Origin of the sequence: Saccharopolyspora antiqui (assembly GCF_052246905.1) — a bacterium.
Lineage (GTDB): Bacteria > Actinomycetota > Actinomycetes > Mycobacteriales > Pseudonocardiaceae > Saccharopolyspora.
Genome location: NZ_JBQQBO010000029.1, coordinates 1 through 102,466, shown reverse-complemented (window position 1 = coordinate 102,466; position 102,466 = coordinate 1). Strand labels below are relative to the sequence as shown.

Annotated in this window: 105 protein-coding genes and 1 pseudogene; 47 read left to right on the top strand and 59 right to left on the bottom strand. The window is 68.6% G+C overall.

Annotation, left to right across the window (positions count from 1 at the left end):
- Positions 1–31: 31 nt before the first annotated feature.
- The 5 genes from ACTWQN_RS32715 to ACTWQN_RS32695 form a co-directional block, all read right to left on the bottom strand.
- Positions 32–1,606, bottom strand: coding sequence for an ABC transporter substrate-binding protein (locus ACTWQN_RS32715; protein ID WP_443207496.1), 1,575 nt, complete (start codon positions 1,604–1,606; stop codon positions 32–34).
- Between the two features lie 109 nt (positions 1,607–1,715).
- A complete protein-coding gene (locus ACTWQN_RS32710) occupies positions 1,716–2,708 on the bottom strand; it encodes an ABC transporter permease (RefSeq protein WP_443207495.1) in 993 nt (330 codons plus the stop codon).
- 23 nt (positions 2,709–2,731) lie between these two features.
- On the bottom strand, positions 2,732–3,691 hold the full coding sequence (locus ACTWQN_RS32705; protein ID WP_443207494.1) for an ABC transporter permease: 960 nt from the start codon (positions 3,689–3,691) through the stop codon (positions 2,732–2,734).
- Positions 3,688–4,719 carry an ABC transporter ATP-binding protein gene (locus ACTWQN_RS32700; protein ID WP_443207493.1) on the bottom strand — a complete coding sequence of 344 codons (1,032 nt, stop codon included), beginning with the start codon at positions 4,717–4,719 and terminating at the stop codon, positions 3,688–3,690. Before ACTWQN_RS32700 ends, ACTWQN_RS32705 begins: the two co-directional genes overlap by 4 nt.
- Positions 4,709–5,698, bottom strand: coding sequence for an ABC transporter ATP-binding protein (locus ACTWQN_RS32695; protein WP_443207492.1), 990 nt, complete (start codon positions 5,696–5,698; stop codon positions 4,709–4,711). Before ACTWQN_RS32695 ends, ACTWQN_RS32700 begins: the two co-directional genes overlap by 11 nt.
- Positions 5,699–6,143: 445 nt before the next feature.
- Here ACTWQN_RS32695 and ACTWQN_RS32690 point away from each other — a divergent pair, with 445 nt between their 5' ends.
- Together ACTWQN_RS32690 and ACTWQN_RS32685 are read left to right on the top strand one after the other, a co-directional pair.
- Positions 6,144–6,800, top strand: coding sequence for a hypothetical protein (locus tag ACTWQN_RS32690; protein ID WP_443207491.1), 657 nt, complete (start codon positions 6,144–6,146; stop codon positions 6,798–6,800).
- A 194-nt stretch (positions 6,801–6,994) separates the two neighbouring features.
- On the top strand, positions 6,995–7,819 hold the full coding sequence (locus ACTWQN_RS32685) for an LLM class F420-dependent oxidoreductase (protein ID WP_443207490.1): 825 nt from the start codon (positions 6,995–6,997) through the stop codon (positions 7,817–7,819).
- Positions 7,820–7,934: 115 nt separating this feature from the next.
- Here ACTWQN_RS32685 and ACTWQN_RS32680 read toward each other — a convergent pair whose 3' ends face one another.
- A complete protein-coding gene (locus ACTWQN_RS32680) occupies positions 7,935–11,387 on the bottom strand; it encodes a phosphodiester glycosidase family protein (protein WP_443207489.1) in 3,453 nt (1,150 codons plus the stop codon).
- A 440-nt stretch (positions 11,388–11,827) separates the two neighbouring features.
- On the opposite strand from ACTWQN_RS32680, the gene ACTWQN_RS32675 reads away from it, so the two are divergent.
- Positions 11,828–13,255 carry a purple acid phosphatase family protein gene (locus ACTWQN_RS32675; protein WP_443207488.1) on the top strand — a complete coding sequence of 476 codons (1,428 nt, stop codon included), beginning with the start codon at positions 11,828–11,830 and terminating at the stop codon, positions 13,253–13,255.
- Between the two features lie 161 nt (positions 13,256–13,416).
- On the opposite strand, the gene ACTWQN_RS32670 is transcribed toward ACTWQN_RS32675, so the two are convergent.
- From ACTWQN_RS32670 to ACTWQN_RS32660, 3 genes are read right to left on the bottom strand one after another with little or no spacing between them, the layout of a single operon-like run.
- Positions 13,417–15,099: a glycoside hydrolase family 13 protein gene (locus tag ACTWQN_RS32670; protein WP_443207487.1), complete on the bottom strand. Its 1,683-nt coding sequence runs from the start codon at positions 15,097–15,099 to the stop codon at positions 13,417–13,419.
- A 37-nt stretch (positions 15,100–15,136) separates the two neighbouring features.
- Positions 15,137–16,327 (bottom strand): enolase C-terminal domain-like protein, encoded by a 1,191-nt coding sequence (locus ACTWQN_RS32665; protein WP_443207486.1) that lies wholly within the window; start codon positions 16,325–16,327, stop codon positions 15,137–15,139.
- Positions 16,328–16,329: 2 nt separating this feature from the next.
- Positions 16,330–17,607 (bottom strand): MFS transporter, encoded by a 1,278-nt coding sequence (locus ACTWQN_RS32660; RefSeq protein ID WP_443207485.1) that lies wholly within the window; start codon positions 17,605–17,607, stop codon positions 16,330–16,332.
- Between the two features lie 136 nt (positions 17,608–17,743).
- Here ACTWQN_RS32660 and ACTWQN_RS32655 point away from each other — a divergent pair, with 136 nt between their 5' ends.
- Positions 17,744–18,850, top strand: a complete 1,107-nt coding sequence (locus ACTWQN_RS32655; protein WP_443207484.1) for a LacI family DNA-binding transcriptional regulator — start codon at positions 17,744–17,746, stop codon at positions 18,848–18,850.
- Positions 18,851–18,956: 106 nt separating this feature from the next.
- On the opposite strand, the gene ACTWQN_RS32650 is transcribed toward ACTWQN_RS32655, so the two are convergent.
- Together ACTWQN_RS32650 and ACTWQN_RS32645 are read right to left on the bottom strand one after the other, a co-directional pair.
- A complete protein-coding gene (locus ACTWQN_RS32650) occupies positions 18,957–19,463 on the bottom strand; it encodes a type 2 periplasmic-binding domain-containing protein (RefSeq protein ID WP_443207483.1) in 507 nt (168 codons plus the stop codon).
- Positions 19,460–19,936 (bottom strand): LysR family transcriptional regulator, encoded by a 477-nt coding sequence (locus tag ACTWQN_RS32645; RefSeq protein WP_443207482.1) that lies wholly within the window; start codon positions 19,934–19,936, stop codon positions 19,460–19,462. The genes ACTWQN_RS32650 and ACTWQN_RS32645 overlap by 4 nt, the downstream gene beginning before the upstream one ends.
- Before the next feature lie 129 nt (positions 19,937–20,065).
- Here ACTWQN_RS32645 and ACTWQN_RS32640 point away from each other — a divergent pair.
- The 3 genes and pseudogenes from ACTWQN_RS32640 to ACTWQN_RS32630 form a co-directional block, all read left to right on the top strand.
- Positions 20,066–20,419: pseudogene (locus ACTWQN_RS32640) on the top strand (MFS transporter); the annotation flags it as partial.
- Positions 20,420–20,563: 144 nt separating this feature from the next.
- Positions 20,564–21,307, top strand: coding sequence for a hypothetical protein (locus ACTWQN_RS32635; RefSeq protein WP_443207481.1), 744 nt, complete (start codon positions 20,564–20,566; stop codon positions 21,305–21,307).
- Between the two features lie 121 nt (positions 21,308–21,428).
- Positions 21,429–21,596: a helix-turn-helix domain-containing protein gene (locus ACTWQN_RS32630; protein WP_443207480.1), complete on the top strand. Its 168-nt coding sequence runs from the start codon at positions 21,429–21,431 to the stop codon at positions 21,594–21,596.
- Here the strand turns inward: ACTWQN_RS32630 and ACTWQN_RS32625 are convergent.
- Entirely contained in the window at positions 21,575–21,838 is a 264-nt protein-coding gene (locus ACTWQN_RS32625) for a hypothetical protein (protein WP_443207479.1), read from the bottom strand. The two genes, ACTWQN_RS32630 and ACTWQN_RS32625, sit on opposite strands and share 22 nt — an antisense overlap.
- A gap of 139 nt (positions 21,839–21,977) precedes the next feature.
- Here ACTWQN_RS32625 and ACTWQN_RS32620 point away from each other — a divergent pair, with 139 nt between their 5' ends.
- Together ACTWQN_RS32620 and ACTWQN_RS32615 are read left to right on the top strand one after the other, a co-directional pair.
- Positions 21,978–23,021 (top strand): isoaspartyl peptidase/L-asparaginase family protein, encoded by a 1,044-nt coding sequence (locus ACTWQN_RS32620; RefSeq protein ID WP_443207478.1) that lies wholly within the window; start codon positions 21,978–21,980, stop codon positions 23,019–23,021.
- Positions 23,022–23,189: 168 nt separating this feature from the next.
- Positions 23,190–24,761: a substrate-binding domain-containing protein gene (locus ACTWQN_RS32615; protein ID WP_443207477.1), complete on the top strand. Its 1,572-nt coding sequence runs from the start codon at positions 23,190–23,192 to the stop codon at positions 24,759–24,761.
- 21 nt (positions 24,762–24,782) lie between these two features.
- Here ACTWQN_RS32615 and ACTWQN_RS32610 read toward each other — a convergent pair whose 3' ends face one another.
- From ACTWQN_RS32610 to ACTWQN_RS32565, 10 genes are all read right to left on the bottom strand, one after another.
- The gene (locus tag ACTWQN_RS32610) at positions 24,783–25,736 is read right to left on the bottom strand and encodes a manganese catalase family protein (RefSeq protein ID WP_443207476.1); all 954 of its coding nucleotides are present in this window, start codon (positions 25,734–25,736) and stop codon (positions 24,783–24,785) included.
- Positions 25,737–26,126: 390 nt separating this feature from the next.
- The gene (gene dgoD / locus ACTWQN_RS32605; RefSeq protein WP_443207475.1) at positions 26,127–27,272 is read right to left on the bottom strand and encodes a galactonate dehydratase; all 1,146 of its coding nucleotides are present in this window, start codon (positions 27,270–27,272) and stop codon (positions 26,127–26,129) included.
- On the bottom strand, positions 27,269–27,994 hold the full coding sequence (locus ACTWQN_RS32600) for a FadR/GntR family transcriptional regulator (protein WP_443207474.1): 726 nt from the start codon (positions 27,992–27,994) through the stop codon (positions 27,269–27,271). The genes dgoD and ACTWQN_RS32600 overlap by 4 nt, the downstream gene beginning before the upstream one ends.
- Positions 27,995–28,022: 28 nt before the next feature.
- Positions 28,023–28,778 (bottom strand): SDR family NAD(P)-dependent oxidoreductase, encoded by a 756-nt coding sequence (locus ACTWQN_RS32595; RefSeq protein ID WP_443207473.1) that lies wholly within the window; start codon positions 28,776–28,778, stop codon positions 28,023–28,025.
- The gene (locus tag ACTWQN_RS32590; RefSeq protein ID WP_443207472.1) at positions 28,775–29,995 is read right to left on the bottom strand and encodes a DUF4380 domain-containing protein; all 1,221 of its coding nucleotides are present in this window, start codon (positions 29,993–29,995) and stop codon (positions 28,775–28,777) included. Before ACTWQN_RS32590 ends, ACTWQN_RS32595 begins: the two co-directional genes overlap by 4 nt.
- Positions 29,992–31,077: a zinc-dependent alcohol dehydrogenase family protein gene (locus ACTWQN_RS32585; protein WP_443207471.1), complete on the bottom strand. Its 1,086-nt coding sequence runs from the start codon at positions 31,075–31,077 to the stop codon at positions 29,992–29,994. The genes ACTWQN_RS32590 and ACTWQN_RS32585 overlap by 4 nt, the downstream gene beginning before the upstream one ends.
- A 17-nt stretch (positions 31,078–31,094) precedes the next feature.
- Positions 31,095–32,099, bottom strand: coding sequence for an ABC transporter permease (locus ACTWQN_RS32580; protein ID WP_443207470.1), 1,005 nt, complete (start codon positions 32,097–32,099; stop codon positions 31,095–31,097).
- A gap of 228 nt (positions 32,100–32,327) precedes the next feature.
- On the bottom strand, positions 32,328–33,833 hold the full coding sequence (locus tag ACTWQN_RS32575; protein ID WP_443207469.1) for a sugar ABC transporter ATP-binding protein: 1,506 nt from the start codon (positions 33,831–33,833) through the stop codon (positions 32,328–32,330).
- Positions 33,834–33,877: 44 nt separating this feature from the next.
- Positions 33,878–34,873 (bottom strand): substrate-binding domain-containing protein, encoded by a 996-nt coding sequence (locus ACTWQN_RS32570; RefSeq protein WP_443207468.1) that lies wholly within the window; start codon positions 34,871–34,873, stop codon positions 33,878–33,880.
- Positions 34,874–35,053: 180 nt separating this feature from the next.
- Positions 35,054–35,857, bottom strand: coding sequence for an IclR family transcriptional regulator (locus tag ACTWQN_RS32565; protein WP_443207467.1), 804 nt, complete (start codon positions 35,855–35,857; stop codon positions 35,054–35,056).
- A gap of 119 nt (positions 35,858–35,976) precedes the next feature.
- Here ACTWQN_RS32565 and ACTWQN_RS32560 point away from each other — a divergent pair, with 119 nt between their 5' ends.
- The 7 genes from ACTWQN_RS32560 to ACTWQN_RS32530 all read left to right on the top strand — a co-directional run bounded on the left by ACTWQN_RS32560 (position 35,977) and on the right by ACTWQN_RS32530 (position 42,959).
- Positions 35,977–36,642: a UbiX family flavin prenyltransferase gene (locus ACTWQN_RS32560; protein WP_443207466.1), complete on the top strand. Its 666-nt coding sequence runs from the start codon at positions 35,977–35,979 to the stop codon at positions 36,640–36,642.
- Positions 36,639–37,097: a hypothetical protein gene (locus tag ACTWQN_RS32555; protein WP_443207465.1), complete on the top strand. Its 459-nt coding sequence runs from the start codon at positions 36,639–36,641 to the stop codon at positions 37,095–37,097. The genes ACTWQN_RS32560 and ACTWQN_RS32555 overlap by 4 nt, the downstream gene beginning before the upstream one ends.
- A 284-nt stretch (positions 37,098–37,381) precedes the next feature.
- Positions 37,382–38,614 (top strand): flavin-dependent oxidoreductase, encoded by a 1,233-nt coding sequence (locus ACTWQN_RS32550; RefSeq protein ID WP_443207464.1) that lies wholly within the window; start codon positions 37,382–37,384, stop codon positions 38,612–38,614.
- A gap of 72 nt (positions 38,615–38,686) precedes the next feature.
- Complete coding sequence (locus ACTWQN_RS32545; RefSeq protein ID WP_443207463.1) at positions 38,687–40,171, top strand: UbiD family decarboxylase; 1,485 nt, start codon at positions 38,687–38,689, stop codon at positions 40,169–40,171.
- Positions 40,168–41,193, top strand: coding sequence for an ABC transporter substrate-binding protein (locus tag ACTWQN_RS32540; protein WP_443207462.1), 1,026 nt, complete (start codon positions 40,168–40,170; stop codon positions 41,191–41,193). The genes ACTWQN_RS32545 and ACTWQN_RS32540 overlap by 4 nt, the downstream gene beginning before the upstream one ends.
- A 69-nt stretch (positions 41,194–41,262) precedes the next feature.
- Positions 41,263–42,117, top strand: coding sequence for an ABC transporter ATP-binding protein (locus tag ACTWQN_RS32535; protein ID WP_443207461.1), 855 nt, complete (start codon positions 41,263–41,265; stop codon positions 42,115–42,117).
- A complete protein-coding gene (locus ACTWQN_RS32530) occupies positions 42,114–42,959 on the top strand; it encodes an ABC transporter permease (protein ID WP_443207460.1) in 846 nt (281 codons plus the stop codon). The genes ACTWQN_RS32535 and ACTWQN_RS32530 overlap by 4 nt, the downstream gene beginning before the upstream one ends.
- A gap of 38 nt (positions 42,960–42,997) precedes the next feature.
- Here the strand turns inward: ACTWQN_RS32530 and ACTWQN_RS32525 are convergent, their stop codons facing one another.
- The 6 genes from ACTWQN_RS32525 to ACTWQN_RS32500 form a co-directional block, all read right to left on the bottom strand.
- Entirely contained in the window at positions 42,998–43,693 is a 696-nt protein-coding gene (locus ACTWQN_RS32525; RefSeq protein WP_443207459.1) for a putative endonuclease domain-containing protein, read from the bottom strand.
- Between the two features lie 399 nt (positions 43,694–44,092).
- Entirely contained in the window at positions 44,093–45,097 is a 1,005-nt protein-coding gene (locus ACTWQN_RS32520) for a dihydrodipicolinate synthase family protein (RefSeq protein ID WP_443207458.1), read from the bottom strand.
- Positions 45,097–46,176: an ABC transporter substrate-binding protein gene (locus tag ACTWQN_RS32515; RefSeq protein ID WP_443207457.1), complete on the bottom strand. Its 1,080-nt coding sequence runs from the start codon at positions 46,174–46,176 to the stop codon at positions 45,097–45,099. Before ACTWQN_RS32515 ends, ACTWQN_RS32520 begins: the two co-directional genes overlap by 1 nt.
- Before the next feature lie 50 nt (positions 46,177–46,226).
- A complete protein-coding gene (locus ACTWQN_RS32510; protein WP_443207456.1) occupies positions 46,227–47,090 on the bottom strand; it encodes an ABC transporter permease in 864 nt (287 codons plus the stop codon).
- Positions 47,083–47,856: an ABC transporter ATP-binding protein gene (locus ACTWQN_RS32505; RefSeq protein WP_443207455.1), complete on the bottom strand. Its 774-nt coding sequence runs from the start codon at positions 47,854–47,856 to the stop codon at positions 47,083–47,085. Before ACTWQN_RS32505 ends, ACTWQN_RS32510 begins: the two co-directional genes overlap by 8 nt.
- Before the next feature lie 289 nt (positions 47,857–48,145).
- Positions 48,146–49,222 (bottom strand): uroporphyrinogen decarboxylase family protein, encoded by a 1,077-nt coding sequence (locus ACTWQN_RS32500; protein WP_443207454.1) that lies wholly within the window; start codon positions 49,220–49,222, stop codon positions 48,146–48,148.
- Positions 49,223–49,718: 496 nt separating this feature from the next.
- Between ACTWQN_RS32500 and ACTWQN_RS32495 the strand changes: the two genes are divergently transcribed.
- Positions 49,719–50,114 (top strand): hypothetical protein, encoded by a 396-nt coding sequence (locus ACTWQN_RS32495; protein ID WP_443207453.1) that lies wholly within the window; start codon positions 49,719–49,721, stop codon positions 50,112–50,114.
- 65 nt (positions 50,115–50,179) lie between these two features.
- On the top strand, positions 50,180–50,644 hold the full coding sequence (locus ACTWQN_RS32490) for an NUDIX hydrolase (protein WP_443207452.1): 465 nt from the start codon (positions 50,180–50,182) through the stop codon (positions 50,642–50,644).
- Positions 50,645–50,665: 21 nt separating this feature from the next.
- Here the strand turns inward: ACTWQN_RS32490 and ACTWQN_RS32485 are convergent, their stop codons facing one another.
- A complete protein-coding gene (locus ACTWQN_RS32485; RefSeq protein WP_443207451.1) occupies positions 50,666–51,625 on the bottom strand; it encodes an NADP-dependent oxidoreductase in 960 nt (319 codons plus the stop codon).
- 54 nt (positions 51,626–51,679) lie between these two features.
- Between ACTWQN_RS32485 and ACTWQN_RS32480 the strand changes: the two genes are divergently transcribed.
- Positions 51,680–52,159: a winged helix-turn-helix transcriptional regulator gene (locus ACTWQN_RS32480; protein ID WP_443207450.1), complete on the top strand. Its 480-nt coding sequence runs from the start codon at positions 51,680–51,682 to the stop codon at positions 52,157–52,159.
- Positions 52,160–52,219: 60 nt separating this feature from the next.
- On the opposite strand, the gene ACTWQN_RS32475 is transcribed toward ACTWQN_RS32480, so the two are convergent.
- Together ACTWQN_RS32475 and ACTWQN_RS32470 are read right to left on the bottom strand one after the other, a co-directional pair.
- Positions 52,220–53,350 carry an aminotransferase class I/II-fold pyridoxal phosphate-dependent enzyme gene (locus ACTWQN_RS32475; RefSeq protein ID WP_443207449.1) on the bottom strand — a complete coding sequence of 377 codons (1,131 nt, stop codon included), beginning with the start codon at positions 53,348–53,350 and terminating at the stop codon, positions 52,220–52,222.
- A complete protein-coding gene (locus tag ACTWQN_RS32470; protein ID WP_443207448.1) occupies positions 53,334–53,963 on the bottom strand; it encodes a helix-turn-helix transcriptional regulator in 630 nt (209 codons plus the stop codon). Before ACTWQN_RS32470 ends, ACTWQN_RS32475 begins: the two co-directional genes overlap by 17 nt.
- A gap of 161 nt (positions 53,964–54,124) precedes the next feature.
- On the opposite strand from ACTWQN_RS32470, the gene ACTWQN_RS32465 reads away from it, so the two are divergent.
- Positions 54,125–55,093: a sporulation protein gene (locus ACTWQN_RS32465; protein ID WP_443207447.1), complete on the top strand. Its 969-nt coding sequence runs from the start codon at positions 54,125–54,127 to the stop codon at positions 55,091–55,093.
- A 462-nt stretch (positions 55,094–55,555) separates the two neighbouring features.
- On the opposite strand, the gene ACTWQN_RS32460 is transcribed toward ACTWQN_RS32465, so the two are convergent.
- A complete protein-coding gene (locus ACTWQN_RS32460) occupies positions 55,556–56,653 on the bottom strand; it encodes an NsdA family TPR-like regulatory protein (RefSeq protein ID WP_443207501.1) in 1,098 nt (365 codons plus the stop codon).
- 208 nt (positions 56,654–56,861) lie between these two features.
- Between ACTWQN_RS32460 and ACTWQN_RS32455 the strand changes: the two genes are divergently transcribed.
- The 4 genes from ACTWQN_RS32455 (at position 56,862) to ACTWQN_RS32440 (ending at position 58,605) form a co-directional block, all read left to right on the top strand.
- Positions 56,862–57,095: a hypothetical protein gene (locus ACTWQN_RS32455; protein WP_443207446.1), complete on the top strand. Its 234-nt coding sequence runs from the start codon at positions 56,862–56,864 to the stop codon at positions 57,093–57,095.
- Positions 57,092–57,718, top strand: a complete 627-nt coding sequence (locus ACTWQN_RS32450; RefSeq protein WP_443207445.1) for a helix-turn-helix domain-containing protein — start codon at positions 57,092–57,094, stop codon at positions 57,716–57,718. Before ACTWQN_RS32455 ends, ACTWQN_RS32450 begins: the two co-directional genes overlap by 4 nt.
- Before the next feature lie 87 nt (positions 57,719–57,805).
- Positions 57,806–58,285 (top strand): hypothetical protein, encoded by a 480-nt coding sequence (locus tag ACTWQN_RS32445; RefSeq protein ID WP_443207444.1) that lies wholly within the window; start codon positions 57,806–57,808, stop codon positions 58,283–58,285.
- A gap of 2 nt (positions 58,286–58,287) precedes the next feature.
- Positions 58,288–58,605: a transcriptional regulator gene (locus tag ACTWQN_RS32440; RefSeq protein WP_443207500.1), complete on the top strand. Its 318-nt coding sequence runs from the start codon at positions 58,288–58,290 to the stop codon at positions 58,603–58,605.
- Between the two features lie 16 nt (positions 58,606–58,621).
- Here the strand turns inward: ACTWQN_RS32440 and ACTWQN_RS32435 are convergent, their stop codons facing one another.
- A complete protein-coding gene (locus ACTWQN_RS32435; RefSeq protein ID WP_443207443.1) occupies positions 58,622–58,798 on the bottom strand; it encodes a mycothiol transferase in 177 nt (58 codons plus the stop codon).
- Here ACTWQN_RS32435 and ACTWQN_RS32430 point away from each other — a divergent pair.
- Entirely contained in the window at positions 58,771–58,893 is a 123-nt protein-coding gene (locus tag ACTWQN_RS32430) for a hypothetical protein (RefSeq protein WP_443207502.1), read from the top strand. The genes ACTWQN_RS32435 and ACTWQN_RS32430 overlap by 28 nt on opposite strands.
- A gap of 576 nt (positions 58,894–59,469) precedes the next feature.
- Here the strand turns inward: ACTWQN_RS32430 and ACTWQN_RS32425 are convergent.
- Positions 59,470–60,084 carry a TetR/AcrR family transcriptional regulator gene (locus tag ACTWQN_RS32425; RefSeq protein ID WP_443207442.1) on the bottom strand — a complete coding sequence of 205 codons (615 nt, stop codon included), beginning with the start codon at positions 60,082–60,084 and terminating at the stop codon, positions 59,470–59,472.
- A gap of 121 nt (positions 60,085–60,205) precedes the next feature.
- Here ACTWQN_RS32425 and ACTWQN_RS32420 point away from each other — a divergent pair, with 121 nt between their 5' ends.
- Complete coding sequence (locus tag ACTWQN_RS32420) at positions 60,206–60,949, top strand: 3-oxoacyl-ACP reductase family protein (RefSeq protein WP_443207441.1); 744 nt, start codon at positions 60,206–60,208, stop codon at positions 60,947–60,949.
- A 149-nt stretch (positions 60,950–61,098) separates the two neighbouring features.
- Here the strand turns inward: ACTWQN_RS32420 and ACTWQN_RS32415 are convergent, their stop codons facing one another.
- Entirely contained in the window at positions 61,099–61,419 is a 321-nt protein-coding gene (locus ACTWQN_RS32415; protein WP_443207440.1) for a hypothetical protein, read from the bottom strand.
- 180 nt (positions 61,420–61,599) lie between these two features.
- The gene (locus ACTWQN_RS32410; protein ID WP_443207439.1) at positions 61,600–62,025 is read right to left on the bottom strand and encodes a hypothetical protein; all 426 of its coding nucleotides are present in this window, start codon (positions 62,023–62,025) and stop codon (positions 61,600–61,602) included.
- A gap of 44 nt (positions 62,026–62,069) precedes the next feature.
- Between ACTWQN_RS32410 and ACTWQN_RS32405 the strand changes: the two genes are divergently transcribed.
- On the top strand, positions 62,070–62,357 hold the full coding sequence (locus ACTWQN_RS32405; RefSeq protein WP_443207438.1) for a nucleotide-binding domain containing protein: 288 nt from the start codon (positions 62,070–62,072) through the stop codon (positions 62,355–62,357).
- Positions 62,358–62,381: 24 nt separating this feature from the next.
- Here the strand turns inward: ACTWQN_RS32405 and ACTWQN_RS32400 are convergent, their stop codons facing one another.
- The 3 genes from ACTWQN_RS32400 to ACTWQN_RS32390 form a co-directional block, all read right to left on the bottom strand.
- Complete coding sequence (locus ACTWQN_RS32400; RefSeq protein WP_443207437.1) at positions 62,382–63,203, bottom strand: inositol monophosphatase family protein; 822 nt, start codon at positions 63,201–63,203, stop codon at positions 62,382–62,384.
- Between the two features lie 72 nt (positions 63,204–63,275).
- Positions 63,276–63,974, bottom strand: a complete 699-nt coding sequence (locus ACTWQN_RS32395; RefSeq protein WP_443207436.1) for an alpha/beta fold hydrolase — start codon at positions 63,972–63,974, stop codon at positions 63,276–63,278.
- 378 nt (positions 63,975–64,352) lie between these two features.
- Entirely contained in the window at positions 64,353–64,892 is a 540-nt protein-coding gene (locus tag ACTWQN_RS32390; RefSeq protein WP_443207435.1) for a DinB family protein, read from the bottom strand.
- Between the two features lie 120 nt (positions 64,893–65,012).
- Here ACTWQN_RS32390 and ACTWQN_RS32385 point away from each other — a divergent pair, with 120 nt between their 5' ends.
- The 10 genes from ACTWQN_RS32385 (at position 65,013) to ACTWQN_RS32340 (ending at position 75,986) form a co-directional block, all read left to right on the top strand.
- Positions 65,013–65,792 carry an SDR family NAD(P)-dependent oxidoreductase gene (locus tag ACTWQN_RS32385; RefSeq protein WP_443207434.1) on the top strand — a complete coding sequence of 260 codons (780 nt, stop codon included), beginning with the start codon at positions 65,013–65,015 and terminating at the stop codon, positions 65,790–65,792.
- Positions 65,793–66,223: 431 nt separating this feature from the next.
- A complete protein-coding gene (locus tag ACTWQN_RS32380) occupies positions 66,224–67,744 on the top strand; it encodes an ABC transporter substrate-binding protein (RefSeq protein ID WP_443207433.1) in 1,521 nt (506 codons plus the stop codon).
- A 1-nt stretch (position 67,745) separates the two neighbouring features.
- Positions 67,746–68,732 (top strand): ABC transporter permease, encoded by a 987-nt coding sequence (locus ACTWQN_RS32375; RefSeq protein WP_443207432.1) that lies wholly within the window; start codon positions 67,746–67,748, stop codon positions 68,730–68,732.
- Positions 68,729–69,604 (top strand): ABC transporter permease, encoded by an 876-nt coding sequence (locus ACTWQN_RS32370; RefSeq protein ID WP_443207431.1) that lies wholly within the window; start codon positions 68,729–68,731, stop codon positions 69,602–69,604. The genes ACTWQN_RS32375 and ACTWQN_RS32370 overlap by 4 nt, the downstream gene beginning before the upstream one ends.
- A complete protein-coding gene (locus ACTWQN_RS32365) occupies positions 69,601–70,377 on the top strand; it encodes an SDR family NAD(P)-dependent oxidoreductase (protein WP_443207430.1) in 777 nt (258 codons plus the stop codon). Before ACTWQN_RS32370 ends, ACTWQN_RS32365 begins: the two co-directional genes overlap by 4 nt.
- Positions 70,374–71,219, top strand: a complete 846-nt coding sequence (locus ACTWQN_RS32360; protein ID WP_443207429.1) for a polysaccharide deacetylase family protein — start codon at positions 70,374–70,376, stop codon at positions 71,217–71,219. Before ACTWQN_RS32365 ends, ACTWQN_RS32360 begins: the two co-directional genes overlap by 4 nt.
- Entirely contained in the window at positions 71,212–72,174 is a 963-nt protein-coding gene (locus ACTWQN_RS32355; protein WP_443207428.1) for an ABC transporter ATP-binding protein, read from the top strand. Before ACTWQN_RS32360 ends, ACTWQN_RS32355 begins: the two co-directional genes overlap by 8 nt.
- Positions 72,174–73,139, top strand: a complete 966-nt coding sequence (locus tag ACTWQN_RS32350; protein ID WP_443207427.1) for an ABC transporter ATP-binding protein — start codon at positions 72,174–72,176, stop codon at positions 73,137–73,139. Before ACTWQN_RS32355 ends, ACTWQN_RS32350 begins: the two co-directional genes overlap by 1 nt.
- Positions 73,136–75,337, top strand: a complete 2,202-nt coding sequence (locus ACTWQN_RS32345; RefSeq protein WP_443207426.1) for a penicillin acylase family protein — start codon at positions 73,136–73,138, stop codon at positions 75,335–75,337. The genes ACTWQN_RS32350 and ACTWQN_RS32345 overlap by 4 nt, the downstream gene beginning before the upstream one ends.
- Positions 75,330–75,986: a GntR family transcriptional regulator gene (locus tag ACTWQN_RS32340; protein ID WP_443207425.1), complete on the top strand. Its 657-nt coding sequence runs from the start codon at positions 75,330–75,332 to the stop codon at positions 75,984–75,986. Before ACTWQN_RS32345 ends, ACTWQN_RS32340 begins: the two co-directional genes overlap by 8 nt.
- Positions 75,987–76,122: 136 nt before the next feature.
- Here the strand turns inward: ACTWQN_RS32340 and ACTWQN_RS32335 are convergent, their stop codons facing one another.
- The gene (locus tag ACTWQN_RS32335; protein ID WP_443207424.1) at positions 76,123–77,187 is read right to left on the bottom strand and encodes an aldo/keto reductase; all 1,065 of its coding nucleotides are present in this window, start codon (positions 77,185–77,187) and stop codon (positions 76,123–76,125) included.
- 76 nt (positions 77,188–77,263) lie between these two features.
- Between ACTWQN_RS32335 and ACTWQN_RS32330 the strand changes: the two genes are divergently transcribed.
- A complete protein-coding gene (locus ACTWQN_RS32330; protein WP_443207423.1) occupies positions 77,264–77,446 on the top strand; it encodes a hypothetical protein in 183 nt (60 codons plus the stop codon).
- A 15-nt stretch (positions 77,447–77,461) separates the two neighbouring features.
- Here ACTWQN_RS32330 and ACTWQN_RS32325 read toward each other — a convergent pair whose 3' ends face one another.
- The gene (locus ACTWQN_RS32325) at positions 77,462–77,989 is read right to left on the bottom strand and encodes a nuclear transport factor 2 family protein (RefSeq protein WP_443207422.1); all 528 of its coding nucleotides are present in this window, start codon (positions 77,987–77,989) and stop codon (positions 77,462–77,464) included.
- Between the two features lie 222 nt (positions 77,990–78,211).
- On the opposite strand from ACTWQN_RS32325, the gene ACTWQN_RS32320 reads away from it, so the two are divergent.
- The 3 genes from ACTWQN_RS32320 (at position 78,212) to ACTWQN_RS32310 (ending at position 81,460) form a co-directional block, all read left to right on the top strand.
- The gene (locus ACTWQN_RS32320) at positions 78,212–79,150 is read left to right on the top strand and encodes a LysR family transcriptional regulator (RefSeq protein WP_443207499.1); all 939 of its coding nucleotides are present in this window, start codon (positions 78,212–78,214) and stop codon (positions 79,148–79,150) included.
- 86 nt (positions 79,151–79,236) lie between these two features.
- Positions 79,237–79,977: a molybdopterin cofactor-binding domain-containing protein gene (locus ACTWQN_RS32315; protein WP_443207421.1), complete on the top strand. Its 741-nt coding sequence runs from the start codon at positions 79,237–79,239 to the stop codon at positions 79,975–79,977.
- A 328-nt stretch (positions 79,978–80,305) separates the two neighbouring features.
- On the top strand, positions 80,306–81,460 hold the full coding sequence (locus tag ACTWQN_RS32310; protein WP_443207420.1) for a L,D-transpeptidase: 1,155 nt from the start codon (positions 80,306–80,308) through the stop codon (positions 81,458–81,460).
- Here the strand turns inward: ACTWQN_RS32310 and ACTWQN_RS32305 are convergent.
- From ACTWQN_RS32305 to ACTWQN_RS32275, 7 genes are read right to left on the bottom strand one after another with little or no spacing between them, the layout of a single operon-like run.
- Positions 81,457–82,596: an Lrp/AsnC family transcriptional regulator gene (locus tag ACTWQN_RS32305; RefSeq protein ID WP_443207419.1), complete on the bottom strand. Its 1,140-nt coding sequence runs from the start codon at positions 82,594–82,596 to the stop codon at positions 81,457–81,459. The genes ACTWQN_RS32310 and ACTWQN_RS32305 overlap by 4 nt on opposite strands.
- Complete coding sequence (locus tag ACTWQN_RS32300) at positions 82,524–83,459, bottom strand: alpha/beta fold hydrolase (protein ID WP_443207418.1); 936 nt, start codon at positions 83,457–83,459, stop codon at positions 82,524–82,526. Before ACTWQN_RS32300 ends, ACTWQN_RS32305 begins: the two co-directional genes overlap by 73 nt.
- On the bottom strand, positions 83,449–83,691 hold the full coding sequence (locus tag ACTWQN_RS32295; protein WP_443207417.1) for a hypothetical protein: 243 nt from the start codon (positions 83,689–83,691) through the stop codon (positions 83,449–83,451). The genes ACTWQN_RS32300 and ACTWQN_RS32295 overlap by 11 nt, the downstream gene beginning before the upstream one ends.
- Before the next feature lie 30 nt (positions 83,692–83,721).
- Positions 83,722–84,633, bottom strand: a complete 912-nt coding sequence (locus ACTWQN_RS32290; RefSeq protein WP_443207416.1) for an ABC transporter permease — start codon at positions 84,631–84,633, stop codon at positions 83,722–83,724.
- Positions 84,634–84,644: 11 nt separating this feature from the next.
- Positions 84,645–85,607, bottom strand: coding sequence for an ABC transporter permease (locus ACTWQN_RS32285; RefSeq protein WP_443207415.1), 963 nt, complete (start codon positions 85,605–85,607; stop codon positions 84,645–84,647).
- A 15-nt stretch (positions 85,608–85,622) separates the two neighbouring features.
- Positions 85,623–87,230 carry an ABC transporter substrate-binding protein gene (locus ACTWQN_RS32280; RefSeq protein WP_443207414.1) on the bottom strand — a complete coding sequence of 536 codons (1,608 nt, stop codon included), beginning with the start codon at positions 87,228–87,230 and terminating at the stop codon, positions 85,623–85,625.
- Positions 87,230–88,438, bottom strand: coding sequence for a dipeptidase (locus ACTWQN_RS32275; protein WP_443207413.1), 1,209 nt, complete (start codon positions 88,436–88,438; stop codon positions 87,230–87,232). Before ACTWQN_RS32275 ends, ACTWQN_RS32280 begins: the two co-directional genes overlap by 1 nt.
- A 206-nt stretch (positions 88,439–88,644) precedes the next feature.
- On the opposite strand from ACTWQN_RS32275, the gene ACTWQN_RS32270 reads away from it, so the two are divergent.
- On the top strand, positions 88,645–89,667 hold the full coding sequence (locus tag ACTWQN_RS32270) for an ABC transporter ATP-binding protein (protein ID WP_443207412.1): 1,023 nt from the start codon (positions 88,645–88,647) through the stop codon (positions 89,665–89,667).
- Entirely contained in the window at positions 89,651–90,685 is a 1,035-nt protein-coding gene (locus ACTWQN_RS32265) for an ABC transporter ATP-binding protein (protein WP_443207411.1), read from the top strand. The genes ACTWQN_RS32270 and ACTWQN_RS32265 overlap by 17 nt, the downstream gene beginning before the upstream one ends.
- Before the next feature lie 194 nt (positions 90,686–90,879).
- Here the strand turns inward: ACTWQN_RS32265 and ACTWQN_RS32260 are convergent, their stop codons facing one another.
- The 8 genes from ACTWQN_RS32260 to ACTWQN_RS32225 all read right to left on the bottom strand — a co-directional run bounded on the left by ACTWQN_RS32260 (position 90,880) and on the right by ACTWQN_RS32225 (position 97,477).
- Complete coding sequence (locus ACTWQN_RS32260) at positions 90,880–92,574, bottom strand: thiamine pyrophosphate-requiring protein (protein WP_443207410.1); 1,695 nt, start codon at positions 92,572–92,574, stop codon at positions 90,880–90,882.
- Positions 92,571–93,350: an ABC transporter ATP-binding protein gene (locus tag ACTWQN_RS32255; RefSeq protein ID WP_443207409.1), complete on the bottom strand. Its 780-nt coding sequence runs from the start codon at positions 93,348–93,350 to the stop codon at positions 92,571–92,573. The genes ACTWQN_RS32260 and ACTWQN_RS32255 overlap by 4 nt, the downstream gene beginning before the upstream one ends.
- Before the next feature lie 221 nt (positions 93,351–93,571).
- Positions 93,572–94,447, bottom strand: a complete 876-nt coding sequence (locus ACTWQN_RS32250) for an ABC transporter permease (RefSeq protein ID WP_443207408.1) — start codon at positions 94,445–94,447, stop codon at positions 93,572–93,574.
- Positions 94,444–95,478, bottom strand: a complete 1,035-nt coding sequence (locus tag ACTWQN_RS32245; protein WP_443207407.1) for an ABC transporter substrate-binding protein — start codon at positions 95,476–95,478, stop codon at positions 94,444–94,446. The genes ACTWQN_RS32250 and ACTWQN_RS32245 overlap by 4 nt, the downstream gene beginning before the upstream one ends.
- A gap of 79 nt (positions 95,479–95,557) precedes the next feature.
- Positions 95,558–96,049: a MarR family winged helix-turn-helix transcriptional regulator gene (locus ACTWQN_RS32240; RefSeq protein WP_443207406.1), complete on the bottom strand. Its 492-nt coding sequence runs from the start codon at positions 96,047–96,049 to the stop codon at positions 95,558–95,560.
- A 237-nt stretch (positions 96,050–96,286) separates the two neighbouring features.
- On the bottom strand, positions 96,287–96,553 hold the full coding sequence (locus ACTWQN_RS32235; protein ID WP_443207405.1) for a DUF6510 family protein: 267 nt from the start codon (positions 96,551–96,553) through the stop codon (positions 96,287–96,289).
- A 1-nt stretch (position 96,554) separates the two neighbouring features.
- Entirely contained in the window at positions 96,555–97,094 is a 540-nt protein-coding gene (locus ACTWQN_RS32230; protein ID WP_443207498.1) for a ferredoxin reductase domain-containing protein, read from the bottom strand.
- Positions 97,085–97,477, bottom strand: coding sequence for a molybdopterin-dependent oxidoreductase (locus ACTWQN_RS32225; RefSeq protein ID WP_443207404.1), 393 nt, complete (start codon positions 97,475–97,477; stop codon positions 97,085–97,087). The genes ACTWQN_RS32230 and ACTWQN_RS32225 overlap by 10 nt, the downstream gene beginning before the upstream one ends.
- A 225-nt stretch (positions 97,478–97,702) precedes the next feature.
- On the opposite strand from ACTWQN_RS32225, the gene ACTWQN_RS32220 reads away from it, so the two are divergent.
- Positions 97,703–98,155 (top strand): DUF5709 domain-containing protein, encoded by a 453-nt coding sequence (locus ACTWQN_RS32220; protein WP_443207403.1) that lies wholly within the window; start codon positions 97,703–97,705, stop codon positions 98,153–98,155.
- Here the strand turns inward: ACTWQN_RS32220 and ACTWQN_RS32215 are convergent.
- Both ACTWQN_RS32215 and ACTWQN_RS32210 read right to left on the bottom strand, forming a co-directional pair.
- A complete protein-coding gene (locus ACTWQN_RS32215; protein ID WP_443207402.1) occupies positions 98,118–98,831 on the bottom strand; it encodes an HAD family hydrolase in 714 nt (237 codons plus the stop codon). The two genes, ACTWQN_RS32220 and ACTWQN_RS32215, sit on opposite strands and share 38 nt — an antisense overlap.
- 200 nt (positions 98,832–99,031) lie before the next feature.
- Positions 99,032–99,514 carry a peroxiredoxin family protein gene (locus ACTWQN_RS32210; protein WP_443207401.1) on the bottom strand — a complete coding sequence of 161 codons (483 nt, stop codon included), beginning with the start codon at positions 99,512–99,514 and terminating at the stop codon, positions 99,032–99,034.
- Between the two features lie 229 nt (positions 99,515–99,743).
- Here ACTWQN_RS32210 and ACTWQN_RS32205 point away from each other — a divergent pair, with 229 nt between their 5' ends.
- From ACTWQN_RS32205 to ACTWQN_RS32195, 3 genes are all read left to right on the top strand, one after another.
- Entirely contained in the window at positions 99,744–100,439 is a 696-nt protein-coding gene (locus ACTWQN_RS32205) for an RNA polymerase sigma factor (protein WP_443207400.1), read from the top strand.
- Positions 100,436–100,660: an anti-sigma factor gene (locus ACTWQN_RS32200; RefSeq protein ID WP_443207399.1), complete on the top strand. Its 225-nt coding sequence runs from the start codon at positions 100,436–100,438 to the stop codon at positions 100,658–100,660. The genes ACTWQN_RS32205 and ACTWQN_RS32200 overlap by 4 nt, the downstream gene beginning before the upstream one ends.
- Positions 100,661–100,803: 143 nt before the next feature.
- Positions 100,804–102,021: an erythromycin esterase family protein gene (locus ACTWQN_RS32195; RefSeq protein WP_443207398.1), complete on the top strand. Its 1,218-nt coding sequence runs from the start codon at positions 100,804–100,806 to the stop codon at positions 102,019–102,021.
- Between the two features lie 10 nt (positions 102,022–102,031).
- On the opposite strand, the gene ACTWQN_RS32190 is transcribed toward ACTWQN_RS32195, so the two are convergent.
- On the bottom strand, positions 102,032–102,379 hold the full coding sequence (locus tag ACTWQN_RS32190) for an MmcQ/YjbR family DNA-binding protein (protein WP_443207497.1): 348 nt from the start codon (positions 102,377–102,379) through the stop codon (positions 102,032–102,034).
- Positions 102,380–102,466 lie beyond the last annotated feature (87 nt).

Sequence of the window (102,466 nt, the reverse complement as noted above, 5' to 3'; positions counted from 1 at the left end):
GTTGGAGCCGGTTTTCGCACTCACGACCGTCTCACGCCTCGCTCAACCAGACGTCGGCGAGTCGCTTGCCCTGGTAGATCGGGCTCGGCCAGAGGTTCTGCACCCGGTCTCCGGCGATGGCGTAGTCGAACTTCTGGATCGGGTAGATGGCCTGGCAGATGTCCACTTCCATGCGCGTCTGCATCTGCCGGTAGATCTCGGCACGCGCCTGCTCGTCGAGCTCCGCGCGCGAACGGTCCAGCAGTTCGCCCAGCACCGGGTCGTTGATCTGGGCGTAGTTCTCGATCGAATCGGGCTCGAAGTCCCGCCACACCTGGTCGGGCAGGTGCACGCCGCGCAATGCCTTGGCCATCGCGAAGTCGTGGTTGCGGCGCCGGTCGATGCCGGTGCCCGGATCGACGATCTCGATGTCCATCCGCACACCGATCTCGGCGAGGTCGGCCTGCATCCACTGCGCTTCGCGGACGTCCTCGTCATCGACGCGCTGCACCAGCAGTTTCGTGGCGAATCCGGTCGGCAAACCCGCCTGCGCCAGCAGCGCTTTCGCCCCAGCCGGGTTGAACGGCCGAATCTTCAGGACTTCTTCGCGGGTCAGCGCCCCGGGGCTGGTGTCGGGGCGCAGCATCGACGTCAGGTTGAAGTGGCCCCGGATGTTCTCACCCATCCCGACCCAGTCGATGGCCTGCACCACCGCCTGCCGCACCCGCAGGTCGTCGAACGGTTCGACCGCGGGGTTGAGGTAGATGCTGATCGGCGCGCCAGGGGCCTCGATGATGGTGAATCCGCCCCTGGATTCGAACTGCTCGGCCACGTTCACGTCGCTGGTGGTCCCGATGTCGAGGCGCCCGCTGCGCAGGGCCGCTGTGATGGCCGCGGTGTCGGTCAGGATCGGGCGCCGGATCTCGTCCAGGTAGGGCCGTCCCGGGATGAAGTAGTCGGGGTTGCGCCGGAACGCCCACTCGACGTCGGGGGTGTGGCGTTCCAGGATGAACGGACCGGTCCCGATCGCCTGGGTCGCCAGGTCGAACCGGCCCTCGACGCCCTCGCGGGGCAGGATCATGTTGAAGTGGTAGGCCAGGTAGTCCAGCAGCGGGCTGTAGGGACGGCTGAGCGTGAACACGACGGTGCGATCGTCGCGCGCCACGATGCTGGTGACCGCTTCGATCATCCACTGGTGCACCGTCGTCGCCTTCCGCAACGCTTCGAAGGTGGCCACCACGTCGTCGGCGACGAACGGGCGCCCGTTCAACGGCGGGATGTTGTGCCAGCGCACATCGCCGCGCAGGTAGAACGTGTAGGTCAGCCCGTCCGACGAGATCTCCCAGGATTCGGCCAGATCCGGCACGATCTCCAACCCCCTGGTGCCGGGTCCGGTCTTGAACTCCACCAGCTTGCTGTAGACCGTGCCGGAGATGAGTCCCATCGCCGTGGGATCGCTGGTTTCCAGCGGGTTGAGCCCCCTGGTGATCTCCCCGGGGCACTGCATCACCAGCGTGCCGCCCGGCCGCGGATCACCGACCGGGCCCGAGGTGCGACCACCACCGCCGCAGGCCGACAGGGAGAACGGCGCGGCGAGCGCTGCGACCAGCAGCGTGCGGCGCTTCACGACGACTCCCCCGGTAACGCGACGGCAGTCCCGGCCGACGCGGCGTTGATGTCGTTGCCGATGCGCGGGTTGGCCCCGGTGGCCGAGGCTCGTCCCTTCGATGAGATCTTCACGGTGCTCCTGTCTCCGACCGGTTGTCGCGCCTGAAGCGCGGGGGTGTCTCGGGGGCGTGGCCGGATTCGGCTCGTTGCGCGGCGCTGGCCAGGCTCGGGGCCAGCTTGGCCAGCAGGCGCCGACCCCACCAGCGCCGCCCGTCCCGGTCGAAGACCGACCGTTGCAGGCGCGGATCGAGGTGGTCGCGCAGGGCGTCACCGAGCAGGTTGAAGCTGAACACCGCAAGCGACAGCACAACCGCTGGGACGATGATCATCCACGGGGCGCGCTCGACGTAGCGCACCGCGTCCGAGAGCATCAGGCCCCACGACGGGGTCGGCGGTGGCGCGCCGATGCCGAGGAAGCTCAGCGCCGACTCCGCGATGAGCACCGCGGCGAGCAGCAGACTGCCCATGGTGAACACCGAGGCGAACATGTTGGGCAGCACGTGCCGCACCAGGATGCGGGGCGTGCTCGCCCCGGTGGCCCGCGCGGCCTCGACGTAGCGCTCCTCGCGGATGCGCAGCGTCTCCCCGCGTGCGATCCGGTTGAACGACGGGGTGATCACCACCGTCAACGCGATGATCGTGTTCCGCATCGACGGCCCCAGGATCACCGCGATGAACAGCAGCAGCACGATGCCCGGAATCGCCTGCACGGCATCCATCACCCGCTGCACCACCACGTCCACGGCCCGGCCGAAGTAGCCGGAAACCACCCCGATCGCGGTGCCCAGCACCAGGCTGATCCCGGTGGTGGCCACCCCGATGATCAACGATGTGCGGGCACCGTAGATGGTGCGGCTCAACACGTCGCGCCCCAGATCGTCGGTGCCGAGCAGGAACGCCGCCGACGGCGGATCCAGGATGCTGCGGCGGAACTGCTCGTACGGATCGTGCGGCGCAGCCCACGGCGCCGCCACCGCCACCAGCACGAAGAGGCTGATCAGCAGCAGCGCGGCGGCGCCCAGCGGTTGGGCGCGCACGAACCCCCGCAATGCCTTTCGCACTCCCGATTCCGGTCGCGCTCGGCTCACGTCAACGCCCTCCCGGTCCGGATGCGCGGATCGACCAGCGCGTAGAGCAGGTCGATGAGGATGATCGTGATGACGAACAGACCCGCGTAGAAGATGGTGCAGGCCACCACCACCGGGTAATCCCGATCGAGCACCGCCTGGTAGATCAGCTGCCCGGTGCCCGGAATCGCGAACATCTGCTCGATGATCACCGTTCCGCCGAGAACCGTCGCCAACTCCAACCCGAGCAGCGTCAGCACCGCGATCGTCGAATTCCGCAGCGCGTGCTTGAGCACCACGGTCCGCTGCCGCACGCCCTTGGCCCGCACCGTGCGGATGTAGTCCGATCCCAACGACTCCAACATGGACGAACGCGTCATCCGCGCCACCGCGGCCATTCCGGCGGTGCCCAACGCGAAGACCGGGATGACGATCTGCTGCGCCCACGACGCGAAGTCCTCGCCCGGTCCGGTGTAGACGATCGGCGGCGACCACGCGAACCACAGCGCCAGCATCGTCAGCAGCAGCAACGCCACCACGAAGTTCGGCACCGACAGGAACGCCACCGCGAACAACCGGACCGCACCGTCGACCGCCGAACCGCGGGTGACCGCGGCGATCACGCCGAAGGCGATCCCGAGCACCGAGCCGACCGCCATGGCCAGCAAGCCCAGTTGCGCGGTCACCGGAACGCGGTCCAGGAACAACCCGACCACCGGCTCCCCGCTGTAGAACGAGGTGCCCAGGTCGCCGTGCACGGCGTTGCGCAGCCAGTCCCACAGCTGCACCCAGACCGGTTCGTCCAGCCCGAACGACGCCCGCATCGCATCGGCTTCCGCCTTGCTCACCCCGGTGTCCTGCAGTTGCAGGCTCACCGCATCGCCCGGCACCAGCCGCATGACCACGAACACCAGCACCGTGACCAGGACCATGACCACCGCGCCGTAGGCGAACCTGCGCAGCGTGTAGCCGATCATCGGGGGCTCACCTCCTGCCGCGCGTCGAACAGGTGGCAGGCCACCGTCCGATCGGCCGAAACCCGTTGCATGACAGGGACTTCCTGCTGGCAGCGCGGCATCGCATGTGGACAGCGGGGGTGGAACCGGCATCCCGACGGCGGATTGCTCGGGCTGGCGGGCTCACCGCGGGGCACCGCGCGGCGCCGGTGGCGACCGCTGCCTTCCGCCGGGGAGTCCGCAATAGCCGAAACCAGCATCGTGGTGTAGGGATGCCGTGGATCGGCGAACAGCGCGTCGCCGTCGCCCTGTTCCACGATCTCCCCGAGGTACATGACGCAGACCTCGTCGGACATGTACCGCACGACGTTGAGATCGTGCGCGATGAACAGGTAGGACAGGCCGAGCTCGCTCTGCAGCCGCTTGAGCAGGTTCAGCACCTGGGCCTGCACCGAGACGTCCAGCGCCGAGACCGCCTCGTCGCAGACGATCAGGTCCGGTTCGGTGGCCAACGCCCGTGCGATGCCGATCCGCTGCGCCTGCCCGCCCGAGAACTGGTGGGAGAACTTGTAGAGGTCACCGGCGCCGAGCCCGACCCGCTCCAGCAGGTCCACCACCCGATCCACCCGTTCCTTCCCGGTGGCCAGCCGATGCACCACGAGCGGTTCACCCACCGCATCGAGCACCCGCATCCGGGGGTTCAAGGAACCGAACGGATCCTGGAAGACGATCTGCATGCGCCGCCGCAGCGCCCGCAGCTGCGCCCGCGAGGCGCGCAGCAGATCGACCCCGTCGAAGCTCAACTCGCCCGAGGTCGGTTCGAGCAGGCGCAGGGCCAGCCGGGCGACCGTCGACTTCCCCGAACCGGACTCGCCCACCAGGCCCACCGTCCGGCCGCGCGGGATCGTCAGCGAGACCCCGTTGACCGCCTGCACCACGCTGCGCCGCGAACGGAAGTGCTTCACCAATTCGCGCGCCTGGAACAGCGGGGCCGCCTCGGCGGATGGCAGCAGCCCCGATCCGGCCGTCGACAACACGTCACCCGACACCGTGCACCTCCCTCTCGTGCAGCCAGCACCGGCTGGCCCTGGTCGGCCCGAGTTCGAAAAGCGGTGGCTCCTCCGCCGAGCACCGGTCATGCACCGCCGGGCAGCGCGGGTGGAACCGGCAGCCCGGAGGTGCGTCCGCCGGAGCGGGCACGCTGCCCGCGATCGCCGACATGGGACGATCCCGCGGCGTCGCCGGTGTCGGGATCGCCTCGATCAGCGCCCGGGTGTAGGGATTTCGCGGCGCGCGCAGCATCTCGGTGACCGGGCCGTGCTCCACCACCCGCCCGGCGTACATCACCACCACGCGGTCGGCCATCTCGGCCACCACCCCCATGTCGTGGGTGATGAACAGCAACGCCGTCGCGCGCTCGCGCTGCATGGTGCGCAGCAGATCCAGGATCTGCGCCTCGACGGTCACGTCCAGCGCCGTGGTGGGTTCATCGGCGATGATCAGCGCTGGCTCGCAAGCCAGCGCGATGGCCACCATCACCCGCTGCTGCTGGCCACCGGACAACTCGTGCGGGTAGGACCGCATTCGCCGTTGCGGATCCGGCAATCCGACTTCCCGCAACAGGTCCACCGCGCGCTCCCGGGCCTCCCGACGGGAGAGCGTTCGGTGCACCCGCAGCGCCTCGACCACCTGATCACCGATGGTGAACAGCGGGTCCAGCGAACTCATCGGGTTCTGGAAGATCATGGCGATCTCGGCGCCGCGCAGTCGGCGCAGCCGCTCCGGATCGGCGCCGACGAGTTCTTCGCCGCGCAGCAGCACCGAACCTGCGGCGATGCTGCCGGAGCCGAGCAACCCCAGCACGGCGAGCGAGGACACGCTCTTGCCGGAACCCGACTCGCCCACGACAGCGACCGTCTCGCCGGGCAAAACCGTGAACGACACACCCGCGACCGCGTGCACCGGCCCGGTCGGAGTTGGAAAGCGGACGTGCAGATCGCGGACATCGAGCAGCGGAGGGGACGGCATCGTCGGCTCTCCTTCATCACCTGGTGACGTCAGGGATGCGAATATGCGGCGGTGACAGCCTGATCGGCGAGTTCCGTGGAGGCTGGTAGGGGGCGGCGGTTGTTTCGGTTGCGGTTGCGGGGCTATCCGTGAGATCTACCGAGGACTTGAGCATCGGAAGCCGTCGCGTACGCCGCCCGGCGCCGCGCGGTGACCTCGACCGCGAACCCATCGTGTGTGATCCGTGCTTCGGACACTACGACCCGACGATTTCAGCCCGCCACGACCTTTTCGCGCGACGAAAGAGTCGTGAGCGCGAAAGCGCGCTGAAGCACTCGCGAGTACCCGGCCGATCCGGATCGCTAGGCTGTAGCCCACGTTGTTCGGGTGAGAACCGGGGTTTCCGCGCACGGCGGTATCGGCGTTGGCGGGACCGGTCCCCGGCCGGATTGGTAGCGTCCGCCGCATGGCGAACAGGCCCATGTCTCGCACCGGAATCGTCGTCTGGATCGTCTTCGCGAGCACGGTACTCCTGGGGCCTGTCGTCATAATCGGGTGGAAGATCGTCGAGGCCCTCTCCTCGGTCGACGAGACGACCTCAGCACCGACCGCTTCGCCGTGCGCCACCGGCACCGAGGCCGCGCAGCGCACTCCGATCAACCCGGCCGCCGCGCCCTATGCCGGAGTCGGCCCGCATCCAGCCGCCGTCATCGGGTCCGAGCCGCCGAACCTCCCCACCGAATGGACGGCGGCCGAGGACGACGGTCGACTGCAACTCATCGTCTGCCAGCAGCTGATCGCCACCGGTGCGGCGGAGCCCACCACCTGCGACTACGGACCCGCGTACCCCCTGCCCGGCTCCGGCGACTCCGAGTCCGAACCCGATGTCGCCGGGGAGTCGGAGCCGATATCGCTGACCATCGTCGAAGCCACCTACACCTACGAGGTGTTCGAGGCCAGGACCGCCAGGCCGGTCACCACCGTCACCCTCCAGGGCAGCGAATCGTCCTGCCCCGGCACGGTGGGCTCGTGGGCCTCCTCGGAAACCGTGCTGCCGAAGAAGGTCAGCGATGCCGAACTGACCGGTGCACTACGACCCGTCATCACCGAACCCGCCCCCTGAACCGCCACACCGACCCGAGCGGACAAGGACTCACCCGGCCAACAACACATCCTGCCTCGCGCTGCGAGGCCCAGTTGTGGCTTGACCCTGACACTGGTGTCAGTACTTACGGTCGATGGCATGAGCGGGAGAGCAGTACGCATCGGGGAGTTGTCGAAGCGCACCCGGCAGTGCGAACGACAGCTGGGGGCGCGGTGAAGTTCGGGATCTTCACCTTCATCACCGACGAGGGCATTCGTCCCGGCGTACTTGGCAGGGCGTTGGAAGAACGCGGATTCGATTCGTTGTTCATTCCCGAGCATTCGCACATCCCCCGCGGTTCAACAGCGCCCGACGGAACGGCACTCCCGCGCGAGTACTACCGAACGCTGGATCCGTTCATCGCCCTCACCGCAGTGGCGTCCACGACGCAGAGCCTGTTGCTGGGCACCGGCATGGCGCTGCTGATCCAACGCGACGTCATCCACACCGCCAAGGAGGTCGCGAGCCTCGACCTGCTCTCCGGCGGCCGCGTGATCCTCGCCGTCGGCGCTGGCTGGAACCGGGCCGAAATGCGCAACCACGGCACGGATCCACGCAGCCGAGGACACCTGATGAACGAGCAGTTGGCCGCGCTGAAGGTGCTCTGGACCCGCGACGAGGCCGAATTCCACGGCGAGCACGTCAACTTCGGCCCGATGAGCATGTGGCCGAAGCCGGTCCAGCAGCCGCACCCGCCGATCTACATCGGCGGCCACAGCCCCGCGGCGCTGGCCCGGGTGGCCGCGCACGGCGACGGATGGTTCCCGTTGCAGGTCACCCCCGCCGATATCGCGCGAGCACGCGAATCGCTGGCCGAACAGGGCCGAGCCGCCATTGCCATCACGATCCCCGCTGGGCGAGGCGAACCGAGCATCCTCGACGAGTACACGGAAGCCGGGGCGGACCGCGCGACCTTCCACCTGCCAACGATGCCGGAATCCGCCACGCTCCGGAAACTGGACGAGTTCGCCGCGTTGATCAGCCGCTACCGGAACTGAGTCCCCAGCGTTTCAGCACCGATGCATCCGATCGGTCACTTCTCGCCTTGGGCGACGTCGGACGCCGGTGCCCCGCCGAAAACCTGGCGGGGCACCGGGGTCCGAACCGCAGCGGCTACCCCTGGGTGACCTGCACGGGCACCGTCGTGGTCGTGCCGTTCACCGTCACCGACAGCGCACCGCTGCCCGGCCGCAGCGCGGTGAGCACTCCGGTGCGCGGGTCGTAGCTGGCGATGTCGTGCGGCCCCGCCTGCTCCACCGGACCGACGTGGACGCCCCGCGCACCGAACCAGTCCGCGCTGACCGGATACGCCACCGGCACCGGGGTGCCGTGCTGGGTCACCGCCGCGCGCACGGTGGTCGTCGTACCGGTGCGCAGTTCGCCGACCGGATCGATGGCCAGGCCGTCGACGTGCGGCCGGAACTCGACGCGCAACCACGACCGCTCGGAACGTGCTTCGGGGGCCGTGCGGTGCCGCTCGCCCTCGGGTGCGCGGTCGCCGTTCGGGTCGATGCCCACCAGCGACCAGCCGTTGAACCCGCCGTCACCCGGCAGCGTCGAGGGCGTCTTGCCGCTGTTGCCGTTGACGATGTACGGGACGCCGTCGACGCTGTTCGCCGAGAACGAGCCGACGTGCGACCCGATGAAGGCCGCGCCCTTTCCGGTGTCGCGGCGGAAATCGGACAGCCACTGCTCGACGACCTCGGCTTCGGTGCGGTCGGTCAGCTGGCTGTTCTGCAGCGGCGAGGGATCGCGCGGCGGGTGGTGCCACATCGCGACGACGCCGTTGATGCCCGCGTCCTTCGCCGCGCCGTCGAGGGCGTCGCGCAGCATCGTCCACTGGTCGAAGCCGCCGCCGCTCAGGGTGCCCAGCGACGAGTCGAGCAGCACGAACCGCGTGCCGTTGTGGTCGAAGGTCCGGTGCGTTTCGCCGAACTCCTGCCGGAAGTTCGTCTGGTCCCCGGAGCCGTAGACCTCGTGGTTGCCGGGGTTGTAGTACCACGGCACCTCGTCGCCGATCTCCTCGTCGATGACGCGGTGCGCGAGCGCGAGGTCCTCGGGATATCCGGTGTCCACCCAGTCGCCGTTGATGACGATGAAGTCCGGGTTCGCCGCCACCGCTTCGCGCAGCGTCCGCCGGGCCGCTTCGACCAGCGGGCTGTTCGGGTCGGCCGCGATGAACTGGGCGTCGGAGACCACCGCGAAGCGCCAGCGCCGGTCGTCGGCGCTCACCGAACCGTCCTGCACCACCACCGGATCCACCACCGGCGGCGTGGCGGGCACCTCGACCTGCGGCGCCACCTTGGCCGTGATGTCGTCGACGAGGACGGATCCGGTGTACTGGCGGGTCGCCGAGGTCTCGATCGTGTAGAACCGGCTCACCGTCACCGGGAACGTGACGGTCTGCGGGATCTGCACCTCCACGTACTGCCATCCGGTCCAGGTGATGTAGGGACCGTAGACCGACTGCGAGGTGCCTTCGGCGTCGACGATGGTGAACGCGGTCCACTCCCCCTTGCCCTCGCCGTAAACCCACGCCCCCAGCGAAAGCGGCTGGCCGGGCAGTTGGATGGGCGCCGGAGCGGTGGCGTAGGCGGTCCGCGTCGCGGTCGACTGCGTGAAGTCGTACGACAACTTCAGCGCGGGGCCACCATCGCGGCCGGTGGCGGGTTCGACCGAGCCGCTGCCGCGCGCACTGCCGAACTTCCACTGCGCGGCGTCGGCGAAGTCGGCGACCACGACGTCGTCGAGCCCGACGCTGACCGGCACGTGGGTGACGACGCCGTGCACGGTCGCGGTGACGACGGAACCGACCCGGTCGGCTTTCGCCCGAACCTGGAAGGTGCCTTCCTCGGTGGGTGCGATGTCCAACTGCGCGCGGTCGTAGTCCAACTGGACGTCGGCGGGGTCGATGGGCGCCTGGAACCCGTCGGCGTCGTAGCCGATGAGGCCGAAGGTTCCGCTGGCCCGCGGATCCGCCAGCACCACCTTGTCGACGTCGGCCCGCGTGCGGGCGAGCGGGCCCAGCACCGTCACCGGCAGCCGCCCGGATGCCCCGGCGGCGCCCGCGACCACCTCGGCATCACCGGAGCGCGCGGCGGTGAACGTGCCGTCCTTCCCGATCTTGCCGATGGCGGACGGCTGCACCTGCCAGTGCGGCGCGGCGGCCACCGGAGCGTAGGTCTCGTCGTAGCCGAGCGCCGCGAGTTTCCTCGTCAGACCGGGGAAAACGCGGCTGCGCGACTCGTCCTCCTCGTTCGCGGCGGGCACCACGCGCATGCCGGTGAGGCGACCGCTGCCCTGCGCCGCGAACAGCGCCAGCCCGTTGGGGACGGGGCGCTCGCCGCCGTCGGAGGGATCGTTCTCGACGTCCACGCCCTGCTCACCGGCCTCGCGGGCGACCAGTGTCGAGGAACCACCGCCGTCGAGGTTGAGCGCGTCGTCGGCGCCGAGTTCCTTCATGAACGCGCCGAGTTCCTGGTAGGTCATGCCGCGGCTCTCGCGGGTCCGGCCGTCGATGGTGACCAGGAACATCTTCTTGCCGTCCGCCGAGAATCCCACCGAGGTGCGGGGATGCACCGCCTGGTCGGTCTGCGGCTGCACGACGCCGTCGCGCAGCAGGACGGTGTTGCCGCCGATCGCGAAGGACATCTGGCCGTCCTCGGCACGCGGGGCGTAGTCCAGCGAGACGGCGTCGCCGACCCGCAGCGGTTCGAGCGCGTCCGCCCCGGCGTCCAGGCCGACCAGCACGAACGAGTTCGCCGCGATGGCGCCGGATCCGGCTTCGGTGGCGGTGGCCGTCACCTTGCCGTCGACGACGGTCACCTCGCGGACCCGGCTCGCACCGGCGGTCGCGGGCGACCGGGGATAGCTGCCCCACAGCGAGGTGTAGGCACCGATTCCGCCGACCGGCAGCTGGTGCTGGTTGAGCCCGTCCAGGCGCGCGGTGCGCGGCCCCGGCATGGACACCGAACCTTCCAGGAACATTTCCGTCATCCGGCCGATGCCCTGCGCGTCGACGCCGACCGCGTGGTTCCAGCCGGGGACCGGGCCCTTGACCATGCCGTCGCGGGACACGCCGATGCCCAGCGGGGCCGTGGAGTTGTTGATGTCGAAGAAGTCCCCGTTGACCGCGGCGACCGCGTGCTCGCGTTCGGCCTGTTCGGACAGCGCCTCGCCCTTGGCGACCTCACCTGGGAACAGGTAGTCGCCGGACAGGCCCCGGGAGCCGAGATCGGCGACGAGCGCGTCACCGCGCAGGAAACCGGCGGCGTCCAGCCACTGGAACGAGGTCAGGTCCAGGCCGGGTGCCACCGGCCGCTCAGCCTCGTCGATCACGATGCGCTGGCCGCCGGAATCCCCGAGGACCAGGCTCGGCTCACCGAGCTGGGAAGACGCCGCCGGGGTCCGGCCTGCGGACGGGTCCGCGCCGAGCAGGGTCGGGGCGGAATCGATCGGGGGATCACCGCCCCCGACGGGACCGGCGAGCGCGGGTGCCACCGAGCCCATGACCAGGGCGGCTGACAGGGCACCAGCGCCGAACAGTCGGATGGTCGAAGTTTTCACGGATGAACACTGGCCGAGCCCGACGCCGTCGTTGCGATCTTCCCGTGACCGGCAGGGAAACAGTTCCCCAACGTCAGGCACGGGACGCGACCTGGCTCCCCGCTTGCGCTCGGCATCCTAGCGCCCCCAGGTGCAACGCTCGCACCGGTCCACTGTGGAACCTGCATCTCGCGGAAAGTACCACCACGCACACAATCGGTGCGAAGCACCCATCCCCGAATCACCACGTGCGACTCCGGATCCCGGCGCACTGCGGTGAAATGTCACGCGCGTCGTTTTTCGTCGTCGACTTCTCCTCACCGACATGCGCACAGCGACAAGCGCCAAGCCGCTGTTCACATTGGCCACCTAGCTTCGGCCGCATGCCTGGTTGTGATTTCACTCGCCGAGAAATGCTTCGTTGGTCCGCCGTCGTAGCCGCGTCAACGCCGCTTCTCGCGATGGACCCCGCCCGCGCCCTCGCCGCGGCCGATCCCGGTGGCGCCACCGGCGGCGTGACCCCGGTCAACCTGGAACTGGTCACCCTCGCCGAAGACCACGCGGTAATCACCTGGTACACCGGCGTGGCCGGTACCGATGACGGGTTGGGGCGCATGGTTCCGGCCCCGGCCGACGGCGAGGTGCGCTACGGCACGAATCCGCGGCGCCTGAATCGGGTGGCCTACGGGATTTCCGACAACACGCCGTACCACTACGTCGAGCTGACCGACCTCGAACCAGGGCAGACCTACTACTACCAAGCGCGTTCCAACGGGAAGTTGGCCGCGCCGATGCAGTTCACGCTCATCGCCGGAAACGCGGTGGGCACCTCGACCTACGGGTTCGACACGGGCGGCCCCTACTCGTTCACCACCCCGCACGCTCCGGAGGGCAGCTACCTGTTCTCGCTCGTGCTCTGCAACGACCTGCACATGGGCGAAACCCAGGCCGGCCTGGTCGGCGGCCAGCCGCAGTACATCGGGATCATGCAGGAACCCGGCCTGCCGCCGTATCCGGAGGTCATGCTGGAATCGCTGGTCCAGGACGTGCGGAACTTCGACCCCGCCTACCTGCTGGCCGCCGGTGACATCTCCGCCGAAGCGGTGCCGAACGATCTCAGCCGGGCCGGTCAGCTGTTGTCCGGATTCGGTGAGTACCAGAAGGACTACTTCATCACCCGGGGAAATCACGATCGTGCGCACGTCGGGGATGCCTATGCGACGTGCCGCGTCGGTCAGTGGCAGGGCAACGACTGCTTCCACGACGCTTTCTTCCCTGGTGACCAGCCGACGTACTTCTCCGAGGACCTCTCCGGTCTGCACGTGATCGGCCTGGACACCTACGACAAGCCGGGCAGCGGCGGCGATGCCGGTGGCATGTCGCCGGACCAGCTGGCCTGGTTCCAAGCCGACCTCGCGGCCCACCGCGACCAGCCGACCATCGTCTTCGGTCACCACCCGCTGGTCGTGCAGGACTCGGCTTTCCCGATCACCGCCAGCAAATCGCTGGACGCCGCGCAGGCATCGTCCATTCTGGACTGGTACGCGCACACGCCGGGTGTCTTCCTGCACCACGCGGGCCACACCCACCGCAACCACCGCACGATCAGCCCGGCCGCGCCTGGCGTGACGCTGCAGGAAGTCGCAGCGGCCAAGGAATACCCCGGCGGGTTCTCCATCCTCCGGCTGCACACCCACGGCTACGCGCTGAACTTCTACAAATCGCGCAGCGAACTCGCGCGCCGATGGAGCGAGCGCAGCCGCCAGGAGATCATGGGCACCTGGTCGCAGTTCGCGTTCGGCAACACAGTGGCGGACCGCAACACCGTGGTCGCACGGGACCTCTCCGGCCTCCACCGACCCCGACCGACCCACCCCCACACCCGATAGAGGGAAGGGTGAGGGGCACCCGTGCCCCAGTTACTTGGTCACGAGTGCCCCTCACCTGGGGGTGGCATAGGTGAAGGGCACCTTTCGCCAACATAGTTGGTAAAAGGTGCCCTTCACCTCTCACGCGAACGAGAACGCCGGGGCCGCTCGGGGGTTGGGGTTCAGGGTTTTTTGGTGATGATGGCTTCCCAGGGGCGGAGGTGCACGGACTGCGGTAGGTCCGGTGGTGTGTGGGGGTAGTTGCCGAGGAGGGTCCGGGCTCCGGCCCAGCCGTCGATGGCTTGGTCGGGGACGTTGATGTCGTGCGAGGAGAAGTTGGCCAGTACCAGTAGGCCCTGCTCGGCTGAGGTTCTGGTGAACGCGAAGATCTTGTTGTCGTCGGGGAGCAGCAGTGTGTAGGTGCCGTCGGTGACGAGTGGTTCCGACTTGCGCAGCTCGATCAGGGCGCGGTAGTGGGCGAGGACCGAATTCGGATCCTCCTCCTGGGCGGCGGCGTTGATGTTGGTGAAGTTCGGATTGACCGGCAGCCAAGGGGTTCCGGTGGTGAACCCGGCGTTTTCGGTGTCGTCCCACTGCATCGGCGTCCGCGCGTTGTCGCGCGAGCGCGCGCGAAGTGCCCGCAGCACGGCTTCCGGAGACTGGCCGAGCTGCCCCGTCGCCTCCGCGTAGTGGTTGCGCGACTGGACGTCGACGAAGTCGTCGATCGAATCGAACGGCATGTTGGTCATGCCCAGTTCCTCGCCCTGGTACACGAACGGCGTGCCGCGGTGCAGGTGGAGCACGGTGGCCAGCAGTTTGGCCGACTCCGCGCGGTGGTTCGTGTCGTCGCCCCACCGCGAAACCACGCGGGGTTGGTCGTGGTTGTTCCAGTACAGGCTGTTCCAACCCGCCTCCGCCAGCCCGGTCTGCCAGCGCTGCATGGTGCGCTTCAGGGCGACCAGGTCGAGCGGGCGCACGTCCCACCTGTCCCGCCCGTGATCCAGCTCGACGTGCTCGAACTGGAACACCATGTCGAGCTCGCGACGGGCCGGATCGGTGAGCAGGCGCGCTTGCGCCACCGAAGTCCCGGGTGTTTCGCCCACCGTGAGCAGCTCGTCGTCCCGTCCCGCGAACACTTCTCGGTGCATCTCCCGCAGGAACTCGTGCAGCCGCGGGCCGTTCGCGTAGCGCGTTTCGGCGTCGGCGTAGCGCGCGCCGTCGGCGGCGGGGGCGTCGGGGAGTTCGGCGGGCTTGGCGATGAAGTTGATGACGTCCATCCGGAAGCCGTCCACGCCCCGGTCCAGCCACCAGCGCATCACCTGGTGGACCTGCCCGCGGAGTTCGGGGTTCTCCCAGTTCAGGTCCGGCTGCTTCCGGGAGAAGATGTGCAGGTAGTACTCGCCGGAACGCTCGTCGAACTCCCATGCCGGGCCGGAGAAGCGCGAGCCCCAGTTGTTCGGCGTCGGCCGCCACCAGTACCAGTCCCGTTGCGGGCTGCCGGGGTCGCGCGATGCCTCGAACCACGGGTGCTCGTCCGAGGTGTGGTTGACGACGAGGTCCATCACGACCCGGATGCCACGGGCGTGCGCCTGCTCGATCAGCTCGTCGAAGTCGGCGAGGGTGCCGAACATCGGGTCGATGTCGTAGTAGTCGCTGATGTCGTAGCCGTTGTCGTCCTGCGGCGACCGGTAGACCGGGCTGAGCCAGACCGCGCCCACGCCGAGCGCCGCGAGGTAGTCGAGTCTGCCGATGATGCCGCGCAGGTCGCCGATCCCGTCACCGGTGGAGTCGGCGAAACTCCTCGGATAGATCTGGTACACGGTGGCGGTGCGCCACCAGCTCTGGTTGCGGACGGGTTCGGTCATGCGATGGCGCTTCCTCGGGGTGGGGCCAGCGGGGCGGTCATTGGAAGACGATCTCGGCGGCGTCCGCCCGGGAGAGGTCGAGTTCCATGCCGAGGCCGGGTTTGCCGTTGGGTCGCAGCAGCCCGTTGACCGGGTCCACCGGATCGGCGAGGAAGAACTGGTGAATCTGGTTCCACTTGACGAGGTGCTCCTGGTACGGGGTGTGCATCGGCGACTGGGTCAGCGAGAAGTGCAGGGTGGCCGCCGCGGAGTGGCCGTGCGGGATCGTCACGAGGTCGTGCGCGGTCGCGTAGGCCGCGATCTTCAGGGTTTCCGACAGGCCGCCGCACCAGTAGATGTCCGGTTGGACGACGTCGAGGGCGCCGTTGTCGATGAACCGCCGCATGCCCCACCGCGTGTACTCGTGTTCGCCACCGGCCAGCGGGATCCGCAGCCGCTGCCGCAGCTGGCGGTAGCTGTCGACGCGGTCGGGCATCGCGACTTCCTCCAGCCAGCGGGGCTGGTAGGGCGCGATCCGGTCGGCGAGTTCGGTGACGTAGGAAACGTCCATCGACTGCCAGCAGTCGAACATGATGTCGTAGTCCGCGCCGACGGCTTCCCGGACCGTGCGCACCAGGTCCACGTTCGCGCGCAGGCCTTCGTAGCCGCTGGCGGGCCCGTGCCGGAAGAACCACTTCTGGGCGCGGTACCCGCGCTGCTTGTACTCGGTGGCGCGGGCCCGCACGCGGTCGAGATCGCGCACCGAGAACCCCAGCATCGAGGCGTAGGCGGGCACCTCGTCGCGGGTGGGACCGCCGAGCAGGCGGTACACCGGCTGGTTCAGCCAACGGCCGCGGAGATCCCACAGCGCGCAGTCCACCGCGCTGATGGCGAGCATGGTGACTCCTTGGCGACCGTGCACCTGGGCGCGATGCAGCTGGTCCCAGAGCTTTTCGCCAGCGATCGGGTCGCGACCGGTGAGCAGCGGGCGCAGTTCCCGCGCGATGATCCACGCGACGGTTTCCGGAACGGGACCGGCGCGCCCGAGCAGCCCGTCGTCGGTTTCGATCTCGACGAAGTGGGCGGTGATGGCGAAGCCCTCGGGGCTCTGCTCACCGCCTTCGTGGTCGTCGCGCGTGCGGTACTCGGGGTAGACGTCGATCGGCCGGACCAGTCGCTCTTCCCAGTGGTCGCCGTCGGTGGGCATGGTCGCCCGGACGCGGCGGAGCCGGACATCGGTGATCACCACGGCTACACCGCCTGCCCGGTGGTCGGCGCCGCGGTTCGCCGCGTCGGCCGCCAGACGGTGAGGATGATGGTCAGCGCGATCATCGAGACCACCGACATACCGGCGAGCCAGAGCAGGCCGCCGTTGAAGTCACCGGTCTTCTCGCGAATGGCGCCGATGACGGCGGGGTTGACGACGCTGGAGAGGTTGCCGAGTGCGTTGATGAGCGCGATGCCGCCAGCGGCTGCCGCCCCGGTCATCATCGCGGTGGGCAGACCCCAGAAGACCGGCAGGACGCCGAAAACGCCGATGGACGTCACGCACAGCATCGCCAGTTTGATGATCGGCTCGCTGAATTCGGCGGCGCCGACGAGACCGACCAGCGAGATGGCGAGTGCGAGGTAGAGGCTGAACGCCCGCTTGCCCGCCCGGTCGGCGAGGCGGCCGAGGACGAGCATCCCGACCAGCCCGAACAGGTAGGGGATGGCGGCGACGAAGGTCGTCGTGGTGTTGCTCAGCCCGAACGGCTTGAGGATTTGCGGCAGGAAGGTGCTGATCGCGCCGTTGAGGTTGGTCAGCCCGTAGTAGGCCACCGCGAACATGATCACCTGTGCGCTGAGCAGGACCTTGAGCAGCCGGTGGCCGCGACCGGTGCTGGCGGCTTCGCGTTCGCGTCGCTCGCGCGCCAGCGTCTCGGTCAGCCAGGTCCGTTCCTCGGTGGTCAGGAACTTCGCCTTCTCCGGCGTGCCCGGAACGATGAACGGGATCAGCACGCCCAGCACCACGGCCGGTACTCCCTCGATGACGTACAGCCACTGCCAGCCGTGCAGGCCGAGCATTCCTTCGAGGTTGAGCAGCAGACCCGACAGCGGCGTGCCGATGATCAGCGCGATGGGGATGCCCGCGGTGAAGGCGGCCATGATGCGACCGCGGTAGGCCGCGGGGAACCACAGCGTGAGGTAGAAGATCACGCCGGGGAAGAAGCCCGCTTCGGCGGCGCCGAGCAGGGCGCGGGCCACGTACAGGCTCGGCACGTCCCAGACCAGGGCGTGGGCGGCCGCGATGATCCCCCAGGTCACCATGATGCGGGCGATCCACCAGTGCGCGCCGAATCTCGCGAGCGCGAGGTTGGACGGCACTTCGAGCAGCACGTAGGGCACGAAGAACACGCTCGCTGCCACGCCGAAGGCGACGGCGCTGATGCCGAGGTCGGCGTTCATGGTGAGCGCGGCGATCCCCAGGTTGGCGCGGTCGATGATCGCGACGAAATAGCCGGCGATGAGAACTGGAAGCAGTCTCATCGACAGCTTCCGGACTATCCGTGACTCAAGCATCGAACGAACCTCCGTTGGTTTCGCATCGGCACCTGGCGTGCCGCCGCGACGCTACCGGAAACGTTTCCGGCTTGGTAGTGGCATGTCATGGCAAGATGGGCGGGTGGGAAAAACGGGCGGTATCGGAATCCGCGAACTGGCCGCGGAGCTCGGCATGTCGATCAGCACGGTCTCCCGGGCCATGAACTCCCGGGCCGAGGTCAGCGCCGCGACGAAGGCGCGGGTCATGGCGGCCGCCGAGCGGCTCGGCTACCAGCCCAACCAGTCCGGGCGCACCCTCCGCCGGGGCATCACCGGAGCTGTGGCGCTCGTCATGCAGACCAACACCGCCCGCACCGAGATGGGCGAGACCTTCTACTTCAGCCTGTGCAACGGACTTCAGCAGGTGCTCGCCGCGCAGTCGCTCGACCTCGTGCTGCTGCCCGTGGGGCCGTCGACCGATCCCGATCAGTTCCTGGTCAACGCGGTGGACCGGCACATCGCCGACGCCTTCATCATCGCGAATACGCGCCCGGCCGATCGTCGCGTCGAGTTCCTCGCCGAGCGCGCGGTCCCGTTCGTCACGCTCGGCCGGGGCGGTACCTCCGAGCACGCCTGGCTCGATCTCGACTTCGAGGGCGTGGCCGCGCAGTCGGTCGCGCGGCTCCTCGCGTTCGGCCACGAACGGATCGCACTGGCCTCCGACGACCGCGACATCAACAGCACGTCCGAGTTCATCGGTGGCTACCGGCGAACCCTGGCCGAGCACGACGTGTCGGTGGAACAGACCTGGGAAATCCGGGTCCCGGACTCCCCCGAAGGCGGCGCGATGCTGGCGGAGCACCTGCTTGAGATGCCCGTCTGCCCGACGGCGGTGGTGCTCGCCCAGGAGACGCTCGCGCTCGGCCTTTACCGGCGGCTGTACCGAGCAGGGGTGCGACCGGGGCAGGACCTGGCGGTGGTCGGCTTCCGCAAGAACCCCGTCTGCGCGTACCTGGAACCGTCCCTGACCAGCTTCGAAGTTTCGCTTGAGAACTACGGAAAACGACTCGGCGAGATCGTCCTCGAACAGCTCGCGCCGAGCGCTCGTGGCGAATGCGGCAGGCAGGAGGTGTGGTCGATGGCGGTGGCGCCGGGCGAAAGCGACGGCTACCCGCCGCGCGCCACACCACGCCTGACAGACCGCAGCAACGCCACCGACACCCGGACCGCACCCGCCGAGCCCCGCTGACCACCGAACCGGCTAGCTCGTGTTTTCCGGCAATGCCGGGAAGTCCGGGGGCTGCGGCGTTTCAGGCCCAGCTTGCGTTTAAAGGTGAGAAAGCCTGTTGCTCAGGTCATTGCGGTGACCTGCTCTCGTAGCGGGGTCCAGAGTTGCCCGGTTTCGATTGCTGCCTCCAGGTCGGTGTCCAGACCTCGGTGTCGGGTACGTCCACCCTTCTGGCGTCGAGGTAGTCGCGAAGTTTGGTGAGTGCGGGATGTGCGTTGTCGTCGCGCCAGATCAGTGACATCGGGTAGACCGGTGTCGGGTCACGCACCGGTATGCGCCGCAGGTCGTAGTTGTCCGGCCAGAGATATCGTGAGCGTTCGCCGACAAGGGTCGCCAGGTCGGACGAGTCCGCGATCTCGTCCAGCAGGGTCTCGTTCCCGAAGACCGGCCCGAGCATGTCGATCGCGAGTCCGAACGTGGTGGTGAGTTCGGCGTAGTAGTCGGCCACCTCGCCACGGGCGGCCAGGCCGGGCATCCAGATTCGGTGTCCGGCGAGTTGTGCGGGCGTGACGGCGTGAACGTTGGCGAACGCATGGCCGGGTCCAACGAGCAGTTGGTGCGACTCGTCGATCACGCGGGCAGTGTTGATCGCCTCGGGCAGGTGCTGCTGCGGGGGACACCGTGGAAGGTGGCGTCGATCGTTCCGGCCTCGACAGCGGCGATGGCCGCGTCGACGTCAGCGTCCAGGGTCACGACATCCAGCTCGATCTCGGGATACATGCGGTAGAAGTTCTGCAGAAGCACCGCTGGCGCGATCCGCCGGTTGACAACGTCGACGCGCTGCGCGCGCCGCCCAGGACGCACGGACGCGTCGGCCCGCTCTGCTACCCGGAGGAGTTCACGGGCGTGGGGCAGGAATGCCTGGCCGTCGATGGTGAGCTGGGCGCCGCGGGCCGTGCGGGTGAACGGGCGCACCTTCAGGTCTTTCTCCAGCGCGGCGATTCGCTTGGAGACGGCCTGCTGGGTGATCGACAGCGCGGCGGCGGCTTCCTGGAACTGGCCAGCGTCCGCAGCGGCGATGAAGGTGCGCACGGCGTCGAGGTCCACGCACCAAACCGTACCCGCACAACAGAGTGTTGTGGCTCGCCGCCGATTCAGTTGTTTGACCTGCTTTCTCGGCTTTGTCTTTGATCAGGGCGATCAAAGACGAGTTGTCGCAAGCGGAAGGTGCGGTGCCTGGTGGCCAGAAGATCCCTGGGTCGGCAGTTCGGATGGTTGTGGGCGGCATACGCGGTCAGCGCCTACGGCACCGGGCTGGGGTTCGGCGCGTTCCCATTGATCGCCGTGCTTGTGTTGCATGCCGGCCCAGCCGAGGTCTCCGCGCTGTCCGCCGTGGGGCCGGCAGTGGGCGCGCTGATCGCGTTGCCGCTCGGGCCGTGGGTGGAGTTCCGCCGCAAACGGCCGGTGATGATCGCGATGGACCTCGCCCGGTTCGCGGTCATGATGACGATCCCGATCGCCTACGCCTTCGGCTGGCTCAATTTCGTCCAGTTGCTGGTCGTTTCGGCCGTGGTCGCCACGGCCAATATTCCTTCGACATCGATAGTCTTGTGGGCACACCGTGAACCTGCTTGGCGCTGGCGGATCTTGGTCAACTTGTAGACTAAACACGACTCTGTAATTATACTCGATCATGTCAATAGTCGACAACTGTCCACAAGAGAGGAAACATAGATGGGGAAAGCTGAAGACCTGCTGATAAATCTACTCGCCGCGGCGATCGGATTCACTGTCGCGTGGCTACGATCACGGGCACAGCGGATTATTGAACGCCGTCGAGCAAAGAAGTTTTGGCGCCCTTTCTACGAAGGTGACCTGAAGGTTGTCCTGGCAGTCTTCAACGATTTCTCGCATATCGAGTGGGAACGCTCAGGAGTTGCAGGAATTGGCGATGTTGTCGCAATGAACGAGATCGAGCGTCGTTTACGACAAATAAGCAAAGAAAAATACTCGATCGAGTTTGCACATCGAATGGACGGCACGGAGTTCCGGGCCAACATGGTGCTTATTGGCGGCGCCGATTCAAATCGAGTAACGCGCAAGGTAATGGACCTACTTCCTTTGACCGTGACGTATGCGGATCCCGAATCCAATGATGTGTCCTTTGTGGACAATCTAACCTCTGAGAGACTGGATCCAGTTACCGATGAAGAAGGAAAATTGGCGCGAGACCAGGGAATTGTCGTCCTGGCGACCAATCCGTACGATCAATCCAAGAAGATCCTTATTGTAGCTGGCAGTTACGGATTTGGATCAGCTGCCGCGGCGGAACTCGTCGGCAGCCCAGAGTTTTTAACTCATCCCCTTGTGAAGACTGGTAAGAACCTGGAAGTATTTTTCACTACCGACATCCTAGAGGGCGCTGCCCAGAAAGCTAGAGTCGTCTGTGTTCGCGAGCTAGTACCGGTGGAGAACTAACCCAAATGATCAACCGTCATGGTTAACAACCCCGATCTTGGTTGGTGACACGGTGGACGGTTAAGACGGTGTGGCCGGTTGTAGGGTCTGACGCGCCGCTGTTACCAGTAATTCTGGGGGTGTGCGGTGGCCGGTGGTGTTGCAGGCATATCGGTTCGCGCTGGATCTAACAATGGTACAAGTGGCGGTGTTGCGGTCATATTGCGGTGCGCAGCGGTTCGCCTACAACTGGGGCTTTTCGCGGGTGAAGGCAAACCTAGTGCCTCGTCAGGCAACGTTGATCAGGTAATCGGGGTGTCGGATCTTTGAGTTGATCGCGAAGCCGCTTTTGGGGCGGGGGCGCTGGTTGTGCCAGCGGATGTAGGCGCCGATGGCGGCGTTTTGCTCGTCGTGGCTGCGGTGATCGGTTCCGCTCAGGGCGAAGTAGCGTAGTGCGGCGAACTCGCACTCGATCCAGTTCAGAAACGATACGTTGGTCGGAGTGAACACCAGCTCGCTAAGCGCCCGCCGGACATTCGCACGGAAATCCATTTAGGACATACAAGGGACCTCGCCCGAGGCTTCCCGAAGACTCGAAACCACCGCGACATTCCGCCGTTCGGGCCTTGTTCGGCCCGTCGGGCTCTGTTCGAGTAATTTCCGGAAGAAAGACGACCCGGGAGGAGATCGGATGTCCAGCGTTGCCAAGCGGCGCAGTCTTGCCGTGCTGAGCTGTGTGATCGCCGTACCAGCGCTGGTTCTCGGCGTGTCGAGCGCCAGCTCCGGTTGGGCCCAGAAGCCCGCAGCCCAACCATCAGGGGCCGAGGCGCACGACGTCAGCCTGGCCGTCCACTGTGGAACCGCTGCGCTGGACCGCGCGGAAACCCCTCCCGAACTCGGGGCGGCCTACGAGGCCATGTTCCAGGAAGCCACCCAGGCCGGTTACCGCGTGCTGCACAGCGGCGGACGGGCCGTCGACGCCGTGCAGGCCGCCATCGTCGTGATGGAGGACAACCCGCTGTGCAACGCCGGTCGCGGCGCGGTGTTCAACGAGGACGGCGAGAACCAGCTCGACGCGTCCATCATGGACGGCAGCGATCTCGACGTGGGCGCGGTCGCGGGCGTGGAGAACGTCAAGAACCCGATCAAGGCCGCGCGGCTGGTGATGGACAAGTCCCCGCACGTGCTGATCGCCGGTGAAGGCGCGGACGACTTCGCCGCCAGGAACGGGATCGAGATGGTGACCCAGGACTACTACTGGACGCCGGAGCGCTGGGATTCGCTGCTGGAAGCGAAGAAGAACGCCGCCAGCGTCAGCGGGGAAGAACACGGCACCGTGGGCGCGATCGCCGTCGACTCGCACGGTGACCTCGCCGCCGCCACCTCGACCGGTGGCCTGACGAACAAGATGGTCGGCCGGGTCGGTGATTCGCCGATCGCCGGAGCCGGGACCTACGCCGACAGCCAGTTCGTGGCCGTCTCCGGAACCGGTACCGGTGAGGCGTTCATCCGGGCCAACGCGGCCCGCGAGGTGGCGGTTCAGATGGAGCACCGCGGCCTGGACGTGACCCGCGCGGCGCAGGCCGCGATCGACCGGGTCGCCAGGGTCGGCGGCGAGGGCGCCTTGATCGCGCTGGACCACGACGGTGAGTTCACCGTGCCCCGCATCGGCACCGCCAAGTACGCCTGGGTCACCAACTCCGGCGACGTCGAGACGCGCTTCTACCGCAACTGAAATCCACCGCACAGCACCCTCGCCGGGCCGGGAATCGGCCCGGCGAGTGATCACTTGAGGGAACAGGGGGTGAATAGCAGGGGAATTGGTCGGTGAAGTGGGGTGCACGCCCCCACTGCCTCAATAGGTTGACGACCCCATCTGTTGCTCGCGCGAACGGAGCCGGTCGTGGCCAACCTCCCCTGGGAGCTCATCCTCGCGGTCACGGGTGCGCTCGTTCCGATCATCGCCTTCCTGTGGGAATTCGCACTCGTCGGCCGCAAGCGGCTGGGCTACCGGGTGCAGATGGACACCGCCCCCACCGCTGTCGACACCTTGCACGCCGGGGCGTGGCGGCGGTTGGAACGGGCCGACGGCGGACCGTTGACCGACCCGTCGTTCGCCCTGATACGCATCGAGAACATCGGCACCACCAACATCGCCGAAACCGACTACGCCTTCCCCGAGAACACTCCCGTGGGAATCCGCGTCAGGTTTCCCGGTCGCCGGATCGCCGGAGTCGTGGTGACCGAGCTCAGCGACCCGACGCTGGCGACCTACTTCGGCGAGAAAGCGCCCGGGCTGAGCATGTCGGACCTCGACGAGGCCGGGCAGACGGTCGGTCTCGTCGAACTGCCCAAGGTCAAGTTGAACAGCTCCGACCACTACAAGGTCCTGGTCGTCCTGGAACGCGCGGAAGGCTTCGTCCTGGAACCCGCGAAGAGCACCGAGAGCGGGTTCCCGGATCCCGAGGTCGTCGGGACCATCAGCGGCGGGGTGGCCAGCGGGAAGGTGCACAAGACCAAGGGACAGACCGGAACCCCCCGCTGGGTCGTCGCGCTGGTCTGCTTCCTGCTGATGGTCAGCCTCGCCGAGCCCTTCATCTTCGAACTCACCAGTGGGCGGTCGGCCCCGCTGGACTGCGCCACCGGAAATCTCACCGTCACCGGCTCCACCGCCTTCGAACCCGTGCTGCGGGAGGCCGCCGACACGTACGCGCGATCCTGCCCCGACAGCGGTTTCGCCTTCGACATGCACGGCAGCGCCCAGGGTCTCGAACTGCTCAACCGCACGCGATCGCCGGAGATGGTGGCGTTCTCCGACGGTGTCAAGGGCGACCGGCTCCCCGAACTGCTGCCGCGCCCCACGGCGTTCCTGCTGTTCACGATCGTCATCAACCGGGATGCCGGTGTCCAGGACCTCACCCTGGCGCAGGTCAGGGACGTCTTCAGCGGGCGGATCGCCAACTGGCGCGAGGTGGGCGGCAACGACGTGCCGGTTCGCATCGTCGACCGGGAAGCCCTCTCGGGTACCCGAGCCACGCTGGAGCAGCGGATCCTCAGCGGCGCGGTGGAACCCGGCGAGAACTCCAACGACTGCGTCGAGCCCATCAACGACAGCTTGCGCGGCGTCGTCGTCCGCTGCCGACGTGCCGACACCGGCAGCATGCTGGACGCCGTGGTCGGCACCTCCGGCGCCATCGGCTACAGCGAACTGCGGGCCGCCACCGATCGCACGGACCTGCTGCGGGTCCGCATCGACGGCCAGGACGCGACCCTGGAGGCGGCCGACCACGGCGCCTATCCGTTCTGGCAGACCGAATACGCCTACACCTTCGGCGAACCCGCGGCCAGCTCGCTGGCCGCCAGCTTCATGCGCTACCTGACCAACCAGGTCGGCAGCGACATCATCCGCTCCTACGGCAACCGCCCGTGCGCCGAACTCGCGAACCCGGTGCTGTGCCGCCCGACCGATGGGTGACGGGTTTCGGCTGGTGCGCGCCTATGCCGGGCCGTAGCGGACCGGCTCTTCGGCTGCCGCCATCTCCATCTCGGCCGTGGCCTGGATGAGTTCGACGAGTTCCGGGTCCAGGCCCGGGCTGAACTCCTCCGGGCGTTCCGGAGCGATGTCCATGGGGACGCCCTCGGGTGCCTGCGCCATCCGCAGCACCTCGCCGTTGCGTGCGGAGGGTGAGCTCCCTTGGAAGACCTTCCCCGCCTCGGAGAGGTTGTCGAGGTTGAACGTGTACTGCTTGTTGTGCATGCCCCGCTCCAGGAGCGTCGCGACCTCCGGGTACCGCTCGGCGCTGGTCTTCGGGATCGGCAGCGTCTTGCCCCAGTTGATCCCGAGGCTTTCCAGGGCCTTGGCGTAGGCGTTCTCGTGCGCCTGGTCGCGCACGATCAGGTAAGCCACCGTGGACCGCAGGGTCCGGTTCGAACTCATCTCGTAGATGCGGCACTTCTGCAACCGTCCGGTGGATTCCAGCATCAGGTTGTACAGCAGGTCGAGCACCAGGTTGCCGCTGGCGTAGATGTAGGACCCGGACCAGGGATTGCCGACCGCGTCGACCGGCAGCGCGCCCTGGGCACCGACGAGGAAGTGGTGGATGTTGCCTTCCGACAGCGCGTTCGACAACGGCGTGCTACCACCGGCCGCTGGCTGGTCGAGCGGTTCTCGTTCCGCACCGCGGTAGTGCGGCGAGCCATCGGTGAGCCGAGCGATCGTGGTGGCGATCAACTCGACGTGGCTGATCTCCTCGGTTCCGATTCCGTACAACAGATCCCGGTAGGGTTTGCCATCCGCTCCACGGAAGTTGAAGCTCTGAAAGAGGTATTGCATCATCGTTCGCATTTCGCCGAACTGGCCGCCCAGCCCCTCCTGCAGGGCGTTGGCGGCAGCCGGATCCGGTTCGTCGGCCACTATCTCGTTGATCATGCGCTGGACGTGGAAGAACATCGCTGACTCCTCTGGTGACCTGAAGCTCTTCGTGCGCACCTGAAGTCGTTGCCGATCAAGGCTTTTGTTCGAATGCTCCACTTCGGCGCATCCGCCACTCGGCGCCGCACAACGTGTTCGCGACCTTCAGCAACGGCCGAAGCAGGCGCAACAACCAACTCTAAGACCGGTGCGACTCACCAGCCAGACGACCTTGAGCCGCCCCCACCAGCTGAACGAACCTGTCGAGAATCTGGCTACGCGGTGACGAAAAACCGACCGAATCGGCAAACAGTCCACAGGAGACAATCGATCAATCCCGGCCTCGACAGCACCTCAGCCGCGTGCCGCACGCTGCTGGACCTGCTGCCCCGGACGATCCCAGGCGACGCCGGAGGAGCAGGTCCAGGCTCACCACTCGGCGAACGAGCCGTCGTCGTGGCGCCACACCGGTGGCCGCCAGCGGTGACCGCGTGCCGCGGCCTCGCGCACCGCGTCCTCGTCGATCCGCACGCCCAATCCCGGGGCGTCCCAGCGCTTGATCGCACCGCGCGGGAACGCGAACGGCTCGCGGTCGAGAACGTAGTCGAGCAGCTCGGCATCGGTGTTGTAGTGGATTCCGATGCTCTGCTCCTGGATCAGGAAGTTCGGGGTCGCGAACGCCACCTGCAGGCTGGCCGCGAGCGCGAGCGGGCCGAGCGGGCAGTGCGGCGCCAGCAGCGCGTCGAAGGTCTCGGCGAGCGAGGCGATCCGGCGCACCTCCGAAATACCGCCCGCGTGCGAGAGATCCGGCTGCACGACCGCGATCCCCGCCCGCAGCGCGGGCAGGAAGTCCGTTCGCGAATAAAGCCGCTCACCGCAGGCCACCGGCACGGTGCTGGCCGACACCACGTCGCCGAGCCGGTGCGTGTACTCCGGCAGCACCGGCTCCTCCACGAACAACGGGTGCAGCGGCGCCAGTTCCGGGATGATCCGGCGCGCCGCGGCGGTCCCCAGACGGCCGTGGAAGTCGACGGCGACGTCGCGGGAGTCGCCCAGCACCTCGCGCACCGCGGCGAGCCTGGCCACCACGTCGTTGACCTCGGCGCGGTCCGGCATCCGGCCGATCCGACCGGAGGCGTTCATCTTGACCGCCGTCAGCCCGGCCTCGACCTGTTCGGCCGCCGCCTCGGCGACGGCGGAGGGCTCGTCCCCGCCGATCCAGCCGTAGACCCGGACCTCGTCGCGCACCGCACCGCCGAGCAACTGGTGCACCGGCACGTCGAGGGACTTGCCGAGGATGTCCCACAGCGCCTGGTCCAGCCCGGCGACCGCGCTGGAGAGCACCGGGCCACCGCGGTAGAACGCGGCCTTGGTCAGCAGCTGCCAGGCGTCCTCGATGCGGCGCGGATCCCGCCCGATGAGCAGGTCGGACAGCTCGTCCACCGCCGCGCGAACCGTCTCCGCCCGGCCCTCCACCACCGGCTCGCCCCAGCCGACGATGCCTTCGTCGGTGGCCACCCGGCAGAACAGCCACCTCGGCGGCACCAAGAACGTCTCTACGGAAGTGATTTTCACTCGGTGTGCTTCGCTTTCTCTGCTACTTCGCCGATCAGGTCGGCCACGTCGCGGGACGCCTTGTCCAGCAACGAGGTCACGGCGGCCGCCGCCGCCTCCGGGTCGCCGTCGCGGACGGATTCCACCACGACGGCGTGGCTCGGCACCGGGTCGTCGGGACCTGCCTCGTGCACGAGTGCGTCGCGCAGCCGCAGGGCCGGTTCGGTGAACACGTCCATCCTGGCCAGCATCTCGTTGTGAGTGGCCCGCAGCAGGGCGCGGTGCCAGCGCAGGTCCGCCGCCACCTCGGCCTCGGCGCCCCCGCCGACGGCTTCGCGCATCGCCGCCAGTGCGGCGTCCAGCTCGGCGAGGTCGCGCTCGTCGCGGCGCAGCGCGGCCATCGACGCGGCGGCCGGTTCGACGACCGCGCGCACCTCGGCGAGATCGCGCAGCACGGCGGCGGTGTCACCGGCCTCGCTGCGCCACCGGATCACGTCGCTGTCCAGCAGGTTCCAGTGCTCGCGGGCCCGCACGTAGGTGCCCCGCTTCTGGCGCGCCTCGACCAATCCCTTGGCCGCCAGCACTTTCATGGCCTCGCGCAGCGCGGTCATGCTCACGTCCAGGTCGCGGCCGAGCGCCCCGAGGTCGATGATGTCGCCTTGCGCGATCTCCCCGGACACGATGCGCGCGCCGAGCGTGGCCACGGTCTGCCCGTGCACACCCCGCCCGCTGTAGGCACTCATGAACCGCTCCTCCCCGTCCGTGACGCCGTCACGACGACATCTTGTAGACGCTCCAGCCCCCGTCGACGGTCAACGCGGCACCGGTGATGAACGACGCCTCGTCGCTGGCGAGGAAGGCGATGGCCGACGCGACCTCCTCCGGCCTGCCCAACCTTTTCACGACGGTCTCCTCGGCACTGCGCTGGCGATCGGCCTCGCCGATGTCGTCCCAGGCCGCGGTGAGCACCGGACCGGGCAGCACCGAGTTCACCCGCAGCGCGGTGCCGTACTCGACGGCGAGCTGGCGGGCCAACCCGGTGAGCGCCGATTTGGTCGCCGCGTAGGCCGGTCTGCCCGGCAGCCCGACGAGCGCGTGCACCGACGAGGTCAGCACGACCGATCCGGCGCCGTCGCGCGACAGGTCGGCCAGACATGCCCGGAAACCGAGGAAGGCGCCGGTGAGGTTCACCGACAGCTGGCGGTCCCAGGACGCCAGGCTCGTCTCGTGGGCGGGCCGCACATCGACCGTGTAGGCGTTGCTGACCAGCACGTCCACCGGCCCCAGTTCGGCGCGGCAGCGCCAGATGGCCTTGGCCCAGTCGGTCTCGGAGCTGACGTCGCAGCGCACCGCGACGGACCTGCCGCCCGCCGCGATGATCCGCTCGGTGACCTGGTGCGCGTCCTCGGCGATGTCGAGCACCGCGACGGCCGCGCCGTCGGCGGCCAGCCGCAGCGCGGTGGCCGCGCCGATGCCCTGCGCCGCGCCGGTCACCACCGCGACCTTGCCGCCCAGCCGTCCGCTCATCGCGATGCCTCCGCGCGGCTGCGCGCGACGCCCGCGCGCACCCGTTCCCCTGTGCTGTCAGTGAGTTCCAGGGCCCGCTGCTCGTCGGCGGCGGGCACGTCCAGTGTGGTCGCCCGGCCCGCCCGGACCTCGACGGCCCCCTGCCCGGCCGCGAGTTCGCCGTCGCGGTAGGCGACGAACTCGCCGACCAGCCGTCCGTCGCGCAGTTCGGGTGGCCGGGTCCAGTGGCCCGCGGGTGTCACGTCGTGCACGGCCCCGGAACCCGGTGTGACCGCGCAGTCCAGTGTCAGCGTGGTCCGCTCCCCCGGCGCCAGCGTGGTGAGCGGGCCGAGCACCTCGCACTCGACGATCCGGGCTGGCGGGTCGAGGTCGCCCAGTGCGGCCAGCGGTTCGGGGAGCGGGCACTCCAGCCACACTTCCACGCGCGATCCGCGGTCGGGGTACTCGGCCGCGTCGTCGACGGTGAACGACTGCGTGAGCGTCGCCCCGCCCCCGATGTGGGCCAACCACCCGGTGGCGGCGGGGAAACCGAGCTTGCCGACCACGTCGCGGTGCGGGATGTGCACCCGATCACCGGGCAGCTTCGCCCAGTCCGGGTATCCGGTTCCGGCCAGCAGCCGGGTCACCTGCGCTGGGCTCGCCAGATAAGTCCCGCCCGCTCCTTCGGCGGCCAACTGCGTGACGTTCCACAGCGACCAGCGCACGGTGCGTTCGCTGGTGTTCCGCGCGGTCAGCTCCAGCCGGTAGCCGCACCGGTCGCGGCGCAGTTCGAACCGCCGGGTCAGCCGCAGCCCGGTGCGCGGATCGTCGCCGCTGGTCAGGGTGACGGCCGCGAGTTCGCCGTCCTGCCGGATCTTCGCCGTGTACGGGCCGGAATCGAGCACCGGATCGGGCGGGCCAGCCCACTGCGTCTCATCGTCCCAGCCCTGCGGCGCGGGCCAGGTCTTGTCGCCGCCGTAGTTGACCCAGTCGCCGAGGCTGCCCGACCGCGGCCGGTGCACCCGGCCCGACCGCAGCCGCAAATCGTCGGTGAGCAGCCGGTCGTTGCGCCACAGCAGTTCTCGTCCGTCCGAATCGGACAGTAGACCCGGGGACAGTAGACGCAACGACAGCAGCCGCCCGCCGAGCTCGGGAACGAGACCGAGGCGCAGCACGCCGTTGTCGAGCCAGAGCACCTCGCCCCCGGCGTCCCGCTCCACGCGCGGCGCGCGGCTCATGGCCGCAGCTCCGCCGACGGCAGCAGGACGACCTTGCCCCGGCTGGCCCCGGCGGCCAGCGCGTAGGCCTTGTCGGCCGCCTCCAGCGGGAACCGGTCGCTGACGACGGTCTCCGGGCGCAGCCTCCAGCGGGCCAGGTTCGCGGCGAGCTCGGTCATCGCCGTCAGCGAGGTCACCCACGACGCGTGCAGCGTCAACTGCTTGTGCAGCAACGCATCCGACACCTCGGTCTCCAGCGTGCCGCCCTCGCCGACCAGCGACACCCGGCCCCACTCGGCGGCTCCGGCGATGGCCGTGGCCCGGCCCGCTCGCGAGCCCGAGCAGTCGATGGTGGTGATCGCGCCCGGCGCGTGCAGCACGTCGGCGACCACGGCGGCCGTTGCCTCGGCGTCGGTCGCTGGGGCCACCGTCGCGTCGAACACCCCCAGCTGGTCCGCCCATTCGCGGCGCCGCGCGGACAGTTCGACCCCGACCACGCGCCGCGCGCCCATGCCCTTGCCGATCACCCCGGCCGCCAGCCCCACCGGGCCTAGCCCGACCACCAGCAGATCGCCGTCGCCGTTGACGCCAATGCGGCGCAGTCCCTCGTAAGCGGTCCCGAAACCACAGGCGATCAGCGCACCATCCACATAGGACAAGCTGTCCGGCAGCGGGACGCAGGTGGACTCCTCGGCGAGCACGTACCGCGCGTGCCCGCCGTCGCGCTGCCAGCCGTAGGCCTGCCGCTGCGGCGCGGTGCAGCTGATGAAGTAGCCGCGCCGACAGTTGTCGCACAGGCCGCAGCCCGCGATGTGGTAGACGATCACCCGGTCGTCGACGCCGAACCGCGTGCCACCCGGCCCGGCGGCGACGATCCGCCCCGCTGGCTCGTGCCCGGCGACCACGCCCTGGTAGGCCGGGCCGTCGACGCCGCGATGCCCCTTGTGCTCGTGGTAGATGTAGCCGATGTCGGAACCGCAGATCCCCGAGGCACCCACCTCGACGAGCACCTGGTGCGGCCCCGGCTCCGGCACTGCCAGCTCGCGCAGCACCGCGGTGGAGTCGCCGGGCAGGTACACCCCCCGCATGACGTTGCCGGACACCCGTGTCTCCTCTCTCATCAGGTTTCCCTCGTGGCGCGGGCGCGCTTGGTGATCACGACGTTCACCAGCACCGCGACCACGATGATCACGCCGCGCACCACGTTCTGCAGGAACGAATCCACCCCGAGCAGCACCAGCCCGTTGCTGATGACGGTGATGAACACGACGCCGAACAGCGTGCCCAGCATCGAACCGCGCCCACCGGCGAGGGCCGTGCCGCCGATGACGACCGCGGCGATCACGTCGAACTCCAGCCCGGATGCGGCGCCGCCGTTGCCCGAGCCCAGCCGCGCGGCCAGCAGCACGCCGGTGATGGCCGACAGCACGCCGGTGGTGGCGAACAGCAGCACCCGCACCCTGGCGAGGTTGATACCGGCCATCCGGGCGGCCGGGGCGTTGCCGCCGACGGCGTAGACGGACCGGCCGTAGCCGGTGTAGCGGGCGAGGTAGGCGAAAGCGAAGAACAGCACCACCATCACGACCGCCGGGGTCGGGACGCCGAGGATGCTGCCGCCGAGCACGTCCATCAGCCCGCTTTCCGGCAGCACCACCGGAAGCGCGTCGGTGAGGTACAGGCCGAGGCCGCCGAGCGCGCTCCACACGCCCAGCGTCGCGATGAACGACGGCACGTCGAAGCGGGCCCGAAGCCATCCGGCCAGCGCACCCCACGCCGCGCCCGCCACCAGGGTGAGCAGGATGGCGGGGCCGATGCCAAGACCCCACTCCGCGGCGCCCTTGGCCATCAGCACCGACGAGAACGCCACCGCCGGGCCGATGCTGATGTCGATCTCGCCCGCGATGATCACCAGGGTGACGCCCCACGCGGCGATGCCCACGGTGGCCGCATCGCGCAGGATGCCGAGTTGGTTGTCCAGGCTCAGGAATCCGGCCGCGGTGCTGCCGAGCACGATGTAGAGCACCACGATCGCCACGATCAGGCCGATCTCGTTGAGCGAGCGTCCCGCGAAGCGGCGGCCCGCCGCACGGCCGCGTTGCTCCGGCCTCGTCTGGGTAACGGTCATTGTCGTCCTCATGTCGGTTCTCGAAGTCTGTCTTTGTTTTTTGAAAGCGGCGCAGCCGCTTAGCCCACCTACGGCACCCGCACCGCCGCGGGTTCTCAGACGTCGTCTCGCGAGGACAGCCACGACGTGGTGTATAGGAATACATGATGTCGGGGATCCCGGAGTCGAGACGGCGTCTGAGGTTCCGCCACCCGCACCGCAAAGCAAAACGAGCTCGGAGACAGTCATTCAGGCCGCCATCGCGGCGGAGAGCACTGAATCGGTAGTTAGGTCGGGTCCGGTAAGTTCGCCTGCGACGCGCCCGCCGCGCAGTGCCAGGACCCGGTCGCACACCAGGGGGAGTTCTTCCAACTCGCCGGAGACGAACACGACCGCGGCTCCGCCGTCGGCGAGTTCCCGCACCAGGCGGTAGATCTCGGCCTTGGACTGCACGTCGACGCCTCTGGTCGGTTCGTCGAGCAGGAGAACCCGGCTGCCCGCGTGCAGCCACCTGCCGATGACGGCCTTCTGCTGGTTCCCGCCGCTGAGGTTCACGATGGGTGTGCGGGCGGAGGCCGTCGCGATCGACAGCCGCGCGATTAGCTTGGCCGCCGCCCTGCGCACCTTGCCGGGCCGCACGGTCGGGCCCGAGCTGACGGAGTCGAATTTGGACAGCACCAGGTTCTCGTCCACGCCGAGCAGCGGCACGACTCCCTCGTTCTTGCGGTCCTCCGGGGTCATCCCGACGCCGAGCCGCTTCATCACCGCCGCGCTCGGGCGGCTGATCTCGCGGCCGTCGACGCTGACCGTCCCGGCGGCGGCCGGGGTGAACCCGGCGACGGCGCGCAGCACTTCGGTGCGGCCCGAGCCCATCAGGCCGCCGAGTCCGAGCACCTCGCCGGGGAACACGTCGAACGACACGTCCAGCACCTTCGGCGGCACGGCGAGCCCGCGCACCGACAGCAGCGGCCGCCCGGTGCGGTCGACCTCCCGCGCGGGCGGGCGCGCGTCTGCCGCGGCGCTGTCGCCGAGCATCAGGGACACGATGCTCGCGGTGTCGGCCGCGCCGATGTCGACGGTGTCGACGATTTGGCCGTCGCGCATCACGGTGGCGCTGTGCGCGATCCGGCGGATCTCCTCCAACCGGTGGCTCACGTAGAGCACGGCAACTCCGGCCGAGGCGATGCGGGTGACGGTTTCCAGCACGACGTCGACTTCGGCGGCGGCCAGCGCGCTGGTCGGCTCGTCGAGGATCAGCAGGCGCGGCTGCTCGCGCACCGCCCGGCCGATCTCCACCAGCTGACGCGCGGCCAGCGACAGCGAGCCGACCGGGGCGGCGGGATCGATGTCGATGCCCAACCGCTGGAAGACCGCTGCCGCGCCGGTCCGCATCGCGGTGTAGTCGATGGTCCGCCCGCGCCGCGGCCAGCGGCCGAGGTACATGTTCTCGGCGACGCTCAGCTCGGCGACCAGGCTCAGTTCTTGGTGCACGGTGCTGATGCCGAGTTCGGCGGCGCGGCGCACGCCGCCGGCGCCGAGCCGGTCACCGGCCACCGCGACGCTGCCCCGGTCCAGTCGCTCCACTCCGGACAGCGCCCGGATCAGCGTCGACTTGCCCGCGCCGTTTCGGCCGAGCAGTGCGCGGATCTCGCCCGCCCGGATGGTCAGGTCGGCATCGGTCAGCGCCCGCACACCGGGGTAGTGCTTGGTGACACCGTCGACCACGACGACGGGTTCGGTGACGTCGGCAGCCACAGCTTCTCCTCCGCTGGGAATGGTGTTCGGTCGGGACGCGGCGATCACGGCACGCCGTCGGGGTGGGCGCGCAGCCAGTCCTGGCCCTGCTGCGGGGTCGCGTAGAGGTCGATCGGGGCCGGTACGACCGTGTAGGCGCCGAGCTCGCCGGTGCGGACCTGGTCGGCGGCCTTGGCGGCGAGCCTGCCCACGGCGATGCCGGAGATGTCGACGACGCCCTTGAGCACCTCGTCGGCGGCCAGCGCCTGCGCGGCCTCGGTGGACATGTCGCCGCCGAACACCACCGTCTGGCCGACCTTGTTCCTGGCCTGCACGGCCCGGACCGCGCCCATCGTGGCGCCACCGGCCTCGCCGAAGAAGGCGTCGAGGTCGGGATGGGCGGTGAGGATCCGCTCGGCGACATCCACCGCCTCGTCGATGGTCGAACCCTCTTGGTTGGCGACGATCTGCGCGCCGGGCAGCTTGGCGTGCAAGGCCTGCTCGAAGCCGTGCCTGCGCTGGATGCAGACCTCGACGAACTCGCAGTTGACGACCGCGATCTTGGGATTGGACTTGCCGATGGAGCGGAAGTAGTCGGCGGCGCGCTCGCCGAGCAGGCCGCCGAAGCGGGTCGGGTCGCCGAGGACGTAGGCGGAGACGAACTGCCGGGCGCGGTCGTCGGCGATGCAGGTGTTGTAGCAGATGATCGGTATGCCGGAGTCGTGCGCGAGCTTGATCGCGGGCACCGAGGCGGTCGCCGACGCGGGCGAGAGGATCAGCGCGTCGACCTTCGCGGCGCTGACCTGGTCGATGAAGGTGCTCTCCTTGGAAGCGTCGCCCTGCGCGTTGAGCTGGAGCAGCTGCGGCGCGCGCCCGAGCGCCGTCACCTCCTGCTGCATGCCGACCCGGACTCCGGCGTAGAAACCCTGCGCGTCCATGTAGACGACGCCGAACCGGCCGTTCTCCCCCACCTTGCCGCCGCAGCCCGTGACCAGCGCGAACAGCGCGACCACCGCCAGCGCCAGGGCAGCCTTGCCGCTACGACGCCCCGTTGCGCCCATCCGTTTCTCCTCAAGTGATCCACCGTCGACGCCCGGCCCAGGCCGGGCCGGTGCGCGCCCAAGTGTTGCTCGCTGGCCGCCTCAGGTCAACATTATTTATTAATTAATGGGCCAACCACTGCTCCGCTGCTCGTGAGATGAAGGGTCTTACCGAACCACCCGCTCATGAGCCCCGGCGGCTCACATCTCCTTGGACGCGGCGTTGCTCGCGCGCAGCAGTTCCTCGACGAGTTCGGCGATGCGACTGCGCGGGCAGCGCACCGAAGGCACCGCGATGGCCATCGCGCCCACGGTGTGGCGGCGTGCGTCGATGATCGGGCAGCCCACCGCCGTGATGCCGCGCTCGCTCTCCTCGATGTTGGTGGCATAGCCACGGCGCCGAGCGGTGGCCAGCTGCCGACTGAGCACCGCGAAACTGGTCAGGGCGTTGCCGTTGGTGCGGGGCAGGCCGCGCGGGTAGAGCGCCTTCAGCGCATCCGGCGAAAGCGCCGCGAGCAACGCCTTTCCGCCAGCGGTGCAGTGCGCTGGCAGGATCACCCCGGTGCGCAGGCCGACCCGCAGCGGATGCGGACCTTCGACACCGTCGACGAACCGGACCCCGTTGCCCTCCAACACCATGAGGTGGACCGTCTCGCTGACCCGCCGACTGCAGTTCAACAGGTGGTCGTGCAGTTCGCGGCGCAGGTCGAGGCGCCTGACCGGGGTGGAGTTGAGCTGCTCCAACGCCGGTCCCGGCCGGTACACCCGCTGACCGTCCTGCACCACGAAATCACGCGCGCGCAACTGCGTGAGCAGCCGATGTGCGGTCGAGCGGGCGACTCCCAGCGCCTCGGCCGCCTCGCTGACCCGGATCTGCTGCACCTCGTTGATCAGCAGCACCAGGGCCAGCGCCTTGTCGACCGAGGTGGCGGCGCTGGTCCGGTCGCTGCCCGTCGACTCGTTGCGCCCCGTCGAGCTGTTCCGCCCCGTCGAGCTGTTCCGCATCGTCGAATCCTAGAGTTCCGCCATTCCGCCAGGCAATGCACGCTGACTAATCTGGCCTGATCACCGCCGGTCGCCCGTTCAGCGACGCAGCAGCGGTTTTGGACGGAGCGAGGTCACTGATGACACCGGGAACACCGCAGCCGAACGACGCCGGGCGCGCCGAAATCCCCGACACGTCCGGCGATCGCACCACGGGCACGCACCGCCCCGCCGCGGGCGAGGAGATGCCACGGCTGGTGGTGGGGATGTCCGGGTCCAGCGCGCCACAACTGGGGGCCACCTTCCTCGCGGTGGCGCGTGAACTGGCCTCGTTCGAGACGCATCTGGTGCTCTCCGACGGCGCCCGGCGCAGCATCGAAATCGAACTGCGCCGCGATCCGCTGGAGGTCGAGAAACTGGCGGACGTCGTCTACGACTCCCGCGACATGGCCGCCGCGGTCTCCTCGGGCTCCTTCCCCACCATGGGAATGGTCGTCATCCCCTGCTCGATGCGGACGCTGGCCGCGGTGGCGAGTGGGAACTCCGACAACCTGGTCTCCCGCGCAGCCGACGTCACGCTGAAGGAACGGCGGCCGCTGGTGCTGGTCACCCGCGAGACACCGCTGAACTACATACACATCAAGAACATGGAGACCGTCACGCTCGCCGGGGCGACGGTGCTGCCGCCGGTCCCGGCGTTCTACCACTACCCGGAGACGATCGACGATCTGCTGCGGCACATCTGCGGCAAGGTCCTGGATCAGTTCGGGATCAAGAACTCGACGTTCCGCCGGTGGACCTCATGACGGTGCCCGAAGATCTGGCCGGTCTGCTGCGCGGCTGGCCGCGGATCCACGTCGACGAGCAGGCCTTCCCGCTGCTGACCGTGGACGAGAGCGGGTTCCCGCACGTGGCGCTGCTGTCCCGCGCGGAACTGGACGTCGATGCCGACCGCGGCGCGATCCTCGCCGTGGTGGCCAGCGGGCAGACCCGGGCCAACATTCGGCGTTGCGGCCAGGCGACCCTGATCGCCGTGCACGGCGAGGTAGCCCACTACGCCAAGCTGCGAACCGCATCGACCACCGATCAGGACGGCCTGCTCGGTTGCGTTTTCCGCCTGGTGTCGCACAAGCGCGATTCGCTGGGAATCCCGCTCGCGCCAATAGGTTTCCAGCCCACCGCGGAGATCGTGGAAATGGAGCACTGGGCGCGCACCCGGAACCTGCTGGACCGACTGCGGGCACGCGCGACCGAGATGTAGTTCGGGTGGCGCGCCGCTGCGGCACGAGGTTCGTGCGGTGCGGCGATTTCGCGCGAAATCGTCTCCCCCTCCCCATGGGAACCGGCGATTTCGCGCGAAATCGCCAAGTCCACCAGCCCGCCGAGCAGGCACTACGTCCACGGTGTTCGAACATGCGGAATCTCCTGCGCGGAGCATTCCAAGCAGCGGGCCAGCGATCTAGTTTGACAGCACTCGCAATTCGGCATCCGACGACCGCGGTGGCGCAGCGCGCGACCGCACAGCTCGTCGAGAAAGGTCACGCGGTGAACGTGACGATAGTTGGCGCTGGCATCGGCGGACTCACGCTGGCGCTGGAGCTGCACGAGGCGAACATCGAATGCACGGTCGTCGAGGCGGCCGAGAGCATCGCCGGAATCGGCGTCGGCATCAACGTGCTACCGCACGCGATGCGGATCCTGACCGAGCTCGGCGTCGCCGACCGGCTCGAAGAGGTGGGTGTGACCACCAAGGAGTCGGTTTTCTTCAACCGGTTCGGCCAGCTCGTGCACCGCGAGCCGGGCGGCCGCTACGCGGGTTACGACTACCCGCAGCTGTCGCTGCACCGCGGCGATCTGCAGAAGGTGCTGTTGGAGGCCGTGCGCGAACGCCTCGGACCCGACAGCGTCCGCACCGGTCTGCGCTGCCTGGGTTTCGCCCAGGACGCGGGCGGAGTCGACGTCGAGGTGCGCGGTTCGAGCGGCACGACGCGGTTGCGGTCGGACGTGGTCATCGGCTGCGACGGCGTCCACTCGGCGATCCGCAAGCAGCTGTACCCGGCGGAGGGCGAGCCCCGCTATTCCGGCATCAACATGTGGCGGGGCGTCGCGCGGTGGAAACCGTTCCTCTCCGGCGCGAGCATGGTGCGGGCAGGCTGGTTCACCTCCGGGAAGCTGGTCGTCTACCCGATCCGGGAGAACATCGACGAGGCCGGGAACCAGTTGGTCAACTGGGTCGTGGAGATCGAGACGCCGCGACACCTGACGCGCGACTGGAACCGCACCGGCAAGCTGGCGGATTTCGCGTCGGCGTTCGACGACTGGCATTTCGACTGGCTCGACGTCCCGGCCCTGCTGCGCGCCTCGGACACCGTGCTGGAGTATCCGATGGTCGACCAGGATCCGTTGGAGAAGTGGTCTTTCGACCGCGTCACGCTGCTCGGCGACGCCGCGCATCCCATGGTGCCGCGCGGATCCAACGGCGCGGGACAGGCCATTCTGGACGCTCGCGCGTTGCGCGTCGCGTTGTCCTCTGGCGGCGATCCGGTGGCAGCGCTGGCCGATTACGAACAGGTCCGGTTGCCAGCCACCGCCGAGGTCGTCCGGATGAACCGCACGAATCCGCCCGACGCGATCCTGCGGGAGGTCTTCACCCGCACCGGCGACCGGCCGTTCCAGCACATCAACGAGGTGATCAGCGAAGGCGAGCTCGCCGAGATCTCGGATCGGTACAAGCAGGTGGCGGGCTACTCCAGGGATTCCTTCCCGAACTCGCGGTGAACCTCGCCCGCGAGGAGTGCCGGTGCCGCGGGGCACAGCTGTTGTTGACGCCTACCGCAAAGGAGCGGTCCGTTGGCATACAACGAATACGACCAACCACATGCCGATCTCCGCGAGCTCATCACGCGGATCGACAAGGCCGGTGAACTCGTCCGCGTGCCGGGCGTCGAACTCGACCTGGAGCTGGGCACGCTCATCGAGCTGATCGCCCATCGCGCCGGGGAAGGCGGTCCCGCCGTCCTCTTCGACGACGTGGTCGGCGCGGCGAAGGGGCGCCGGGTGTTCTCCGGGGCGACCAACTCCGCTCGCCGCCTGGCGCTCACGATGGGTCTGCCGACCCCGGAGCATCCGATGGACGTGGTGCGCAGCTACCGGGACCGGATGAAGCGGCACCGCCCGATTCCGCCGGTGTACGTGGACACCGGCCCGATCCTGGACAACGTGCTGCGGGACGAGGAGGTGGATGTCACCGCCTTCCAGGCGCCGCTGCTGCACGAACTCGACGGCGGCCGGTACATCGGCACCGACGATCTCGTCATCATGGCCGATCCGGACGAGCACTGGATCAACGCGGGCACCTACCGGGTCCAGGTGCACGGCCCCGACCGCGTCGGCCTGTGGACGTCGCCGGGCAAGCAGGGCCGACAGATCCGGGACAAGTACTTCAGCCAGGGCAAACCCTGCCCGGTGCTGATCTCCTGCGGGCACGATCCGCTGTTGTTCCTGGCGGCCGGGAACGAACTTCGGTACGGGCTGTCGGAATTCGACTACGCCGGTGGGCATCGCGGCCAACCCTTCGAGGTGGTCCGCTCCGAGCTGCACGGGCTGCCCATGCCCGCGCACGCCGAACTGGTGCTGGAAGGCGAGATCCATCCCGGCGACACCGCACCGGAGGGGCCCTTCGGGGAGTTCACCGGGTACTACGCCGGTGGTCGAAGCGATCAACCGGTGGTGCGCATCCGGCGCATCTACCACCGCACCGACCCGATTCTCACGGTCGCCTCCCCGATCCGGCCGCCGTCGAACTTCTCCTACAGCAAGTGCGTGATGAAATCCGGCATGATCTGGGACGAAGTGGAGCGGGCCGGACTCTCCGGTGTGCAGGGCGTCTGGTGCCACGAGGCCGGAGCCGCCCGGCTGTTCAACGTCATCTCGATCAAGCAGGCCTACGCCGGACACGCCAAGCAGGCCGCGCTGCTCGCCGCCGGTTGCCAGTCCGGCTCCTACCTCGGCCGGTTCGTGGTGGTCGTCGACGAGGACATCGATCCAACCAACATGTTCGACGTGCTCTGGGCGATGTCCACCCGGTGCGATCCCGCCGAGGACATCGAAATCGTGCGGGGCGCGTGGAGCGGGCCGCTGGATCCCCGCATCCCGCGCGGCGTGACGCGCAACTCGCGCGCCCTGATCAGCGCGGTGCGGCCGTTCGAGCGGCTGGCCGAATTCCCTCCCGTAGCGGAAGCGAGCCCGCAGCTGCGGGCCAAGGTCGCGGAGAAGTTCTCCGCGGTTCTGGACCGCCTCGGGCACGAACCGTTCGAAGGGGAGCGGAAAGCATGAGGAACGCGACGATCACGAGATGCGCTGTGGCGCTGCTGGCGCTGATCAGCCTGTTGACCGCCTGCGGTTCCGGCGGCCAGTCCGACGACGCGTCGGTCATCAAGTACGGCGTCTACGAACCCGGCACCGACGCGGGCTATCTGCTGATGGCCCAGGAGAAGCAGCTGTTCAGCAAGTACGGGGTCAAGGTCGAGGTCGTCCAGTTCAACAGCGCGCAGCAGGCCTTTCCGGCGCTGCTGTCCGGACAGGTCGACGTGATCCAGGGCAATCCGAGCGAAGCGTTGCTGGCGAAGGAAAAAGGCGCCCCGATCAAGTTCATCGGATCGACCATGCCCGGCCTCAACTACGTCCTCTACGGCAAGCAGGACCGGGCGACGTTGAGCAGCCTGCAGGGCGCCACCGTCGGGATCTCCACGCCCACGGCGCTTCCGGCCTTGATCGCCAAGGAGATGCTCAGCCAGTCCGGTGTGAACCTCGCCTCGGTCAAGTTCGTCAACTCCGGCGGTTCGCCGGACCGCTACAAGGCGGTGGTCTCCGGCCGGGCCGACGCCGCGTCGTCACCGCTGGACTTCATCGCGCAGGCGAACAAGGACAACATCAGGGTGCTCGCCAAGGCCAAGGACGTGGTGCCGGACTACCCGCGGTACGCCATCATCGCCCGCGAGGACGTGCTGACCCAGGCGCCGGACAAGGTCGTCGGCCTGCTCGCCGGGCTGATCGAGGGAATCCGCTACGCCCTCGACCACGAGGACGAGGCCAACGCCCTGACCGCGAAAACGCTGAACATCCCGGCGGATTCCGAGGAGATCACCTCGACCTACACCGAATACAAAGAGGGCGGCTACCTGTCGTCCAACGGTGCCATCCCGGTGAAGCAGATCCAGTACATCCAGCAGTTGCAGCAGCGCCTCGGTCTGTCCAACACATCAGTCGACATCAACCAACTCATCGACGACAGCTTCCGCCAGAAAGCGATCGAGAAGATCGGTCCCGTTCCGGAGACCTACTATGGCGCCAAATGATCAAGCCCAGCGATCGGGCGAACTCCGGGTCAGCAAGCCAGTCGTCGTCCGCAGAGCATGGAGAGCACCGTGAATGACCGACTCGCCGTCGACGAGCGTTCCGCGGATCCGGCCGATGCCTCGGCGGCCGTCGCCGCTGGCGTCGTCGTCTCGCACGTCTCGAAGACCTACGGCAGCAGGCAGCGGCCGGGTGTGGACGCGCTCACCGACGTCTCCTTCGAGGTGGCCGCCGGTGAGATCGTGGCGCTCACCGGGCACAGCGGCTGCGGGAAGACCACCCTGCTGCGCATCATCATGGGCCTGGAAACGGCGACCGGCGGCACGGTGCGCGTCGGTGACCGGGAGGTCGAGGGCTGCGATCCGAAGTGCGGCATCGTCTTCCAGCACGCCGAACTGCTGCCCTGGCGCACCGCCAGGGGCAACGTCGAGTTCGGGCTGAAGGCACGCGGCATGGCGCGCGCGCAGCGCCGCGAGGTCGCCGACCGGTGCCTGGAGCTCGTCGGCCTGTCGCACGCCGCGGACCGCAGGCCGGACGAGCTCTCCGGCGGGATGCGCCAGCGGGTCGGTATCGCGCGGGCGCTCGCCATCGATCCGGAACTGCTGCTGATGGACGAACCTTTCTCGGCGCTCGACGCGCAAACCCGGGAGACCATGCAGGCCGAGCTGCTGCAGATCCAGGAGCGCACCGGCAAGACGATCATCTTCGTCTCGCACGATCTCGACGAGTCGGTCCTGCTCGCCGACCGGGTCGTCGCGATGCTGCCGAATCCCGGGCGGGTGCAGGCGATCCTGGACACCAGCCTGGACCGATCGCTGCCCATCGAGCAGCGGCGCGGCTCGACGCGGTTCATGCAGCGGCGGCACGAGCTCTACCAGCTCATCCACGGAAAGCGGGACCTGCTACCAGAGGAGAGCTCGCGATGAGCACCGCAACGGCTACGCCCCCATCGGCCGACGCGAAGGACGTGCCGATGACACGAAATCGGAGCCGCAGGTACGGACTTCGCGACCGGCTCATCACGCTCGCCTCGGTGATCGTGCTGCTGATCGTGTGGGAGATCGTCGGACGTTCGCTCAACCCGATCCTGGCGGCGCCGCCGTCCCGGGTGTTCACCGCGTTGATCGAGATGGCGCGGGACGGCACGCTGGGCGAGGCCGTGGGTGCGACGTCCCGGCCGTTCCTCACCGGGTACGTGCTGGCCGCCGTCGCGGGGATTCCGATCGGGTTGCTGATCGGGCGTTTCCGGGTGGTCGAGGCGGCGATCGGCTGGCTGGTCGTGGCGGGTTACTCGCTGCCGATGATCGCCCTCACCCCGGTGTTCGTGCTGTGGTTCGGTCTGGAGGACACGGTGAAGACCGCGATCGTCATGACGATGACCGTCTTCGCCGTGATCATCAACACCTGGAACGGCGTGCAGGCGATTCCCCGCACGCTCACCGAGGTCGGCACCGCGTTCTGCGCGCCGCAGCGGATGATCCTGCGCTCCATCGTGCTGCCCTCGGTCATCCCGTCGATCATGACCGGGCTGCGCATCGGTGTCGGCAAGGCCGTCATCGGCATCGTCATCGCCGAGTTCTTCACCGCGCTCGGCGGCCTGGGCGGCGTGATCGTCGAAGCCGGGCACACCTTCGAACCGGATCGGATGTTCGCCGCTGTGGTGGTCCTGATGGCCGGTGCCCTGATCCTCACCTGGCTGATCGGGGTAGCCGAACGCCGCATCGCCCCCTGGAACCGATCAATCACCGGCCACGGCGACGGCGCCTGAGTGGTGGGGGGGTGGGCCAGTTTTCGCACTCACGACCCCTATGCAGCGCAGCGGCGGCACCGACTCGACGAACCGTGCCAGCCTTCTCGACGCAGCACGCTCAGGACCTCCGCCGCGACAGCGCAAGGCTCTGCGTGGACCTCATGCCACCCGTACACCAGACGAGCGCGGTCGGCGAGTTCGGCGGCGTTGTCACGGCGCCGATCCCGGAATGCGACCCGGCTGGTCGAATGGAACTGCCGCCCATCCAGGCGGACGGTCAATCGTGCCCCCGCGTCGTCGTAGCTGATGTCTTCCCAGAGCACGATGCCATCGACCACGAAAGGGGTTTGTCGAAGCGCCGTCGGAAGCCCGTGCGCCTGTTCCACGTTGAGCAGGTACTCGGCCTCCAATACCGAGAGAGCACCACCGGCCAACAGATCGAGTGCGGCTTTCATCGCCTTCCGATACCGGTACGGCGGCCTCAGCTCAAGCTGACTGTGCACCCTCCACAACGGAACCCGGTTCGCACCGACGAGCTGGATTACCATGTCGCGCGCCTGCTCCGGCGTCGCTTCACCAGCGGCCAGGTCGATGATGGTGTCCTCTCGGTTCGTCCTCGGCGGTTCGGACGGCGCGATGATGTGCCGATACGCCCGTGATCTGTGCACCTGGACGATCGGCAGCTGCGCAACAGCGGAATGCTTGTACGGCACCGTGATGTGCACCGGGGAGTCTTCCGCTACCGGCAGCATCCCCCATTCCTCGGCGGCCGTGCGGTGGCTGAGCACCGCCCACGGTCCGCCGTAGAGCAGGGCTGCGCTCAGCAAAGATGATCTCGGCAGCGGTCCGGTGAAGGTGGCGTACACGTTCGGCAACACGCACTGCCACCGCTGCGCCTCAAGCTGTGCTGGGATCAGGTGCCTGGACAGACCGAATCCCTGGAGTTGCTCGGTTGACACGACCCCGTGTTGGGAGTCCACCGTTTTGATCCACCGCTCGCGGTCCTCCGGCACGAACGACACATGACGCGACCACTTTGGATTCTTGGACATGTAATCCAAGATCCAGATTCGTGCGCCGTCCCACCAGTGCACTTTCGAGTCGTGGGGGGGCCAACACCGGTTGGAGCCGGTTTTCGCACTCACGACCGTTCAGCGCAGGTTCAGCGAATCCGGGCCCCGGTTGGCGAGGCCAGCAGCCGACATCAGCGCGTGCAGCCGGTCCACCTCTTCGGGCAGCGGGGCGGGCATCGGGTCGCGCATCAGCGGCGAGGAGATGTTCCCGGCGAGCCAGCTGGCCAGCTTGTAGCGGATGTGCAGCCGCGAGTAGTCCGAGTAGACGTACTCGTGCAGTGCGGCCAGCCCGCTCTGCCAGAGCTCGGTCGCCGCCGCCACCTCGCCCGCGCGCCACAGCCGGATGTGCTCCAGCATCGGTTCCAGCGCGTAGCAGAACGAACCGGAGCAGGCGCCGTCGAGCTGTCCGTTCGCCAGGTTCTCGTGGTAGCGCACGGCGCTGGAGGGCAGGATCGCCACCTGCGGCGCCTCCGCCCGCAGGAAACGGGCGACCCGCCGGTACCCCTCGTAGGAGTAGGTCATCTTCCAACCGGCGACCGTGGGCACCCGCTCCAGCACCGCCCGGATCGTCTCGATGGGCCAGCCGATGCCGTACTCGGGGGTGCGCGGACCGGTCGGGTGCACGAGGAGCGGAACATCGCCCACGCTGTCGGCGACCTTGCCGAGGTAGTCCGCGACGACCTCCGGGTACCGGGCGGCGTTCCACGACGTCGTGATGTCGGCGGAACCGTAGGGCGGCAGCACGAACAGCGCCGCCGCACCGCATGCCAGGGCATCCCGCGCCACGGCGATCGCCTCGGTCGTGGTGCGCCCGACCACCCCGGCCACCACCGGGCCCTTGGCGACCTCGACGGCCGCGGTCACGTTGGCCACCAGTTCGTCGCGTTCCAGCGTGTAGATCTCGCCTGCCTCGGCGTTGATGATCGGCACCACCGGCAGATCGGGGTCGACTCGCTCGGTCTGTGCCACCTGCCGGGCCAGTTCCGCCGTGTCCACCTTCTCCGACTCGTCGAACGGCGTCATCAGGGTTACGTGCAGGCTGGTCGAAACGTAGTCCGAGCCCATGGCATCCTCCGCTTGCATCAGTGGAACTTGGCCGAGTCGTTCCAGGTCAACCCGGCCTTCTGGTAGGCCTCTCGCAGGTACGAAAGATCGACGGTGTTTTCGTAGGTGACGTTCACCGGTCCCTTGAGACCGCCACCGGCCCGCAGCGCCCCGATGGCCGGTTGGATGAAGTCGCGCGGCATCCCCAGCAGGTTCGCCAGCGACGGTTCCTGGCCGATGTCGCTGAGCCGGTAGGTGTAGAACGCGTCCATGGTGGGCGGGTCGTACTTCAGGATCGGTTGCAGCAGCGCCCGCGCCTGCTGGCCCTGGTTCTGGGAGATGTCCTGCTGCAACCACTTCTCCGCATCGAGCAGCCCGGCCAGGAAGTCGACCGCCTGCTGCCGGTGGTCGACCAGCCAGTCGGTCCGGGCGACGATGCACGAGGTGTACTCGATCGGGGCGTTGGCGAGATCCGCGGTGGTGGCGAGCACGTTCACCGGCTCTTTCGCCCGCAGCTTCGCGTAGTCCACCGCCAGCAGCACGGCGGCGTCGACCTGCTTCGTCGCCAACGCGCCGACCATCTGCGGGTAGGGCACCGGGACGAACTGCACGTCCTTGCCGACGGTGAGGCCGATCCCGGCGAGCTTGGCCCGCAGGTAGAAGTCGTAGCTGGTGCCGATGCCGGTCAGCGCCACCTTCTTGCCCCGCAGATCCGCCAGCTTGGCGATCCCGCTGGACGCCGGGGCCGCCAGGTAGCCGCCCTGGTGGTCGCCCTGGCCGAAGCCGAGGCCCGCGAGGATGGTCACCGGGGCGCCCTGCGAGACCGCGGCGAACACGGTGGTCGGCGCGGAATGCGCGAACTGGACCTGGTTGCCGCTGAGCAGACTGGTCGACAGCCCGACGTCATTGACGTTCTCCAGCGAGACGTCGAGTCCGTGGCCCTGCCAAACCTGCCGCTGCTGGGCGGCGAGGATGGTGGCGATCGGCGAGGACGCGGCGTAGCCCACCTTGATCTCCCGACTCGATCCGGGCGACACGCAGCCGGCGAGCGCGAGCAGGCACACGGTGAGGACCACCGCGCCGGTGATCCGGAAGCGCCGCACGGCGTTCAAGGGCATGATCGGTGCCTCCAAGGGGCGGGAGAGGTTTCGCGGCGCACGAACGGGTTTCACAGCGCGGAGGAGTCCTGCCAGGACAGCAGTCTCGCCGAGGCGCGGCTGATCAGCCGGTCCAGGATGAAGCCGAGCAGCGCGGTGACCACGATTCCGGCCAGCATGATGTCGGGGCGGAAGTTGCGCTGCCAGAAGACGATCGAGTATCCGAGGCCGTCGTTGGCGGAGATCATCTCGGCGGCCACGACGAGCACGAACGAAATACCGGTGGCCACCCGAATTCCGCTGAGGATGTGCGGTGTGACCGACGGCAGCACCACCGTCCACAGGATCTGGCGGCGGCTGGCGCCGAGGGTCCGGGCGTTCCAGACCAGCACCCGGTTCACCCCGGTGACGCCGGTGTAGGTGTTCACGGCCATCGGGAAGAACGTGCCGAGCAGCACCATCGCGATCTTCGACGGTTCACCGATGCCCAGCCAGAGGATCAGCAGCGGCAGCAGGGCCAGCTTCGGCATCGGGAAGGTGAAGGAGATCAACGGATCCAGCAGGTGCGCCAGGATCCGGGACTGTCCCATCAGGACACCGACGAGCACACCGACCACCACGCCGAGGACCAGACCCACGACCACCCGGTACATGGTCGAGCCGATGTCCGTCCACATCGAACCGCTGCCGAACAGCTCGTCCCACAGGGCGACCGCGACGCGGCCCGGCGCGGGGATCACCAGGGGGTCGAGCCGACCGAGCGCGGATCCGGCCTCCCACAGGAGCAGGATGAGGATGAACGGCGTGCACCGGAGCGCGGCGAGACCGATTCGGTGCCAGATCCGCCGCGCTCGTGGGGATCCCGCCGAGCTGTTGCCGACCTGCGCGGGAGGCCGCGTCTCCGTCAGCTGCGCGCTTTCCGCCGTGTCACTCATCGTCGCCCACCACCGACTGGTCGTTCATCGCCTGCCAGACCACCTGGCGGATCTTCTGGAACTCGTCGGTCGCCCGAACCTCGGGCGTCCGGGGGCGGGCCAGCGGCACCGGGACCTCCATGGCCACCCGTCCCGGGCGGGCCGCCATCACCACGATCCGGTCGGCGAGGATCACCGCCTCGTCCACGCTGTGCGTCACGAAGCACACCGTGGTCCGCTGGTTCTCCCAGATGTCGAGCAGCGCCAGTTGCAGCGATTCGCGGGTGAAGGCATCGAGCGCGCCGAAGGGCTCGTCCATCAGCAGCACCTGCGGATCGCAGACCAGGCTCTGCGCGATCGCCAACCGCTGGCGCATGCCGCCGGAGAGCTGCTTGGGCAGCCGCTCCTCGAAATCGCTGAGGCCGACCATGTCGAGGTATTCGCGGGCGCGGCTGATCCGTTCGGATCGAGTGCCGGATCCCTGCAGCTCCAGGCCGTAGGTGACGTTGCGCAGCACCGTGCGCCACGGCAGCACGCCGCCTTCCTGGAACACCACGCCCCGCGACGGTGCGGGTGAGGTGACCTCGGTGCCGTTCATCGCGATCCGGCCGGACGTCGGGGTCAGCAGGCCCGCGATCATCATCAGCAGGGTGCTCTTGCCGCATCCGCTCGGACCGACGACGCAGACGAACTCGCCGACGGAGATGTCCAGGTTCACATCCGTTACCGCGATGAACTCGCGGCCGTCCGCGGTGAATTGTTTGCTGACGTTCGACAGGGCAAGCATCTGCGGGGAGGTGGAACCTGCTGGCGCCTCGCCTCCACCGGAACCTGTCAGTCGTGCTACCGCCACGGGGGACCTCGCCTCAGGTTCGCGTTGCAGGACCACGCCCAGAGCCTCGCGGGGGCGGTCCGTGTCATCGGATGTTAACTACGCATACCTCAGAGAGGAATAATCTGGGTACGAAATTCCGCTCTACCGAATAGTCCCGTGGCTAGCGGGTTTTCCCACGCACGACGACACAGCCGAGCCCGCACGGCGAGCTCGGCTGTCGGTCGGCATGCGTGGTACGCGCTCAGGCGCCCAGTTCGCGGCGCAGCAGCGCCGCCGCCTCGGACATCGCGCGCAGCTTCCCGAACGCGGAATCCCTCGGCAGGTACTTCATGCCGCAGTCGGTGGCCATCACCACCCGCTGCGGCTTGATCCAGCCGAACGCACGACGGGTGCGCTCGGCGACGGTGTCAACGCTCTCGACCTCGGGGTCGGACAGGTCGATCACCCCGAGGATGATCGTCTTGTCGGTGAGGTCGGCGAGCACGCCGAGGTCGAGCCCGGACTGCGCGGTCTCGATGGAGATCTGATCAACCGGACAACCCGCCAGCTCGGGCAGGAACGAGTAGCCCTCGGGCCGCGCGTGGATGATCGCCGCGTAGCCGAAGCAGATGTGCACGGCCGTGACGCCGGTGACCCCGTCGAGGGCGGCGTTGAGCGCGGCCAGCCCGTAGGCGCGGGCGGCGTCGGGACGCGCCTGCATGTAGGGCTCGTCGATCTGCACGATGTCCGCGCCCGCCGCGTGCAGGTCCTTGATCTCGGCGTTCACGGCGGCCGCGTAGTCCATCGCGGCGGCCTCCGCGTCCGGGTAGTGGTCGTTCTGGGCCTGCTGCGACATGGTGAACGGGCCCGGCACGGTCATCTTCACCGGCCGATCGGTGTGGGCGCGCAGGAACCGCAGGTCGTCGACCTCGACGGGATGCCGCCGCGCGATCGGGCCGACGATGCGCGGCACCGGATTGGGATGGCCGCTGCGGTCCAGCGCCGTACCGGGATTGTCGATGTCCACGCCGTTGAGGGCGGTGGCGAAGTGGTTGGAGTAGCTCTCCCGGCGGATCTCACCGTCGGTGATGATGTCGAGCCCGGCGTCCTCCTGGGCGCGGATCGCGATCACCGTGGCGTCGTCCTGGGCCTCCGCCAGGTGATCGGGGCCGATCCGCCACAGCTCGCGGGCGCGGACCCGGGGCGGGAACCGGCCAGCTAGCTTCGCGCGGTCGATCAGCCACTCCGGCTGGGCGTAGCTGCCGACCAGCGAGGTGGGCAGCAGCGGCATCGAGGCTGGTGCCTGCCCGGTTGTTGCTGCGGATGGCTGTGCTGGCATGGCCTACTCCCAACGTTCGGCGGTGACACGTGACCGTTCGGTCGCCGCAAACCCTAACCCCGATCGCCGGAGTTGCTCACGATCGATGATCATCTGCGCGGCGTGAGCACCGGCGGGGCGCGGTCGTGCCGAACGCCTCGCACCGGATGCGGCTCACCGCTGCGACCAGTCCGCCCAACCGTCCCCTTCACACCACGGGTCGGCGAACCACTTTTGATCAACATTCTCAAATCTGTTGCTGTGCAAAGACGATTCGCGCAAGTCAGCCACTTCACAGTCCTATGTGGATTTCAAGAGGATTGGACACCGAACCCGCTGGATCCCGTCCCGCTCCGCCGCACACGCATCGGCACCGCAGCCCAACCGAGGCTCCGCAGCGCTTTCCGCTGTCCGAACTCGGACCCCCACGAAAACGCGGGGTGTCGACGCTCGGGCGGCCCGCCGGAGTGAGGAATGCCATCCGCCCGGTGAGCCGGAACGGGCGCACACTTGAGGAATGGACGGGCAGTGGACCCCGCAGGACCACGAGGAGCTGATCGCGGGATGGCGGTTGTGGCTCGCGCTCAGCTCGTCCGCCTGGCCACGTGCCAGCTGGGACGGCAGTCCCGACGAAGCGGTTAGCGGCCTGCGAGAACTGATGGCGACCTGCGATGAGATCCTCGCCGACTACCTCGCCGCGGGCGGATCCGAGTCCGCCGAGGTCGTCGGACTGCTGCGGTCGATGTACCCGGTCGCGAGCTGGACGTGCGAGCTGTGGCAGGGCGACACCACACCGCTGGACGGTGAACGCACCGCGCTGCTGCACAGCGACCTCGCCGGGTTCGCCGACCACGCCGTGGGCGTGCAGACGCTGCTCGCCGAAGGCGGCGGTTGGGCGTCCCTCGCGCTCTAGCCCCGCACCTACAATCCATTGTGGACTTTTCGGTGCGGGGCCCGCGTTGATCTAGAGTCGGTTCCATGGTCGATCGATTCCAGGTGGTGCCATCCGTCTACGTCGCGCTCCGCAGCTCCGCTGGCGGTGCGCAAGTACTGCTCCAGCTCCGAAAGGACACCGGCTACATGGACGGCCATTGGGCGATGGCGGCGGCAGGCCACGTCGAATCCGGCGAATCCGTGCTCGACGCGGCATGCCGGGAAGCAGCGGAGGAACTCGGCATCGGGATCTCCGCGGCGGACCTGGTGCCGCTGTCGGTCATGCACCGAACGCAGGGCGACAGCCGACCGCTGAACGAACGCGTCGACTTCTTCTTCGAATGCCACAACTGGACCGGCCACCCCCACCGCGCCGAACCCCACAAAACCGCGGATCTGCGGTGGTTCCCGCTCGACGCACTACCGCACCCCACCGTCCCCCACGAGCACTTCATCCTCCAACACCTCCACACCAACACCCTCCCCAGAATCACCACCTTCGGTTTCTGACAACCGCTCGCGGGCGCGTGGTCAGAAGGTCAGCACGAGGCGGCCTCGGGCGCCCCCGGCTTCGAGTCGGCGGTGCGCATCAGGGGCCTGCTCGGCGGGAAACTCCTGCGCCACCCGCAGCGTGAGCCGTCCCCGCTCGGCCAGGACGCGGAGTTCGTCGAGCTTGTCGCGGGCGTGTTGGTAGTCCGGAACCCACACATCGCGGACGGTGACCCCGGTCAAGCCAGCGGCGGCGCCCCGTTCGCCGGGACGGCGGACGATCGCCACCTGCCCACCGTCGCGCAGGGCGGGCACCACGTCGGCCCCGAGCAGGGCAGCGTCGAGCACGGCCGCGACACCAGCCGGAACGGTTTCGCGGAACCGCTCCCCCACCCCGGCGCCGCGCGGGACGACGACATCGGCGCCGAGTTCGCGCACCAGCTCCTCGTCGGCCGGTGCCGCGTCAGCGACGACGCGCAGGCCGTCCACCTTGGCCAGCTCGACGGCGTAACCACCGACCGCACCGGCCGCTCCGGAGACCGCGAGCCATTCGCCCGCAGCGAGATCGAGCAGGTCCAGCGCGCGGCGCGCGGTGAGCCCGTTCATCGGTAGGGTCGCCGCCTCGACGTGGCTGGTCCCTGCCGGGGCGTGGGTGACCTGGGTCGCCGCCAGGACGACGTGTTCCGCGTAGGCACCGCCGGAGGGTTCGACTTGGCTGACCATCGCCATCACCCGGTCCCCGATGCGCAGGTCGGTCGCGGTGCCGGGCCCGATCTCGTCGAGGATTCCGGCGGCGTCCAGACCGGGGCGGTACGGCGGTGTGAGCCTGCCGACCAGCATCGAATCGATGTCGCCGATCCGGAGCAGCGTGTCGGCTGGATTCACCGCCGCCGCGTGCACCCGGACCCGTACCTGCCCCGGTCCAGCGTGCGGTTCGGGAATCTCGACCACGCGCAACACTTCCGGGCCCCCGTACTCGGACACCGCTACTGCCTTCATCATGCTCCATCCGGTATATGGCGAGAGGGTAGGTATTCGTTGAATACTGTCCTGGTGATGGTCACTCCAGGCTCCGCCGCCCAGCAAGAAGGCACTTCGAAATTCCCTGGTACCTCGACGGGAACCACCCCCAGCCCGCCGGAGGGCACCGACTACGACCTCGACGAGGCTCGCTCCGCGCTCGTGCGCAGCCTGCTGGGGCGCATCGGCGACAAGTGGTCCGTCATCGTCATCTGCAAGCTGGGCAGCCAGCCTCGGCGCTTCAACGAACTGCGCCGCCGGTGCGACGGCATCACGCAGCGGATGCTCAGCTCGACGCTGCGCAACCTGGAACGCGATGGCGTGGTGTCGCGCACCGTCTTCCCGACCGTGCCGCCAGGCGTGGAGTACGCGCTGACCGACACCGGGCGCAGCCTGCTGGAGATCGTGCAGGCCCTGGCGTCCTGGGCCAACGCGAACCTCGACACCATCTGCGCCGCCCGCGCCGACTACGACCGGCGAACCGACCGCCCGACCACTGCCGTGCCTGGTGACTGACGTGTCGGTGCGGGACGAACCGCTACCCGCTGATCGGCATGCCGGGCATCCGCGGCTCGATCACCGGGTTTCCAGCCAGTCCGCCCAGGCGGCCAGCGCCTCGTCGGCGCCCCGGCGGCCCAACCCGATGCGGAACCGGTCCGCCGGTGTCGGCGTGAGCCGCGAGCCGTAGATGCTCGCGGGCAGCAGGAGGACGCCGCGCTGTTCGACGAGCTCGGTGCACATCGCCTCGACGCCGTCGGCACCGAGGTACCGCGGGAAGCACACGCAGCCACCGCGCGGCGGCTGCCACTCGAAGAGATCGGGATACCGGTTGAAGAACGCGTCGAAGCGCGGCACGTTCTCGGCGATGATCGCCCGGTTGCGCGCCAGGATCCGCCTGCGGGCGCGCAGCGCGATCAGGGCCAGGACCTCGCTCGGCGCGGAGTTGCAGATCGACGTGTAGTGCTTGGCGCGTTCCAGTCGGCCGAGGATTTCCCGGTCGCGGCAGGCGATCCAGCCGATCCGCAGGCCCGGCAGCCCGTAGGCCTTCGACATCACGTTCAGCGACAGCGCCGAGTTCGACAGGTCCGCGGCCTGCGGAAGGGTCGCCGCCGGGTCCAGTTCGAGCCCGCGGTAGACCTCGTCGCTGAACAGCAGGATGCCGCGCTCCTCGCACAGCCGCACCAGGTTCGTCCAGGTCTCCAGGTCGGGCACGGCACCGGTCGGGTTGTTGGGGAAGTTGACCGACACGAGCCGGGTGTTCGGACGGAGCCGCCGCTCGACTTCGGCGACGTCCAGCGCCCAGTCCTGCTCCGACCGCAGCGCGACGCCCGAGACTTCGCACACCGAAAGCGGAATCGTCTCGGCGGCCTGGTAGTTCGGGGTGATCACGATGGCGTGCTCCGTCGGGTCCAGCAGCGTCCGCATCGCCAGGTACAGACCTTCTTCCGCGCCCGCGAAGCACAGCACGTCTTGCGGCGAGACCTCCTGGTAGGTCGCCGCGATCTCCTCGCGCAGCGCGGGCAGACCCCAGGTTTCGGTGTAGCCGAGCGAAAGCGTCTCCCATCGCTGCCGCCCGTCGTCGTCGGCCAGCTCCAGCAGCTCCGAGACCGCCATGGTCTGCACGTCCGAGGCGGTGAGGTGGTGGCGAGCGGTGAACTCCCAGCGGGAGAAGTAGGTTTCCAGGCGGAAGTCAGGAAGCGTCGGCATCGGATTCCTTCCGGATTTCGGCGAGCAGCTGGTAGGCGGTCGAACGGGACATCCGCAGTGCGCGCGCCACCACCGGCACGGATCGGCGCTGCGAGAACACCCCGGCGCCCTCCAGTCGCGCCAGCAGCGCCAGCCGGTCCTGGCGGCTCAGCTGCTCGACCGGGGTGGCGCGATCGCGGACGAACTCGCCGACCACCTCGCCCAGCGTCTCGGTCCAGTCGCGCTCGAACAGGGCCTGGGGCTGACCGGTGGCCGGTGCGGCGAATCCGGAGAGCAGCCGAGCGGCTTCGTCGAACGCGGTCCGGTCGACGTTCACGCACAGCACGACTTCGGCGCGCCCATCGCCGTCCCGGACGACGGCGCTGACGCTCGACAGCCGCCGCCCGTCGGGCAACGACTTCGGGTACGGCCCGTACACGTCCTTGCCGACCGGCCGCAGCCCGTCGAGCTCGCCCAGCAGCGACGGATCACCTGGGGATCTGCCGGAAAACCGGTTCCAGATCCCGATCACCCGGTCGCTGCGCGGATCGTGCAGCACCACCTCCGCGTGCGGGGACAACAGCCGCACGATCGCCTCGCACACCGGCGCCCACCGCGCGGCCAGCTCGCTCATGCTCTGGACGGTACATCCAGATCGGACGAACAGTCCAACCCATGGTGTCCGGTGATGTAGTGTTGATCACTGTTTTTGGCGCGTTTGTCCGGAACCCGACTGGTCCACTGTTCCGTTGCTATGGGCGTGGACGATGATCCGGCGAGGAAAGGGCCAGGCTGATGGTCTTCAAGAAACTTCTGGGCGCACTCGGGGTCGGCGGTCCGTCGGTGGACACCGTGCTGCACCACCCGCACGTCCGCCCCGGTGCGAGCCTCGCCGGGGAAGTCCGCATCACCGGCGGAAACCAGGACGTCACCATCGAGCACGTCGCGCTCGGACTGGTGACGCAGATCGAAACCGAACACGGTGACCACGAAGGACATGCCGGGGTGGAGTTCCACCGCGTCGCCTTCGGCGGGCGCTTCGCGCTCGCCGAAGGCGAGCACCACACGATCCCGTTCGAACTGCCGGTGCCGTGGGAAACACCGATCACCAGCGTTTACGGCCAGCACCTGCACGGCATGCTCCTCGGCGTGCGCACCGAACTGGCCATCGCCAAGGTCGCCGACAAGGGCGACCTCGACCCGATCTCGGTGGAACCCCTGCCCGCGCAGGAGAAGGTGCTGGAGGCGTTCTCCCAACTCGGCTTCCACTTCCGAAGCGCCGACCTGGAACACGGCCACCTGCACGGCATCCACCAGGAACTGCCGTTCTACCAGGAGATCGAGTTCTACCCGCCATCGCAGTTCGCCGGGCGCATCAACGAGGTCGAGCTGACCTTCGTCGCCAGCCCGCACGGACTGGACGTGGTGCTGGAGGCCGACAAGCGCGGCGGATTCTTCAGCTCCGGCCACGACGCCTTCGGCCGGTTCCACACCACCCACGAGGAAGCGCTCACCACCGACTGGGCCGGACGCATCCACGAATGGCTGGAACAGGCCGCCCAGCGACGCGGCGCGATGGGCGGGCACGGGCACCACGGCCACCACTACGACGACGATCACCACCACCGGCACCACGGCTCCGGCATGGGCGGCATGGTCGCCGGTGCCGCACTCGGGGTCGGTGCCGGAATCGTGGGGGGCATGATCGCGGGCGAAGTGATCGACGAGGTCGGCGACTTCTTCGAAGGCGACGAAGAGTTCTGACCGCCTCTCGCAGCGGGCGCCGGGCACGCTCCCGGCGCCCGCTGTTGACCTCAGCTCCTTCGAGAAGTCCGCAAGGGACGACAAAGTCGGCCGGAAACTCCGCGACCGCAGGACGAAGATTCACACCGGTCGACCATCCAATATGGACGGAGACGCCTGTCTGATCGCCCAGCGGCGTCTCCGAGGTCCGCGTCCTCCACCCGCGTAGGTGGCCTGTCGATGATCACATGCTGCGAACATGTTCAGCGTCAACGGATTTCCACGTTCGCGCTCACAACGCAGATGGTGGCTGTCGATCTGTGTCCCGACATGGTGTGCCGCACGGCCGGTCAGGAGTCGAGGACTCCTGCCTCCGCAGCTCCCGCCCGCGATCGGGTGGATGGAGCGCAGTGAAGGGCACCATCTGGGAGCGTATGCGATCTGAACAGTGGCTGTACCACGCGTCGCGGCGAGCAGGGGTGGTCAAAGCATCTGTCGTACCGCGTGGAGCCGGTCGTCGGTTCTGGCTGAGGGCATGGCTGTTGCGTAGCGCTGTGCCCGCTCGATGGCGTCGCGGGCGGCGTCCAGATCACCGGTCCGGGCATGGGATTCAGCAAGCCACGAAAGGTAAAGCGCTACCTCCCTGGCGTGATCGGGAGGGTAGTTCGCGACAGCGTTCGACAGGAGCGGTTCTGCATCATTCGGCCTGCCCAACTCGATCATGCACCGACCTGCCATGACGTCGATCTCGGATCGGTTGAGCCAGTAGGCCCACTCCGGCTCAGATCCGGCGTCGCCTCGTCGTTCGTACGAGTCGTTCACGGCATCCAGCGCCCGCCAGGTGCCACGGATGTCGTTGGCCTTGACCGACGCCCACGCCACGCGTTCGAGCAGTAGTGCACGCACAACGGGCGTTGCCCCGTCCGCACCTTTCACGCCGGTCCGAGCCAACAGGGCCGCGTCGCGCGGGTTGCCGATGTTCGCGACCTGATAGCTCAGGCTCGACAACAGCTGAGCCCCAAGAACGCGATCGAACGCCCCCGCGGCCGCTCCCACACCTGAGATGTACAGCCGCTGCGCTTCGGCATAACGGCCCGCATCGCTGGCGATCCAACCAGCGAGCTGGGCCAGTTCCCCAACGGCCGTGAACAGGCGTCGGCCCACTGGCTCCGAGAAGCTCGCCGACCGCACAAGCCGGTCAGCTTCCCCCAGTTCTTTCGAAACAGCAGGCAAGAGATCCCGGCTGCTCACCACATCATCGAGATGACGAAGCTCGATCACGCGGGTTTCCAGCTCGTCCGCCAGCGAATCACCGACCCGTCGACCGGAACGGAATTGAACGGCGATCGGTGACTCCGACACGAGCCATTCATGGGCGATCCGCACCGGATCACTCGCAGCGGGCCGCAACGGCACGCCGAGTACCTGCTCGTAGGCGTTGACCACATCCGGCGCCACTGACCGTTTCCCGGTTTCGACCAGGCTCAAGTACGACTTGGCGAAGTGCGTGCGCCGCGCCATCCGAGACAAGCTCAACCCCGCAGCATCGCGGGCAGCCCGCAAGTCCGCACCCGTCGTCATCAGCCCCGCCCCCACTGTGAACACCTGTGAACAGCCAAACCCTACCGCTTACTGTCCGTGCCTTCGAAACTACTTACAGGCAGTCCTCGCTGATCGTTGCACTTCCAACGCCCCCTCCCGAAGTGCTCCCCGACCGATTGGCGGGGACTGCCCCGCCAACCAAGCGTCGCGAAGCAACGACTGACGGCACACGCGAATGGGAGCTCTCATGACGACGACACAGGCATGGCTGCGGTACTTCTGGCGACCAGTTCCGGACGACACGAGTTCCCACGGCCTGGTTCGTCACGCGTTCTTCGGCGCCAGCGCGGACGCAGGCCCGTCCGCGACATCCGTCTGCGACGAGGTGTTCGCTCTCGCCAAGCCTTCCGAAATCGACTGGATCCACGCCCCAACCTGTTCGAGCTGCAACGAGACACTGAAAGAAATGAAGGGCCCATGAACCCGTTGCCCTGGCTGAATGGCACACCAGTTGACCCGGAACCGGACAGCACACCGATCACTGAAGATCACAATTGGCTAATCGACGAGTCGATCGACTGGCCACCAATCGACCAGCAACTGGAGGACCGGATCATCCAGCTCCTGCACCCAGTCCGGCTGCGCATCGTGCACGCCATGTCCGGCGGCCGCACGCGCACCACGTCCGAGCTGTGCGCTCGCCTGCCCGACGTCCCCAAGACCACCGTTTACCGGCACGTCGGCGTGCTGACCGACGCGGGACTACTGGAAGTCGCCGACGAACAGCGCGTGCACGGCGCCGTCGAACGCCACTACCGGCTGCACCCCGAGCGGACGGCGATCGACGCCGACGCAGCCGCGGCGATGGCCGCTTTGCTGGCCGAGTTCAACGCCTACCTCGATCGGGACGGCGCCGATCCGACCGCCGACTCGGTGGGCTACCGGCAGGGCACGCTCTGGCTCAGCCCGGACGAGCTCGCCGAACTGATCAGCGCGCTGCGCGCCGTCCTCGCGACGAGGGCGCAAAACGAACCCGCGCCGGGCCGAAACCCCCATCTGCTGAGCATGATCCTGTTCCCGACCGAGGAACCATCTCAGCACTAGGGAGAACGCCCGAGCACGCAACCCCAACTTTCCGCAGCAGAAACTCTCGTATTGACAACATGGAAAGTCACTGCTTCACTTTCCGGCATGGAAACCAACGGAACGTCGCCGGAACAACCCATCGATCGGCCGACTCGGGAAGAGGCCGCTGCCGCGCTGCGCGAGGCCGAACAGGCGCAGGCCGCACTCGGTAGCACCCCGCCGCCGTGGTGGTACTTCATAGCCATGGCCGCCATGGCGGCCGTCGCACCGGTCATCAACTTCGCCCCGTCAACGCCCCTGGGCATCGGGCTGGCCCTGCTCGGCATCGTGGTGTGGGCCGCGCTGTTCGGCATCACGGTCGGGACGTACGTGCGGAAGTACGGTGTCGTGCCGCGACTGAGGCTGGTGCCGCCGAAGCTGGTGCTGCCGTTCGCGGTCGTCGTTGCCGTCGCCGTGATCGTCGCGTCGCTGCTGACCATCCTGTACGACCAGGCCTGGGCCCCGTTCGTCGCGTCCGGTGTGATCGCTGCCGTGATCCTGATCATGGGTGCCACGGCCCGGCAGCGGGTGCGGAAGTCGGCGTGACGATGTCCGATCCCGCCGACGGTTTCGACACGATCATCCACGCCCCGAACCGGCTGCGGATCTGCGCCCTGCTCGACGTCGTCGAACACGCCGAATTCGCGCTACTGCAAGATCGACTCGGGGTCAGCGCATCGGTGCTGAGCAAACATGTGAGCGTGCTGGTCAACGCCGGTTACGTGGGGCAGAGCAAGGCCGTTCGCGACACCCGGCAACGCGTCTGGCTGCACCTGACCAAGACCGGTCGGGCCGCCTACCGGGCGCACGTGGCGGCGCTGCGCGACATCGTCGACCACCAGGACGAGCCCAACCCGGAGCAGTAGGCGATCGGGCGGGCGGTCACTCCCCGGTACTCCCGTCCACCGACTCCCGCAGCACGTCGGCGTGGCCGTTGTGCCGCGCGTACTCCTCGATCAGGTGGCACAGGACCCATCGCAGGCTCGGGCGGCTGCCGTGATGATCACCACCACCGGCACCACGGCTCCGGCATGGGCGGCATGGTCGCCGGTGCCGCACTCGGCGTCGGTGCCGGAATCGTGGGGGGCATGATCGCGGGCGAAGTGATCGACGAGGTCGGCGACTTCTTCGAAGGCGACGAAGAAGAATTCTGACCGCCTCGCACAGCGGGCGCCGGGGGCACGTTCCCAGCGCCCGCCGCTTTTTCTCCTAAATGGACAAATCCCGAGAAGTGCGGTGTTGCAGGCGGCTTCGCCGTGGCGGGGCGAGGAGGAGTTCGGTGGCCACAGGCATCAGCGGTTCCCTCACAAGACGAGCGGTGAACACGACTGCAAAGCCGAACAGTGCCGAGTCCACGGGTGCAAGCCAATGGCTGCTTCGACGGTCCGGCAGATTCACGCGATCATCAGCGGCACGTTCGATGCAGCCGAGCCTGGGATTGAATCGACACGAACTCGGCCCGCATCGCCCGCTGCCCGACGCCGCGATCGTGCGCAACCGACTCGAACGCATCCAGATCGACCCAGTCTCCCGACCAGCGTCCTCGTCCAAACCTGCCTGATCCTCGACTTCCTGATCATTCAACTTCCGACCAGGAGTTCACAGTGGATGATCGTGATCGATCGAACCGGATATGCCGACGCGACCCGTGGGGGATCTTGACGGCTCGGGATTGCGGCGGGGCCCTGATCAGTATCTTCCTGCGCCACGAACACCCAGCGGAAGGCAGCTCACAACGTGCCACCAGCGGAGAGTGTGCCCTGTTCCCAGGGAAGTCGAAGTAGAGCCAGATCGACGAGTTGTTCTAGCCGTGCTCGGCTGACACCGGATGAGGCTTCGACGGCGATGCCCTGAGCGAGGGCGCTGACGTAGTGGGCGGCCGCCTCCGGGTCGACGTGCGCAGGCAGGTCGCCTTCAGCGGCCGCGCGTTCGAAGCGTTCTCGGAGCCGAGCGTTTCCGATGGCTCGACGGTTGGCCAGTTCGTCGCGGATCTCGCGGGCCTCGTCGCCAGCGACGAGTGCACCCTGGACGAGCAGGCAGCCCGCCGGCGTGGTCTCGCCGGTGCAGGCCTGGACGGCGCCGCGTAGGAACCTCTCGACGACTGCTCGCACGGCGGGCTGGGCCAGCGCATCGTCGGCGTAGCTGAACACGGTTTCGACGTAGCGGTCCAGGGCCCGGCGGAACAGACCTTCCTTGGAGCCGAAGGCTGCGTAGATGCTGCCCCGTTTCAGCTGCGTGGCCTCGGTGAGATCCGCGATCGTCGTGCCTTCGAAGCCCTTCGCCCAGAACACGCGCAGCGCGGCGGCTAGCGCCTCGTCCAGATCGAACTCTCGTGGGCGACCCATCGGCACGTTAGACACCTCACAACACCTCGATTCGGGAACGAACGTTCAATATATCGGTTGACCAGGCCGCTGTTCGATGACATGTTGAACGAGGAGTCAAAAAGTCGAAAGAGAGATCAACATGGCCAACCCGCTCAGCGGAAAGACCGCCCTTGTCACTGGTGGTTCTCGGGGTATCGGAGCGGCTGTGGCTCGGCGTCTGGCGGCCGATGGCGCAACCGTCGCGCTGACGTACGCCAGCTCCAGAGACAAGGCCGACGAGGTCGTCTCGGGCATCCAGGCGGCCAACGGCCGCGCGGTGGCCATCCACGCTGACAGCGCCAACCATGACGATGTCGCCGCCGCTGTCACCGAGACGGTGCGGACCTTCGGCGGGTTGGACATTCTGGTGAACAATGCCGGCGTCGGGGCGGTACAACCCGTGGACGAGTTGTCCATGGACGACATCGACCGGCTGATCGACGTGAACGTTCGTGGTGTGGTGGTCGCTATTCGGGAGGCACTGAAGCACCTCAGCGACGGGGGGCGGATCATCACCATCGGCAGCATCAACGCCGACCGGATTCCGATCGCTGGACTGTCGGTCTACGGGATGACCAAAGCCGCTGTCGCGGGCCTCACCCGTGGACTGGCGCGGGAACTGGCGCCGCGCGGTATCACCGTGAACAACGTTCAGCCTGGCCCGATTGACACCGATCTGAACCCCGCAACTGGGCCGTTGGCTGCGAGCATGCTGAGCGTGATGGCTCTGGACCGGTACGGCACCTCCGACGAGGTCGCCGCGATGGTTTCCTACCTCGCCGGTCCGGAAGCGGCTTTCATGACTGGCGCAAGCCTGAACATCGACGGCGGCTACACCGCCTGAATACCTGGTATTCCGGACGCCCGGACAGAGGAGTGCGAGTCACCGGTTTTTCGGCTGGGCGTTGCGCGACGGGCTAGCGGGGTCACGCGGTCAGGCATCAACGAGTCCTGGCCCGCGGGTTGAAATACGTATCCCTGAAAGGGCTTTGGTCAGTCGCCGACCCGGCGGATCAGGCTCACGAGCCCTCCGACCCGGTCGCGGAAGTCGGTGCGCGACGCGGCCTGGTGTTTCCAGGACAGGCTGACGGCGAAGAGGAAGTCCGTTACTTGGTCTGCTGTGAGGTCTTCGGCGAGCACTCCGGGTGGAGCCAGCGAGGTGATCGCAGCGCCGAAGGCGGCCTTCTTCTGGTAGTCGTGGAGCATCGAGCCCAACTGCGCTTCGCTGCTCTCCAAGGGCTGGTCGATGTCCCGGGCCACCTGCACGCCGTCCGGCGCGAGTGCGATGAACTCGGTCGACCAGGCCCGCCCCATAACGGGTGGGTATCGCGCCGAGTGCGTGGAGGTGGTCGTGGTTGGCCTCGCTGGCGGTTCCGATCACTCGTATCCCGCGGCGCGCGGCCAGTTGCACCGCCGCACTGCCCACGCCGCCAGCGGCGCCGTCGATCAGCAGGGTCTGGCCTTCCGTCAAGTGCATGTCGCCGAGGGCGCGTGTCACGGTCTCCACAGCGGCCAGCAGCCCGGCGGCTTCGGCAAAGCCGATGGTCTGTGGCTTGGCGGTGACGATGCCGAGCACGGCGTACTCGGCCGCCGCTGTGCGATGCGATCACGCAGGAACACCTCGACCTCATCGCGCGCAGTGCGCTGCGGGTCGGGATGCGGCGGTTCGGCGGCACCTCCGAGCTGGCGACCGCGTTGTGCCGCGCGGAGCTGGCTTCGATGTCCGAAATGGACATGCGCCCACCGGTCCTGGTGCTCGTCGGATCGCGCAGCGGCGTCTCCGAGCAGCAGGTGGACCGGCTGCGCGCGGCGGGCGCGCTGGTCATCGTCGCCGTGCCGGGCGGGCAGGAGTCCGTGCGGCGGCAGTTGGCGGAAGAGGTCGGTCGCGGGCACCGCACGCACGGCGCGGTCGTCTTGCACTCGCCCCAAACCAACAAGGGCCCCAAACCAACAAAGACTCCACTGTGGACCTCTCCTTCGCCGGATATCTCGGGGCGCTGGCGTTGGACCACTTCCGCGCGGTGGTCGCGACCGGTGGCGACACCGCGATGGCGATCGCGCGGGCGCTCGACGCGACGGCCCTGCAACCGTTGGGCCGGTACGGGGTGGGAATCGTGGAGACACGCGTGGTGGGCGGACCGTTCGACGGACTCACCCTGGTCATGAAACCCGGCGCCTACGGCCCGGAAGACGCCGTGGTGAACAGCGTGCGCCGGGCCCGAGCAACAGCCAGCACAACCACGCACGCTTGACGCCCGGAAGACCGAGATCTCCCATCAAGTGGTGGTTCCGGCGAACAGAGTGTCGTGGGCCGCGTGCCAGGAGGCTTCGTCGGGGGCGCACAGCAGGCCGCCGGACATGCGGCTGAGGCGGAACGGCGTGCCGTCGAAGTGGGCGCTGTAGCCGCCCGCCTCCCGGTGCAGCAGCCAGCCCGGTGCGTGGTCCCACGGCATCAGGCGGTTGTAGGACAGCAGGTGGCATTGTCCGGCCGCGGCCATCCGGTACTCGTGCCCGGCGCAGCGGAACCAGGTGTGACTGGCCAGGGCGGACAGGTTCGCCGTGACGGTGCCGCGCAGCGGTTCCGGCAGGAACTGGGTGCCGACGACGGCCTCCATCTCGCTCACCGGCACCGGATCGGCAACGCGCAGCCGGACGGCCGCGGCGCCGTCGCGACGGAGCCACGCACCGCCGCCTTCGGTCGCGATCGCCGACGTGCCGGTGACTGGATCGTGGATGACACCCGCGACGATCCGACCACGCCGCACGACCGCCGCCATCACGGCGAACAACGGCAGCCCGGCCACGAAGTTCTTGGTCCCGTCGAGCGGATCGAGCAGGAACGCGAGCTCGACCTCGTCGACACCGTCCACAATGGCCGGATCAGCGGCCGCGGCTTCCTCACCGATCACGGTCGCGCCGGGGTACTGCCCGCGAATCGCCTCGGCGATCGCGTGCTCGGCGGCCCGGTCCGCGGTCGAGACGATGTCGAACGCCGACGTCTTGGTGGCAACGTCGGCGTCCGACAGCCGCCCGAACCTGGGCATGATCTCCGCTGCGGCGACGCTGCTGAGCACGTCGTCGATGAACTCGACATCCATGCCCCGAGGCTATCGCGGCCCGGACGGCGAGTACCCAGCCTCGGCGGAACTCGGGTGGGCGGCAGGGTGGCTTCAGCTGGCGAAGAAGTCGGCGATGCGGCCCGTCCAGCTCTTGATGTCGGCCACCGACTTCGCCACGTGCAACGTGGAATCGGGAATCAGGTCGTGCAACCTTTCCGCGGTGGACACCGGGTGCAGCGGATCGGTGTCCCACGCCAGGATCAGAGTCGGATGCGGCAGCGTCGCAATCTCCTCCGGTGCTGGCAGATCCGACATGCCGACTCCTCTGAGGATCGACGGGAGCAGTTCGTCGACGACGTCGGGACTCAGGTCGAACTTCGGGTACTCGGCGAAGATGGGCAGCGGATCGGCGTTCGCCAGCTGCTGCCGCCATGCCCCGGCGCCGAGCTCCTCGATGTCGTCGGCGGTGTCGAAGTACCACTGCTTCGCCTGTCCGGGGCCGCTTTCCCATGCGACGGGCGGGATCAGCAGCGCCAGGCGGCGGAAGCGATCCGGCGCGGCGAGCGCGGCGCGCAGGGCGTTGTCGCAGCCCAACGAGGAACCCGCGAAGTCCATGGGCCGGTCGTCGCCCAACTCGTCGAGCAGCGCGAGCAGGTCCCGGGCGAAGTTCTCGAACCGGTAATCCTCGGCGACCGGGCGCCCAGTCGAGTGGCCGTGACCACGCTGGTCGTACGTGAGCAGCCGATGATCAGCAGCAAGCGACTCGAAATCGAACAGTTCAAGCCGCCGCACCGCATCCCGACTCAACATGACCCCATGCGCATACCCAACCAGCGACCCAGAACCACTTACCTGGTAAGCAATCCTCGCACCCTCACGCGCAACAAACCTGTCATCCCCCATAAACCTCTCCTCACCAACCAACCAAACCGCCACAACCCCACCTTTATACCGCATACACCCAGGGGGTATCCAGGGTATCCACCTTCCGATCAACCCAACCGAGGCGAAGGGCACCTTTTACCAACTAACTTGGCAAAAGGCGCCCTTCACCCAAACGGCGCCGAGCCACCCCCGGATCGCCCCGGTTCACCTGGACGCGACATGAGTGAAGGGCACCTTCGACCGACTATGCCGGTCAAAGGTGCCCTTCACTCGTCACCCGTACGGGAGCGGTCGCGCGGGGGGTCACTCCCCGGTGAGGCCGTCCACCGACTCGCGCAGGAGGTCGGCGTGGCCGTTGTGCCGCGCGTACTCCTCGATCAGGTGGCACAGGATCCATCGCAGGCTCGGGCGTCTGCCATCCGGCCAAGCGCGCCGCATCACCCGCTCCAAGCCACCGTCGTTCAGCGCCTCCGCGACCAGGGAACGGGAACGGGTCACGGTGTCCTGCCAGAGCGCGAGCAGCTGCTCCGGGCTGTCCTCGGCGGCCGAGTGCCAGTCCCAGTCGGGGTCGGCGGCCCAGTCCACCTCGTCCCACGGCGATGCCAGGTCGTGCCCGTGCAGCCGCCAGGAGATCCAGGCGTGCTCGACGTAGGCCAGGTGCTTGAGCATTCCGCCCAGCGTCATCGGCGAGGCGGCGACCGTCGCCCGCATGGCAGCCGAGTCGAGCCCCGCGCACTTCCACGCCAGGGTCGCCCGGTGGTAGTCCAGGAATCCCAGGAGGGTCGAGGTCTCGTCACCCGCGATGGGCGGTTCCGGGCGTCCCTGCTCGTCCACGTCGGTCATGAATGCGGAGCTTACCGACGGGACCAGCTGCGACCCGGGACTTCCGGCAGGAGTAGCGGCATCGCTGGCGGGTACCCCGTGGCGACTATCGGCTAGCCTCGGTCTTCGGGGAGGCAGCTCATGGACGAACGCACCACAGCCTTGATCACCGGGGCCTCATCGGGCATCGGCCGGGCGTACGCGCACCGCCTCGCGGCGCGTGGCCACGACCTGATCCTGGTGGCCAGGCGCGCGGACCGGTTGGCGGAGCTCGCCGCGGACCTGGACTCCGCGCACGTCAGGTCGCTGCCGGTGGACCTGACCAGCGAGGACGGTATCGCGGCCGTCGAGGCGGTGATCGCCGATAGTCCGGATCTGGCGGTGGTGGTCAACAACGCCGGAATGGGCGCCCTCAAACCCCTGGTCGATGCGGACCCGCAGGCCCTCGCGCAGTTGGTCGCGCTCAACGTGCTCGCGCTCACCCGGCTGTCGCGCGCGGCGCTGCTGGCGTTCCGCGCGCGCGGCGGCGGACAGCTGGTCAACATCGGCTCGCTGGGCGCCTTCCGGGCGCCACCCGGTGGGGCCGCCTACGGCGCGTCCAAGGCCTACGTGCTGCACTTCTCCCGCGCGCTGCAACGCGAGACCACGGACACCGGCGTGCAGGTCCAGGTCGTGCTGCCCGGACCGGTCCGCACCGAATTCTTCGACGCGGCAGGCACCGACGCCTCGATGTTCCCCGACGAATCCTTCGTCACCGCCGACGAACTGGTGGCGGCGGCGCTCGCCGGACTCGATCGGGGCGAGCTCGTGTGCATCCCGACGTTGCAGGACGTTTCCGCGTGGGAGACGGTCGCGGCACTCCAGGACGAACTGCGCGATCTGGCCGGGTTGCGGGGGATCATCGCCGCCCGGTACACCTAGCCGATCCGGACAAGCCGAAAACAACGCCCGGACAGGACGTTTCAACCCAATGCGCCCAAGCCGTGGTGCCTCGCCGTTGAATTCATCGGCCGCTGAACCCTGGGAGATGTCAGCGGCCCTGATCTTTTTGGATCCAAAGTCGAGTACGTAGTGGGGCGAGGTAGCGCCCAAAATCCCCACCCCCCCCTTGCGAAACGGCGATTTCGCGCGAAATCGCCACCGACACAACCAGGGGCTCCTGCCTGCACCGGCGCCGACATCAGGTACTCCGAGCGATCGACGGCGATGCCCACCTGCTCACGAAGACGGACCCCGATCCCGGCCATGTTGCCAGCTCATTAAGTCCACCTGACGAGCTTGGTAATGGAAATTGGATCTGATCTGATAGCTTCGCTGCCAGCGACCTAGGCGATCTGACGGGATCGAACCCAATGAACCGACGTTTCCGCACGACCCTGATCCTCCTGATCGCCACGCTCTGCTTCGGCACGGCCGCGTGCGGCATCGAACCGGCAACCGCCAGCCGAGGCCCCGGCACGATCGTGATCGACACCGCGAACTATCCGTCCACACTGGACCCCGGCAAGCAGTACGACACCGACACCTATTCCGTGTACCGCAACATCTTCGACCAACTGCTGCGCCGCGACTCCCGCACCAACGCCGTCGTGCCGTGGCTGGCGACGTCGTGGCGGCAGACCGATCCGGTCACCTGGCGGTTCACGATGCGGCAAGGCGTGACCTTCAGCGACGGCAGCCCGCTGACGGCGGGCGACGCGGCCTTCTCCATCAACCGGATCCTGGACAAGAAGTTCGGCAGCCAGCAGTACGCGAACTTCTCGGTGATCAGCCAGGCGAGCGCCGACGGCGCCGACCTGGTGGTGCGCACCTCGGTCCCCTCCCCCACGCTGCTGAGCTACCTGACGTCGCTGTCCGTGGTCCCGCAGGCCTACGTGCAGCGGGTGGGCGACAAGCAGTTCGCCGTCGCACCCATCGGATCCGGCCCGTTCGTCCTGCGGTCCGCCACCGCGGGCTCGGAAGTGGTGCTGCAGGCCAATACGCGCTGGTGGGGCCCACCGACGCAGATCCGCACCGCGGTCTTCCGCGCGGTGCCCAACATGGCCAGCCGGGTGGCGGACCTGCAGTCCCGCAAGGCCGATCTGGCCACCGCGCTCACCCCGGACGCCGCCGACCAGATCCGCCGCGACCCGAACCTCGCCATCCTGTCCACCCCGACCGAACGCGTCGCCTACGTCGCCTTCAACGCCATCGGCGGCGGCCCGACCAACGACCCCCGGGTGCGCAAGGCCATCGCCGAAGCGATCGACTACCAGGCGCTGATCAACAACCTGCAACGCGGCTACGCCCAGCCGATCAACTCGATGGCGACCCCGCTGGCCTTCGGCTACGACAGGTCGCTGCCGAACAACGAGCACGACCCGGACGACGCGAAGCGGCTGCTGCGCGAGGCCGGGGCGGTCGGCGCGAAGCTGGTCATGGTGACCTCGCCGTCGTTCGACCCGCAGATCGTGCAGGCCATCCAGGCCGACCTCGCCGCGGTGGGGTTGCAGGTCGAGATCCAGAACAGCGACCAGGCGACCTACCTGAAGAAGGTGCAGGACCCGGCGCACAACTGGGGTTCGATCCGGTTCGGCAAGTGGTCCTGCTCGTGCCTGGACTCCGACGGGGTCATCTACCCGCTGTTCCACACCGGCGAGATCTGGAGTTCTTACAGCAACCCGGAATTCGACGAGATCGTCGAGCAGGCCCGCGAGGTGATCGATCCGCAGCAGCGCATGGCGCTGTACCGGTCGGCGTTCGAACTGCTCAACCGGGACCTGCCCGGTATCGGGCTGTTCCAGGCCTACGCGGTCTACGGCGCGAACTCCCGTCTGCAGTGGACACCGGACGCCTCGGAAAGCCTGTTCCTCGACCAGATGAAGGTGAGCTGACATGACGGCGATCGCGGTGCCGACCCGTCGGCGGGCCAGGAGCATCCCGGCGACGCCGCGCTACATCGCGGGCCGGATCGGGCAGGCCGTGCTGGCGCTGTTCGGCGTGACCACCATCGTCTTCTTCGCGCTGCGCCTCTCCGGCGACCCGGCTCGGCTGCTGGTGCCCGAAGGCGCGACGGCCGCCGACATCGATCGGGTCCGCGAGCAGTTGGGGCTGGGCGATTCCCTGTGGCACCAGTACGTTTCCTTCCTCGGCGGCGCGGTGCGCGGCGACCTCGGCTACTCCTACGTGCAGAACCGGCCCGCGGCGACGCTCATCGCCGAACGGCTGCCCTACACCGCCAACCTCGCGGTCGCCGCGCTGGTCCTCTCCCTCCTCGTCGGCGTCTCGATCGGCGTGATCACCGCGCTCAACCGGGGCCGCTGGCAGGAACGGGTGCTGATGCCCATCGTGCTGGTCGGGCAGGCGATGCCAGCGTTCTGGACCGGCCTGCTGCTGGTGCTGGTGTTCTCGGTGGGGCTGCGCTGGCTGCCCTCGACCGGTTATGACGGTCCGCTCTCGCTGCTGCTGCCCAGCGTCACCCTCGCGTCGCTGTCCGCCGCCGCGATCGCCCGGGTGACCCGCGGCGCGGTGCTGGAACAGCTCTCGCAGGACTACGTGCGCACCGCGCGGGCCAAGGGCGCCGGGACGACCCGGCTGGTGCTGCGGCATCTCGCCCGCAACAGCGCGATTCCGGTGCTCACCGTCGCCGCGCTGGAGTTGGCCAACCTGCTCGGCGGCGCGGTGGTCACCGAGGTGATCTTCGCCTGGCCCGGCATCGGGCAGCTGACCATCCAGTCCGTCGCCGCCCGCGACTTCCCCGTCGTGCAGGCGATCGTGCTGTTCGCCTCGGCGGTCTACATCGTGATCAACCTGCTCACCGACCTGCTCTACTGCGTGATCGACCGGCGCGTCGCGAGCGGTCTCACCGGAGGTGCGCCATGAACCGGCGAACCGTGCTCATCCCGCTCGTGGTGCTCGCGATCTACGTGCTCGCCGCGATCAACGCGGCGCTGCTGGCGCCGCAGGACCCGAACGCCGTGGCGCTGGCGCAGCGGCTGCTGCCGCCCGGCGCGCACCACCTGCTCGGCACCGATGCGCTCGGCCGCGACGTGCTCTCGCGCGTCATCTACGGCGCCCGGGTCTCGCTGCTGGTCGCGGTAGGCGCGGTGCTGGTCGGCGGGGTCGTCGGGGTGGCGCTGGGCATGATCGCGGCCTGGCGCGGCGGCAAGATCGGTGCGGTGCTCATGCGGCTGGTCGACATCGTGCTGTCGGTGCCGTTCTTCCTGCTCGCGATCCTCGTCGTGGCGGTGCTCGGACCGAGCCTGCTCAACGTGGTGGTGTGCCTGGCGCTGGTGCGCTGGCCACGCTACGCCCGCGTCGCGCACTCCGCGACCCTGCAGGCCCGCAGCCGAGGTTTCGTCCGGGCGGCGACCGCGACCGGCGCGCCGGGCTGGTGGATCGTGCTGCGGCACGTGCTGCCCGAGGTGCTGCCGGTGGCCATCGTCGTCGGCACCCTGGAGCTGGGGCTGATGGTGATCTACGAGGCGTCGCTGTCGTTCCTCGGGCTGGGCGTGCAGCCGCCGACCGCGTCGTGGGGTTCGATCCTCTCCGACGGCCAGCAGTACATCGCCTCCGCCTGGTGGCTGGCGACGTTCCCCGGCATCGCGCTGTTCCTGCTGGTGCTGGCGGCGAACCTGCTGGGCGATGCGGCGCGCGACCGGCTGGACCCGGCCAAACGCGCGGATCTGCCGCGCTCTGGACTCTTCCGGCGGCGGCTCGTCAAGCGGGCCACGATGCGGAGGCAGGCGGCATGATCCCCGACTACCGCGACGAGTTCACCGGCAGGCGCGTCGTCATCACCGGCGCGGCCGGACTGATCGGCACCTGGACCGCCAGGGCCTTCCACGCCCAGGGGGCACGGCTGCTGCTCTCGGACAACCGGTCCGAGCCGTTGGCCAGCCTGGCCGCAGAACTCGGCGCGCAGCACGCCGTGGCCGACCTGAGCACCGCCGCCGGGGTCGAGGAATTGACCGATGCGATCGATTCGCGCTGGCCGACCGCCGACATCCTCATCAACAACGCCGGTGTCTACCCGCGCACCCCGGTGTCCACAACGGACAGAGCGGTGGTCGAGCGGATCTTCGACATCAACGTGATCGCGCCCTACCAGCTCGCGCGGCACGTGATCGCCACGATGACCCGGACCGGCACCGCAGGCTCCATCGTCAACATCTCCTCCGGCGCCGCCAAGCGACCCACCCGCACCGGCGGCGTCTACTCGGCGAGCAAGGCGGCGCTGGAGATGCTCACCCGCTCGCTGGCGCTGGAGACCGGTGAAGCCGGAATCCGGGTCAACAGCGTCGGCCCCGGTTTCGCGCCCGGCAGCGAGGTCAGCGAACTGCCCGCGGAGCACGTCGCGAAGATGCGCGCGGCGATCCCGCTGGGGCGCACGTCCGGGCCGGACGACGCGCCGTCGGCGATCCTCTGGTTGTGTTCGAGCGCGGCTTCCTTCGTCACCGGCGCCACGCTGGACGTCGACGGCGGCCGCACCGCGGGCGATTTCACACCGGCTGGAGGTGGGTCGTGAACTATCCGTGGCCTGGTGGCGCGCGAGCCGCCGTGTGCTTCACCCTCGACTTCGACGGCGAGTCGCCGCACCTGTGGCGCACCAGGAACGATCCCGGCGACGCGGTCGGCGAACTGGAGCAGCGGCGCTACGGCCCGCGGCGCGGGATCATGAACCTGCTGTCCATGATGGACAACCTCGGCCTGCGCGCCACGGTCTTCGTGCCGGGCTGGATCGCGGACCGCTATCCAGACCGGGTCGCCGAGGTCCACCGCCGCGGGCACGAACTCGCGCTGCACGGCTGGTGCCACGAACCGCCGACCAGCTTGCCCCGCGACGACCTGCACCGCAGTTTGGCGCGGGCCGCCGACGCGCTCACCGCCATCTCCGGCCAGCGCCCCACCGGCTACCGCTCCCCCAGCTGGGACATGAACACCACGATCTTCCCAGTGCTGCACGAACTCGGGGTGGACTACGACAGCTCGCTGATGGGCGACGATCGTCCGTACCTCGTGGACGGCCTGGTCGAGGTGCCGGTGGACTGGGCGACCGACGACGCGCCCTACTACCGCTACGTCGGCGGTGATCCGCGGCCCCCGGCGACGACGCCGACGGTGCGGGACGGCTGGGCCGCGGAGATCGCGGCGGCCAAGCAGCACGGCACGCTGTGCATGATCACGGTGCATCCTTGGCTGTCCGGGCGCCCGGCCCGCGTCGCCGCGCTGGAAGCGCTGCTGGCGCCGGTCGTCGCCGACGACGCGGTGTGCACGCCGACCGTCCGCGAACTGGCCGAGCACCACCGCGCGCACGGCGCTGGCTACGACGTTTCCCTCGACGGGTTGGGCAGGCCGGGTCATGACTGAGCTGCTGCGAGTACGGGACCTGCGGGTCGACTTCGGCGCCGGGCGCGAGGCCGTGCGCGGCGTCGACCTGAGCATCGGCCGCGGCGAAACCCTTGCGGTGGTTGGTGAATCGGGCTGCGGCAAGAGCCTGACGGCGCTCGCGCTGCTCGGGCTCACGCCACCGGCCGCCCGGGTGTCCGGGTCCGCGAAGCTGGCCGACACCGAGCTGATCGGCCGGGGCGATCGGGAGCTGCGCAGGATCCGGGGCGATCGGGTGTCGATGATCTTCCAGGATCCGATGAGCTCGCTGAACCCCACGACGAAGATCGGCACCCAGATCGCCGAGGTCCTCGCGATCCACACCTCGATGAGCCGGTCCGCGCGGCTGCGCCGGGCCGTGGAGCTGATGGAGTCGGTGGGCATCACCGACGCGGCGGCGCGGGCCAGGCAGCTGCCGCACGAGCTCTCCGGCGGGATGCGGCAGCGCGTGATGATCTCGATCGCGCTGGCCGGTGCGCCGGACCTGCTGATCGCGGACGAGCCGACCACCGCGCTCGACGTGACGGTGCAGGCCCAGGTGCTGGCGCTGCTGCGGGAACGCACCCGCGACACGGCGCTGCTGTTCATCACGCACGACATGGGCGTGGTCGCGGAGATCGCGGATCGGGTCGCGGTGATGTACGCGGGCCGGGTCGTGGAGACCGGGACGGCGCGCGAGGTGCTCGAATCGCCGCGCCACCCCTACACCGCGGCGCTGCTGCGTTCGGTGCCCGACCCGGACCGACCGCCAACCGGTGACCTGCCGACCATTCCCGGCCAGGTTCCGGCGGTCGGCGAACGCATCGAAGGCTGCGCGTTCCGGTCGCGCTGCGCCCGCGCCGACGACGAGTGCGGCACGGCACCCGAACTCTCCGGTGACGGGCACGTCGCCGCCTGCTGGCACCCGCACACCGGCACCCGGACGGAGGTCGCCTGATGACGGATCTCGTTGTGGCGGAAGGACTTGTGAAGCGCTACCCGGTGCGCGGCGGCACGGTCGCCGCGGTGGACGGGGTCGGGCTGCGCATCGAGCGCGGCACAACGCTGGCGCTGGTCGGCGAGTCCGGCTGCGGGAAATCCACCACCGGACGGCTGCTGCTCGCGCTGGAGCGCCCCGATGCGGGCACCGTCGAGGTGTCCGGGCGCGCGGTGCACTCGATCGCCAAGCGCGAGCTGCGGCAGCTGCGGCGCACCATGCAGCCGGTGTTCCAGGATCCCTACGACTCGCTCAACGGCCGGATGACGGTCGGCCAGATCGTCGCCGAACCGCTGCGGGTGCACCGGTTCTCCGGCGACGTCGGCGCGCGGGTCCGCGAGCTGCTGGACGCGGTCACCCTGTCCCCCGCGCTCGCCGAGCGCTATCCGCACGAGCTCTCCGGCGGCCAGCGGCAGCGGGTCGCCATCGCGCGGGCCATCGCGCTGGACCCCGAGTTCCTGGTGTGCGACGAACCGGTGTCCGCATTGGACGTCTCGGTGCAGGCCCAGGTGGTCAACCTGCTGCGGCGGTTGCAGGTCGAGCGGGGCATCACGTACCTGTTCATCAGCCACGACTTGGCGCTGGTGCGGCACCTGGCGCACCGGGTCGCCGTGATGTACCTGGGCCGGATCGTCGAAGAGGGCGATGCCGAGGAGCTGTTCGCCGATCCCCGACATCCCTACACGCAGCTGTTGTTGGCCGCCGTGCCCCGGCCGCGCGTGCGGGAACACACCGGTCCGGACGCCGTCCGGCAGATCGGCGAGGCCTCGGGTGCGCTGGCGCAGCGCACCGGGTGCGCGTTCGCGCCGCGCTGCCCGCTGGCCACCGAACGCTGCCGCACCGAGGATCCCGCGCTGCGGCCGCTTTCCGGCAATCGCGCGGCGGCCTGCCACTACGCCGAGACCGCGCAGGTGGGGACGGCATGATCACGCGCGACGAGTACGGCATCCCCTCCGTGGTCGCCGACACCGAGCAGCAGGCCTGGTACGAGCTCGGCTGGGCCGCCGCCGAGGACCGGTTGTGGCAGCTGGAATACGACCGGCGGCGGGCTCGCGGGCGGTGGGCCGAGGTGGTCGGCGCCGCCGCGCTCCCGGCCGACCGGCTCGCGCGCAGGCTGCGGCTGGTCGATGCCGCCGCAGCGGACGTCGCGGCCATGGATCCGCGAACGCTGGACACCTTCGAGCAGTACGCGGCGGGGGTCAACGGCTACGTCGCCGCGCACGGCACACCGGTCGAGTACGACCGGGGCGGGATCGGCTGGGAGGCGTGGACACCGCAGGATTCGGTGCTGGCGTTCAAGATCCGGCACGTGCTGATGGGCGCATGGCAGTACAAGGTCGCCCGCGCGGCACTGCGCGCCCGCACGGGTGCGGAGGTGGCCGAGAAGCTGAACCCGCAGCCGCTGCCGGGCATGCGGGTGACGGTGCCGCCGCTGGCGCGCATCCCGGACGACAACCGGCGCGCCGAACTGGTGGAGCAGGCCAGGGCGGACGTCGAGGCCGCGGCGGAGCACCTGGGTTTCTTCGCCGAGTCCGAAGGCGGCTCGAACGCCTGGGTGCTCGGCCCCAGCCGCACCAGCACCGGAAAGCCGTTGCTGGCAAACGATTCCCATCGCGCGCTCGATGCGCCGAACACCTACTGGCAGGCGCACCTGCGCTGCCCGGAGTTCGCCGCGTCCGGCGCGACCTTCCCGGGCATCCCCGGTTTTCCGCACTTCGGGCACAACGGCCGGGTCGGCTGGGCGATCACCAACGCCGCCGGTGACGCGCAGGACCTGTTCGTCGAGCAGTTCCGCGCCGGGGAGGTCCGGACCGCCGACGGTTGGGTGCCTGCCGAGGTGCGCGACGAACGCATCGTCGTGCGCGATGGTGAAGACCACGTCGAACGCTGTTGGCGGACGCCCAACGGTCCGGTCGTGCACGGCGATCCCAGCAGCGGCGGGCCATCCTCGCAGTGGGCGGTGTCGCTGCGGTGGACGGCCACCGACGGCGCCTGCGAGCAGTTCGGCGTGCTGCGGCGGATGTTGCTGGCAGGTGACGTGCGCACGCTGCTCGACGCGCAGGACGGCTGGGTGGATCCGCTCAACAACCTTCTCGCCGCGGACGTCGACGGGCACATCGGTTACCTGCTGCGCGGCACGCTCCCCGCCCGGGAAAGCCTTGCGGCGGCTCAGGTTCCGGTGCCCGGCTGGAAGCGCGAGCACCACTGGCGCGGACGCGTGCCCTTCGCCGAGATGCCGCGCACCGAGGACCCGCCCGAGGGCATCATCGTGACCGCGAACAACACGGTGACCGCCGACGAGCGGCCCTACGTCTCGCACGCCCTCAACGACTGCTACCGCGTGGAGCGCATCCACGAGCTGGCGGCGGCGGCCGGTCCCGCGACCGTCGCGGACATGCGGGCGTGGCAGGGCGACACCCGCTCGGTCGCGGCGCGGCGCTGGTCGGAGCTGCTGGCCGCGCGGGGCCCGTTCACCGGCGACGCCGAGCAGGCCCGCGCGCTGCTCGCGGCAGGCGACGGAGATCTGGGTCCCGGCGGGGAAGTGGGATTGGTGCACGCGTGTTTCCGCCGGGAGGTGGCGCGCCGGGTGCTGGACCGCGAGATCGGTGCCGAAACGCGGTCGTGGCTGATGGCGTGCGGGCTGCCGGGCATGCCGGTGGTGCTGCGGCGCTGGTTCGCGAGCCTGACCTGGCCGCGTGACGGCGTGCTGCCAGCCCACGAGCTGGGCGACGAACTGCTGGCCGACGCGCTGGCCGCGGCCTGGCAGCAGGCGAACCGGTCCGGGCTGCAGCCGTGGGGCGAGGTGCACCGCACGGCGGCGCGCCATCCGCTGCATCCGGTGGTGGGCGGCGAGTTCGACCCGCCGCGGGTGGGGATCGGTGGTGACAACGAGACCATCCAGAACGGCGCGTACGGCTGGGCGCCCGGCGCGCCGTTCGACATCACCAACCTGTCGGTGTACCGGCAGGTCCTCGACCTCGCGGAGCTGGGCGCGTCGGGTTGGGTGATTCCTGGCGGAGCGTCCGGACAGCCCGGTTCGGCGCATTACGCTGACCAGTTGAGCGGTTGGCAACGGCACGAGCTCGTCCCGATGCACCCGGAGGTGACGCGACCAGGTGAGTGACCAGCCTCCCGAAGCGGCCAGCCTGGTCCGTGCCGCCTACGTCGCGGTCCGCGAGGCGGTGCTGAAACGGCAGTTGCGGCCGGGCCAGCGGGTCACCGTGCGACCGTTCACGGAACGGCTCGGCATCTCACCGACACCGGTCAAGGCGGCGCTGGCGATCCTCGAACGCGAGGGTTTCCTGGTGGCACGCCAGCATTCCGGCTACTTCGTCGCCGAGCTGACCGCGGCCGACATGCGCGACATCTACGAGTTGCGCGCGGCCCTGGACACCCTCGCGGCACGCGACATCGCCCGCGACCGGCCGCCGGAGCTGCTGAACCGGCTCGGCGAGTTGCTGACCGGGCAGCGCCTGGCGGTGGCGAACGGCGATGTGGAGCGCTACGCCGAACTGGACCGCGAGTTCCACGCGCTGATCTGGCGGGGTTCGTCGAATCGCCGCCTGCTGGCCATCGCGGACCTGCTCGGCGCGCAGTTGCAGCTCGGCCAGAACGTGACGATCAAGGTGCCGGGACGCCCCGAGGCGAGCCTCGACGAGCACGCCGAAATCGTGGACGCGCTGCTCGCCCGCGACACAGCCGCCGCCGAACAGGCCACCCGACGCCACGTCAACCAGGTCATCCGAGCCCTGGAATCCGCCCTGCCGAGCTGAAGGCGGGAGCACCGGGCCCGGCGTCGGATTAGGGGACGTGGTGGCGATTTCGCGCGAAATCGCCACCCTCTCCCCATGGGAAGCGCCGCTTTCGCGCGAAATCGCCGTCTTCGCCACCCGCGCCGACCTGGCCCGGCTACGCAGGCCACCAGGGGCTGCGACGGCGCATCTCGGCCTGAGCGCGGGAGACCAGACCGTTGAACCTCTTGCCCGGGTACCACGGCATCGCCTCAAGCCGATCGAAACCCGGTATCGACTCCACGTGGCGCAGCATCCGGTTCCGCAGCTCCGGATCGGGCAGTGGGCCGCGCATGGCCGCGACGTTGTCCAGCAGGTGGTCGGGGTTGGTCGTCGCGGGCAGCGCGCAGGTCACCGCCGGATGCGAAATGATCCACTTCAGGAAGTACTCGGCCCAGGTCCGGATGCCGAATTCCCGCGCGAACCCGGGGACCTCCCGGCCCGCCACGAGGTGGTGCAGGCGCGCCTTTTCCAACGGCATGCAGACGAGCACCGCGACACCGCGATCAGCCGCCGCTGGCAGGATGCGCTCCTCGGCCTGCCGCGTGGCGATCGAGTACCGGACCTGCACGAAGTCCAGCTCGCCGCGTTCCACCCAGCTCGCCAGCGGCCCGTAGTAGTTCACGTCGTGGTGCGTCACCCCGAGGTAGCGGACTCGGCCTTCCTTCTTCCAAGCGTGCAGCAGCGGCACGTGGCAGTCGACGTTCACCAGGTTGTGGCATTGGACGACTTCGATCTTGCCGTCGTCCGACAGCCGGGCCACCGAGTTGCGGAGGCTGCGCGCCGCCACGCCGTCGTCCCACAGGTACTCGCCGGTCGCCCAGATCTTGTTGGTCACGAACATCTCGGACTTGATGTCCATCTCGGCGGCGAAGGCCGCGAGGTTGGCCTCCGAGGCGCCGTAGAGCGGCGAGGTGTCGACGATCCGGCCGCCGATTTCCCAGTAGCGGCGCAGCACCTCGCGCAGGTTGGCGGTCGGTGCGCCGGGCACGGTGTCGAAGGTCATGAACGTGCCCAGCCCGACCGCGTTGAGCCGCTCACCGGTTCCCGGAATCGGTCTCGTGATCAGCTCTCCGGCTGCTGACGCGGTGCTGGCGGGCAGCACGGTTCCGGCGGCACCGAGTGCTGCCGCGGCGAGCACTTGCCGCCGGGTCGCGGTCGACGGCTGGTTTTCCTGTGGCACGGCCCCAACTCCTGTTCATCCAGTCCCGCACCGTTCGGCGAGGTCGCGCAACCCGCACCTGGAAAGCCGCGGATTCATGTTCCTCCCGCTGTCGCTGCGGGAGCACCTGCCGGGCGGAGTCGCGTGTCTGCCGATCGGCCAGCACCTACCGGTCAACCTGGACATCATCTGGCGACCGCCCGCCCACCCAGCAACGCGCGCACTGGTCGAAACCGACTGCCAACTCGCACGCGCGGAAGGCTGGATACCGGCCCGCTGACCACGTTGCGGCCCCTCACGTCCCCTGGTCGAGCCGATCCGGTATCGGGGCCAGCGGGAAGTTCGCCCAGAAGTAGGCGTCCGCCGCGTGTTGGTCGCCGGGATAGTTGATCGCCTCGACGATGCGGCCGTCCCGGATCCGGAAGGCCAGCGCCCACGTGGTGTCGAGCCCTTCCGGCGCGGTGCTCCAACCCCGGTGCAGGTCGGCGACCCATTCACCGTCGGCGGCCAGGAAGAACGTCTCCGCCCGCATCCCGACGAGGCCGAGTTGGGTGAAGAACGCGATGACCTCGTCCACGCCGCGCTTCGTGCCCGCCAGCGGGTGATGACCGGGGATGGTCCACGAGATGTCGGGCGCGAAGAACCGATCGCGCAGGGCGTCGAGATCTCCTGCGGCGTAGGCCGCGTAGTACTCCGTGATCAGCACGACGTTCGGATGCTCTCGTGCACTGCCCGCCGCGGTGCGCGGGACGGATCCCAGGGCGAGACCGGCCGCCGAAAACCCGGCCGCGCGCAGCAGTGCCGCACGAGAAACTCCAGCCATCGAGTGCTCCCCTCCGGACGCGAAATCGAGCCGGGGAAAACCCGGCGAGATCCAGGAAACCCGCGCTTCCCGCCACGAGCCAAGACCTTTGGCCATACAGTGAACGCATAGGTCGCGCGGATTGGCGTGCGCGGGCTGGGGATCGTGGGTGGCTGTTCCGGTGCGGACCGGGATTTTCACGCACGAGCCTTCCTGGTCAGGGCAGGAGGCCGACGCTTGGACGTGGACACCCGCACCCTGCGGTACTTCGTCGAACTCGCGGAGCAGTTGAACTTCACCCGCGCCGCGCAACGGCTGTTCATCTCCCAGCCCTCGCTGAGTCGGCGGATCCGCCAACTGGAGGAAGACCTCCGAACCCCGCTGTTCGAGCGGACCGGCCGCGAGGTGCTGCTCACGCCTGCGGGCGAGGCATTTCTGACCACCGCGCGGCAACTGATCTCCGATTGGCACGCGGCGCAGCAGACCGCCCGTGCCGCGGCCAGATCCCGTGCCCTGCGGGTGGGATTCGCGGCCTCGGGAGCAGGACCGCTGGCCACCCAGGCCTATGCCGAGTTCATGCGCCGCCAACCGGGTGTCCGCGTCGAGCCGAAGCGCTTCGACTGGGGCGGCGAGGCGCTGGCGCTGCACGAAGGACTGGTCGACGTCGCCTTCGTGTGGCTGCCAGCCCAAACGATCGGGCTGCGCACCGAGATCGTGAGCGTGGAGCAACGCATGGTCGGCCTCCCCGCCCGGCACCCGCTGGCCGAACGCGACGCCGTCTCGATCACGGACCTCGCGCTGGACCCGATCATGTGGACCCGACGGGCGCCGAGGGAATGGGTGGACTGGTGGGCGGTGAATCCGCGCCCGGACGGCAGCGAACCGATTTGGGGTCCGGAGAACGACAACGTCGAGGAGATGCTCGAACACGTGGCCTCGGGCACTGCGATCTGCATCAGCCCGGAGTCGATGAGCGCGAACTACGGCCGCGCCGACCTCGCGTGGCGCCCCATCACCGACATCCCACCCCTGCGAATCGCACTGTGCACACCAGCCGAAACCGCAGACCCCCTGATCACAACCTTCACCACGGTGGTCCGCCAACTCACCACCCACCCACGCCAAACCCCTGAAGGCGCGGCGGTGTCGGGGAGAGCAAGCGTGGGTGAGGGGCACCCGTGACCAAGTAACTGGGGCACGGGTGCCCCTCACCCAGACCATCCGTCGCTACCGGGCGTGCGGTTCCGACATCACCTGTTCAGTCCATATTGGACATCTGGTGTCACGGTCGGCGTCCGGCGGCCTCGCATTCCCCGCTGGAGCCGTCGGTCACGCTGGCCGCCTGGGAAGGCGACCGCCTCACCGTGTACGACTCCAGCCAGGGCGTTTACGCGCACCGCCCGGCGCTGGCGACCGCGTTCGGCATCCCGCAGGAACGCATCCGGATGATCTCCTCGCTGCTCTGCGGCGCCTTCGGCAACAAGTCGTGGATGTGGGGACACACGCTCCTCGCCCCGCTGGCCGCGCTGGTGGTGCGCCGACCGGTGCGGCTCGACGCCAACCCGTTCGCGCTCGCCACCTTCGCCGCGCACTTCACCGAGGTGCGGATCGACCGCGAGCTGAGCAGGGTGCGCGTGATCCGCCACATCGCGGTGTTCGACTGCGGCCGCGTGCTCAACGCCAGGACCGCGGAGAACCAGGCGCGCGGCGGAATCATCTTCGCCATCGGCGGCGCGCTGATGGAGCAGCTGCCGGATCCGGTGTCCGGCCGGTTGATCACGCCCGCGTTGACCGACTACCACGTGCCGGTGCACGCCGACATCGGCGACATCCGCGCCAGGTTCGTCGACGAGGCCGAGCCGGACGCGCATCCCGTCGGCGCCAAGGGACTCGGCGAGATCGCGTCGGTCGGCGTCGCACCGGCCATCGCGAACGCGGTGTTCCACGCCACCGGACACCGCGTCCGGGAACTCCCGATCACCCCGGAGAAGTTCATCCCGCTGCCTTGACACCCGAGATCGTGCGGCGCGCAACCGTTGGCGATTTCGCGCGAAATCGCCAACGCCCGCACCACCGATTGAAAGGTCGCTAATGCACGAACGGCCACCAACCCGCGCCCTCACGACCCCTTTCGAGTGAGAGGTGAGGGGCACCTGTGACCAACTTACTGGGTCACAGGTGCCCCTCACCCTGTTCCCCTCACCCCGTGGGGCGGCGGTGCGTGGTCACGGGATCGGGTTACATGATCGTGTTGAGATGTTGCGCTTGGGCCCGGACAGTGGTTCTGACGTCGAGCCGTGCAGCTACTGGACTGCACTATTTGGACTGGGGGCGGGAATGCGGGTCGCAACAGCTTGGCAGGTCGCCATCGGAGGCGTGCTCGCCTGCGCGCTGACCTCGTGTTTCGGGCCGACGCCGTCGGAGGCGAGGGTGAGCGCCTCGATCCCGGACCGGGCCGCGCAGGTCGCTCCCAGCGATCCGCTGGTCGTCACCGCGCACCAGGGCACGCTCACCTCGGTGACCGTGACCGCCAATGGCGCCCGCGTGCCCGGGGCGCTGGAGCGCGGTGGCAGCCGCTGGAGCAGCACCGTGCCGCTGGCGTTCGGCACGACCTACCACGTGCAGGCCCAGGCCCACGACGCGGATCAACGGCCCTCGATGCCGCTGAACTCGACGTTCAGCACCGCCACGCCGGTGGACACGGTGGCCGTCGACCGAACCCGGCCCACCGACGGCGACACCGTCGGCATCGCCATGCCGGTGTCGATCTACTTCAACAAGCCGGTGACCGACCGAGCCGCCGTCGAACGCCGCCTGTCGGTCGAGCCGTCGGTGCCGACCGAGGGCTCGTTCCACTGGATGAGCGACGAACAGGTCAACTGGCGCCCCAAGGAGTACTGGAAGCCCGGCACGAACGTCCGGGTGCGCGCGCGGTTGTACGGCGTGGACACCGGCGGCGGCGTGATGGGATCCGCCGACCACGAGACCAACTTCGTCATCGGGCGGGACCAGCGCGCGGTCGGCGACGTCAACACCCACACCTTCACCGTCTTCCAGGACGGCCAGCCGATCAAGGAGTTCCCCGCCTCCTACGGCCGCAGCATCTACCCGACCCAGTACGGCATTCACGTGGCCTTCGAGAAGCACACCTCGGTGCGGATGCGCTCGGACTCCTGGGGCGGGCCGCAGAAGGGGCAACCGGGCTACTACGACGAGGTTCTCCCGCACGCGGTGCGCATTTCGAACAACGGCGAGTTCGTGCACGTCAACCCGGCAACCGTCGGTGTGCAGGGCGAGGCCAACGTCTCGCACGGATGTATCAACCTGTCGCCGACCAACGGCAAGTGGTACTTCGACTTCGTGCAGATGGGCGATCCGGTGGAGATCATCGGGTCCAGTCGGCCGCTGACCCCGGCGGACGGCGACATCCCCGACTGGACCATCCCCTACGACGAGTACGTCCGAGGAAGCGCGCTCTTCCAGCCCCGCTAACCGCGAAGACCAGCCTGGACGCCCTCTGCCGCGACCGCGCAGCTGTCGAACGCGTCGTCGATCCGGTGTTCGGCGAGCTGGTCGCGCCACCACGGCGTCTCGACGAAGCCCCGCTTCAGCGACAGCAGTTCCACCGAGGCGCTCCACCCGACCACGCCCGGCATGTTGGCGAGGGTGGACGTGGTGAACTCGAACAGTCCCCGCGTCGACGTGGCGATGACCTCGCACAGCAACGAGTTGCCGTCCAGCGTCGCGGCGAGGTAGCGGACGGACCGGTGCCGCCGCATGGCGTCGGCGACCTCGCTGAGCTTCGCCGGTTCGACGCTCACCGTCAGCACCGTCTCGGCCTCCAGCCCGAGGGCCGCCGCCGGGACGATGGTGACCACGGTGGCGCAGCCGTCGCCGATCATCCGTTCGAACCGCCGCCGCACCGTGCTCTCGTTCAGGTCCAGGATGCGCGCCACGGACTTGAAGCTGGCCCGCCCGTTCTCCCGCAGCACGGCCAGAATCGCCCAGTCGACCTGGTCCAGGTGCGATGGCGCGCACAACGTCGGCTCGGTGGCCCGGTACCCACCCGGCGGCGCGTCGGTGGACTCGTCGGCGAGCAGCTGCCGACTCCAGTCGTGCGACATCTTGTAGACGTGCAGCAGCAGATCGCTGTACCAGCGCTCGACCCCCGGAATCCGCTGCAACTCCAGCATGGTCTTGGGGTACCGGGTCGGCCCGGCGTCGACCACCAGCTCGACCGCGATGTCGTACGGCCCGGTGATCAGCGCCGCCCACCGGACGTCATCGCGCGCCACCAGCTGCGCGGCGACCTCCAGTTGGGTGCCGGGTCGGCAGCCGATCCGCGCGAAGAACGTCTCCACCGGACCGGTGCTGCCGAGCCTGGGCATCACCGCGACCCGCACCACGCCGTCGGCGATCAGCTGCTGGCCGCGTCTGGCCACGGTCGGCACCGAGGTTCCGCAGGCTGCGGCGATCGCCGTCCAGCTCGCGCGCCCGTCCTGCTGGAGCGCCACGATGATCCGCCGACTGAGGTCGTCGACCGCGTTGAGCCCGTTCACCGTGCGGGATTCGCGGTGGGCGGGACCGGGCAGACCTCGGCCAGGAATTCCCGCACCGTCTTCGTCCACGCGTCCGCCTCCTCGATCTGCGGTGAGTGCCCGGACTTCTCGAAGATCACCAGCCGCGAGCCGGGCACCAGCTCGGCGATGGTGGTGCTGCACGCCACCGGGGTGATCCAGTCCGTTCTGCCGACGGTGATCAGCGTCGGAGCGGTGACGGACGGAAGTACCGCCTTCAGGTCGTATTGCGGAATGTTGACCGAGAACGCGTAGTTGTGCGCCTGGTAGCGGTACGGCGTGGCCTGGACCCGCTGTTCGACCTTGGCCGGATCGTAGTCGTAGTCGTACAGCGGCAGGATTTCGCGCCAGCAGTCGCGGAGGTCGTCGTCGTCGCGGACCCGCCCCTGGAAGATGCGGTCCAGCTTCTCCCGGTCGACCCGCACCCGGGCGGAGGCGAGCGCGTTGGCCCGCGCCTTCTCCTCGTGCGAGTTGTCCGGGGAGGTGTCCCGCAGGACCAGGGCGCGCACCCGGTCCGGGTAGTGGGTGGCGTACTCCATCGCCATGAATCCGCCGTAGGAGCCACCGGCCATGATGATCTGCTCGGCCCCGATCCACTCGCGCAGCCCGTCGATGTCGGCGGCCCACTGCTCGTGGCTGTACGGCCCGTTGCCTTCGCTCTCGCCGGAGCCGCGGGCGTCGAACACCACCACGCGGTAGGTGTCGGCGAGCCGACCGAAGCTGGCCAGCGGTTCCGCTCGGGAGCCCAGGCCCGGTGCGCCGTGGTGCGCGATCAGCACGGGCGCGTCCTCGGGTCCGAGCACTTCGACCGCCAGCCGGTTGCCGTTGATCTCGACGAACTGCGCCGCGGTGTCGGCAGCGGCGAATTCCGGCGACACTTCCGCCGATCGGGTCGATTCGTCCTCAGTGGACATTGCTGGCTCCTGATCTGTCTGATGTGGACAATCGCACGGCGACGGCGCGGTCCTCGATTCCGCGCGGGTAGGAGGTCAGCGGCCGCGATGCCTCGTCGGTGCCGAGCATGCTGTCGGAGATCCGGTATCCGGCGTGGCCGGGAACGTGGTTCGACACGATCATGCCAGGCGCCAGCACGGCGGCTCGTGCATCCCGAGCCCGCTGCCGCGTGACCGGTGCCGTTGTGGTCATGCCATCCCTCGCCGTGGTCCGGAAATCCGGTCAGCGCCTGGTCTTCGGGTTGCGGGCGTCGTTGTACGCGGTGGACAGCAGCGTCGAGGTGAGCACCAGCAGGAAGATCGCCAGGGACGGGAAGAGCGGCAGCCACCACGCCGTGGACATCGCACCGGCCTGCTGCGTCTCGTAGAGGATGCGCCCCCACGACCACGAGTTCGGGTCACCGAGCCCCAGGAAGGCCAACCCGGCGGCGGAGAGCACCGCCCGCGACGCGGTGAGCACCACCGACACCAGGATCAGCGGTGTCACCGCCGGTACGATGTGCCGGGTGATGATCCACACCGGCGAGTTGGTCATCAGGCGCGCGGCGTCCACATAGGGCAGTCGCACCACCGCGAGGGCCTGGGAGCGCACCACCCTGGTGACCTCGGGCCAGGAGAACGCCGCGATCACCGCGATGATGGTGACCGTGCTCGGCCCGACCAGCGCCGCGACCAGGATCATCAGCGGCAGGATCGGCAACGACAGGATCAGGTCGACCAGCATCCCGATCGCCCCGTCCAGCCGCGGGAAGTAGGCGCCGACGACCGCCAGCAGGGTGCCGACCAGGATGGCGATCAACGAAGCCGCCGCAGCTACCAGCAGGCTCTGCCGGGTTCCCCAGACCACTTCGGCGTACACGTCCAGCCCGAGGCTGTCGGTGCCGAACCAGTGCTGGGCGGACGGCGGCGAGAGGACGACATCGCCGTATCCGGCCGGATACGCCGCCAGCAGCGGTGCCGCCAGTGCCACGACGACCAGCAGGACGAGCACCGCGAGGGCGATGAGGCCAAGCGGTTCCCGGCGGAAAGCGCGCCAGGTGGCCAGCGCGGCGCGCGGCATCTCACCAGCGCCCGCGGGCTCCTCCGGCGCGACCGTGGTCACCCGCGAGTCCCGATCGGGTTCGGAGGTTGTCATCTCTGCGCCCCTCACGATGCCTTCACCCTGGGATCAAGCACGCCGTAGACGATGTCGGTGATCATGTTGGCGACCACCACGGTCGCCGCGAGCAACAGGAAAGCGCCCTGCAGCACGGGGAAATCCAGTTGCGTAACCGCTTCGTAGATGCCGCGCCCGATTCCGGGATAGGCGTAGACGGTCTCGATGAGCACCGCGCCACCGACCAGGAAGCCCAGTTGCAGCCCGACCAGCGTGGTGGTCGGCAGCAGGGCGTTGCGCAGCGCGTGCTTCCACAACACCCGGCGGTAGGGCAGCCCGTTCGCGCGGGCGAGCACGATGTAGTCCGCGCCGAGCGAGTCGATCAGCGTGGAGCGCATCGTCAGGACGTAGGCGCCCAGTTGCGCCGCCACCAACGACAGGCACGGCAGCACGAGGTGCTGGAGCACGCTCAGGTACCAGTCCATCTCGTAGGTGCCGTCGGTGAACGCTCCCCCGATGGGGAACCAGCCCAGCCGCAGGCCGAGCACGTAGAGCAGCAGGATGCCCAGGCTGGGGATGAACAGCGACTGCCCGGTGACCGAGACGACCTGCACGAGCCGGTCCCACAGCCCGCCGGAGCGGGCCGCGGCCAGCACCCCGAGCGGGATCCCGACGAGCACCGTGACCAGCAACGACGACCCGGCCAGCAGCAGCGTCCAAGGCAGCCGGTCCACCAGCACGCTCAGCACCGGAACGCCTTGGGTGAACGACGTCCCGAGGTTGCCCTGCAGGAGTTGACCGAGGTAGTCCACGTACTGCACCGGCAGCGGCTGGTCCAACCCGTACTGGGCGAGGATGTTCGCCCGGATCTCGGGTGTCATGTTCGGGCTCGCCAGTGCCAGCGCCGGGTCGCCGGGCAGCAACCGGAGCATCAGGAACGTCACGGTCACCGCGAACCAGATGGTGAGAACGCCCCGACCCAACCTCTTGAGCGCGAACAACGACAGCGACATCCGGGCGCCTCCCGACTATCCGACCTTGGTCGCCGAGGCGACCGACACCGGGTTGACGATGGACAGCAGTTCGCTGGGCTCGACGGTGAAGCCCTGCCAGTCGGCGCGATGTGCCACGTAGAGGTTCTGGGTGTACAGGATGTTGTCGTACACCTGATCCCGGACGAGCTTCGCGGCCTCCCGCGCGATCGGGATCTGCTGCTGCTGGTCGAAGGTCACCCGCAACTTGTTGATCAACCCGGTCAGCTGCGGATCGTCCACGTGGCCGTAGTTGATCGACCCGTCCGGCAGGTAGGCCAGCGCCATGTTCGTCGCCGGGTCGTCCATGATGGCGAAGTTGCCCGCGTAGATGTCGTAGTCCCCCTTGTCCCGCATGGACAGGTAGGTGTTTCGTTCGACACCTTGCAGGTCGATCGTGATCCCAGCCTTTGCCGCGCCGTCCTTGACCAGCGTTGCCCACTGCGCGGTGACCGGATCCTGCAACGAGTAGATGAGCCGGAAGCGCAGCGGGAAGTTGCCCGCGGCGTCGGCCTGGTACCCGGCTGCGGTCAGCAGTTGGCGGGACAGGTCCGGGTTGTGCTCGTACTCCGTGATCGACTTGTCGTAGAAGTCCGACAGCACGGGCATCAGCTGGCTGGAACCGGTGGAGACGCCCTGGCCCTGCAGCACCACCCGGCGGATCGCCTCGTAGTCGACGGCGTGCGCGAGCGCGAGCCGGACGTCCTTCTTGGCGAGGTCGGGCCGGTCCATGTTGTAGGCCATTTGCGCGTAGCCGAGACCGGGAACCTCTTCGACCTTGATGCCGGAGGTGTTCTGCAGTTCCTTGACCTGGGCGGGCGGCAGCGTGTTCGCGATGACGTCCACGTCGCCGTTCTTCAGGGCGAGGATCTCCGTGTTGATGTCCGGGAATACCCGGTAGACGACCTTGGCCGCCTTCGGCTTGCCGCCGGGCACCAGCGGGTAGTTGTCGACCCGGTCCAGCGTGTAGCTCTGCCCGTGTTGGACGCTGGTGAGCTTGTACGGACCCGCGCTGACCCAGCCGCCGCCGCTGCCGTCGTTGGCGAACTTGGCGACCGAACCGGCCGGTTCGAACACGTGCTGCGGGACGATGTTGCCCCAGAAGCCGACCTCGGGGATGACCGAGGCGTCCGGCTGGCTGAGCTTCACCTCGACCCGGGTGTCGGACACCGCGGTGGCCGACGCGACGTTCGTCAGCTGGCCGTACAAGGTCCCGGACGGTGCGTCCCGCTTGACGGCGTTGATCGTGTAGGCGACGTCCCCCGCCGTCAGCGGTTTGCCGTCGGACCACTTCATGTCCGGTCGGATGTCGTAGTAGCCGGTGGTGGGATCGGTGTATCCCCAGCTCTGCGCCAGCTGCGGTTGCTTCTTGCCGTCCGCGCCGATGCTCAGCAGGTGCGGGTACATCAGGTTGGTGATCCAGTTGTCGCTGCGGCTGTTGCCGATCAGCGGGTTGTAGTTGACCACGTCGGTGGTGGTGGCGATCGTCAGCGTCGCGTCGGTGGCGGCCGGGCCGCCGGATTCCGGTCGGCTGGGCGCGCAGCCCGCGAGCAGTGCGCCCGCCAGCGCCGCCGCGGCGACGGCCGCTATCGGTAATCGGGGCATCAGACCCAGACCTCCTTGAGGACCCGCATCGTGTTGCCCCCGACGACCATGCGGATTTCGTCGTCGCTGTAGCCGTGCTTCACCAGCCAGCCGATGATGTTGTAGAAGCCCTCGGCCGGGTTCTCCAGACCGTCCACGTACGGCACCTTCTGGTAATCCACCGACCCGTGCGCCTGGCCGAGCGAGAGGTTGGCCGCGAAGGCGTCGTGCAGACCGACGTGGTCGCCGAACAGCGTGTCCGGCCCGAAGCTGACGTGCTCGATGCCCACCATTTCCACGCAGTAGGTGAAGTGGTCCATCACCGATTCGATGGAGTGCAGCGGGTGCTGCTTGGAAAGCGTGGTGTGCGGGGCCGCTTCGATGCCGATCACGCCACCGCGTTCGGCGCAGGCCTTGATGGTCTCGTCGTTCTTCATCCGGTTGGTCGGCCACACCGAACGGGCGCCCGCGTGCGTGATGAACACCGGCGTCTTGGACAGCTTGATCACGTCCAGTCCGGTGCGGTCGCCGGAGTGGGAGATGTCGATGGCGATGCCGAGCTTGTTCATCCGCTCCACAGCCCGGTCACCGAGGTAGGTCAGGCCGCCGTCGCCGCGTTCCTTCAGCCCGCTGCCGAGCAGGTTGGCCTCGGAGTAGGCGATGCCCATCTGCCGCACGCCGAAGCCGTACAGCACGTCCAGCCGGTCGATCTCGTTCTCGATCGGGGTCGCGGCCTCCAGCGCGAAGATGTGCGCGACGCGGCCGGTCTGCTGGGCGTGCTCGATGTCCGCGACGGTCTCGGCCTTGATCACGAAGTCCTGGTGCGCGAGGTCGGCCATCCGCACCCCGAGGTCGAACAGCACGTCCTGGTACTTCCAGCCCGCGTCGGAGCTGATGCAGCAGGTGCCGTCCATCCCGTTGTCGAACACCGCGGTCAGCCCGGAGCGGGACAGCCCCTCGTAGCCGGTGGGTTCGCGGCCCTGCTTGATGTGCTCGCGCAGCTGGCCCATGTCCTCCGGGAACACCTGGACGTGCTCGTGCAACGAGATGACGGTTTCCTCCCGCAGCAGGCGGCGGGTGCGCTCGGCCTGCTCGGTGGTGAGTTCCAGCCCGGCGTATTCGGGGACCCGGCCGAGCTGCTTGGCGTAGGCGAACTCGCGGTAGTCCTTGCCTGCTTCGAGGTATTCGTAGGCCGTGTAGCCGGTGTAGCGGGAAGCGGGTTCCAGCACGTGGCTCTCCTTCGGGGCTCTTGAGAACCGGTTTCTCGTTGCCGCGAGCCGACGTCTTCAACGGCCGTCGCGGTTGACTCAGTCCGGTGGGATGCCGCAAAGTGTCATCATTATTCGGCGCCGATGTCAACTGTCGCGTTGAATCAAGGCAGATATGGCGGTCAGATGAAACTTATCGGCAACATGAGTCATGTTGGATCGTGGCTGTGAACGCGCAGACGACCGGTCGTGACAACACCCCGACCCGAACCGCCCTCCGGGTCCGGGGCCTGTCGGTCTCCTTCACCGCGGATCGCGGCGTGGTGCCCGCGGTCCGCGGCGTCGACCTCGACGTCGACCGCGGCAAGCTCGTCGCGCTGCTGGGCGAGTCGGGCTCGGGCAAGTCGGTGACGGCCCGCGCCATCATGGGGCTGAGCGGCCCCGGCGCGCAGGTCGAGGCCGACGAGATCTCGTTGGGCGACACCGATCTTCACGGCCTCGGCGAACGACAGCTGCGCGAACTGCGCGGGCGGCGCATGAGCCTGGTGCTGCAGGACGCGCTGTCCGCGCTCAACCCGGTGCTGACCATCGGCGACCAGCTCGGCGAGCTGTTCCGCGTCCACGGCGGAGCTTCCCGGAAGGCCGCCGCGGCGCGCGCCGCCGACCTGCTCGGGCTGGTCGGGATTCCGGCCCCGCGACGCCGCGTCGACGACTATCCGCACCAGTTCTCCGGCGGCATGCGCCAGCGCATCCTGATCGCGATGGCCATCGCGCTCGAACCGGAGCTGCTCATCGCGGACGAACCCACGACCGCGCTCGACGTCACCGTGCAGGCCCAGATCCTCGACCTGCTGGGGCGCCTGCGCGAGCAGCTGGACATGGGTGTCCTGCTGATCACGCACGACCTCGGAGTGGTCACCGAGGTCGCCGACGAGTTGGCGGTGATGTACGCGGGCCGCATCGTCGAGCAGGGCGACGCAGACGCGGTGCTGAACCATCCGGCGCACCCCTACACCGAGGCGCTGCTGCACTCTGTTCCGCGGATCGAGCGCCGCGGTGAGGATCTGCTCACCATCCCCGGTGCGCCGCCGAACCCGACCCGGGTGCCGTCCGGCTGCCCGTTCCACCCGCGCTGCCACCGGGTCGTCGACCTGTGCCGGGACATCCGGCCGGACCTGGTGGCCATCGCAACCGCGCGGGCCACCGCGTGCCACCAGTCGGAGGTGATGCTCGATGAGTCTGCCGGTTGACCGGAAAACGGACGCGCCGGTCGCCGTGGGCGACCAGGACGTCGTCCTGCGGGCCGACGACCTCGCGCGCGGCTACTCCGTCGGCTCGTTCCCGCGCCGCAACCGGGTTTCCGCCGTCGACGGCGTCAGCCTGGGGCTGCGACGCGGTGAAGTGCTCGGCATCGTCGGCGAATCCGGCTGCGGCAAGTCGACCCTGGCGCGAATGCTCGTCGGCCTCGAACGTCCCGACCGCGGCCGACTGGTCTACCGCGGCGATGATGTGACGGCCGGTCGGCGCCGCGATCGCCAGCGGCTGCGCGACGGAGTGCAGATGATCTTCCAGGACCCGTACGCGTCATTGGATCCCCGGATGACCGTGCTGGACATCATCGCCGAACCGCTGGCCGCCACCGGCTCGGGCACCCGCGCCGAACGCCGCGATCGGGTCGCCGAACTGCTCGGCCTGGTCGGACTCTCCACCGAGATGATGAGCCGGTTCCCGCACCAATTCTCCGGCGGCCAGCGGCAGCGCATCGGGATCGCGCGCGCCCTCGCGCTGCACCCGGATGTGCTGGTCTGCGACGAGCCGGTGTCCGCGCTGGACGTCTCGGTGCAGGCCCAGGTCATCAACCTGCTCAGCGACCTGCAACGCCGGTTGGGCGTCACCATCGTCTTCATCGCCCACGACCTGTCGGTGGTCCGGCACATCGCCGACCGCGTCGCCGTCATGTACCTCGGACGCATCGCCGAAATCGGCGACACCGACACGATCTACAACTCACCCGCACATCCCTACACGCAAGCCCTGCTGTCGGCCGCACCACCGTCGGAAAGATCCAACCGGGGCCGCCTCGCGGACCGCCGGATCCTCGCGGGCGAACCACCCTCCCCCGTCAACCCACCAAGCGGCTGCCGCTTCAACCCGCGCTGCTGGATGTCCCAGGACATTTGCCACCACAACACCCCGCTGCTGCGCGAGATCGACACCAACCGCCACACCGCCTGCCACTTCGCAGAAGAGGCACTGCGCCGGGCCTGAACACCCACGGGACGGCCGAATCAGCGCAACCGGTCGCGATTTGTTCGGCCAAGGTACGCCCGAGCAAGGCGCGCCGGAGCGCGGCCGCGATCTCATGGGCTCACCTGGACGGGTCATGGGTGAAGGGCACCTTTGACCGGCATAGTCGGTCAAAGGTGCCCTTCACTCGGAAAAATCAGTCGCTCACCGGCCGGTTACAGCCATGGGGAGGTTACGTCGACGGCGATTAGGGCGGATCTGCCGCTGTCGACTTCCTTCAGGGCTTGGACCAGTGCTGGTTGTAGGCGGTCTCGTTGTTGTACGTGTTCGCCGTGGGCGCCGCAGGCTTGGGCGACCGCCGTGAAGTCGGGTAGGTCCGGTAGGCGGGTGCCGACTACCTCGGCGTTCCTGCTGGACTCGCCCTCCGGGAACAGCGCGAACACCGGGCGTCGGCTCGCCGCGTAGCCGCCGTTTCGCAGCACCACCGTCAGGAACGGGGTGTTCTGCTGGCGCGCGACCCACAATCCGGCCAACGGCTCGGAGAACATGAAGCTGCCGTCGCCCACCACCGTGACGACCCGGCGCTCCGGCGAAGCCAGCCGAACCCCGATCGCCGCGCCAAGCGCCCAGCCGAGTCCGGAACCGCCCGACTGGAACAGCGTGCCGGGTGCGGTCCGGCGCAGTTCTGCCCGGAGCACTTCCATGTTCGTGGTGGCTTCCTCGATCAGGATGTCCTCTTCGGACAGCAGACCGTCGAGCACGCGGGCCACGTCCGCGGGCGCGATCCCGGCATCGGTGCTGGGAGGTTGCACGGCCGCGGCGCGCGTCCACCACGCCGTGTCGGGTCGCCGGGCACCGCGCTCGCGCAGCTTCGCGGTGAGTTGGCGCAGCCCGACCAGCGGATCCGCCACGATCGGCACGTCCACCGGGAACGACCAGCCCGGCACGGAGGCGCGAACCGGATCGTGGTCGATGAGCACGATCGACGCATCGGCTGCCGGTTGGGCGCGCTGCGGGATCCACGGGACGTCGCTGTCCACGACCAGCACCGCGTCGGCCTGGCGCAACAACTCCTGGGCCGCGCGGGGATCCGTCACGTAGAGCGGGTGGGTCGATGGGAAGTTGACCCGTTCGCGGCGGTCGATGACGGGGGCGCCCAGCAGTTCGGCGAGGCCGACGAGTTCGGCGACCGCCTCCGGCTGCCGCCCGACGCGGGTGGTGGTGATCAGCGGCCGGGCGCTGCGGGCGAGCACCTCGGCGGCCTGTTCCAGTGCGTCGGGGTGCGGCGCGGGTGGCGCCGGAGGCCGGTGCCGGGCGACCACCGGACGCTGGATCGGCGCCGTCACCGGCTGCATCAGGACCTCGCGGGCCGCGGTCAGGTAGACCGGCCCGCCGGGGGCGGCCCCAGCGATCTGGAAGGCCCTGGACAGCTGTTGCGCGAGCGTCTCCGGACCGGCCAGGTCTGCCGTCCAGCGCACGTAGGAGCGAACGATCCCGGGCTGATCCGGCACGTCCTGCTGCCAGTGGACGGGTGTGTCGCGCCCGCCCGGCTCTTCCCCGTACGCGCTGCGCGGCGTCCGCCCGGCGATGATCACCACACCGGCGTCGGCGCGAAAAGCGTTGTGCACCATCGCGCCGAGGTTCTGCGTGCCGACGTCGACGTGCACCATGACGACCTGGGGTCGTCCGGTCACCGCGAAGTAGGCGTGCGCGGCGGCCAGCGCCAACGCCTCGTGCGGGCAGAGCACCACCCTCGGCACCGCCACGCCGTCCGCGGCGAGCCGGGCGAAGGCCTCCTGGACCGGAGCGGTGTCGGTGCCGGGGTTGAGGAACAGCACCTCCACCCCGTGCTCGACCAGTGTCAGCACCAGCAGTTCAGCCGTGGTGCGCGGCTCGGTGGCCGGGGTCATCCGGCGGCCTCTTCCATCTCGATGAAGTCCTTGGTGATCTGCTTCTCGATCTCGAAAAGCCGATCGTCTTCGGGAGTTCTCGGATACGGGATGTCGATCGCGATGTCCATGTGCACCGTGCACGGGCGCGCGGTGACGACGAGCATCCGGGTCGACAGGAACACCGCTTCGCGGATGTTGTGCGTCACGAACAGCACGGTACGCCCGGTGGCCCGCCAGATGCGGGTGAATTCCTGGCGCAACTTGCGCGCGGTGATCTCGTCCAGCGCCGAGAACGGTTCGTCGGCCAGCAGCAGGTCGGGCTCGATCGCCAGGCCCCTGGCCAGCGCCACCCGCTGCTGCATGCCGCCGGAGAGCCGCAGCGGGTAGTAATCGCCGAACTCCCCCAACCCGACCAGGTCGAGGTAGTGCTGCACCCGCTTGTCCGCTTCCTCCCTGGGGACGCCCAGTTCGTCCAGCGGCAGTCGGACGTTCTCGCGCACCGATCGCCACGGCAGCAGTCGCGGCTCCTGGAAGACGACGCCGATGCGGACCTCGGAGCGGGATTTCATGCTCACGACGTGCCCGTTGATCACGATCTTGCCGGACGTGACGTCGTCCAGACCGTTGATCATGTTGAGCAGCGTGGACTTCCCGCATCCCGACGGCCCGAGGATGGACAGCAGTGATCCGTGGTCGACGGCGACCTTGAGTCCGTCGATCACCGTCAGCGGCGCCTCGCCGCGGCGGTCGAACTGCTTGCGCACGTTGTCGATCAGTAGATATGGCTCGGCCATGTGTGACGACTCCTTGAGTGTCTTGCAAGCGGCGGCAGCCGCTTATGGTGTGGGACTCAGCTCGCACCGCCGCGGGTTCTCAGACGTCGCCTCGCGAGGACAGCCCCGACAGAGCAATAACACTGCGAATTGGACGTACATGATGTCGGGGATCCCGGAGCCGAGGCGGCTGCTGAGGTTCCGCCACCTGCACCGCTACGCAAACCACTTCTGAAACAGTTCTAGTTCTGCATCGTCGGGCGCCAGCGGGTGAGCCAGTGCTCTGTGGGCTTGAGGATCAGGAATTCGATGAGCAGCAGGACGATCGTGAACAACGCCGTCCAGGCCAGCACCTGCGTCATGTTGAACAGCCCGTACCAGTAGTTGAGCTGGAACCCGACACCGCTGGACAGGCCGATCAGTTCGACGACGGTGGCGATCTTCCAGGACAGTCCGAGCGCGTAGCGCAGCGCCGCCAGCAGGTACGGGATCACCTGCGGGACGACGAGCTTGCGCAGGATCGAGGCGCGCGAGAAGTGGAACGCCTGCCCCATCCGGACCAGCGAGAAGTCGATCGCCTTGACGCCCTGCCACATGTTGATCGCGACCGCTGGCACCGCGGTGACCCCGATCGCGACGATGGCCGCGAAGTCGTTGAGCCCGAACCAGAGGATCGCCAGGATGCCGTACACCACCGAGGGAACGGTGAACGCGACGAGGATCCAGGAATCGAGGAACTGCTCGCCGAACTTCGACAATCCCATGCCCAAGCCGAGGATCAGCCCGAGCACCACGGCGATCAGCATGCCCAGCACGACTCGGTACACGGTCGTCCAGAGGTGGAAGTAGGTCTCGGAGTCGCCCAGGTTCTCGATCATGGCTCCGAGGACACGCACCGGACCGGGCAACACGCTGTCGTCGAAGAACAGCGAGGCGATGAACCACACCACCACCAGCGACGCCAGCGACAGCGTCCGCAGCCAGACGCCCCGCCAGCTGCGCCCGGGAGTCGGCGCGACGTAGGCGTCGCCCGCGCCGGGCGCGACCGAAGAGGCGTCGGCACCCGGTGCCGCCAGCGCGGCGCCGCGCTCGTCCTGACCACTGTGGACTGTGCTCATTGTGCTGTCCTCAGATCGACTCGGAACAGCCCGTCGGGGACTGCTCGCACGAACTTGTCCGGACCGAGCACTGGGATCAGCTGATTGATGAGCGAGGCCTCGGCATCGGCTTGTTCCTGGTTCCAGTCCGGGATGTAGCGCGAGGCGACCCGCTCCCGCAGCGTTGCTGGGGCCCGTGGATCGGTCAGCTTGATGTCGGCCGCGTAATCGGACCAGACCTTGTCGTCGTGCTGGATGAACGCGACCGTGTCGTCCAAAGCGGCGCTGAAGGCGTTGAGGACGCCGCAGTGCTTCTCGGCGTACTCGTCGGTGGTGGCTGCCAGCACGTGGCCCGGCAACTTGCCGAACTTCTCCTGGTAGTCCTGGGAAATGTCGCTGAGCGTGCGGTACTTGCCCGACAGCAGCGCCTGCACGGTCGCCGTGGTGCCGATCAACGCGGCGTCGATGTTGCCCTGGTCGAGCAGGCCGAGCATCGCCGCGTCCGGGCCTTCGATGAGCTGGACGTCCTTTTCGAGGTTGTCGATGCCGTACTTCTCCTTCGCCACGATCGAGGCGATCGCGAAGGTGGCACTGGTCCGGCCGCCGAAAATGCCCAGCTTTTTACCGCGCAGGTCGGAAAGGCTGTGGACGTTGGAATCGTTGCGGGTCACGATCACATTGGACGGACTGGTGAGCACGTCGAAGATCATCGTGTCGCGGCCCTGCTGGCGCGCGGTGGCCATCGCCGTGAGCCCGCCGAAGCCGACGTCCACGGTCTGCTGTCCGATCGCGGCGTGCAGCGCGGACGGGTTCTGGAACTCGCTGAGCTCCAGATTGAGGTTGTGCTTCTTGTCGAAGCCCTGCTCCTGCATGACGAACGTGACCATGTCCTGCGCGCCGGGGTTGACACCGAGCTTCAGGGCCTGCGGTTGGGCGAGCGGACCGCAGCCGATGGCCGCGTCGGAGCCGGGATCTCCGCCGCACGCGACCAATCCAAGACTCACCACACCCAGCAACGCCAGGTATCTTCGCAACAGTTTCGAACACTTCATTGTGATCTCCTCTCGCGCTTGCGCGAGTCCATCCCGAAAGGCCGCCGGGGACGCGGCTTCGGCTAGCAGCCCTGGTGAATCAGCGGCGCGCACCACCCGGGGACGCGCTTGCGGAATCCGGCTGCCGGAAAATATCGGTCGCGGCTTCGTAGATCGAAGTCAGCGATTCGTGCAAGATCGCCTGCCGCTCTTCGGGGACGGCTTGCAGCAGTCGCTGACCGACTTCGGCCAGCGCCGCGTCCGCCGCTTCCTTCGCCGAGCGCCCCTCCGGGGTGAGGCTCAGCAGCAGCGATCGCCTGCTCCTCGGGTTCTCCTGCCGATTGAGGAGACCGCGCCGAACGAGGACCTCGACGCTCTCCGACACGGTCGGGACGGTGAGGTTGCCGAAGGCGGCCAGCGCCGCCATGGCGCTGTGCCCTTGGTCGATTCGGCGCAGCATCCGGTGCTGGCGGAAGGTCAGCGGGGTGGCCAGCTGGCCGAGCACCTGCCCGTACAGGCGGGTCAGACGCGCCGAGATCGAGACGAGAAGCACGTCGAGGTCTTCTCGCTCGTCATCCGAGACACGGCTCATCCGGTTGGCCCAATCTTTCACAGGGTCCCTAACAGTTCGGTCCCCATAGTGTCTATGTGACTTCGCACGGTCAAGAGGTGCGCGGGTTTCGTTTCGGCGCACCTGTGCACTGAATCGCTACGGACCGCCGCGCATCGCCACGGCCGACACCTCCGAGGTCGCACCTGCGGCGCGCAGCACCGCAGAAATGTCCTATCTGGACATTGATCGACTACTTCGTCGACGGACGCGGCGTCGTCAGCTGGGCAGCGCGATGCGCAGGTGCACCATGCCGCGCAGGTCCAGCCAGGCGGCGTCCGGGCCGCGAACGAACCGCAACAACACCTCGTCGCAGCCGGGGCAGCGGGCCACCAGGCCCGGTGCCCGGCCGTAGACCCGCAGCGTCGCCACCGGTCCGGTCCGCCCGCAGCCGCCGCACCGGGCGTCCGCGGTCGTGATGTCCGCGGCGAAGATCTCGGCCAGCGGGCCCGCGAGCGCGTTGCCATCGAGATACTGCTGGTCCATCTCAGCCTCCGGTCGGGCCGAATCGTTCGGTCTTCACCCGCCTCGGGTCGTGGCCGAGCGCGACGAGGATGTCCGCGACGGTCTCCACGAATCCCGTTGACCCGCACACGAAGGAGCTCGGTTCGAACTCCGGCGGCCAACCACCGCTGTTGATGTCCGCGATACCGATCCGGTGCGGCTGCCGCGGCCAGTCGTCCGGGGCGGCGCGGGTGTAGACGTGGCTGACGTCGACGCCCGCGTCGCCCTGGATGGTCGACCGTCCCAATTCGTCGGCGTAGTAGCGTTCCGCCGGGGTGCGCACGGAATAGATCAACCGGAACGGCACCCGACTGCCAGCCGCCCGGCGGGCTCGCACCATCGCCATCAGCGGCACGATGCCCGACCCGCCCGCCACCAGCAACACGGGCCGCGAGTCGGTCGGCCGCCACACGAACCAACCGCCGACCGGCCCGCGGACCTCGATCGGATCACCCGGCGCGAGCACCCCGGTCAGGTACGGCGACACCTCGCCATCCGGCACCCGCTGCACCGTCAACCGCAGCCGGTCGCCGTCGGCTGGCGCGGCCAGCGAATAGCTTCGTTGCGCCTGGTAGCCGTCCTCAGCGCGAAGTCCGCCGCACTGGCCACGTCGGCCAGCAGGGTGTCCAGCGAGACGCCCTGCCAGGTGGTGCCGAACTTGGACCACCTCGTCACGCAGTGGATGTCCACCATGACCGTCTCCACCGGCAACGCCAGCAGGCCCGACCAAGTCCAGCGGTACGTCGCCCCGGTCTCCGTGGTGACGGTGAATTCCCAGTCCTCCGGCACGATCCGCGGGGTCGGCCCGGCGGACAGCACCGGGAAGTCCTCGGTCAGGTACTGGCCGGGCGGCAGCTCCACGGCGGGTCGTCCCCGGCCGTGGAACCCGGGCGACACGATCCCCATGTGCCACTCCTCTCCCGCCGGAAACAGCATTCCCGCTGGTCAACTCGGCAGCCAGCCGCACGGACAGGGTAGGTGGCCGGCTCGGTCGTCGCCTGGTCAAGACAACGTCGGCCAGGTGGCAAAGGTGCAGGTCACCAGTGGCTGCGCGGATAAACTGGGGGCAGGTGGACCGTCGACGTCACGGCTGGGTCGTCTGGCGCCGGTTGAAGTCGATGGGAGGTTGAGATGAGCGACGACAACGACCGAATCGATGGCGTGGACACCGATTCGGGCCTGCTGGAGCCGGAGGAAAGCCTCGACGACCGGGGCGTCGACGATGTGCTGGACGAGGGCTACTCCCCGCCGGAACGCCCGTGGGCGGTGTCCGATTGGGGACTGACGGCCCGCGAGGCGGCCGGGCATGAAAGCCTCGACGGTCGGTTGGCGCGCGAACTGCCCGATGCCGGATACCTCGACGAGGGCGACGACATCGGCGATACCTCGGACACCGACGGCGAACCCTACGACGAAGAAGTCGGGATCGCCCGTGCCGGACGACTCGCCTCGGACCCCGATACGGACGAGGAATACCCCTACCTGTACGCGAGCGACGTGGGCATCGACGGTTCGGCGGCGACCGCGGAAGAAGCCGCTGTGCACCTCATTCCGGAAACCCCGTATCGCTCGGATCAGGAGTGAAGCCGCTCGGCTGCCGGAGTCGCGCCGCCAGTTCGGTCAGGTCGGCGATCTCCACGGCGGGCTTCGGGCTCCCCGATTCTGGGGCATGACCGGGCCGCCGCAGGCGTACTACCGGCACGCCCGCGCGCAGCGCACCGGCGACGTCGCGGCCGGAAGTCGCCACGTGGACCAGTGATCCGGCGAGCCGCGCGGCCTCGGTGTAGATGCGGCGGCCGGGTTTGTAGGTCTGCAACCGCTGCGACGTGAAGACCAGATCCGGACTCACCAGCGGCACCGCGCGGGTCCGCGCGGCGATATCATCGTCCACATTGGACAGAATGCCGAGCCGGTAGCGCTTTGCGAGTGCGGCCAGACTGGTCTGCACATCCGGCCACAGTGGCCAGTTCCCGACCGAATCGAGCAGCACTTCGGCGTCAGCGGCCGGGTCGCCCGCCAGGTCGAGTTGGCGGTAGGTGGCCGCCAGCGCTTCGCCGGAGAGCTCCCGAAAAGGGCGCCACCGCGCGCAATCGCGCTGCGCCGCCTTGTTGAGCGCGTCCCACCGGTCGTAGACGTCCACACCCGCCACCGCCCAGCCGTGCCGCGCGGCCAGCTGCTCGAACTGCGCGCTCCCCCCGCTCCGCGAGTCGGTCAGCGCGCTGAACAGGTCGAACGTCACCACTGCCCGGCGATCAATCACGGCACCTCCGCTGTCGACACGTTGACGAACACCAGCCACACCCTCGACCAACCCGAGCCCAGTTGGCAACAACCCACCCCCGACCCCGTTCAAGGTGAGGGGCACCTGTGACCCAGTAAGTTGGTCACGGGTGCCCCTCACCCCGTCCCGTCACCTCGTCGTGCGCGGCTCGGTTGCGCACTGGTGAATGCGATTTGGGATCAGTTGGTGTTGTGGTCGCGGACGTAGTTGATCAGGCCGACGACGTCCTCCGGCACGAGGCGGCCGATCGCGCCGCTGGAGTAGACGCTCACCAGGATCCGGCCCTGCGGATCGAGGACGAATCCGGTGGACTGCAGGTACTCCGGGTCGGGGTTGACGAACGCCCCGGTCGCCTCGGCCACGGCGTGCGGGTCGGCGCTGTGGCCCACCGGGAACTCCAGTCGCAGCTTGCTGACCAGCTCCTTGGTGGTCGCCTCGTCGTCGACGGAGAGCGCGAAAACCAACGCATTGGCAGCGGCCAGGCTTTCCTGCGCGCGCTGGAAGGCGCGCAGCTGCGCTTTGCAGTAGGGGCACCAGGAACCGCGGTAGAACAGCACCACCCCGAAGTGCCCGGCCAAAGCGTCGGGCAGGACCACCTGGTCGCCACCGGCCACCTGCGCGGTCAGCTCCGGGAATCGGGCCCCGGGTTCGAGCAGAGTCATGACCTGTCTCCTGTCGTTCTGTTCCTCTGGTTAGTGGCGCCGACGGCCGGGGTCTTACCGCCGTGGACCGAGCAAATTTCGGCCGCGCTCACCGCGCCTTCGAAAGCGGCGGTACCCAGCGCGTATGGTCGCGTTGTGCATCGAAGGCATGCCGCCCGGAGCCGAACCACGTTGATCGGGGCGCTCATCGGCGAACACCTCGGGGGAGCTCGCCCGGAAGGTGCGGACGATGCCCGCACGCGGTGACGAATCGCGGCCCGCGACGCCCGGCGACGCCGAGCCGTCCGGGCGGGTCGCGACGGCTCTCGACCCGGAGTCCGCCGCGTGGATCCGCACCCTGACCTCCGGCGGCGCGGAATACGAACACGCCTGCGACCGGCTGCACGCCCTGCTGCTGCGGGTCGCGCAGGGCGAGGTCCGGCGCCGTGGTCCCCAGCTGCACATCACCGGCCCCGAACTCGACGACATCGCCCACCAGGCCGCCGCGGACGCGCTGATGTCGATCACCCGGAAGATCGACCAGTTCCGCGGCGAGAGCCGGTTCACCACCTGGGCGTTCAAGTTCGCGATCCTGGAGGTTTCCAGCAAACTCGGCAGGCACTTCTGGCGGACCCGCGACGCGCCGCTGGACGCCGAGGACTGGGACAGGCTTCCCGACCGGTTCGGCATCGGGCCCCACGAGGCGGCGGCAGCCCGCGACCTGCTCGCCGGACTGCGCCAGGCCGTCGACGAGGTGCTCACCGATCACCAGCGCCGGATCTTCGTCGCGATCGTGCTCGGCGGCGTGCCGCTCGACGCACTCGTGGCCGAGTTGGGCACCAACCGCAATGCCGTGTACAAGACGATGTTCGACGCACGGCGCAAACTCCGGTCGCGTCTCGTCGCAGCCGGATACGTGGACCACGACACGGCGAGGCGCTCATGAACAGCTGGCCGATGCTGGACCGCTTCCTGGAGACGGACCCGCGCGACGTCGGATGCGAACAGGCCATGGAAATCCTGCACGTCTACGTGGACCTGACGTTGCAGGGCGAAGCCCCCGAGGAGCGCTACCCCGGCATGCTCGCGCACCTGCGGGCCTGCGGCCCCTGCGCCGAAGACTTCGAAGGACTGCTGAACGCGGTCAGCCACAACGACTTCACCTGAGTGCCCGTCTTCGAGTTTTTGGTGCCGCAAAGAACAAGATCAAGGGCGGCTTTCGGATTCGCGGGGAGCGGAAATGAGTTGCCCGGTGATCGGTGTTTGCGGCACCTTGCGTAGCGTCGAACCGCCACCTCACGGGAGCCGCCATGCCTTTGCCAGACACCGTTCGTCGGCTGCCGCTGGATGACCTGTCCGCGCTCGCGGAGCTGATCGGCGACGCGCAGGTGGTGGCGATCGGCGAGAACAACCACCACATCCGCGAGTTCAACCTGCTGCGCGACCGGATCCTGCGCTTCCTGGTCACCGAACTGGACTTCGGGGTGCTCGCGTTCGAATCGGGCTTCGCCGAAGGGCAGTTGGTCGACGACTGGATTCGCGGCGGCCCCGGCGAGGTCGAGGCGGTGGCGCGGGACGGGTTCACCTTCCGCATCGGCGACTCCACCGAGATGCACGACATGCTCGGCTGGTTGCGCGCGCACAACGCGGCTGGCGGTCGGGTGCGCTTCGCCGGGCTGGACGTGCCGGGTTCGGGTGGCTCGGGGTTGCCCGCGCTGCGCCGGGTTCGCGACTACCTCGCCGCGCACGCCCCCGGCCAGGTGCACCTGGCCGACGCGGCGATGGAGGCGACGCAGCCCTACGTCGCGGCCAACAACGGTGCGGCTCCCGCCCGGTACGCCACGCTGAGCACCTCGGATCGCGACGCCGCCACCGCCGCGCTGACCAGGTTGCTGCTGCGACTGGACGCCCTGCGGCCCGGCCCCCACCAAGATCACCTGATCGCTCGGCACCACGCACTCGGCGCGCTGCGCCTCGACGAGCAGTTGCGCGAGCTCACCGAGCTGGGCGGACCGAACCCGCCCCCGCTGCTGCCGTCGTCCCGGGACGTCTACCAGGCCGAGACCGTGCGGCTGCTGCGCGAGCTGTCCGGACCGCGGGAACGGATCGTGCTGATGCAGCACAACGGCCACGTGCAGCGCGTGCCGATGGAGCTGGTGCCGGGCGTCAAGTTCCCCTCCGCTGGCAGTTATCTCGCCGCCGACCTCGGCGCGGACTACTTCGTCCTGGGCGTCACCGCGCGTACCGGCAGCACCACCGGCGGGCGGCTGGACGAACGAGCCAGGCTGGGCATCGAGGTCGTGACGCGACCGCTGGACCCGCCCGCCGAGAACGGCGTGGAGCGGGCCGTCGCGGAACTCGTGCCGGACGACGAGGCGGTGCTGCTGGACCTGCGGCCCGCACGCGGCCACCCCGGTCCCTCGGCCATCCGGCACGCCTACACCAACACACCGGTGGACGTGCTGACCGCCTTCGACGGACTCGCCTGCCTACCGACGATGAGCCCGAGCTCCTTCGTCCAGCCGTGAGCCCGCTCGCTCACCGACTCGGTAGCGGGTGTTCCTCGACGAGGGGTTCGGGGGCCGACAGGCGCCAGGCTTCGTAAACCAGCTCGGTGAGTTCATCGGCGTCGATCTTCGGCAGGTGCACCACCACCCAACCGAAGCCACCAGCAGTGAACTGCACCTCGAACACGTCCGGCCGCTCGGAGACCAACGCGATCTGCTCGGACAGCGTCTGCTTCAGGCCGACCGTCTCGGTCCTCGGCCAGTAGTAGCCGAACCGCTTGCCGCACACGCTGAAGGACGTGTAGTCCCGCCCCTCCGCCTCCTCGACCTCGGCGAGCCTGTCCACCATCCGCAAGAACTGACCGCTGGGCACACCCATGCGGGCAATTCTGGCGCACCCCACCGACAGCGCGGCTCGGGTCAGCTCTCCGGGTGCAGGATCAGGCACGTGCTGGCGGCGAGTTCG

Coding starts and splice junctions, on each gene's coding strand:
- ACTWQN_RS32690 (WP_443207491.1), top strand. CDS start 6,144: ATGGCGAACAGGCCCATGTCTCGCACCGGAATCGTCGTCTGGATCGTC.
- ACTWQN_RS32510 (WP_443207456.1), bottom strand. CDS start 47,090: ATGAGTGACACGGCGGAAAGCGCGCAGCTGACGGAGACGCGGCCTCCC.
- ACTWQN_RS32245 (WP_443207407.1), bottom strand. CDS start 95,478: ATGAAGTGTTCGAAACTGTTGCGAAGATACCTGGCGTTGCTGGGTGTG.
- ACTWQN_RS32480 (WP_443207450.1), top strand. CDS start 51,680: ATGGTCACTCCAGGCTCCGCCGCCCAGCAAGAAGGCACTTCGAAATTC.
- ACTWQN_RS32500 (WP_443207454.1), bottom strand. CDS start 49,222: ATGCCAGCACAGCCATCCGCAGCAACAACCGGGCAGGCACCAGCCTCG.
- ACTWQN_RS32470 (WP_443207448.1), bottom strand. CDS start 53,963: ATGAGCGAGCTGGCCGCGCGGTGGGCGCCGGTGTGCGAGGCGATCGTG.
- ACTWQN_RS32610 (WP_443207476.1), bottom strand. CDS start 25,736: ATGTTCTTCCACGTCCAGCGCATGATCAACGAGATAGTGGCCGACGAA.
- ACTWQN_RS32465 (WP_443207447.1), top strand. CDS start 54,125: ATGGTCTTCAAGAAACTTCTGGGCGCACTCGGGGTCGGCGGTCCGTCG.
- ACTWQN_RS32200 (WP_443207399.1), top strand. CDS start 100,436: ATGAACAGCTGGCCGATGCTGGACCGCTTCCTGGAGACGGACCCGCGC.
- ACTWQN_RS32395 (WP_443207436.1), bottom strand. CDS start 63,974: ATGTTGAGTCGGGATGCGGTGCGGCGGCTTGAACTGTTCGATTTCGAG.
- ACTWQN_RS32455 (WP_443207446.1), top strand. CDS start 56,862: ATGACGACGACACAGGCATGGCTGCGGTACTTCTGGCGACCAGTTCCG.
- ACTWQN_RS32705 (WP_443207494.1), bottom strand. CDS start 3,691: ATGATCGGCTACACGCTGCGCAGGTTCGCCTACGGCGCGGTGGTCATG.
- ACTWQN_RS32415 (WP_443207440.1), bottom strand. CDS start 61,419: ATGGGGCGGGCCTGGTCGACCGAGTTCATCGCACTCGCGCCGGACGGC.
- ACTWQN_RS32635 (WP_443207481.1), top strand. CDS start 20,564: ATGGGGAAAGCTGAAGACCTGCTGATAAATCTACTCGCCGCGGCGATC.
- ACTWQN_RS32660 (WP_443207485.1), bottom strand. CDS start 17,607: ATGAGACTGCTTCCAGTTCTCATCGCCGGCTATTTCGTCGCGATCATC.
- ACTWQN_RS32330 (WP_443207423.1), top strand. CDS start 77,264: ATGTTCCTCCCGCTGTCGCTGCGGGAGCACCTGCCGGGCGGAGTCGCG.
- ACTWQN_RS32285 (WP_443207415.1), bottom strand. CDS start 85,607: ATGTCGCTGTCGTTGTTCGCGCTCAAGAGGTTGGGTCGGGGCGTTCTC.
- ACTWQN_RS32600 (WP_443207474.1), bottom strand. CDS start 27,994: ATGAGTGCCTACAGCGGGCGGGGTGTGCACGGGCAGACCGTGGCCACG.
- ACTWQN_RS32620 (WP_443207478.1), top strand. CDS start 21,978: ATGTCCAGCGTTGCCAAGCGGCGCAGTCTTGCCGTGCTGAGCTGTGTG.
- ACTWQN_RS32380 (WP_443207433.1), top strand. CDS start 66,224: ATGAACCGACGTTTCCGCACGACCCTGATCCTCCTGATCGCCACGCTC.
- ACTWQN_RS32345 (WP_443207426.1), top strand. CDS start 73,136: ATGATCACGCGCGACGAGTACGGCATCCCCTCCGTGGTCGCCGACACC.
- ACTWQN_RS32675 (WP_443207488.1), top strand. CDS start 11,828: ATGGACCCCGCCCGCGCCCTCGCCGCGGCCGATCCCGGTGGCGCCACC.
- ACTWQN_RS32195 (WP_443207398.1), top strand. CDS start 100,804: ATGCCTTTGCCAGACACCGTTCGTCGGCTGCCGCTGGATGACCTGTCC.
- ACTWQN_RS32225 (WP_443207404.1), bottom strand. CDS start 97,477: ATGGGGATCGTGTCGCCCGGGTTCCACGGCCGGGGACGACCCGCCGTG.
- ACTWQN_RS32430 (WP_443207502.1), top strand. CDS start 58,771: ATGGGCGGCATGGTCGCCGGTGCCGCACTCGGCGTCGGTGCCGGAATC.
- ACTWQN_RS32350 (WP_443207427.1), top strand. CDS start 72,174: ATGACGGATCTCGTTGTGGCGGAAGGACTTGTGAAGCGCTACCCGGTG.
- ACTWQN_RS32460 (WP_443207501.1), bottom strand. CDS start 56,653: ATGACGACGGGTGCGGACTTGCGGGCTGCCCGCGATGCTGCGGGGTTG.
- ACTWQN_RS32495 (WP_443207453.1), top strand. CDS start 49,719: ATGGACGGGCAGTGGACCCCGCAGGACCACGAGGAGCTGATCGCGGGA.
- ACTWQN_RS32240 (WP_443207406.1), bottom strand. CDS start 96,049: ATGAGCCGTGTCTCGGATGACGAGCGAGAAGACCTCGACGTGCTTCTC.
- ACTWQN_RS32595 (WP_443207473.1), bottom strand. CDS start 28,778: ATGAGCGGACGGCTGGGCGGCAAGGTCGCGGTGGTGACCGGCGCGGCG.
- ACTWQN_RS32420 (WP_443207441.1), top strand. CDS start 60,206: ATGGCCAACCCGCTCAGCGGAAAGACCGCCCTTGTCACTGGTGGTTCT.
- ACTWQN_RS32670 (WP_443207487.1), bottom strand. CDS start 15,099: ATGACCGAACCCGTCCGCAACCAGAGCTGGTGGCGCACCGCCACCGTG.
- ACTWQN_RS32290 (WP_443207416.1), bottom strand. CDS start 84,633: ATGACAACCTCCGAACCCGATCGGGACTCGCGGGTGACCACGGTCGCG.
- ACTWQN_RS32390 (WP_443207435.1), bottom strand. CDS start 64,892: ATGACCGACGTGGACGAGCAGGGACGCCCGGAACCGCCCATCGCGGGT.
- ACTWQN_RS32590 (WP_443207472.1), bottom strand. CDS start 29,995: ATGAGCCGCGCGCCGCGCGTGGAGCGGGACGCCGGGGGCGAGGTGCTC.
- ACTWQN_RS32570 (WP_443207468.1), bottom strand. CDS start 34,873: ATGGGCGCAACGGGGCGTCGTAGCGGCAAGGCTGCCCTGGCGCTGGCG.
- ACTWQN_RS32220 (WP_443207403.1), top strand. CDS start 97,703: ATGAGCGACGACAACGACCGAATCGATGGCGTGGACACCGATTCGGGC.
- ACTWQN_RS32210 (WP_443207401.1), bottom strand. CDS start 99,514: ATGACTCTGCTCGAACCCGGGGCCCGATTCCCGGAGCTGACCGCGCAG.
- ACTWQN_RS32580 (WP_443207470.1), bottom strand. CDS start 32,099: ATGACCGTTACCCAGACGAGGCCGGAGCAACGCGGCCGTGCGGCGGGC.
- ACTWQN_RS32235 (WP_443207405.1), bottom strand. CDS start 96,553: ATGGACCAGCAGTATCTCGATGGCAACGCGCTCGCGGGCCCGCTGGCC.
- ACTWQN_RS32475 (WP_443207449.1), bottom strand. CDS start 53,350: ATGCCGACGCTTCCTGACTTCCGCCTGGAAACCTACTTCTCCCGCTGG.
- ACTWQN_RS32440 (WP_443207500.1), top strand. CDS start 58,288: ATGTCCGATCCCGCCGACGGTTTCGACACGATCATCCACGCCCCGAAC.
- ACTWQN_RS32555 (WP_443207465.1), top strand. CDS start 36,639: ATGACGGTGCCCGAAGATCTGGCCGGTCTGCTGCGCGGCTGGCCGCGG.
- ACTWQN_RS32445 (WP_443207444.1), top strand. CDS start 57,806: ATGGAAACCAACGGAACGTCGCCGGAACAACCCATCGATCGGCCGACT.
- ACTWQN_RS32365 (WP_443207430.1), top strand. CDS start 69,601: ATGATCCCCGACTACCGCGACGAGTTCACCGGCAGGCGCGTCGTCATC.
- ACTWQN_RS32300 (WP_443207418.1), bottom strand. CDS start 83,459: ATGTCCACTGAGGACGAATCGACCCGATCGGCGGAAGTGTCGCCGGAA.
- ACTWQN_RS32280 (WP_443207414.1), bottom strand. CDS start 87,230: ATGCCCCGATTACCGATAGCGGCCGTCGCCGCGGCGGCGCTGGCGGGC.
- ACTWQN_RS32505 (WP_443207455.1), bottom strand. CDS start 47,856: ATGCTTGCCCTGTCGAACGTCAGCAAACAATTCACCGCGGACGGCCGC.
- ACTWQN_RS32515 (WP_443207457.1), bottom strand. CDS start 46,176: ATGCCCTTGAACGCCGTGCGGCGCTTCCGGATCACCGGCGCGGTGGTC.
- ACTWQN_RS32625 (WP_443207479.1), bottom strand. CDS start 21,838: ATGGATTTCCGTGCGAATGTCCGGCGGGCGCTTAGCGAGCTGGTGTTC.
- ACTWQN_RS32385 (WP_443207434.1), top strand. CDS start 65,013: ATGGACGAACGCACCACAGCCTTGATCACCGGGGCCTCATCGGGCATC.
- ACTWQN_RS32450 (WP_443207445.1), top strand. CDS start 57,092: ATGAACCCGTTGCCCTGGCTGAATGGCACACCAGTTGACCCGGAACCG.
- ACTWQN_RS32250 (WP_443207408.1), bottom strand. CDS start 94,447: ATGAGCACAGTCCACAGTGGTCAGGACGAGCGCGGCGCCGCGCTGGCG.
- ACTWQN_RS32260 (WP_443207410.1), bottom strand. CDS start 92,574: ATGACCCCGGCCACCGAGCCGCGCACCACGGCTGAACTGCTGGTGCTG.
- ACTWQN_RS32540 (WP_443207462.1), top strand. CDS start 40,168: ATGAGGAACGCGACGATCACGAGATGCGCTGTGGCGCTGCTGGCGCTG.
- ACTWQN_RS32490 (WP_443207452.1), top strand. CDS start 50,180: ATGGTCGATCGATTCCAGGTGGTGCCATCCGTCTACGTCGCGCTCCGC.
- ACTWQN_RS32565 (WP_443207467.1), bottom strand. CDS start 35,857: ATGCGGAACAGCTCGACGGGGCGGAACAGCTCGACGGGGCGCAACGAG.
- ACTWQN_RS32695 (WP_443207492.1), bottom strand. CDS start 5,698: ATGCCGTCCCCTCCGCTGCTCGATGTCCGCGATCTGCACGTCCGCTTT.
- ACTWQN_RS32190 (WP_443207497.1), bottom strand. CDS start 102,379: ATGGGTGTGCCCAGCGGTCAGTTCTTGCGGATGGTGGACAGGCTCGCC.
- ACTWQN_RS32355 (WP_443207428.1), top strand. CDS start 71,212: ATGACTGAGCTGCTGCGAGTACGGGACCTGCGGGTCGACTTCGGCGCC.
- ACTWQN_RS32375 (WP_443207432.1), top strand. CDS start 67,746: ATGACGGCGATCGCGGTGCCGACCCGTCGGCGGGCCAGGAGCATCCCG.
- ACTWQN_RS32520 (WP_443207458.1), bottom strand. CDS start 45,097: ATGCAAGCGGAGGATGCCATGGGCTCGGACTACGTTTCGACCAGCCTG.
- ACTWQN_RS32265 (WP_443207411.1), top strand. CDS start 89,651: ATGAGTCTGCCGGTTGACCGGAAAACGGACGCGCCGGTCGCCGTGGGC.
- ACTWQN_RS32560 (WP_443207466.1), top strand. CDS start 35,977: ATGACACCGGGAACACCGCAGCCGAACGACGCCGGGCGCGCCGAAATC.
- ACTWQN_RS32370 (WP_443207431.1), top strand. CDS start 68,729: ATGAACCGGCGAACCGTGCTCATCCCGCTCGTGGTGCTCGCGATCTAC.
- ACTWQN_RS32525 (WP_443207459.1), bottom strand. CDS start 43,693: ATGCTGCCGGTAGCGGAAGACTCCCCGGTGCACATCACGGTGCCGTAC.
- ACTWQN_RS32485 (WP_443207451.1), bottom strand. CDS start 51,625: ATGATGAAGGCAGTAGCGGTGTCCGAGTACGGGGGCCCGGAAGTGTTG.
- ACTWQN_RS32400 (WP_443207437.1), bottom strand. CDS start 63,203: ATGGATGTCGAGTTCATCGACGACGTGCTCAGCAGCGTCGCCGCAGCG.
- ACTWQN_RS32425 (WP_443207442.1), bottom strand. CDS start 60,084: ATGGGTCGCCCACGAGAGTTCGATCTGGACGAGGCGCTAGCCGCCGCG.
- ACTWQN_RS32530 (WP_443207460.1), top strand. CDS start 42,114: ATGAGCACCGCAACGGCTACGCCCCCATCGGCCGACGCGAAGGACGTG.
- ACTWQN_RS32295 (WP_443207417.1), bottom strand. CDS start 83,691: ATGACCACAACGGCACCGGTCACGCGGCAGCGGGCTCGGGATGCACGA.
- ACTWQN_RS32255 (WP_443207409.1), bottom strand. CDS start 93,350: ATGGCCGAGCCATATCTACTGATCGACAACGTGCGCAAGCAGTTCGAC.
- ACTWQN_RS32310 (WP_443207420.1), top strand. CDS start 80,306: ATGCGGGTCGCAACAGCTTGGCAGGTCGCCATCGGAGGCGTGCTCGCC.
- ACTWQN_RS32325 (WP_443207422.1), bottom strand. CDS start 77,989: ATGGCTGGAGTTTCTCGTGCGGCACTGCTGCGCGCGGCCGGGTTTTCG.
- ACTWQN_RS32205 (WP_443207400.1), top strand. CDS start 99,744: ATGCCCGCACGCGGTGACGAATCGCGGCCCGCGACGCCCGGCGACGCC.